Source organism: Curtobacterium sp. MCBD17_008 (assembly GCF_003234475.1).
In the GTDB taxonomy this organism is placed as follows: Bacteria; Actinomycetota; Actinomycetes; order Actinomycetales; family Microbacteriaceae; genus Curtobacterium.
On record NZ_QKTK01000013.1, the window covers coordinates 1 to 96,033 of the forward strand.

A 96,033-nucleotide genomic window follows, 5' to 3' on the forward strand; every position below is an offset into this window, starting at 1 on the left:
CCCCCGGCGGGCTGTCCCTCCTCCCCCCGCCCGTCACGCGGATCGTCGCAGCCCTCGTGCTGTTCGGCACGGTCGTCCTGAGCCTGCTCGGCGGAGCGTCGGCTGCGAGCGCGCACGGCTTCAGCTCCGTCGTCTACGCGGACGTCAGCGGTGACGGTGCCGACACGGTCCGCGCCGGACTCGGGCTCGAGTACGACCTCATGCTCGTGTCCGTCGGCACGAGCGAGGACGACGACGCGCTCTACCGCCAGGGTCAGGCGGCCTGGGACGACGGTGACGACGCCGGGATGGTGCGAGCCGCCGAGGCGCACCTCGACTCGATCGGCCGGTACGTGTTCGACCGCTTCGCGGTGACGTCCGGTGGGCACGAGTGCACCGGCACGCTCGACGACTCGGTCCGTGTCGAGATGCGCGACGAGGTCCCGTACGCGATGCTCACGGCGGACTTCGCGTGCCCGGAGCCCGGACACACCGCGTCCGGCCACGTGGTGCGCTCGGAGCTGTTCCCGGACAGCGAGACGTTCGTGCAGGACACCAAGACGATCGTCACGTACGACGTCGACGACCAGGAGGGCACCGCGACGCTCGACGCCGACGAGCCGTCGTTCTCCACGGAGCAGTCCGCGGGCGCACGGTTCTGGGAGTTCTTCACCCTCGGCGCCGAGCACCTGCTGACCGGGATCGACCACATCCTGTTCCTCATCGCGCTCATCGCCGGCTCCCGACGGCTGCGCGAGGTCGTCTACACGGCGTCGGCGTTCACCATCGCGCACTCGATCACGTTCATCCTCGCCGCGCTCGGCGTCGTGAGTCCGCCGTCGATCGTCGTCGAACCGCTCATCGCGCTGTCGATCGCGGCGGTCGCCGGGTGGCACCTCTGGCGGCTGTTCCAGCGCCGGTCGCGCGCCGACGAGCTGGTCGTGGCCGACCACGGCCGGTTCGCCCTGGACCGGTCGGGGTGGTCGCGTCTCGCCGTGGTCTTCGCGTTCGGGCTCATCCACGGGCTCGGGTTCGCCGGCGCCCTCGGCATCCAGGAGGCGTTCTCGTGGCAGCTGCTCGTGTCGCTCTTCGTCTTCAACGTCGGCATCGAGGCGGTCCAGCTCGCGATCATCGTCATCGTGTTCCCGCCGCTGTCCCTGCTGCGGCGGAAGGCGCACATCGCGTCGCTCTGGGTGACCGGTGCCGTGACGGCAGGCGTGTTCGTGATGGGGATGGTCTGGTTCGTCCAGCGGCTCGTCGAGGGCTGATCTCCTACCGCTTCAGAGCTGTGAGACGGATGGTCACACAGCGTTTACTCACCATCCACCAGGGCGATGCAGAGTCTCTCTGCTGCACCATCCCTTCCCTCGAGAACGGACCCACATGAGTCTCCTGTCCGGCGCCCCTTCCCGGCGCAGAACCACCACCATCCGCTTCGGCGGGGCCGTCATCGGCGCGGCGCTCATCGCCGGCGCCTGCCTCGTCGGCGCCAACCCGGCGACCGCGGCCACGAACACCCCGACGAGCAACGTCTCGTCCGGCGGCCCGCTCCACATCCTGCTCGGCGTCGGTGCCACCGAGAGCCAGCGCATCGCCTCGTGGTACTTCCCCGCGAACGTCGCCCAGTCGCTCGAGATCCAGAAGACCGACAGCATGACCGGCGGTGTCTTCACCGACGCGAAGAAGACGATCGACGCGTCGGAGGCCGCCAACACGGCAGCCGACACGAGCACGACCGACCGGTCGACCCGCTCGATCCCGGGCATCACCGCCGAGGCCGGCTACATCAACGCCCACGCGACGATCTCGGACCTCGAGCCGAACACCACGTACACCTACCACGTGGGTGCCGCGGACGGGTCGGCCTGGTCCGCCCCGTACACGTTCACGACGAAGAGCTTCAGCGGCGACTTCGACTTCCTGTTCTTCGGTGACCCGCAGATCGGTTCGTCGGGCTTCGTCGACGACGACGGTGCCGGCTGGGCCGACACACTCAAGTACGCGACCACCAAGGAGAAGGACGCCGAGCTCCTCGTCTCCGGTGGCGACCAGGTCGAGAACGCCAACAACGAGTACCAGTGGGGTGCGTTCGCCGACAGCAGCGACGTCCTCAAGCGCTACCCGTGGGCCTCGACCATCGGCAACCACGACGTCGGCGGCAAGGCGTACGAGCAGCACAACCAGCTGCCGAACTCCCTCCGCGTGCCGGACTTCTACCCGGGTGGCAACTCCACCGCGAACTCGGGTGGTGACTACTGGTACATGTACAAGGGCGTCCTGTTCATCGACATCAACTCGAACGCCTACGCCGCCGGTTCCGACGCGGCGCACGTGAACTACATCCGCGACGTCATCACGCGCCACGGCGACGACGCGAAGTGGACCGCGCTGGTCTACCACCACTCGATCTACTCGCCGGCGGACCACGCGAACGACCGTGACAACCAGCAGCGCCGCTTCGACTTCACCCGCGCCTTCTCGGACATGGGTGTCGATGTCGTCCTGCAGGGCCACGACCACTCCTACTCGCGCAGCTACGCGATCAAGAACGGCAAGAAGGCCAACCCGGACGAGCAGCCGGGTGCCGAGGACGTCTTCGCCGGTCCCGGTGGCGTCATCTACCTCACCGCCAACTCCGCATCGGGCTCGAAGTACTACGACCTGACCACCCCGGACGCGACCCAGGGTGGCTACGGCGCCGACCCGCTCGACCCGACCGGTCAGCGTCACTTCGCCAACTCGGTGGAGAACCAGGAGCACGTCCGCACGTACGTCAAGGTCTCGGTCACGGACGACAACCTCGCCGTCACGAATGTCCGGGCGGGCGACTGCACCACGCTCAACTCGGCCGTCCAGCACGGGAACGTGGACAGCTGCGGCGTGACCCTCAAGCCGACCGCGTCGGCTGACCCGGCGCCGATCGGCTCCACGGTCGACGACTTCACGCTCCACGCGGCCCTGCCGGCGACCACCACCACGCTCGAGGCTTCTGCTGCTACCCAGAAGTACGCGACCGCCACCCCGGTGACGATCACGGCGACGGTCGGCGGCGGCATCGGCGAGCAGTCCGGCACGGTCACGTTCTCGGACGGCGACACGGTGCTCGGCACCGACACGGTCGCGAAGGGCACGGCCAGCATCACGCTGCCGAGCAAGTTCGCGATGGGCAAGCACGAGATCACCGCGTCCTTCGCCAGCAGCTCGGACTGGGCCGGCGCGGACTCGTCGACCACGAGCAGCACCGTCGTCACCGTCACGAAGGCGACGTCCACCACGGGCATCTCCTACAGCGGCGGCAAGACGACCGTCACCGTCAAGGTCCCCGGCGTGACGGTCAACGGCACCGCGAAGGTCTACGAGGGCTCGAAGAAGCTCAAGACCGTCTCGATCGTCAACGGCAAGGCGACCACCACCTTCCCGCTGGCGAAGGGCACGCACAAGCTGCACGCCGTGTTCTCGCCCACCTCGATGATCAACACGAGCACCAGCCCGACCATCTCGGTCCGGGTGAAGTAAGACCAGCGACTCAGGACCGGCCCCGTGGCGTCTGCCACGGGGCCGGTCTCGTTCGTGCTGGGGGTCGGTGCTGGTGAGTCGTGCCGGCGGATCGGGGACTCAGGCGTTCTGCCAGACCCGGATCCAGTCGACGAGCATCTGCTGCGGGAACGGGGTCGTCGCGTCCGGCGCACCCGGCCATCCGCCGCCGACCGCGACGTTGAGGACCACGAAGAACGGCTTGTCGAACACCCACGGGTCCCCGTTCGTGTCCGCGGGCGTGATCGTCCGGTAGGTCGCACCGTCGACGGACCAGCTGATCGAGCCCGGTCGCCAGTCCACCGCGTAGACGTGGAAGGCGTCCGCGAAGGCACCGCTCGGCAGCGTCGCCGCCGTACCGATGCCCTCGGCCCCGGAGTACCCGGGTCCGTGCACGGTGCCGTGGATCGTCCCGGGCTCGCGTCCGATGTTCTCCATGACGTCGATCTCGCCGCACGCCGGCCACCCAACCTGCGGCAGGTCGGCTCCGAGCATCCAGAACGCGGGCCAGATGCCCTGCCCACGCGGGATCTTGATGCGGGCCTCGACCCGGCCGTACTGCACGGAGTACGTGCCCTGCGTCGTCAGGCGGGCGGACGTGTACGAGCCGTCGGCCTCGCGCCGCGCGGTGATCGCGAGGTTGCCGTTGCCGTCGAGCGCCGAGTTCCGCCGCGAGTCGGTGTAGACCTCGAGTTCCCCGTTGCCCCAGCCGCCGCCACCCAGGTCGTGGCGCCAGATGCCCGGGTTCGGGGCGCTGCCGGCCGGTCCGTCGAACTCGTCGGCGGCGAGGAGCATCGGCGCCGTGGCCGCTCGGGCGACCTCCGGCCGCAGTGTCGCGACGCCCGTCAGGCCGACCGCTGCGGCGGCGCCCAGGCCGAGCGTGAGCAGGCGGCGGCGGTCGATCGCGCCGTCGGCGCGGGACTGGTCGTCCTTCGTCATGGGTCCTCCGGCACGGTGTGCTGTCATCGGGCAGAGGAACAGTAGACGACACGTTCCGCCGGAACACCATGCCCCCGTCCGGGTCCCCCGCGCTGCGCGGCCAGACGGCGCGGTGACCGCAGGACGGACGGGAGGCCCGTGGCGGGTCGCGCCACGGGCCTCCCGGACGGCTCGGGGTGCGCCGATCAGGCGTGTCCGGCGGTGGCCTCGGCCGTCTCCTCGAGCACCGCGGCCGGTGCGGACGTGCCACCGGACCGGACGAAGACGGCGGCGAGGACCGCCACGACGACCGCGACCACACCGGCGACGACGAAGGCGGTGTGCATGCCCCCGAGGAACGCATCGCGGGCGGCCGCCGACGCTGCCGGACCGAGCCCGGTGGGCACGATGCCCTGGGCGAGCCCCTGCCGGTCAGCGCTCGCGAGTCCGAGCCCGGCGGTGCCCGAGAGCACCCCGGCGCTGACCACGGCGGAGAGCACCGAGGTGCCGAGCGCACCGCCGAGCTGCAGCGCGGTGGCCTGGAACCCGCCGGCGACCCCGGCGAGCTGCACCGGGGCGCTGCCGACGACGGCCTCGGCACCGGCCGTCATCGTGAAGCCAGCCCCGAGGGCGAAGACGACGAACGGGACCGCCATCCCGACGTACGCGGAGTCCTGCGTGGTGCCGGTCAGGGCGAACAGCGCGACCCCGACCATGAGCAGACCGATGGTGAGCGTCCGGCGGATGCCGAGCCGCCCCACGAGTGCCGCGCCGATCGGTGACGCGATGACCGAGACGCCGCTCAGCGGGAGCTGCATGAGCCCCGCCTGCAGACCGGTCACCCCGCGCAGGTTGAGCATGTACAGGGACAGGAAGAACGTCACGCCGAGCATCGCGAAGAAGTTCGCGCCGACGGCCAGGCCACCGATCGAGAGCGTCGACGACCGGAACAGTGACATCGGCAGCAGCGGGTCGGTCACGCGCAGCTCGACCAGCACGAAGACCACGAGCAGCGCGGCGCCACCGAGCAGCACCCCGAGCGTGAGCGGGCTCCCCCACCCCCACGACTCGGACTGGACGACGGCCAGCACGATGCCGAACAGACCGAGCGCGAGCAGCACCACGCCGGGCACGTCGAAGCGTCCGCGGTGGGGAGCGGTGGACTCCCGCAGGACGAACCCGCCGAACACCAGGCCGACCAGGGCGATCGGGGCGTTCACGAAGAAGACGGACTCCCAGCCGAGTGCGGCGACGAGCACGCCGGCGACGATCGGACCGGCCGCGATGGCCACCGAGGACGCACCGCCCCAGACACCGACGGCGACGCCGAACCGCTCCTTCGGGAAGGTCGCCCGCAGCAGCGCGAGGGTCTGCGGCATGAGCAGCGCGGCGCTGAGCCCCTGCACGGCACGGAAGACGATCACGCCCGTGGCGGTCCCCACGATGCCGATCGCGACCGAGGCCAGCGCGAACGCGACGACCCCGATCAGGTACATGCGGCGGCGGCCGAACCGGTCCCCGAGCTTGCCGCCGAGGATGAGGAACACGGCCAGGGCGAGCAGGTAGGCGTTCGTGATCCACTGCAGCTGGGTGAAGGTGGTGCCGAGGTCGGCGGCGATCGCGGGGTTCGCGATCGACACGACGGTGGCGTCGAGGCCGACCATGAACAGGCCGAAGCAGACGGCGACGAGGGTGGCGATCGGGTTGCCGCGCAGGGTGCGGCGGGATCCGGGCATGGCTGTGCCCATGAGGGCTCCTTCGGACGACACGGACCGTGCTCCGGCGGTGGGACCGCACGACGAGAGGCACGAGGGGTGCGAACCGAAGGACGCGGGGTGGCACCGACAGGGAGCGGTACACGAGCCGACCGTCGTTCTCGCGTGACGGGCAGCCCCCTTGGTTCTGGCACGACGACGGTAGCAGACGAGCACCGCGCCGCACGAACGGCCGCACGCCGCTGGACGCAGGGCGCTGTGCTCAGGGCGCTGTGCTCAGGGCTCTGTGCTCAGGGCTCAGGGCGCGAGTGCCGCTCCGACCGCGGAGGGCTCGGGCTCGCGCTGCGCACACACCTCGGCCCACACGGTGTCGAGGGACAGGCCGAGCACGCCGGCGAGCGCCGCCACGGTCGGGAAGGACGGCGTCGCGATCCGTCCGGTCTCGACCTTCCGCAGCGTCTCCGGCGAGACACCGGCCTCGAGCGCGACCTCGAGCATCGACCGGGTGCCACGTGCGGACCGGAGCACGGCACCGAGGCGCCGCCCGCGTTCGAGGTCGACCGGGGAGAGCGGGAGACGGACCATGCACCTACAGTAATACCGGTATGACAATCGGAACAGAAACGGCACCCGCATGATCGAGATCCTCACCCCGGCCGAGCTCCCCCGGGCCCGCGCCGCCGGCGCCCTGGTGGCCGACATCCTGCAGACGCTGCGGAGCCGCACCACGGTCGGCACGAACCTGCTCGACCTCGACCGGTGGGCGGCCGAGATGATCACCGCCGCCGGGGCCACGTCGTGCTACGTCGACTACGCCCCGTCGTTCGGGCGCGGCCCCTTCGGTCACCACATCTGCACCGCCGTGAACGACGCTGTCCTGCACGGTCTGCCGCACGACCGCGCCCTGGCCGACGGGGACCTGCTGACGCTCGACCTCGCCGTCGTGCACCAGGGCTACGCGGCCGACTCCGCGATCAGCTTCGTCGTCGGGACGAGCCGTCCGGAGGAAAGCGTCGCGCTCATCGAGACCACCGAGCGGGCCCTGGCCGCCGGGATCGCGGCCGCCCGCCCGGGGGCACGGCTCGGGGACCTGTCACACGCGATCGGATCCGTCCTCACCGAGGCCGGCTACCCGATCAACCTCGACTTCGGCGGGCACGGCATCGGCTCGACCATGCACCAGGACCCGCACGTGGCGAACGACGGCCGGCCGGGCCGCGGGTACACGCTGCGTCCGGGCCTCCTCCTCGCACTCGAGCCGTGGGTGATGGTCGACACCGACGAGCTCCTCACCGACGCCGACGGGTGGACGCTCCGCAGCGCGACCGGCTGCCGGACCGCCCACAGCGAGCACACCATCGCGATCACCGAGGACGGGGCCGAGGTCCTCACCCTGCCCTCCGGCCCGGTCGCCGGGTAGCCCGGTCGCCGGACAGCCCGGTCGCCGGATAACCTCGACGCGTCGGGCGGTCGAGGGGGCCGTCGACACGAGGGGGACACCGATGCGCACCACCACCATTCCCGTCGCCGCGGCCGCAGCCGTCCTGGCACTGACCCTGGCGGGCTGCTCCGGCGGCGGGGACGACACCACCGGCGGTGCGGGAGCCCGGACACCGGCGCCCGCCACGAGCGCCCCGGTGACGAGCGCGGCGCCCACGCCGTCGGCGTCGTCGACGGGCGGTCGCGCGTCCGCCCACACCGAGGCCGAGCTGACCGGCGTGTTCCAGCGCATCCAGTTCAGACCCGCCGAGTTCACCACGACGGACGCGATGCTCGACTCCGTCTACCCGGGCCTGACGGTCTCCGATGCCAGCTGCCTCGCCCCGTTCGGCGTCGGGTGGGACACCTCGGACGACGCCGGGGCCGTGGTGTTCGGCACGAGCAACGACCGGTCGATGACCGCCGTCGTCGCCAGCACCGGGGAGACCGCTGCCGCGACGGACCTGGTCGAGGACGCTCGCAGTGCTCTGACCCGGTGCGCGGACGGCTCGGCGTTGTTCTCGATGCAGGGCAAGCCGATCGAGACCACCGTCGAGACAATGGAGCCGTCCCTGACCGGTACCGACGAGGCGATCGGCTGGCGCGTGCGCGGCACCGTCGGCGGCAACGCGTTCACGCTCGTCGGCCACACCGCCAGGGTCGGCGGTGACGTCGTCGCGCTGGTCGGGTGGGACCCGACGTCGAACACGACGAACGTCCCGCTCGCGACGCAGATGTTCGTCGACGCGCTGTAGCCGGGTCGGCGCATCGCCGCCGGGGATCCCGACGGTGACACGGCCGGCGGCGGGCGCTACATTGTTGAACAATCCCGACAGGAGGTCCGCGTGCCCACGATCGACCTGAACAGCGACCTCGGCGAGGGCTTCGGCGCCTGGACCGCGGGCGACGACGACGCGATGCTCGACGTGGTGTCCAGCGCGAACATCGCCTGCGGGGCCCACGCCGGCGACCCGACGATCATGCTCGACACGTGCCGGGCCGCCGCCGAGCGCGGGGTGGCCGTCGGAGCACACGTGGCGTACCGGGACCTGCTCGGCTTCGGCCGCCGCCCCGTCTCGGTCACCCCGGACGAGCTGTACGCCGAGGTCGTGCACCAGCTCGGCGCGCTCATCATGGCCGCCCGGGTCGCCGGGACCGCCGTCACGTACGTCAAGCCGCACGGCGCGCTGTACAACACCGCCTGCGCCGACCCGGTGCAGGCCGAGACGGTCGTCCGCGCGGTCGCCGACGTCGACCCGTCCCTGTCGGTCCTCGCCCTCCCCGGCTCGGAGCTGGTGCTCGCCGCAGAACGCCACGGGCTCCGCGCGGTGCGCGAGGCCTTCGCCGACCGCGCCTACGAGCCGGACGGGTCGCTCGTGTCCCGCAGCCGCCCGGGGTCGGTGCTGCACGACCCGGACGAGGTCGCCGCCCGCGTGCTCCGCATGGTCACCGAGGGGGTCGCGACCGCGGTCGACGGCTCCGAGGTCCGCGTGGCGGCGGACTCCATCTGCGTGCACGGTGACTCCCCCGACGCCGTCGCGATGGCGCGGGCGATCCGGACGCTCCTGACGGAGCAGGGCGTCGGCATCACGGCGTTCTCGACCGCCGCCGCGGCATGACGCCCGACGTCCGGGTCGCCGGGGCGACGGCGCTGCTGGCGACGTTCGACACCCTCACCGACGTCGTGGCGTTCCGCGCCGGCCTCACCGCGGCCGCGCTGCCCGGGGTCACCGAAGTGGTCTCCGGTGCGCGGACCCTCCTCCTCCGTTTCGACCCGACCGCCACCGACGCGGGACGACTCCGCGCGCTCCTGTCGGACGTCGAGCCGGTGCGCTCCTCGGACGACCGCGCGGACCGCGACCCGGTCGTGGTCCCGGTCACCTACGACGGCGCCGACCTCGACGCCGTCGGCGCGCTCACCGGCATGACCCGCGGGGAACTCGTCGCCTGGCACACCGGGCAGGTCTGGACGAGTGCCTTCTGCGGCTTCGCCCCCGGCTTCAGCTACCTGACCGGCACCGCACCGTCGCTCGACCTGCCCCGCCGCGACACCTCGCGCACCGCCGTCCCGAGCGGCGCCGTCGCCCTGGCCGGCGAGTTCAGCGCCGTCTACCCGCGGACCTCCCCCGGCGGCTGGCAGCTCATCGGCCGGACCGAGGTGCCGATGTGGTCGCTCGACCGCACCCCGCCGGCGCTCGCACCGGCCGGCGTCCGGTTGCGGTTCGTCGACGCGGCGGCACGGTCGTGAGTGCCCTGACCGTCGTACAGGTCGGTTACGGCGTGACGACACAGGACCTCGGCCGTCCCGGACTGAGCGACATGGGGCTGGGTGCGGCCGGCCCCGCGGACCGGGGGTCGGCCGCACTGGCGAACCGGATGGTGGGCAACCGTCCGCACGCTGCCGTCCTGGAGGCCCTCCTCGGCTCCGTCGCGCTCCGCACCGACGCGCACGTGGTCGCCGCCGTCACCGGGGCACCGTGTCCGGTGTCGATCGAACGCGCGGACGGACGAGTGCGCGGTGCGGCCGCCTACGAGGTGCTCCTCCTCGAGCCCGGCGACACCCTGCGGGTCGGGCTGCCGGAGGACCGACTCCGCGCGTACGTCGCCGTCCGCGGAGGCATCGCGGTCGAGCCGGTGCTCGGCAGTCGGTCGTGGGACTCACTCGCGCAGCTCGGTCCCGCACCGCTGTCGGCCGGGGACGTCCTGCCGGTCGGGCCCGCCGTGCGCGGTGCCACGGCGACCACGGACGGTACGGCGACGGCCGGGGACGGGCTCGGCGTCGGCCCCTGGCCGGTGGTCGACGCGGTGCCGCCGCCGCTCCTGCCCCGGCCCGGCGACCCCGTGGTGCTCGACGTCGTGCCCGGTCCCCGTGACGACTGGTTCACGCCGGACTGGCGGGCCACCCTGACCGGTCAGGACTTCCACGTCACCCCGGACAGCGACCGGGTCGGGGTCCGCACCACCGCAGACGCCCCCCTCGTGCGTGCGGTCACCCGCGAGCTCCCCAGCGAGGGCGTTCAGACCGGCTCGCTGCAGGTCCCGCCGGCCGGCTTCCCCGTGCTGTTCCTCGCCGACCACCCGGTCACCGGCGGTTACCCGGTCGTGGCGGTCCTGACGCCGGAGTCCGTCGACCGTGCGGCGCAACTCCGCCCCGGTGACACGCTGCGCTTCCGCATCGCCCGCTGACGCAGCGCACCCGGAACAACTCCCCGCCGGTCGTGGTTGCCGTCACGGGGCGCCGTCAGCGGACGGGGTCCGACGACGAAAGGTGCACACCATGACGATGACCGTCTTCCTCGAGGTCCAGATCCGGAACGACGTCGCAGCGGACACGGTCGAGGCCGCGATCCGGGAGACCCTCGCGCAGACCGCAGCCCGGCAGGGCAGCGAGTCGCTCGAGGTCCTGGTCGACGACGAGGACCCGACGCGCATGGTCGTGCTGGAGCGCTGGGCCACCGCCGAGGACCACGACGCCTACGTCGCCTGGCGCGCCACCCCCGAGGGCGCGGCGGAGGCGCTCGGCGCGGTGCTCGCCGCCCCGCCGGTCACGAAGACCTTCGGTCAGACCATCCCGTTGCGCTGACACTCGTCGCGGTGCGGCAGGATCAGCGGGCTGCGTGCTCCCGGGCCTCCATGGCGTCCCACGCGAAGCTCGCCAACCAGTGCGTGGAGTAGTACTCCTCGCCGACGCTCGCGGCGAGCCCCGAGGCGAGCAGCCGATCGGCTGCCCCGTCCAGCAGGGCCGTGAGGTCGGCGTCCTCGGCGTCGGCGGAACGCAGGGCGTCGGCGATGCGCCGTGCCGATCCGGCCCGCGACAGGTCGAGGCCGAAGAGGTGCACCTGCTGTGGGTCGTTCTCGTCGCGGACGGTGGTCGGGGTCAGGATCCCGTCACCGGCGGAGACCTCGGAGAAGAACGCCTGAGCCCAAGTCTCGAACTCGGGCGCCGGCAACACCGAACGCATGAGGTCCGCCTCGGCCAACCCGGCGGACAGGAAGTCGTGCCCGCTGCGCTCCCACGCGAACGGCCATCCGGCGTCGGCCCCGAACCACTCGCGGGCGGTGCGCTCGACCGTGGCGACGAGCTCGGTCCGGCCGAGCGACCGGGCGCCCTCGAGCACGAGCAACAGCCCGAACGCGGAGTTCGAGTGGACGCCGTGCCGGACCGGGTGCGCAGCGCCCTCGACCCAGCGGGTGTCCAGGTCCTCGAGCACCTCGACCACGGGCGCGAAACCCGGCGCGAGTGCGCGGATCGCCGGCACCTCGGAGGCGGCGACCTCGGCGGCGAGCCGCATCAGCCACGCCCAGCCGTAGGGCCGTTCGTAGTGCGGCGTGGCGCGGAGGTACGCGACCTCGGTCGCGAGGTGGTCGGCGGAGAGGTGCGCCTGCAGGACGGACGTGATCCGGGACTCCAGGTCGGCGGGCACGCCGTACGCGACCAGGCGCGTCGCGAGCCAGTGCATGTGCACCGACGAGTGCCAGTCGTACGACGTGGCGAAGGCGGGGTGCAGCTCGACGGGGAGCGCGCGGTCCTCCGGACCCGACGTCGTGTGGTGCGCGGCGTACGGGTACTCACGCGTGGTGTTGTCGAGGGCGACGGCGGCGAAACCGGCGGCCCAGGCGGCGCGGGCCAGGTCCGGTGCCGACGAGGACGACGGCGTACCGTCGGCGGAGTCAGAATGCGACAAGGTACATCACTCCCATGTTGACGACGAGCAGGATCCCGGCGGTCGGGAGCTGCGCCTTGATCGGCCCGTACTTGTCCCGCATCTCGAGCAGGGCGGCGGGCACCAGGTTGAAGTTCGCGGCCATCGGGGTGACCAGGGTCCCGCAGAAGCCGGCGAGCATGCCGATCGCGAAGATCGCGGCGGGGTTGCCGTCGAAGCCCTGCACCAGGACCGGCCAGCCGATCGCGGCGGTCATGATCGGGAACGCCGCGAAGGCGTTGCCCATGATGACGGTGAACAGGGCCATCCCGAGGCAGTAGACGACGACCGCGGCGAACAGGGACCCGTCCGGCAGGACCGCCTTGATGATCGTGCCGACCGCCGTGCCGACGCCGGCCTGGGTGAACACGATGCCGAGTGTCGAGAGCATCTGCGGCAGGAGCGCCGCCCAGCCGATCGCTTGCAGCAGCCGTGCGCCCTCGCGGACCGGGGTGTCGAGCCGCGGCGGACGGAGCACGAACACCGCGACGACCACGGCGAGCACCGAGCCGATGCCGAGCCCGGTCAGGGTGGCGCTCCCCTCGGCCAGGAGCGGCTCCCCTCCGATCCGGACGAGCGGGCCGAGGGTGGCGACGAGGACCGCCACGACCGGGATCACCAGCGCCGGGATGAAGAGCTTGTTCCCGTACCGCTGCGCGAACGCGGCGCGCTCGTCCGGGCTCGTCGTCGCGAGGACGCTCGTGCTCGAGCTCGGGCGGGTGGTGACGGCGGTCGGCTCGGCCGGGCCGGTCGCGGAGCCCACCCCGGCGCCGGGGACACTCGCGACGCGGGTGCGGCTCGTCGTGCCGGTGAAGCCGAGGCCGGCGAGCGCCACCATCACGAGGACGGCGATCCCGAGCACCCAGGCGGGGATCACCCCGGACACGACGAAGGTGCCGGCGAAGAACGACAGCCCGAGGATGCCCCAGAAGGCGGCGTTGCCGAGGCGCTTGGCGTGGGAGCGGTCCGTGACGATGAACACGGAGACGGCGATGAAGAACGCGCCGATGAGCCAGTAGAGCCATTCGCTGGTGATCATGCCGCGACCCCCTCGGTCTGGCGGACGTCGGCCGCCATCTTGTCGAGCTTCCGGTCGAGCAGGAGCAGGCGGATGCCGTGCACGATCAGCGCCGCGATGCCGGTGGGGATCGCCCACAGCGCCAGGTCGATCGGTTCGAGCGCGAGACCGTACGTGGTGTCGACGAAGGTCGTGATGAGCAGGATCGACCCGACCGCGACGAACACGTCCTCGCCGAAGAACACCCCGACGGTGTCGGACGACGCCGAGAAGCCCTTGATCTTCTCGCGCATCCGCTCGTCGATGCGGCCGTACTTCTTGGTCGCCGCGCCCTCCGCCATCGGGTGCACGAGCGGGCGGACGGTCTGCGCCGGCCCGCCGATGCTCGTCAGGCCGACCGCGGCGGTGACCTGCCGGACCGCCAGGTACCCGGCGAGGATGCGGCCCGTCGTGAGCTTGTCGAGCTTCGCGATGAGCCGCTTCGCCTGGTCCTGGAGCCCGTAGCGCTCGATGAGACCGATGACGGGCAGCACGAGCGCGAACGTCGTGACGCTCCGGCTCGACGCGAACCCGTTGCCGAACGCGGTGAGGATGCCGACGGGGTCGATCCCGCCGATGGCTGCCGTGACGATGCCCGCCACGGTGACCACGAGCAGCGCGTTGATGCGCAACGCGAAGCCGATGATCACGACGGCGACGCCGATGAGGACGAACATGCGGGCCAGTCTGGCGTGCATTGTTGAACAATCTCAAGGCCCGGCTGGCATCTGTAACACGCCGGTCACACGGGCGCTCTGCGAGGATCGGGGCATGACACGGACGGTCAGCGGAGCAGAGTCCACCGCGGCACGGCTGCGGTCCTCGATCGCGGACGGCGCGTTCATGCCGGGCACGCAGCTGTCCGAGGAGCGCCTGAGCGACCAGTTCGGCGTCTCGCGGAACACCCTGCGCGAGGCGTTCCGGCTGCTCGCGCGCGACCGGCTCGTCGAGCACGTCTTCAACCGCGGGGTGTTCGTGCGCCGCCTGTCCGTGGCGGACGTCACGGACCTCTACGCGGCCCGGCGCGTCCTCGAGGAGGCGGGCATCCGCGCCTGCACCCCGGAGTCCCCCGCCCTGGCCGCGGCTGCGTCCGCTGTGTCCGACGCGCGGTCGGCGGCCGCCGCCGGTGACTGGCGCGCGGTCGGCACGGCGGACATCCGGTTCCACTCCGAGCTCGTGCGGGCCGTGCCGAGCGAGCGGCTGCACGTGCTCATGGACGCTCTGCTCGCCGAGATGCGCCTGGCGTTCCTCACCACCGACGACCCGGCGGCGTTCCACGCGGACTTCGTCGACCGGAACGAGGCGATCGTCGCGGCGCTGCGGGCCGGCGACCGGGACGGCGCGGCAGCGCTCCTGGCCGACTACCTCGACGACGCGGAGGCGACGCTGCGGTCCGCCGCCAGCGCGGGCTGACGGCCGGGAGGCACGCCCCCCTCGTGCGCGCGCCCGCGGTCGAGCAGGGCGCTGGCCACGGCCGGGTCCGGCACTTGACGCCGACGGCGTCACGGCCACCGCCCGCGTGCCCGCTCAGGGCTTCGCCGCCTCCGCCGGGGCTCCGGGTTCGTCGTCGCCCGTCGTCAGGTCCGACCGCGTGTCGGCGTGGATGACGGTGTCGTGGCCGAACGTGCGGGCAGCGGCGCGCAGTCGGGCCACGAACTCGTCGTTCTCGAGCTCGAGCTCGTCCTCCTCCGCGTCGGCGACGACGACCTCGCTGGACGGGCCGATGAGGATCTTCGTCGTCGTCATGGTGCCGTCCTCGGCGACCGACGGCACCGCCACGGTGTCGGCCCGGTCACCGCCGGAGAGCGCCGCGGCGTACTCGATCACGGCGTCGGCGACGTCGTCGCTCGTGAGGATCACGGTGTTGTCGTAGTGGATGGTCTTCATCGGGAGCCCCTTTCGCTAGACCATCAAAGCCCCCGCTCGCCGGGAACCCACCAGGCGGGCCGGGCGGGCGCGCGTCCTGCGGACACTCCGGCGTCGCCGCACCGCACCCGCCGACGGACGCAGCCGTGCGACGACCGGGACCGTTCACCGTAGGGCCTTGCGCAGCTCCAGTTCCTCGCCGTACGGCGGCAGGGGGTAGGGCACGAGTCGGCCGGTGGGGACGAACCCACGACGACGGTAGAAGGCGATGGCGCGCGGGTTGTCCTCGTGCACGTGCAGGAGGATCCGGTCGCCCCGGCCCCGCGCCCAGTCCTCCACCGCGTCCAGGAGCGCGTCCGTCACGCCGGACTCGCGCCCCCGGTGCCCGGGGTCGACGAAGACGCCGACCAGGAGCGGGTCGCCGCCGTCGAGTCGACCGCCCATGATGCCCGCCCACCCGCCGGTCGTCACGTCCTCCGCGACGAACCAGGGCGTGTCGGCCTCGGCACCGCTGCCGGCGCGCCGACGCCACTCGTCCTCGCCGAGCTGCCGTGCGTGCTCCAGGGTCTCGAGGAACGCGAGCGGGGTGTCCGCGAGCATCCGCAGGCGCAGGTCGCGGAACACGGGCCAGTCCTCGGGGCCGGTGCGGCGGATCACGATGTGGTCGGGCAGTGGCATCCGGTGGTCCTCCCGGTCCGGTGTCGTCAGGGTCCCGCTGCCGTCAGGCGCCGCCGCCCCGCAGCCAGGCGAGGACGGCGAGCACCCGCCGGTGCGCGTCGGGTGTCGGTTCGAGGTCGAGCTTGGTGAAGATCGAGCTGATGTGCTTCTCGACGGACGCGACCGCGATGCGCAGCCGGTGCGCGACCGCCTGGTTGGTCTGTCCCTCGGCGATGAGCCGGAGGACGTCGCGTTCCCTCGGGGTGAGGCGCTCGACCGGGTCGGTCCGGCGGGTGATGAGGCGCTGGACGATCTGCGGGTCGAGGACCAGACCGCCGCGGGCGACCCGGGCGACGTCGTCCCGGAGGTCGTCGATCGACGAGATCCGGTCCTTCAACAGGTACCCGACGTGGTGTTCGCCGGTCGCGAGGAGCTCTCGTGCGTAGTCGAGTTCCGCGTACTGACTGAGCAGCAGCACCGCCACCTCGGGGTGCTCGGTCCGGATCCGGATCGCCGCGCGGAGACCCTCGTCCCGGAACGTGGGCGGCATCCGCACGTCGAGCACGGCGACGTCCGGTCGCACGGTCGCGAGCTCAGCGAGCAGGCCGCCGGCGTCCCCGTACGACCCGCCGATCGTGAACCCGGCCTCCTCGAGCAGGCGGATCGTGCCCTCCCGGAGCAGGACCGAGTCCTCGGCGAGGACGATGCGCAACGCGGCGGGGACTGCACCTGCTCCGAGGGTCACCCCGTCAGGGTACGACCTCCGGTCGCCGGTGCCTCGACGGGGACCGGGATGCGGACCCGCACCACGGTCGGTCCCCCGGGCGGGCTGATGACCGTGAACACGCCCTGGAGACCCTCCACGCGGTCCCGGAGTCCGTCCAGCCCGTGTCCGGGGTCGAGTCGGGCGCCGCCGACCCCGTCGTCGCGGACCTCCAGTTCGAGGTCGCCGCCCGGGGCGGCCACCGCCCGGATCGTCGCGCTGCTCGCATGGGCGTGCTTCGTCACGTTCGTGAGCAGTTCCGACAGGATCGCGTAGGCACTCCGCTCGACGGCGGCGAGCCCGGCCCCGGCGGCGTCCAGCCGGACGTGCGCCGTCGTCGGCAGGACGCTGTCCTCGGCCAGGGCCTGGACGGCCGCCGCGAGACCGCGGTCCTGGAGGATCGGCGGTGCGAGTCCGCGGGAGAGGTTCCGGATCGTCTCGAGCACGACCTTCGACCGGTCCAACGACTCCTCGACGAGCCGCTCGGCGGCTGCGGTGTCGTCCGGGAACCGGCGGAGGGCGATGGCCAGGTCGTACTGCAGCCGGAGCAGCTGCTGCTGGGGGCCGTCGTGGATGTCCCGCTCGAGCCGGCGCAGCGAGGCGTCCTCGGCGAGGAGGGCGGCCCGACGCCCGGCCTCGGCGCGCTGCGCCCCGCGGAGCAGCTGCACGTCCTGCCGCTCCCCGAGGAGGAGCCCGGCGAGCACCAGGTGCGGCACGACCAGGACGCGTGTGACGAACGGGAACGTCGCGGCGAGGACGAGTCCGGCGAGGACGACGACCGCCGGCCGGAGCACCGTCCCGGTCCACTGCCCGGTCTCCCCGATGCCCGCGGCCACCCGCTCCAGCCAGATGTCTTCGGCCGGGGTGACGGCCCAGCTCCACGCCGGGTACGTGACGGCGCCCAGTGCGAGCGCGCCCCACGTCACCGTGGCCACCCACGTGGCGACCGACACCGGGAAGGTCGCGAGGGTGTGGGCGGTCGCGGCCCAGTTCCTGGTGTCCGCGAGTGGCGCCACCAACCGCACCCCGGGGACGCCGGTCGGCAGGGTCGGACGGACCGTCCAGTCCGGAGCATCCGGGACCTCGCCGACCCTGCCCGCCCGGCGACGGGCGAACACCCCGAGCAGGCGTCCGGTCCGCACGGTCACGGCCAGCACCGGGAGCCCCACCCACACGATCCCCAGCCCGATCCCCAGGCACAGCAGGGTCAGGACGACGACGAAGCCGACGAGGTCCACCGGGAGTGCCGTCAGGAGGTACCAGGTCCGCCCGGTCCAGCCGCGCCACTCGTCGACGTACCGTCGTCGTCTCTCCGTCACGGGCCTATCCTCGCGCTGCCAGGAGCGTCGCGGGGCCCTGACGCGTCGCGACCGCCGCCGCCACGAGCCCGGCCGCCCCCGTCAGGACGAGCCCGCCGCCGCTCGCCGCGACGACGAGGAGCCACGGCACGTGCAGCACCGCTGCTCCCGTGGCCTGGGCCGTCCCGGCGAGCACGGCCGCCGCGGTCATCGCGGTCGCGACGAGCGCCAGCCCGACCGCCGAGCCGGCGACCAGGACGGTCTCGAGTGTCGCCGCGGCCAGGACCTGTCCGCGCGTCATCCCGCTCGCGCGGGCCACCGCGAAGGCCCGGCGTCGGCCGGAGGTCGCGATCGCGACGGCGTTGAGGACACCGATCACCGCGTAGAGCGCACCGACCGCCATCACGACGAGCAGGACGCGGGTGTTCTGGTCGAGCCCGGCGGCCCCGGCGTCCTCGGCCCAGGCGTCGGTCTCCGCCACCGTCCCGATGCGGGCGAGGGCGGCGGTGACGGCGTCGCGGTCCGCACCCTGGTCGAGGACGACGAACGTGGTCGCGGGACTGTCGGCCAGGACGTCCGCCGGCACCAGGCCCCGGGGAACGACGATCCCGACCTGCCCGGCGCTCCCGGCCGGGACGGGGACACCGAACCGGACCGCCCCGAGGGCACGGTCACCGATGGCCACGGTCCCGGCTCGTCCGAGACCGAGTCCGGTCGCACCGGGGCCGGGGGCCGCGGACCGACCGCCGAGGTCCTGCATCGCGGTACGCGCACCGGGGTGTGCCGCCGCGAACCCCTCGGGATCGACCACGAGGGCCTCCGTCGTGACGGCGAGCGGCGTCCCCGCGAGTTCCTCGGACATCCCCGGGACGGCCGACCCGGACGGCTGGACCCGCACGGGGACGGCCCACTCGGTGGACGCGGCCGCGACCCCGGGCACCGAAGCCGGGTCCGCGGTGAACGCGCCGGTCGTCTGCAGCACGAGGTCCGCGTCCGTGCCCCGCGCGATCTGGGCGGTCGCGGCGTCGGTGAAGGACAGCATCGCGATCGGCTGGCTCAGCACCAGGGCCAGCAGGACGACGAGCGGGGCGGCGGTGGAGGCCGAGCGGGTCCGGGCGTCGCGGAGTTCCGCGACGGCCAGCGACCCGACCGCCGAACGCGGACGCGGGAGGACGGCTGCCACGAGCGGCACGAGCACCGGGGCGGTCATCGTGATCGCGAGTGCGCCGGTGATGCCCGCTGACATCGCCATCGCCTGCGCGCCGGCGAGCCCGCCCACGGGTGCGAGGACGACCAGGGCGACCGTCACCACGGCGAGCACCAGCCCGCCGACCCATCGCGACCGCGTCAACGGTCGTGCGGCAGCGCCGGTCTCCCGCACCGCGTCGAGCGGGTCGATGCGCGCTGCTCGGCGCGCGGCGACGGCGACGCCCGCCGACGCCAGGCCGATCCCGACGGCGAGGGACGCGGGCACGACCCAGACCTGCCAGGACGGGGAGAAGCCGGACGGCACGAAGCCGGCGCCCACGAGCATGCGCGTCTCCACCGCCATCAGTGCGATGCCGGCCGGGATTCCGAGCACGGCCCCGGCGAGGCCGAGGACGACGGCCTCGCCACGGAGCATCCGTCGTACCTGCCCGACCTCGGCTCCGACGATGCGCAGCAGGGCGAGGTCCCGTCGCCGCTCGGTGACCGAGAAGGCGAAGGTCGACGCGATGATGAACACCGCGAGGAAGGCCGCGAACCCGAGGGTGACGGACACGACGGTGACCGCGACGATCCTGCTGCCGTCCGCCCGGGCCTGGGTGAGCGCATCGGCGCCTGCCGCCGGCTGCATGCCGAGCACGGACAGCAGGAGCAGCAGCGACGCCTGCACGAGCCCGACGCCGAGGGCGACGGTGACGATCGCGCCGAAGTACGTCTGCCAGCGTTCCCGGAAGCCGCTCAGTGCGATGCGGTTCATCGTCCCGTCTCCAGGCTGACGAGGCGGTTCGCGATCGTGGCGGCGTCGGCGCCGGTGAGGGCGTCGACGAGCTGGCCGTCGCGGAGGAACACGGTGGAGTCGGCGGCGGCCGCGGCAGCCGGGTCGTGGGTGACCATGAGGATGGTCTGCCCGGCGTCGGTCATCTCGCGCATCATCGCCAGGACCACGCGGGCGGCGGTGGAGTCGAGCGCCCCGGTCGGCTCGTCGGCGAACAGGACCTCGGGTGCAGTGATCATCGCGCGGGCGATCGCGACGCGCTGTTGCTGCCCGCCGGAGAGCTCCCGTGGCCGCTGTCCCACCCGGTCGCCCAGGCCGACGCGGGCCAGGGCGTCGCGGATCATCTGCCGGGACGGGTGCCCGCCCGCGAGCTCGAGCGGCAGCGCGACGTTCTGCTCCGCGGTCAGCGACGCGATGAGGTTGAACGCCTGGAAGACGAACCCGATGCGGTTGCGGCGCAGCAGCGTGCGCTCGTGGTCCGTGGCGTCGGTGATGTCCGTCCCGCCGAGGACGACGCGGCCGGAGTCGACCTGGTCGAGGCCGGCGGCGATCTGCAGGAGGGTCGACTTCCCGGAGCCGGAAGGACCCATGATCGCGGTCCAGGAGCCGGTGGGGAGTTCGAGGGTGACGTCGCGGAGCGCGGTCACGCTCGCGTCACCGGTGCCGTGGGTCCGGGTGACGCCGAGGAGCGCCAACGCGGTGTCGTGGTGGACGAGGGGTTGGGTGGAAGCGGTCGTTGTCATGACTCGATCACAGCCGTCCCGACGCCTCCGGAACAGCGTGCGGACCCGGCCGTGACCCCCTGGCCAGCCAGGGGGTCACGCAGCCAGCCGCGCCTCCGACCGGTGCCTAGGCTGGCATCGTGACCCCGCCCCGCACGTTGCCCGTCCGCACCGCTCCGAGGACCCCGTGAGCGCGCGCGACCGACTCGCGACGGCCGTCGCCCCCGGCGCGGCGCCGCTCGTCACCGGGATGCCCACGGCACCGTCACCGCGACGTGCCGCCGTGCTCATGCTGTTCGGCGTGCTCGACGAGGTGCCGAGTGAGCGCCCGGCCCGGGCCGGTGACGTCGCGCGGGACCTGGACGTGCTCCTGCTCGCGCGCGCCGCGACCCTGCGGTCCCACGCGGGCGAGGTCGCCTTCCCGGGCGGCCGTGTCGACCCCGGTGACACCGACGCGGTGGCGGCAGCGCTCCGGGAGGCCCGAGAGGAGACCGGCCTGGACGTGACGGGCGTCGACGTGCTCGGGACCGCGGCTCCGGTGCCGCTGGCGTTCTCACGGCACCTGGTGACGCCGGTGCTCGGGTGGTGGCGAGCGCCGTCACCGGTGCGGGTGGTGGACGAGGCGGAGTCGGCCGCGGTGTTCCGCGCACCGGTCGCCGACCTCCTCGACCCCGCGAACCGCGGGGTCACAGCCTTCCACCGCGACGGCCGGGAGTGGCGCAGCCCGGCCTTCACGGTCCACACCGGATCCGGCTCGCACGTCGTCTGGGGCTTCACCGCGACACTGCTCGACGGTCTGTTCGACCGGGTCGGGTGGACCGAGCCGTGGGACCACGACCGGGTGGTGGCGCTGCCGGGACGGTGAGTGCGTCGGGCCGTCGACCGCACGACGGACGGGAGGCGCGGTGCCAGCTGGCACCGCGTCTCCCGTCCGTCATCGCGTGACCGCGGGTCAGTCCGCGTCGCGGAGGAACGCCGCGAGCCAGTGCCCGCTCTGCTTGACGGTCCGCTGCTGCGTCTCGTAGTCCACGTGCACGATGCCGAACCGCCGTGAGTAGCCCCAGGCCCACTCCCAGTTGTCCATCAACGACCACGCGAAGTACCCGCGCAACGGCAACCCGGCGTCGACGGCCGCTGCGCACGCTCCGAGGTGTGCGCGGAGGTACGCCGTCCGGTCGGGGTCGACGACCTCACCCTCCGTCCCGACGTGGTCCGGGTCGGGGTACGCCGACCCGTTCTCCGTGATGTACAGCGGCAGTTCCGGCGCCAGGTCGTGCGCCTGCCGCAGGACGTCGACCATGCCGTCCGGGTGGACCTCCCAGCCCATCCCGGTCACCGCTGCCCCGGTCCGGACGAACCGCACCCCCTCGCTGCCGGGGTAGGCGCTCGGCTCCGTGGTGCCAGCCCCGTCGTCGTCGGCCGGCGCCGCCACCGTGTGCCGGCTGTAGTAGTTGATGCCGAGGAAGTCGATCGGCGCGGCGATCCGCTGCAGGTCCTCCGCGGTGGCGTGCTCGGCGAACCACGACGTCTGCCCGAGGTCCTCGAGCACGTCGGCCGGGTAGCTCCCCCGCAACACCGGGTCGAGGAAGAAGCGGTTGCTCAGGCCGTCGATCCGGCGTGCGGCGTCGCGGTCCTCGGCGGAGTCCGACGCCGGACGCACCGAGTACAGGTTCAGCGTCGTGCCGACCCGGGCCTCGGGTCGCGTCGCCCGGACCGCCTCCAGCGCCAGTCCGTGCCCGAGCAGGAGGTGGTGTGCCGCCTGCGCGGACCGGGCTCCCTCGTGCCGCCCCGGTGCGTGCACCCCGCTGGCGTAGCCGAGGAAGGACGAACACCAGGGCTCGTTCAGGGTGATCCAGTCGGTGACCACGTCGCCGAGCTGCTCGGTCACGAGCGCTGCGTACTCGGCGAAGCGTGCGGCGGTGTCCCGTTCGAGCCACCCTCCGCGGTCCTCGAGCGCCTGCGGGAGGTCCCAGTGGTACAGCGTCGCCCAGGGAGTGACGCCCCGCTCGAGGAGCCCCTCGGCGAGCCGCCGGTAGAAGTCGATGCCGGCGGGGTTCACCGGGCCGGTGCCGTCGCCCTGGATGCGCGGCCAGGCGATCGAGAACCGGTACGCGTCGAAGCCGAGGTCGGCGATGAGCGACACGTCCTCCGGCATCCGGCGGTAGTGGTCGTCCGCCGGGTCACCGGTGGACCCGTCGGCGATCGCGCCGGGCACCCGGGCGAAGGTGTCCCAGATGCTCGCGCCGCGGCCGTCCGCCTGCGTCGCCCCCTCGATCTGGTACGAGGCGGTCGCGGCGCCGAGGACGAAGTCGGCGGGCAGGTCGCTCCGACGCATGGTCACTGCACCGCGGACGGGGCGAGCCAGTCGCCGTCGCCGTTCTCGTGGATGGCGATGAGCACGTTGTCGCGCTTGATGCCGAGGGCGGCGAGGCGGTCGACGACGAGGGCGGCGCCGCGCTGCTTCACCTCGGGCGAGTACCCGGTGTAGGCGAGGATCTCGACGAAGACGATGTCCGTCCGGTCCGCCTCGGGGAAGGTGCGGCTGTAGAACAGGTCGCCGGGTTCGTGCAGCTGGAAGACCTGGAACAGGTCGTCGGCGGGCATCCCCCAGCCGTCGGCGAGGGCGGAGTTGATCGCCTCGCTCATCTGCGGTCGGAGGTCGGCGAGGGGGGTGTGCATGTCGATGCGGACGAGTGGCATGTGGGCCTCGGTTTCGTTGGGTCGGTGGTGGCCTGGCGGCCGGTCTGGAGGCTCAGCGCGCGTCCGGCGCGTCGAGCCAGTTGTCGGGGGTGGGGACCAGGTCCTCGAGGGACTCCCAGAAGGCGTCCGGCAGGTCCAGGTCGGCGGCGTCGAGGGTCGGCCGGATGCGTTCCGGCCGGCTGATCCCGACGATCGTGCTGGCGAAGCGCGGATCACGGGTCGAGAAGCGCAGCGCCGCTGCGGCGAGCGTCGTCCCGGCGTCGTGGCAGAGGTCGCGCATCGCCGTGATCGCGCGCAGGGTCGCGGGCGGCGCCGGGCGGTACCCGTACGACGTCGTCCGCCCGGTCTCGTCGGCGAGGATCCCGCCGCCGAGCACGGCGGCGTTGACGACGCCGACGCCGAGTTCCGCGGCCCGGTCCAGGAGCGGTCCGGCGCTCCGGTCGACGACCGTCCAGCGGTTGTGGACGAGCAGGACCTCGAACACCCCGAGGTCGAGCCAGCGGCGCATCTCGTGCACGTTCCCACCGGCGAGACCGATGTGCTCGACCTCGCCCCGCTCCCGCGCGGCCACGAGCGCCTCGAGCGCTCCGCCGGGGCCGGACAGCGCGCCGAAGTCGTGGAACTCCGGGTCGTGCAGGTGCACCAGGGGCAGCGGGGCGATGCCGAGGCGCTCGATGCTCTCGGCGATCGACCGGCGGACGCGGTCCCCGCTGTAGTCGCCGTCCCGCGCGTCCACCTTGGTGATGACGGTGACGTCGTCGGGGACACCACCGGACTCGGCTATCGCGCGCCCGATGCGGGTCTCGCTCCGGCCGTCCGAGTACCCGTTGGCCGTGTCGATCGTCCGGATGCCGCTGCGGAGCACCGCGCCGACGAGCGCGACCGCGTCCGCCTCGGCGACCTCGTGGCCGAAGTTCTCGGGCATGCTGCCCAGCGGGGCCCCGCCCAGGGTGACCGGACTGACGAGCAGCCCCGTGCGGCCGAGGGGTCGGAGGAGACCGGCGCTCATGCCGAGGCGACGATGAACGGCAGACCGTCCGGGTCCGTGCGGACGTCCTGACCGAGCAGGGTGCCGACGGCGAGGGCGACGCTGCCGCCGCCCGCTCCTGCCGCGGGGGCCGACTCGGTCCCGGTCGCTCCGAAGGCCACGGCCGCGAACCCGAGGGCGTCGAGTTGCGGCGTCCGCTCCTGCTTGTCCGCACGGTCGTAGGTGAAGACCTCGAGCGAGCTGTCGCCGGCCCGGAGGAAGGTGATCTCGAAGCCCCGGTCGTCACTCGGCTGGTGGATGCCCGCCATGCGGACGTAGCCGAGCTCGGCGAAGAACTCGGTCGTCCGGTCGATGTCCGCGACGGTCTCGGCCACGTGGTCGAAACGCGGTCGGTCCGGTTCGCCGAGACCCCAGTCCCGGTCCACGGCCTGCTGGTCGTGGACCTCGTGGTACTGCAACGGTCCTTCGACGAGCTCGAGGAGCGTCCCGTCGGGGTCGAAGAAGAACGTGATGCGCACGCCGCCTTCGGCGTTGATCGGCTCGAGGTGGAACGGGACGCCGGCGTCGTGCAACGCGCTGACGCGGGCGTCGAGGTCGGCGACCTTGAAGCCCACGTGCCGGAAGCCGCGCTGCAGGTCGTCGCCGATCCACGTGGACTCCGCCGGCGCGTCGACGCGGGTGAGCACGAAGCGCGCGGTGACGAGGTCGAGTTCGGCCGCGTCGGGCGAGGACGAGATGACGGTCGCGCCGAGGTGACGCGTGTAGAACTCCGCGGACTGCGCGACGTCGCGCACGTTGAGGAGGACGGATTCGATGGCCACGGAAGGGTCCTTTCGTCGGTGAAGCGGGTGCCTTCGTGCCAGGCGGGGGCAACGCTAGTGCCGTCATGAACACTGTGCAACTAAGTCGCGCTTCGCGGCGGCGGAGAGCACGCACCGGCCACACTGTCGGCCTGGGCGAGTTCGTGACAAATAGGTTCGAACTCTTGCGCGGGCGGAGCGGCGTCCGTAGGCTCGCCGCCGAACGGGCACCTCGGTGCACCCCCAGCACAACGACGTGAAGGAAGAACAATGAAGCGAACGCGGATCCTGACCGCCGCGGCCCTCGCCGCGACCGCCGCTCTGCTCATCACCAGCTGCTCCGGGTCCCCGGGGAACGCCGGGGAGGACGTCAAGCCGGCGAAGAAGGGCTCGGTGACGTGGTGGGGGTGGACGCCGGACACACCCGTGGCCGAGCGGTACATCGAGGCCTTCAACGAGCAGTACCCCGACATCGAGGTCACGTACAAGAACTTCGAGAACGTCGACTACCGGAACACGATCACGCCGGCGCTCGACTCCGGCAAGGGCCCGGACGTCTTCGACCTCTCGCCGGCCGGCGGGTCGCCCGACCTGTGGGGGCCCTACGCGCTCGACCTCAGCTCGCTCGCGAAGAGCACGCTCGGTGCCGGGTGGAAGGACGACATCGGCGGTGACTACGTCGAGCAGCTGACCAGCTCGGACGGACGGTTCGTCTCACTGCCGCTGGGCGGGATGTCAGCCGGGTTCCTCTGGTACAACCAGGACGTCCTCGACGAGGCCGGCGTGGATGTCCCCACCGACTACCGGTCGTGGGTGGACACCTGCGAGAAGGTCACCGCGATCGGCAAGACCTGCTTCACGATGGGCGCCGGCGGCAGCGACACGTTCCCGACGGACATGTACCACGCGATCGCGAACTCGGTCGCCCCAGGCTGGTTCATCAAGGCGTCCACCGGCAAGGCGAAGTGGAACGACGCGAACGGCATCGAGGTCCTCCGGATCATCGAGAAGATGCAGGACGACGGGATCATCCCGAAGGACGCCCTCGACGGCCCGCAGTACCCCCTCGCGAACAACGAGTTCATGAAGGGCGACGCGGCCATGGTCCAGATGGGCTTCTGGTACACGCAGTACGCCGGAGCCGACTCGTGCAAGGCCGCGATGGAGGCCGCCGGCGTCAGCAGTCCGAAGTGCTTCGTGCAGCTGCCGGCGGCCTTCCCGGACGTCGCCGGGAAGGGCAACGGTTCCGCGTACTTCAGCGAGGCCGACTACGGGATCGCGATCAACTCGGCGTCCGAGCACATCGGTGCCGCGAAGACGTTCGTGTCCTGGATGACCCTCCACAAGCAGGGTCAGCAGAACGTGGCCAACGCGATCGACCTCCTGCCCGCGGTCAAGGGCGTCAGCCCCGACTGGGACTCCATCCAGCTCGTGGACGAGTCCGTCCAGCGTCCGGCGATCGAGAAGCTCATCGAGGACAGCAGCGAGGCGAGCGAGTCCCGCCAGTGGCAGGCCACCGAGAAGTCACTCGACGCGATCGTCGTCGCGACGCAGCAGGTGCTCGACCCCTCGGTGGACAAGTCGATCCAGGACATCGCCGACGACCAGCAAGCGGCGTCGGTGGCCAGCAAGGTCGGCACGAAGTGAGCCGGGCCGACCGCAGCGGGACGGCGCGATCGTGATCGACACCTCCTCGTCCGTCCGGCCCGGCGTCCGCGCCGGCCGGACGCCGGGGGCCGGACGCCCCCGGCGTCGACGCCCCCTCGTCCTGCCCGGCGGACTCCGCTGGATCCTGCCCGGCTTCGTCATCTCGGTCGGCCTGATCTACTACAGCATCGTCTACTCGGGCTACCTCTCCTTCTTCGACTGGCCCGGCGGTCGGGCACTGATGACGCCGGTCGGCTTCGGCAACTACGTCCAGGCGGTGCAGGACCCCGTGCTGTGGGGCGCGCTGCGGAACACGCTCGTGTACTTCATCGTCGTGTTCGCGGTACAGGTCGTCGGCGGGACGCTCTTCGCAGCCGCGATGCACTCGTCGATCCGCTTCGCCAACGTCTACAAGGTGCTCGTGGTCATCCCCGTGGTGGTCGCGCCGGCCACCCTCGCGCCGGCGCAGCTGCAGGTCTGGCAGAGCGACGGCACCGTCAACCACGTCCTCGGATGGCTCGGACTCTCCGGACTCGAGCAGTCGTGGGTCGGTCAGTCGACCACGTCCCTGGTCGTCGTCGTCCTCGTCGGCTGCTGGGGCGCGGTGGGGTACGGCTTCATCCTGCTCTACGCGGGGATGGCGCAGGTCGACCCGGAGCTCGTCGAGGCCGGTCGACTGGACGGTGCGGGGAACCTCCGCGTCCTCTTCTCGATCGTCATGCCGAGCCTCCGACCCGTGATCGTGTCCCTCGCCATCCTCAACTTCATCACCGCCCTGAAGTTGTTCGACAACCCCTGGCTCATCACGCAGGGCGGACCGGCGCACTCGTCGGAGTTCCTCGGCACGATGATCTACGCCGAGACCGCGAGCAGCGACCGGAACCTCGGGTTCGCCTCCGCCCTGTCGATCCTCGTCCTCGTGATCGCCGTCGCGGTGTCCGTCCTCATGCAGATGCGCGGACGCGAACGCGTCGCGCGACCCGTGCGCCGTCGCAAGGAGACCTCCGGTGTTTGAGACCCGTTCCCGACGATCCAGGATCGTCCTCCAACTCGTCCTGACGCTCGCCGTCGTGCCGTTCGTGGTGCCCCTCATCGCGATGCTGCAGACGAGCTTCGAAGGCGCCGGCTGGCGGAACTACCTCGCGGTCGTGCAGGTCCCCGGCTTCCCGAAGTTCTTCCTCAACACGATCGTCATCGCCGCCGCGTCGATGGTGATCGTCTACCTCGCCACCCTCATGGCGGCGTTCGGCTTCTCGAAGTTGCGGGTCCGTGGCAAGGAGGTCTACTTCTGGCTCATGATGGCGGCGCTCACGTTGCCCGAGGTCGTCCTGATCGCTCCGCTCTACACGACGGCGGTACGGCTCGGGCTGTTGGGCACGTACTGGTCGGTGATCCTGCCGATCGCCGCGCTGCAGATCCCGTTCACGGTGCTCATCGCCCGTGGGTACGTCGACGGGATCCCGGACGCACTGTTCGAGGCGGCGCGGATCGACGGCGCGAGCACCTGGCGCGTGTTCTGGTCCATCCTCGTCCCGCTGTCCCGACCGATGGCGGTGGCACTGATGATGCTGGTGCTCATCTACGCCTGGAACTCGTACCTGCTGCCGAAGGTCTTCCTCATCGACGACGGGCTGGGGGTGGTCACGCAGCTGCCCGAGTTCTTCCGACGGCAGTACAACGACGACACCCCGAAGATCCTCGCCGCGTCCGTGATCACCGCGATCCCGACGATCGTCGCCTACATCGCGCTCCAGCGGCAGTTCGAACGGGGGATGGCGGCCGGTGCACTCAAGTAGGCGCACCCGTGCGCGCCTCGAGCCGGTGCACGATCCGGCAGACTGCTGTCCTGCGGTGCCGTCCCCGGTGCCCACGCATCGGACCGGACGACGGGAGGGACCCGCATGAGCCACCAGGGAGCCTCCATCGGGCTCGTCATCCGGCAGGGGCACGACCGTGACCCGGTTGCCGGAGCGGTCGTCCGGGCCATCGCCGGCCCGCTCGTCGCCGCGGGGAAGCGCTTCGTGACCCGGTCCGTGGCGGACGAGGACGCGGAGCTCCGGGTCTACCGCCTCTGGGCGCGGACCGGAGGGGTCGCCGGCGTGATCCTGCTCGAGGTGTCGCGCGACGACCCGCGCCCGGCGCTCCTCCGGCAGATCGACATGCCCTTCGTGGCGCTCGCTCCGTCGACGCTCCCGGTCGACTTCCCGGCGGTGGTCGTCGACCGTGCAGCGTCGTCCGCGGCCCTCGCGGCGTACCTCGACGGCTACCCCGCCGAGCGCCGCGTCTCGGTGACGGGCACGGCACCCGCCGAACCGTTCGGGGACGAGCTCGGACCGGACGACACCGTCACCGAGGTCGTCCGGACGGACGACGTCGTCGGGACCTGCCTCCGGATCGGCGCAGGAGCCGACGGGAGCGGTCGGACGGTCCTCGTCGTCGACGGCGACCACGACGCGGTCGCGGTGCTCACCGGTCTCCGGGAGGCGGGCATCCGCGTCCCGGAGGACGTCGCGCTCATCTGCCGGAGCGACTCGCTCGTCTGTCAGAGTGCGAGCCTCCCGATCACCGCGATCGACCGCCGTGGTCGGGAGATCGGAGCCGTGCTCGGCGAGGCCGCCGTGCGGGCCGTCGACGACGCGGTCCTGCCAGCGGTCGCGATGCCCGCTCCGGTCGTCGTGCCCCGGGAGACGACGTGACCGGCCGGCGGCTGGGCCCGTCCTCGGCGGCCACCCGGAGCGCCGTGCTCGACATGGTGCGCTCGGGCCGGACCGTCACCCGCGCAGAACTCGCAGCACGGTCCGGCTTGACGCCGACGTCCATCACGCGCATCGTGAAGACCCTCCTGGACGAGGGACTCGTCGTGGAGGTCGGTTTCCTCGACTCCACCGGCGGCAAACGGAGCAGCCTGCTCGAGCTCAACACCACCGGACGGTTCGCCGTCGGGGTGTCCCTCGACGCCGGCCGACTCACCTACGTGGTCACGGACCTGGCCGGTGCGGTCGTCGGTCGTCTGGTGTCGCCGGGCATCGAGCAGGACGCGCCCGGTGAGGACGTCGTGCGCATCGCCCGCGAACTCGGGCAACTCCTCGTGCAGCTGGACATCCCCCTCGAGTCCGTCGTCGGCGTCGGGGTCGCCGGAGCCGGCCTCGACCTCGGCGCCGGAGCGGAACGGCACTCCCTCACGGCGACGGAGTGGGAGTCCTTCGCGTTGCCCGAGGCGCTCGAGCCCCGCATCGGCCTCCCCGTCGTGCGTGACAACGACGCTGCGTGCGCCGCCCTCGGCCAGTACTGGGCCGGGCGGGTGCCGTCCACGCAGGACTTCGCGACGCTCTACATGTCGAACGGCTTCGGTCTCGGCATCATGGTCGGCGGCAGCATCGCGCGGGGAGCGTCGTCGAACGTGGGTGAGATCGGTCACACGATCGTCGACATCGACGGGCCGGAGTGCTGGTGCGGCGCACGCGGGTGCCTCGAGATGCTCGCGGCACCGCGGGCCGTCGTGGCCGCAGCAGACGCGGACCTCGCCGCACGCCTCGGCCTGACGGGTGACGCCCAGCGCTTCCGTGTCGACTTCGACCGGATCGCCCAGGCAGCCGCGCAGGGCGACGTCGACTGCCACGCACTGATCCAGCGATCAGCGCGCTACCTCGCTGCGGCGGCGCTGTCGGTCGTGAACGTCCTCGACCTCGACCGCATCGTGCTCGCCGGCCCCGGCTTCGCGGAGGCCGGCGCGATCTACGTCCGGGAGATCCGACAGCAGGTCGAGCGGTTCGCCCGCACCCGGGGCATCCACGGGGTCCTCGTCGAACTCGCCGACCCCGGACTCGACGCCGCCGCTGGCGGCGCTGCGAGCCTGGCCCTGCAACACGCACTCACACCGCACGCGGTCCGGTCCGGCGGCTGGTAGCCGGGGCCACCGCACGACGGACGGGAGGCGCGGTGCCAGCCGGCACCGCGCCTCCCGTCCGTCACCGGACCGAGTCGGTCAGCGACGCCACTTGTCGAGGATGCCGGCCTTCGACCGCTGCTGCTCCCCCTGCTGCGCACCCATGACGAGGAGCACGCCGGTGAGGGCCGGGGTCGCCCACTGCAGGATCTTCTGCTGCCGCTGCGCCGCCTTGAGCGTGCCCGACGCGTCGGCGCTCGGCTCGGTGGTGCCCTCGGCGCCCTCGCGGGCGTGCTCGGCCATCTTCTTGCCGACCGAGGCCGACCAGAAGGTCGTGACGAGGGCCGCACCGGTCAGCACGAGCTTGATGCCCGTGTTCGTGCGGGCGCCCTGCTGCACGCCGAGGCGGTCGCGGTTGGCGACGATGAGGCCGATGCCGCCGATGCCGTGCACCGCGAGCGCGGCGAGCTGCACCGGTGCCCACTTGCCCCAGCCGACGCTCGACAGGGTGAGGCGCTCGACGGGGTCCTTCGCGCCGGCGGCGGCGCCGTTCAGCCCGGTGGCACCCATGAGGTTGCCGCCGAACCAGGCGGCGAGGCCGAGGTCGTGCATGCTGCGGATGAGGGTGTTGTTCTGGGACATGGGAGTCGCTTCCTGGTCGGTGGCGCTGGCGCGGCGAGGCGGTCGGCCGCGCGGGGGCGGGCAGCAGCGCGAGGCCGTGCCCGCGGCGGGGTCCGGGTGCAGATCGCGTTCCGGGTCGCTCCGTCGTGTGTCCGCGACGGTACGCGTCGGCGGTCCGGTGTCGGCTCAGGTCCGCGGCGTGCGTGGCCGGGTCACGACGGACGGGAGGCACGGTGCCCGCCCGCCACCGTGCCTCCCGTCCTGATGCGGCAGCCGGTCAGGCGCCGTGTGCCGCTTCGGCGACGGGCTGCCACTCGCGCCACGTCGCGAGGCGCGACTCGTAGTCACGCTCCGCGATGCCGAGCGGGGCCTTGCCGAAGAACACCCGGAGCGGGGGCTGCTCGGCGTCGACGACCTTCAGGATCGCGGCCCGCGTGGCCTCCGGCTTGCCCGGGTCGGCCGCCGAGGGGCGCTTCGCCGCGGCCTCGCGGACCTCGGCGTAGGCCGGGTTCTCCTCGCTGTGCTTCGAGGACGGGCCGGACCAGTCGGTGGAGAACCCGCCGGGCTCGATGAGGGTGACGGAGATGCCGAAGCCCGCGACCTCCTGGGCGAGCGACTGCGACAGGCCCTCGAGTGCCCACTTCGACGCGTGGTAGGCGCCGACCGTCGGGAACGCGCTGATGCCGCCGATGCTCGACACCTGGATGACGTGCCCGGAGCCCTGCTCGCGCATGATCGGCAGTGCCGCCTGGGTGACCCACACGGCGCCGAACAGGTTGGTCTCGAGCTGGGCGCGGAGCTCGTCCTCGCTGAGTTCCTCGACCATGCCGAAGTGGCCGAAGCCGGCGTTGTTGACGACGACGTCGAGCGACCCGAAGAGCTCCGCGGCACGGGCGACGGCATCGCGGTCGGCGTCCCGGTCGGTCACGTCGAGCCGGAGCGCGAGGAACGTGTCCGGGTACTGGTCGACGAGGTCCTGCACGTCGTCGAGGTTGCGCGCCGTGCCGGTGACGGAGTCGCCGCGTTCGAGTGCTGCTTCCGCCCACTCGCGGCCGAAGCCCTTGGATGCTCCCGTGATGAACCAGGTCTTGCTCATGTGTCCTCCAGTCGTGTGACCGGGCCAGTCAACGCCGCGGCCGGTCGGTGCGCGTCGATGTCCGGATCCGAATGCAGTGTGCGCGGCGTCAGACCGACGCCTCGGTGCCGTGTCGCTTCCCGACGACCACGTCGACGATCCCGGCGACCAGCGCCACCGCGACGAACCCGAGCGACACCGCGAGCCCGAGCGGCAGGCCCTGCGCGTAGTCGCCGCGCGAACTCGCGAGCGTGGAGTAGAACACGCTGCCGACCGCCGCGATGCCGATCGCGGAGCCGACGCGGGCGCCGACCTGGATCAGCCCGCCCGCCGATCCGCCCTGCTCGACCGGCACCTCGGAGAGCGTGAGGGTCTGGTTCGGGGAGATGGTGAGCCCGGACCCGATGCCGGCGACGAGCAGCGGCAGGACGAGCCACCACCCCAGGTCCGACTCGAAGTGGTTCGCGACCACCCAGACGACCGCACCGAGCCCGATGAGGACGAGGATCGTCCCGATGACGATGAGCTGCCGACCGAAGCGGTGCACGACGCGGCCGCCGACGGTCGAGGCGATGCCCGAGCCGATGGCGAACGGGATCGACGCCAGTCCGGCCATCAGCGCGGAGTAGTGCAGGCCGGACTGCAGCGCGAGCGTCAGGACGAAGAACAGCGGGGTGAAACCGGCGAAGTACACCGTCGCCAGACCGACGCCGAGCGAGAACGACCGGCGGCGGAACAGCCGCAGGTCGACCACGGGCTCCTTCGTCCGCCCGTAGTGCCGCTCCCACAGGACGAACAGCACGCCGAACACGACGGCGACGACGATGAGCCACCACTTCGCGTTCCCCTTCCACTCCTGCGACTGCACGAACGGCAGCAGCAGGGCGACCACGGCGGCACCGAGGAGCACGATGCCGACGGGGTCGAAGTCGTGCTTCTTCCCCCGCTCGTCCCCGTTCGGTGCGGGCAGGTACCGGAAGGCCAGGAGGATCGTGACGAGTCCGACGGGCAGGTTCACGAAGAAGACGAACCGCCAGCCGTTCTCGGTGCCGAACGCCGTGATGAGCAGACCGCCGATCAGGGGGCCGATCGCGGTCGCGATGCCGACGGTGGCGCCGAAGAGTCCGAACGCGGTGCCGCGCTCCTTGCCGCGGAACAGCTGCTGGATGAGCGCGGTGACCTGCGGCGTGAGCAGGCCGCCGGCCAGGCCCTGCAGCAGACGGGCGACGACCAGGACGATGCCGTTCGGTGCGAAGCCGCAGAGGGCGCTCGCCAGGGTGAACAGGCCGACCCCGATGACGAACATCCGACGTCGGCCGGTGGCGTCACCGAGTCGTCCACCGGGCACGAGCAGCAGGCCGAAGGACAGCGCGTACCCGGACAGGATCCACTGGACCGCCTCGGGCGTGGTGCCGGGCAGCCCCGTCGAGATGGACTGCAGCGCGACGTTCACGATCGAGACGTCGAGCAGGACGATGCCCCCGCCGAGCAGGCAGATGACGAGCGCCTTCCAGCGGTTCGGGTCCGGCTGGTCGCCGGAGCTGCGGTCGTCGGTCTGCGCGGGCTTCGACGCATCGGCGGGCGCAGCGTGGTGCGCCGTGTGGTGGGCGACGGACGGAGCCGCATCGGGCTCGGCGGGTCTGCGGTGTTCGGCTGTCATGACGCCCTCACGGTAGGCGCGTCACGGTGCGGGGTCCGCAGGGAGGACGTTTCCTGTCCACACCCCGGCGCTGTCACAGCCGTCCGTGAACGAGCGCTCAGCCCCACCGGTGTGACGACGGGCGGGACGCGCCCCCCAATGGCCGCTTCCCGCCCGTCGTCGGTCAGTCGCAGACGGTCTGCGGCAGCTGCGACTCGTCCCCGATCCGGATGCCGACCACGGTCTCCCCATCGATGCCCGTCTCGAAGGTGATCGTCCCGCTGGCGCTGGACGCCTGCCAGACGGACCACTGACCGGAGGCTGCCGGGTTCGCCGGGCGGAGGTCGTGGTACTCGGATCGGAGTTGTGTGAGCGTCGCACCGCGGCCGAAACCCCCCGTGGTCCTCGGGCCGGGCCGTGACGGGTCGGGGAGATCGGCCGTCGGGTCGGCGCCGATGACCCGGACCATGCGGACGACGTTCCCGAGATCGGAGAGGACCTCGATCTTCGTTCCGTCATCCCAGGTCCAGACGCCCTGACCCGGAGCAGGGCACGCGTCGTCCACCCGCGGCCGGACGGAACCGGAGCCGAGGTCGTCGACCTCATCGTCGAACTGCCCGCCGAGGGCGACCGGTCCGACCTCGTTCCCCGAGATGGTCCACGTCGACGGGTCGTCCAGCACGAATGCGCCCCTCGTCGGCGTCGGCGTCGGTGTCGGTGTCGGGACGGGAACCGGGACCTCCTGGACCGGTGCCGCTGCTGGGGTGCTCGGTACGGCCGGCGCTGTGGGGCTCGGCGTGGAGGTGGGTGCGGGCTCGGCGAAGGGCTGCGGGATCATCCCGAGGGCGACAGCCCCGCTCGTGGCGCCGAGGCCGAGCAGCGCGATCACGCCGATCGCGATGCCGGCACGTCGGCCGCGACGACGCGGTGCGGGGCGACGGTCCTCGGCGCGGTCGAGGACCGTGTGCTTCATCGAGACGAGCATCCGCTGCAAGTCGTCTCCGCTGGGGGGCTCAGTGTTCATCGTGCATCACCGCCTTCTTCAGTCGTGCGCGCGAGCGGGAGACCCGCTGGGTGACCGCCCCGACGCTGAGGCCGAGGATCTGCGCGGCCTCGGCGTAGGAGTGGCCCTCGAGCAGGCACAGCTCGCAAATGCGTCGGTCGATGGGTGCCAGTGCTGCGATCTCGTCGCGGACCCAGCGCAGGCGTTCGCGGGCCTCGTCGGCACCCGGATGCGCCGCGAGCTCCTCGGGGAGCTCGTCCCCGCGGTTCTTCGCCGAGCGTCGGGCCTGGTTGCGGGCGTGGTTGCGGCACACCACGAGCAGCCACGGCAGCAGCGCACTCGTGGCCAGGTCGAGCCCGGCAGCCTTCTGCCAGAGCGTGAGGAAGGTGTCCTGCACGAGTTCCTCGACGTCCTGTCGGCTGTCGGCCAGCGCCCACGCGTAGCGCGTCAGGGTCGGCGCGAACCGGTCGAACGCGTCGGCCAGCGCCGTCCGGTCCCCGTCCGCGAGCCGACGAGCCAGTGCTGCGTCGGCTTCGGTGTCGTCATCCACTGATGCCCCCTCTCACCTGGAAGTGTCCGGGACGGCGCGATCCTGACGAGCAGTTCCGAGCTCCGGCGTGTCGGTGCCGTCACGGTGGTGCTGCCGAGGTTGCTGTTCGGTCTCGTTCCGGCGGACCGCGGCCGATCCGCGGGCACTGCACCGCAGAGTGAGGTGCATGGACACCTGGGACATCGGCGACACCGTCGGACTCATCGGCCGGAGCTTCCTCTGGATGGCCGCGGTGACCGTCCCTGTCGGCACGGCGGCCGTCCCCGCGATCGTCGCCGTCACCAGTGGCACCGCTCCCGACGCTCTCTCATGGGTGTGGTGGAGCCTCCTGTTCGTCGTCGTCACCGACGCGCTGGCTCTCCTCGGCGCCGTCCTGTCCGCGCCGTTCACGCACCTGCTCGGCCGGGCACTGCAGCGGGTGCGCTCCCGCGCGGTCCACACGACAGCACACGCGGCACTGGCCGGCGCGCTCGGCGCGGTGACGTCGTCGCTCGCCATGGCGTGGTGGATGTCGGGCGCCGACCCGTCGCTCTCCCTCGGCATCGCGATCGCTGCCGGAGCCGCTGCAGCGATCGCGACGTGGCGTCGGATCGGGCCGCGTCGGGACCGGTCCGTCGACGACGACACCGACGCCCTCGCCGACGCGCACGCGGTGGTGGTCGACCGATGACGACACGTGTAGACGCGCATCGGAGGCAACCCGACGTCGGCGCGCTGATCGCGATCCTCCTGGTCGTCGCCTGGTGTGCCGTCCTCGTCACCACCGGCGCGCTCGGCCCGCAGCGCGACACCCCGCCGTCCCTGTTCGACCAGGCCGGCGGGCAGCTGTCGACAGCGGCGGCCGGCGCCAGCGCGACCCTGCAGGCCTTCGTGTTGATCGGCTCGCTGCCCGTCTCCGTCGTCGCACTGTGGATCTCGGTGCGGTCGCTGCGGAGGTGGAGGCAGCCGGTGACGGCCGTCGTCGCGACCACCGTCTCGAGCCTCGCGACCCTGGTCGGCATCGGTCTCGCGTGGATCGGGTTCGGGACGTTCGTCTTCTCCTCGTGACGCTGTCCGGCGCCGAGCCCGCCCCGGTCCCCCGCTAGCCTCGGCGCATGGCTCCGAGGAACACCGAACTGACGCTGACGACCGCCCGCCTGAGCATCGAGCCGCTCGCGGAACGTGACATCGACGCCTTCACGGAGTACCGACGTGACCCCGATGTGGCTCGGTTCCAGTCGTGGGACACCGACTACTCCCGGGCGGACGCCGAGCGCCTGGTCACCGATCAGCCCGACGGGCGGCTCCCGTCGTCCGGGTCCTGGCTGCAGCTCGCCGTCCGCGAGACCGGGTCCGACGTGCTCCTCGGCGACCTCGCGCTGCACCGCCTCGAGGACCAGCCGGACACCTTCGAGGTCGGCGTGACCCTGGCGCGGTCATCGCGGGGCCGCGGGATCGCAACCGAAGCGCTGGCGGCTCTGCTCGACCACCTCTTCGACGACGAGCACGCCCACCGGGTCGTCGCGTTCTGTGATCTGCGCAACGTCGCGGTCGCACGGCTGTTGACCCACTCGGGATTCCGACAGGAGTCGAGGCAGGTCGACGCCGACTGGTTCAAGGGCGCGTGGACCACGCTCGACGGCTACGCGCTGCTCGCCCGCGAGCGCAGCGGGGTGGCAGGGAGCGGCACCCGCCCCTGAGGGGCACTGGCCCCGCCTGCCGCACCCGCGCCTCCCGGCCGAGCACCCCGTCTCACGGTGGCCTGCTCCAGCGCGGCCTCCGCGCGCTCCTCACTGCCCGCCGCAAGCCCGCGGTTGATCCGGCCGCGCGACGCCAGCCAGATGCCCACGCCGGCCAGGACGACCAGGACGACCAGGGCCTCGGTGAGGGTCAGCGCCCAGATGATCCCCGCGAGTCCGAACCACAGGTCGCCGAGCAGGACGATCGAGATGAACAGGATCCCCTGCGCCATCGACATCACGATCGCCGGGGTGACGAGCAGAGCGGCCTGGAACAGCGAGGTGACGAGCCCGGTGAACCCGTTGACGACGGTCGCGACGAGCTGGGCGACCAGGACCGTCAGACCGATGGCCAGCACCGAGCCGCGAGGTCCCGTGGCTGCGAGGACCCACATACGCAACCCGTGGTCCCACGGATGTCCCCGGATCGTCCCGATGTGAGACTGCTCCTCCTGCCACCGAACACGATCGAGGGAACCCGATGCCCACCGAACCCCGCGCCACCGCCCTCGGCGGCCCTGTCCGGCACGGGCGGCAGCGCCGCCGTGGTCTCGTCCTGCCGACCATCGGCGGTGCCCTCACGATGGCACTGCTCCTGACCGGTGGCTACGCGGCGTGGTCGTACGAACAGCTCGACTCGAGCCTCACCAAGGTGCACGTCGCGCAGTCCGCTGCGGACGGCTCCACGGTCGAGGACGCGGCCGACGACGCCGACGGGAAGGCACAGAACATCCTGCTCATCGGGGACGACCACCGCCCGGCCGACGCCACGCCCCAGGAACTCGCCGAGCTCAGCACCCAGCTCGACGACGGCGCGACCAACACCGACACCATGATCGTGCTGCACATCCCCGCGGACGGCGGTAGCGCGACGATGATCTCGTTCCCCCGCGACTCCTGGGTCCCCATCCCCGGCCACGGCACCTTCAAGTTGAACAGCGCGTTCTCCGACGGAGCCGCGGACGGCGGCGGTGACGCCGGCGGGATGAAGCTCCTCATCCAGACCATCGAGAACACCAGCGGCCTCACCATCGACCACTTCGTGCGAGTGTCGCTCCTGGGCTTCTACCAGCTCGTCAAGGCGCTGGGGCCGATCGACGTCTGTCTGAACCAGGCGGCCCACGACACGAACTCCGGCGTCGACCTGCCCGCGGGACGATCGACCCTGAACGCGTCCCAGGCCCTGTCCTTCGTCCGGCAGCGTGACGGGCTGCCGCGCGGTGACCTGGACCGCGAGGTCCGACAGCAGTACTTCCTCTCCCAGGAGGCCCGGGAGGCGTTGTCGGCGCGCACGCTCCTGAACCCGGTGAAGGTCGCGGACCTGCTGCACGGCGTCGGCGACGCGGTGCAGGTCGACGACACACTGAGCATCCCCGACCTGGTCTCGACGTTCAGCCACATCGATCTGTCCGCCATCCGCTCGACCACGATCCCCACGGCCGGCACCCCGACGATCGACGGGTACGCGACGGTGGCCGTCGACTTCGCCGCCATGCCCGCCTTCATCCAAGACATCGTCGGGCCGCCTGCCGCGTACACCGCTGCGTCGGCAGCTGATCCCTCGACCGTGCACGTCTCGGTCCTGAACGGCGCCGGGACCCCGGGCGGTGCCACGACGGCGTCGAACGCGCTGACCGCGAAGGGATTCGTCGTCGGAGCGCCCGGCGACGCCCCGAGCACCAGCACGACCGTCATCGAGTACCCCGCGGGAGCGGAAGCGCAGGCGAAAGCGGTCGCAGCGGTCGTGCCCGGCGCCACGCCGGTCGTGTCGACGACGGTGAGCGGGATGACGCTCGTCCTCGGCACCGACGGGCACACCGTCTCGACACCTGCACCGGCACCGGCTGGCGGAGCGAGCAGCACGCCGGCAGCAGCACCCTCCGCTGCGAGCCACGCAGCCGAACCCGCACCCGCACCGTCGAGGCCGGTCGGCGACGCGTATGGGGCGAAGGGCACCTGCATCAACTGACCGGCACGGGTCGACGCGGAGGGACCACCGCCTCCCGTCCGGCCGTTCCTCGGTGCCGGCCGTTCCTCGGCGCCGGCCGTTCCTGGGTGCCAGCCGTTCCTGGGCTCCGGCCGGGGTCGGCGGGGCAGGATCGGCACCGGCGCGGCAGGAGCCGCGCCGCGTTCGCCACCCGACAGGAGCAGCACCATGGACGACGGATCCCCGGCCTCCGGGACACCAGCCGACGACAGCGACGCGGTCCTCGTCGTCGGGGCTGGCGGCGTCGTCGGGCGCAGCGTCGTGGAGCACTTCGCCCGCAGTGGTGTCCGCACGCGAGGTGCCAGTCGCCGCGCTCCGCAGGGCCCCGTGTCCGGCTGGGACCACCTGCCCGTCGACCTGTCCGACGCGGACGCAGCGGTCGACGGACTCCGGCTGGCCGCCGACACCACGCGCCTCGCGTTCGCCGCCTACGTGGAGCACGCCGATCTCGCCGAGCAGATCGCCCCGAACGTCGCGCTCCTCGAGAACACGCTCGACGCCCTGGATCGGCTCGATGCACCACTCCGCCACGTCACCCTCTACCAGGGCATGAAGTACTACGGCGCACACCTCGGCCGGTTCAGGACACCGGCGAAGGAGGACGACCCGCGACTCATGGTCCCGAACTTCTACTACGACCAGGAGGACCTGCTCCGCGAGCGCGCGGCGTCCCAAGGGTTCGCGCTGACCGTGCTCCGCCCCGAGGCCGTGATCGGGTACGCGCAGGGCACGCCCATGAACCTGCTCATGGCGATCGGGACGTACGTCAGCATGACGAAGGAGCTCGGGCTGCCGCTGCGGTTCCCCGGCGCCCGCACCACCTACGACGGCATCTTCTACCAGATGACGGACGCCGAGCTCCTCGCCCGCGCCACCGACTGGGCGGGCACGACCCCCGCTGCGGCCGGAGAGGCGTTCAACGTCACGAACGGTGACGTGGTGCGCTGGAGCCACCTGTTCGAGCGCCTGGCCGACCACCACGGCCTCGACCTCGCCGAGCCGCAGTCGATGGAACTCGCACAGGTCATGCCCTCCCGCGAGGACCTGTGGCAGCGGATGGTGGAGCGGCACGGGCTCGTCGCCACGCCCTACGCCGACCTCGTCGACTGGCGGTTCGCCGACATGATCCTGAACTCGACGTGGGACAACGTCTCCTCCCTCATCAAGATCCGGCAGGCCGGGTTCGGGGAGTGCCACGACTCGGCGGACCGGCTCGTGGAGCTCCTCGACGACCTGGGGCGGCGCCGGATCCTGCCCGTGCCGACCCAGTGAGCGCACCCCGCGATCATCGTCCGGAGGGATCCTGCGCTGAGGCGTTCACCCAGCAGGCGTCAGTGCCGAAGCGACGCGCTCCGCGATCGTGCTCTGCACGATGATCGCGCCGCGGGTCGTTTCCAGCCGAACTCCCGTGCCCGCGGACGTCGCGAGCACGCGGGCCCCTTGAGAACGTCGGATTCCCACACCACCGAGGCGTACAGGATCGATCGCCACCACGGTCGCTCGCCGTATCTCCGCGAGTTCGAACGCGACCTTGAGGAACGGGAAGAACGAGATGCGGACCGTTCCGCCGGTCACGAGGATGGTGATCCGCGCGACCACCCCCGACAAGCCCGCCAGGAAACCGACCAGCGTGGCGACGAAAGTCTCGGCGTCGAAGCCGGTGACTGCGTTGGTGATGATGATCCCGCCAGCGAGAGCGCCGACCGCGGTCCCGAGCACTCGGACTGCGAATGGTGCTGCGATGCGATCGCGTAACTCAATCTGCGTGCTGTCGAGCGACAAACCAGTCTCGCTTTCTCGGGAAGATGTCTCCGTAGGAGGCGTTCGTAGGGACCAGGTGCAGGAGGAGCGCAGCCGCCATCACCAGCGAGAACGAGGTGATGCCCATGACGAGCACGATGGCGCCGTGGAGGATCAGCCCGAGCACGAGGAGACAGCGCCGGACCCTGGGAGCGAAGAGCGGTCCCATGGCGAGGACGAACTCGAGTGCGATGACCAGGAAGGTCGCGGGACCAGCGATGAGCGGCGCAATGGTCGCCGCCTGGATCACCGGAGCGAGCAGCGGCCCCGGACCGAAGGTCGGACTGCGGAGCCAGTAGTAGAGCGCGGTCCCGTTCGCCCACTCCGGTACCGCGAGCTTTCCGACGGATGCCTCGAGGTAGACGACGAAGATCTGCGATCGAACGAGCGCCCATCCCACGAACGCCAGGCTGCCGCGTCCTGCAGCACATCGATCCGATGTTCTACTCGACCACGAGGTCCGGCGCCAGTCCGTGCAGCTGAGCGGAAGCAGCAGAAGGCCGAGGATCCCGTAGAGCTGGTCGCCCCCGTCGCCCAACGTCATCGTCACACTCGCGCTCACGATCAAGTAGGCCGCCGGTACGGCCGTGAGCCACGGGAGAACGCCACTGGCGAAGACCAGAAGGCACGAACCTGCAAGAACGCGAGCGACGTCGAGGTGTTGATCGAACAAGCAGAACAACGCCCAGCCGTTGTACGAGTCACAGACCGGCACTTCCGGCTGAGCAGTGCTGACCGTGAACAGGATCCATGCGGGGTTCATGAGCAGAGTCAGCGCCATCCCGGCGTAGAGCACACTTCTGGCAACTCCGAGCCCCGCTCCCCACGGGTAGGGGATCGTCCACCTTCTGCGATCAGGCATGTCGGCAACGCACCTCGAGCGCGATCGCCTCGCTGACGTATGTGCCTTCGTTGGAGATGTACCGCCACTCCCAGGGCGTCGGCTTCGTCGCTGCCAGAACGACGTTGCCGCAGAGCGTGGGATGGGGAAGCGGATTCAGGACGGACTGCCGTCGCTGACCGCTGACGCACTGCGGCAGATCCCTGCCATCGCACTCCCGCCATGCTTTCCTCGGGATCCCGGTGAGGACGGACGCCATCTCCACGCCCTGCCGACGCCCCTCCCGGCTCAATCCGCCGAGGAAGCGGAGCTGCGCGTTCGACAGACCCGCTATCTGGACCCATCGTCCGCCGTCATGGGTGTACGCGGTCGGGGTCGCTGAGCGAGCGGGCTTGGTGAAGAAGGCCCAACCTTGCGGAGCGATCCGGGAGAACAGAGCTCCGACGTCACCCTGCGCGGGCATCTGCACCGCGGCCGTTCCGCCGAGCCGACCTGCCAGCAGGTAGCTCGCGAACAGGACCGCGACGAGGAGCCCACAGGCCGTCACGGTCCGAGATGCTCTCCAGCGACGGACTCGATCATCGAGCACGGAAGATGTCGATCGCCTTGGCGGTCAGCAGGTCTTCGAGAGCCTGGCCGGTCGCACCTGTGGCTCGTCGGATCGCGTTCTCGCCGGCGACCTTGGTCGAGCCCACTGCCACAGTGGACGCGAGCGCCAGGACGCCGACCCCCACCGCCGCGACGGTGACCACGAGCACGGCGCCAGCGACCACCCAGACCAGCACGCCGCAATCCGTCCCGATCTCGCCGGGTACGTACGTCGACGAGGCGGCCGGAGCATGACCCGTCAGACCCTGCAAGGTGGGCATGCTCGGGAGTTCGGCTCCGAGCTCGGACATGGCCGTCTGAACTGCGATGGGATCGCTGGCTTGTAAAGCCTTCATCAGGGCTGCCGTCTGTTCAGGCACCCGTTGCTCCAACTCCGACACGACAGAACGAGCGATCGCGGCGGCTCTGGGCTCGGCCAGTGCCTTCTCGAGGGCAGAGGACTGCTCAGCCGAGAGCGGCCCGAGCGCCCCAGTGCGAAGCAGCTCTTCGCCGAAGCTGCCCTGCATGAAGAGCAGCCCCTCGAGGACCTCCGTCATCGACCAGGCTGTTGCACGAGACGGAGCGAGAGTGGAAGTGGCGTGAGCAGAGGGCGCCTCGGGCGCCGTCACGCCCGCGCTGAGCGCACCGATGACGACAGCAGCAGCGCCGACATGAGCAAGCCCGGAGTGCAGTTTCATGCCGCTAACATACTGGTATTCAGATACCTGTCAAGAACCGTCCATGCGGCCCGTTCCGTCCGAGGACACCGCGCCTCCTTCCCGACCCGCCGCGTCCTGGACAGCGCCGTCACCACCCGGGAGCATGAACGCCGTGGACCACCTCGTCGACCTCGATGCGCTCGCCCTGCTGCTACGCCCGCACCTGGACGACTGGGCGCGATCCGCCGCCGTCGGTCCTCTGACGTGGCGCGACGAGGACGCCGCGTGGCCACAGCCCATCGAGCGCCACCGCTCCCGTGTGTCGTCGCCGGAGTCGCTGGGTCTCCGGCTGTGGCGGGGCTCCGACGAACTCGAGCTCGTCGTGTGGACCGGTGGCTGGGCCGACGCGGACCGCTTCGTCGACGGCCGGCTGGAGGCGACCGCTCCCGACTTCACGGACGCGGACTCGGCGTACGCCGCGGTCGTCGACCTCGTGGCGGAGTTCCTCCACGCTGCCGGAGTCGATCCGGCCTGACGCCGGTGGCCCACCGGACGCGTTGCCCCTCAGGAGCCACAGGGCAGCCTGCCTGAACGCACGCGAACGGGGCCTCCCCTGGGCCGACGCCGCCGCGGTACGCTCCGGCACGTGGGGAGTCGGGGGATCTACGTCGAGACGGTCATCGACGCGCCACTCGAACGCATCTGGGACGCCACGCAGGACCCGGAGCAGCACGTCCGGTGGGACGTCCGCTTCTCGGAGATCATGCCCGAGCCCGCCGATGACGACGGCGTGACGCGGTTCACCTACGTCCGCCGGTCCCTCGTCCACGACGTCCACGGCACCGGCGTCAGCCTCGGCGAGCGCCGCCGTCCGGACGGCTCGCGTACGTCTGCCCTCCGCTTCGCGACCGCCAACCGCCTTTCCCCCATCCGCGCCGGCCGCGGATACTGGCGGTACGTCCCCACCGCGGACGGCCGGACCCGCTTCCTGACCGGGTACGACTACGACTCCGGGTGGGGCGTCCTGGACGTCCTCGTGCGGCCGCTCCTCGGCTGGGCGACCGCCTGGAGCTTCGACCGCCTCCGCATCTGGCTCGAGGGCGGACCCGAACCGGAGGCCTGGCCGCTCACGAGCACCCTGCAGGTCTGGCGGCCGGACCGGCCACGGGCCTCCAGGACGCTCCGCGCGCCCGTCGGCGGCAGCCGACGCGACGACCACCTGCAGGATGCGCCGGCCACCGTGGCGGCCCTGCCCGAGCCGGGAGGCCCGGCATGACGTCCGTCTTCGAGGAAGCGCTGGGTGCCGACTTCCGTCGGCTGCACCCGATGATGCAGCGCCGCTTCGGCGTCGGCCTCGACGCCGCGGAGGCCTGTGTTGGCCGGGGCAGGATGACCATCCGCCGCGGGCCGTGGTGGACCGTGCCGTTCCTGCAGATCGGGCGGCTGCGGAACATCCTCGTGCCGGACCTGGGCACCGACGTGCCGTTCATGATCGAGAACTATCCCTACCGGGACGCCCTCGGGCGGGAGACGGTGACGTTCGTCCGCACCTATGCCACGCGCCCCGGCCGACCGGCACGGTTCGACGCGACGATGGTCCTGTCGGAGGGCCGGGTCCTCGACTACCTCGGGACGCACCAGCACCTCGCGGTCGACCTCGACCTGCGGGTGGACGAGCGCGGCGGGCTCGTGCTGACCTCCGCCGCGCAACGCTTCCACGAGGGGCCGATCTCGTTCCGCTTCCCGATGCTGTTCAGCGGCCGCGCGGCCCTGCGCGAATGGTGGTCGGAGGACGACGGCGCCTTCCACGTCGACCTCGAGGTGCGCAACCGGGTGTTCGGCTTCCTGTTCGGCTACCGCGGCACGTTCACGTGCGAGTGGGTGCCGGCGACCGATGCCCCCGAGCGGTTGAAGCCGCGGCGCACGGAAGCGCGGACCTGACGCCTGGGCCGATCCGGCGGGTGATCAGGCGGGTCCGGCGGTCCGCCTACCCGAGCGGCTCGACGCCGTAACTGGTGACCACGGCCCGCAGCTCCTCCAGGTACGTCTGCGCCTGCACGGTGAGCGGGACCGAGGCGTGCGCGATCCACCCGATCTCGATGCGTTCGTCGACGTCGAGGGGGATGGCGACGATCTCGGGGTCGAGGTCGTCACTGATGAGTCCCGTCGAGATCGTGTACCCGCCGAGGCCGATCATGAGGTTGAAGATCGTCGCACGGTCCGAGACGCGGATCTCCCGCTTGCTCGACATCGTCGACAGGATCTCCTCCGCCAGGTAGAAGGAGTTGTTCGCGCCCTGGTCGAACGTGAGCCGAGGGAGCTCCGCGAGGTCGGCGAGGGTCGCCCGCTCCTGGGACGCCAACGGGTTCCGCCGGGCGACGAAGATGTGCGGCTGCGCGACGAACAGCGGCGTGAACACGACCCCGGCGTCCCGCATCAGCTTGCCGAGGACCTGCCGGTTGAAGTCGTTGCGGTAGAGGATGCCCACTTCACTCCGCAGCGTGCGGACGTCCTCGATGATGTCCCACGTGCGGGTCTCCCGGAGCGAGAACTCGTACTCCTCCGCGTCGGCTCCCTCGACCATCCGGACGAAGGCCTCGACCGCGAACGAGTAGTGCTGCGCCGACACCCCGAGCAGTCGGCGTGACGCCTGCCGCCCGACGTAGCGCTGCTCGAGGAGGGAGACCTGCTCGACGACCTGTCGCGCGTACCCGAGGAACTCGACGCCGTCGACGGTGAGCACGACACCGCGCGCGGATCGGGTGAACAGCGGTCGGCCGATCCGTGTCTCCAGGTCCTTCATCGCGGCCGACATCGTCGGCTGCGAGACGTAGAGCAGGTCGGCCGCCGCACTGATCGATCCCTCGGACGCGACCTCGATGAAGTACCGGAGTTGCTGCAGGGTGATGTCGTTCGAGACGCGCGCCATAGCCGCAGGCTATACCGGCGCATAGTGATTCCGGATTACCTGATGACCCGTGCGCCGCGTCATGATCGAGCAACACCTCCCACAGTGCCTCCAGGCGCTCGACGTACGGACTGCCGACCATGGCGAACGACCTCACCTTCAGCATCACCAGGACCCGCTTCGACGAGGACTACTCCCCCGCGGAGAGCTCCCGGCTGACCACGAACTTCGCCAACCTGGCACGCGGCGAGCGCCGCCAGCAGAACCTCCGCAACGCGCTCGCCATGATCAACGCGCGCTGCAACGACCTCGCGGGCGAAGCGGGCAACGCCGACGGCGGTCGGTACCGCCTCGAGCTCGACATCGTCTCGGTCACGCTGCACTTCGAGGACGGCGGTCGCGCCGAGCAGTTCCCGCTGATCGAGGTGCTCGACGTCGCGATCCTCGATCAGCACACCGGGGAACGGCACCAGGGGATCCTGGGCAACAACTTCTCCTCGTACCTCCGGGACTACGACTTCGCGGTCCTGCTGCCGTCCCTGGACAAGAGCGCCGGCGTCCCCGACGACTTCGGCCAGCTCCACGGGGCGCTGTTCCAGCGATTCCTGGAGTCGGACGCGTACCGCGACCACTTCGCCGCCGAGCCCGTCGTCTGCATCAGCGTCTCCACGAGCCAGACGTACCGGCAGACGGGGTACGGCCACCCCGTGCTCGGCGCCGAGTACGAGCACGAGCACTCCTCGCTCACGGACGACTACTTCGGCCGGATGGGCATGCAGGTGCGCTACTTCATGCCGCCGGGTGCGAAGGCACCGCTCGCGTTCTACACGCGCGGTGACCTCACCGGCGACTACTCGGACCTCCAGCTCATCGGCACGATCAGCACCATGGAGACGTTCCAGAAGATCTACCGACCGGAGATCTACAACGCGAACACGGTCGCCCCGAGCACGTACCGCCCGACCCTCGAACACACGGACTTCTCGACGCCTCCCGTCACGTACGACCGGGAGGAGCGCAGCCGCCTCGGAGTCACACAGGGGCGGTACACGGAGGAGCACCTCGTGCAGCCGCACCGAGCACTCCTCGAGCGCTGGGCCTTCAGCCACACCGCTCTGACGCACTGACCTTCCGGCCCGCTGGACCCTGCCCCGCCGCCCGCCTTCCCCACCGACCGACAGGAACCACCCGCGCATGACCACCCTCCTGCCCACCGCGATCGTCGGCAGCCTGCCGAAACCGTCCTGGCTCGCCGAGCCCGAGCGGCTGTGGTCCCCCTGGCAGTTGGAGGGCGCAGCGCTGACCGAGGGCAAGCAGGACGCACTCCGGTCCGCCGTCCACGAGCAGGAGCGCCGCGGCATCGACATCGTCAGCGACGGTGAGCAGACCCGGCAGCACTTCGTGACGACGTTCATCGAGCACCTCGACGGCATCGACCAGGAGCGCAAGGAGACCGTCCGCATCCGGGACCGGTACGACGCCGCGGTCCCCACGGTCGTCGGCGCCGTGAGCCGTCCCGCCCCGGTGTTCATCGACGACGCGAAGTTCCTCCGGGCCCAGACCGACCGCCCGATCAAGTGGGCGCTCCCCGGCCCGATGACCATGATCGACACGCTCTCCGACCAGCACTACAAGAGCCGCGAGAAGCTGGCGTGGGAGTTCGCCACGATCCTCAACCAGGAGGCTCGGGAGCTGCAGGACGCCGGCGTCGACGTCATCCAGTTCGACGAGCCCGCCTTCACCGTCTTCCACGACGAGGTGCAGGACTGGGGCGTCGCCGCACTCGAGCGCGCTGCCGAGGGCCTGCACGCCGAGACCGCCGTGCACATCTGTTACGGCTACGGCATCGAGGCGAACAACAAGTGGAAGGAGACGCTCGGGGCGGAATGGCGGCAGTACGAGCAGTCGTTCCCGCTCCTGCAGCAGTCGTCGATCGACATCGTCTCGCTCGAGTGCATCCACTCCCACGTGCCGCTCGAACTCGTCGAACTCATCCGCGGCAAGAAGGTCATGCTCGGGGCCATCGACGTCGCGACCGAGACCGTGGAGACCCCGGAGGAGGTCGCGGAGGTCCTCCGTCGGGCGCTCGAGTTCGTCGACGCTGACAAGCTCATCCCGAGCACCAACTGCGGGATGGCCCCGCTGGCACGCGGCGCAGCGCTGGACAAGCTCGGGGCGCTGTCCGCGGGTGCAGACATCGTGCGAGCCGAGCTCGCCAGCGTCGCCGTGCCGGTACGGCGCTAGCCGCGCGGCAGCACAGGACGGCTCGCCTCGGCAACGGGGCGGGCCGTCCTTCGTGTCGAGTCCGCCAGGAGCTCGGGTCTCGGTCCGACCTGGAGGCACGGCTCGACTCCGCCGGGCAGATCGCGTCGGCAGTGACTCACCCGTCGCGGGCCTGACCGTCGGTCAGCCCGAGTTCGTCATTCTCGGCTGTCGAGGCCCATCTTGTCGAAGTCACCCGCGACGCACTGCGAGCTGCTGTCGATCGTGTACCCGCGGGGATCCGATCGGAAGTCGGAGGAGCTCACCGGGCGACAGCGCTGCCGCCGCTCACATGTCGGCGACGAGACGGAGCGTGTAGCCGTCGGGGACCGTCTGGTGTTCGACGTAGTGCACGAACACCGGCGCTGCCTGGTCGGCCGTGAACAGTTCCGCCGGGTGCCGCGGCTCGTGAGCAGCCTGCACGTCGATGGTCTGCGTGAGCGGTTCGGCGAGGTCGTGGTCACGCCCGATCACGTAGAACCGGTACTCGTCGTCGTCCTCACGCCGGCGGAGTTCGACGCTCATCTTCTCCGCGGTGCCGCCGGCTTGGAGGTACGAACCTCCGTACTCGTCGATGACCGACTGTGGGCCGGCGCGCCAGGTCTGATCGTCGATCGGTGCGGAGAACACGAGCCACGCGAAGTGGTCGCCGTTGTCGAGCAGGCCAAGGCTGCGGCGGATCTGGTCAGGGATCGGGCGGAACGTGCCGTTCAGGACGCTGCTGACAGAACCGTTGGTCTTCATGATGATCAAAGCGGGCTACTCCACGTGCTCGTAGGCGACAGAGGTGATCTTGATGCGCTCCCCACGCAGCGTGGCATACGCACGCTTGTCAGAGGAAACGCCGTTGTCAAACGCGACTTCGACGCCACGCTGCTCCTCGTACTGCTTGAGGCCCTGTGCCTCCTTCTGCGCGGAGTCGGCACGCGCCTGGCCGGAGGAGGTCGCGGAGGTGCTCCGTCAGGCGCTCGAGTTCGTCGACGCGGACAAGCTCATCCCCAGCTCGAACTGCGGCATGGCACCGCTGGCACGCGGCGCGGCACTGTAGAAGCTCGGCGCGCTGTCCGCGGGTGCAGACATCGTGCGAGCCGAGCTCGCGAGCGTCGCGGCGCCGGCAGCACGGAAGCGGCGCGGCTCCAGACCGGTCTGGAGGCACGGCTCGGTCCCGGCGGACAGGTCCCGTCCGTCAGTCCTGGCTGTCGAGGCTCATCTTGTCGAAGTCGCCCGCGACGCACAGCGAGCCGCCGTCGATCGTGTACCCGCGGGGGTCCGCGCGGAAGTCGGATGAGCCCACCGGGCCGCCCCTGCCTCGAACGTCGAGGATGAGGTCCTCGCCGCCCAGCCGTCGCCGACCACATCGGTCGATCCCTCGACGAACGTGACGATCGACTGCTTCGCCTGCTCCGGGCTCTTCCCCATCCCGACGCTGCAGCCGGCGAGGACGACCACCGTGAGCAGCGCCACCGCAGTCGCTCGGATACCGGCGAGCGTCCCGCCCCGAGTCAGGTTCACACGCATCTCCCCCCAGGTAGACGTCCTGCATCGACCTTGCCACGAGCACGTCTCGCAGCGCTCGGGCCCGTCGCGCGACGACTGACACAAGCAGGTCAGGCTGGGAGCGTTGACTACGCCCATGATCACCAAGAGCACGATCCACGAGGTCGAGAACGCGCCCGTCAAGGACCGCGACAGCGCATCCGTCGGCAAGGTCGCGCAGGTGTTCCCCTCCACCGAGGACGGCAGTGCCGCCTTCGTCAGCGTCGCGATCGGACTCCTCGGGGGTCACGCCGTGCTCGTCCCGGTCGAGGACGCCACGTTCGACGGCACCGACCTGCACGTCGGCTACTCGAAGAGCGCGATCAAGGATGCCCCTTCCCCGGGAGCCGGGAACACCGTGACCGACACCCAGGCGAATGCCGTCCGCGAGCACTTCGGGCTGTCCCCGGCGGGCAAGGCGACCGGCGACATGGGCGACCCGCACGAGAACCTCGACCAGGCCGGTACCGGTCCGGCGGGCGCTGACGACACCGAGGGGGCGGGAGCGACGCCGCCGACGTGAGCCGCACCAGGCTGAACGACGACCGAGATGTCTTCGCACCGGAGGCGCAAGGCACCTTCTTCCGCGCGGTGGATTCCCGCTTCCGCGCATCCGCCATCGCAGGGTCACGGTCCGCAGGTCGGTACTGACGTCCTGACCAGCCCACGCTGTACCTCAGCTCGTCCGTCGAGGTGGACGTGGTGGCGTCCCGGCCTCTGGCACCTCGTGTTGTTCCGCTGGAACGCTGACGGTGCGCCGCAGGTCCGCTTTCGGGCAGGGCCCACTGAGAACGATGCCGGGTACGACGACACGCAGGTGACACTGATACTTCGCCGTTCTCCGCCGAGGGCGCTAGCGTCGTCGGCATGGACGGTGCGGTGGTGTTCCCGATGGCCCTCGAGATCGGGGCCGCTGCTCTGGTCACGTGGCTGACGTGGCGGGCCGCCAACGGCTCCCTGCCACGGAACAGCCTCGCCGGCGTCCGGACGTCGGTCACGATGTCCAGCGAGGCGACCTGGCGGATCGGCCATCGTGCAGCGCTGTGCCCGACGATCACCTCAGGCCTCCTCGTGACGGCGTGGTGCACGATCAGCATCGGAGTTCCAGCACTCCGCACACCTGCCGCCGTCCTCGTAGCCGCTGGTCTCCTCGTCGGCGGAGCACTCCTGTCCGTCCCGGCCGCCCACCGCGCCGTACGCCGAGCGTTGCCCGAGGCTGGGGGCGACGGCTCTCACTCCGATGGCTCCCCCGCGACCCCGCCGTCGTCGAGCATCACCGACGTCGACCCGCGAGCTGTCCGCCGGTACCGCGACGACCACCCGGGAACCACCACCATGCAGGCCGCGGAGGCCGTCGCCCGTCTCGAACGAGAGGGACACTGACGACGCCGGTACGGTCGAACGATGCTGTGCACGTGGGTGTCCCATCCCGAGGTGACCGTCGACCCGACCGTCCGAATCCAGGACTGGGGTCTGTCGCCGGTCGGACGGGCCCGCGCCGCACGCATCGCGACGCTGTTCCCCCAGCCCCTCCGCATCGTCAGCAGCAGCGAGCGGAAGGCCCTGGACACCGCCGAGATCATCGCCGGACAGTAAGGCTCGGAGTTCGAGATCGCTGAGGACCTCGGCGAGATGGACCGCAGCGCGACCGGCTACCTCGACCCGAGCGAGTTCGAACCGACCGTCGACGCGTTCTTCGCCGAACCGCACCGGTCCGTCCGTGGTTGGGAACCAGCCATCCACGCCCAGAGCCGTGTGCAGCGCGCGGTCCGACGCATCGCGGCCCAGACGCCCGAGCTAGGCATCGCGTTCATCGCCCACGGCGGGGTCGGCGCGCTCCTGCTGGCGAGCCTCCGACGCGAGCCCATCAGCCGCGCACTCGACCAGCCCGCGATGGGCAGCTCCTTCACCTTCGACCCGCAGGACTGGACGGCGCTGTCGTCGTGGGAGCACATCAACTGAAGCGGGAGGCGGGGGCAGGTCCGGCGGCGGCAGATCAGGCCGAGAGCAGTACGCTGCCCTCAGGGGAACGCGAGGGGGAACCGTGACCACTGATCTTCGAGAACGATCGACGGCCGGGCAGCTCGAGTGGCCCGCCGTGTCCTGGCCGAGGCTGCCGTAGATGGACGACCAGGACACGCGCGCAGGCCTCGCGTACGGCTCATGGCCGGAGTCGGAGTTCGACGACCAGCGCACCATCGCCCAGGTCAACAGCAGCCGGAAGGCATTCCGCATCACGGCCAGGACCGGCTTCATCATCGCGCCGGCGATGTTCCTCCTCCCGCTCATTTACCCGCTGCTCGGCCTCGGGTGGCACTTCCTGCCGATCATCTGCATGACGGCGGCGTGGGCCGTCCTCGTATCCGCGTGCTCGTTCGCTGCGATGACCGCCACGGAGCCAGCAGGTCGCCCCTGGGTGCACCAGGTGTGGGCGGTACCCGCGGCCGTCCTCGCGATGATCCCCGGCGGCATCGCCGCCTTCGCGCTGTACGGGTCGATCGTCGCAACGGTCTACCAGGCAACGAAGTGACGGGCGGGCGCCCCTGCACCCGCAGGACCCGCGCCTCCCGGCCCGGAACGGAGGCGCGCGAGCGCCGCTGAGCCGAACGGCGTGCGGTACCAGCCGTTGCTGGGGCGACGTGGACGCTGCTGGCGTTCGTCGGTCTGGTCCGACGACGGGGAAGGTGGCGACGATGCCGCTCAGTGCCCCTCGCGGACTGTTCCCCACGAAACCCGCGCCCGAGCTCGTCGGACCGCGGCCCGTCCCTCCCGGAGTCATGGCAACGCAGCACTGAGCTGACCGACACGGCCAGCCCTCCTCGCCGCGAGCGTTCTGCTCGCGTGCTCCTGCACGCCCGTGCCGCCGCTCGGCGGCGGTGCGACGACCTCACGGGAACACCTCCATGCGCTTCACCCCTGCCCGGTTCCGGGCTCCACTCGCGAGCCTGCACGAGCACCGCTTCGTCACGTCCGCGGTCCTGACCGACACCATCGGCGCCGGCCTCACGCTGCCGCTGACGATCGTCTACTTCACGATCACCACCGACGTGTCCCTGGCGGTGATCGGTGTCCTCTCCACCGTCGCATCGCTGGTGGCCCTCCCGATCGGACTCGTCGGCGGCGTCCTCACCGACCGGTTCGGTGCGAGGGCGTCGATGGTCCTCAACAACCTGCTCTCCGCAGCGGGCTTCACGCTCTACCTCTCCGCCCACGATCCGGTGGTGATCTTCGCGGCGTTCTTCCTCGCCAACGCATCCGAACGGCTCTACTGGACCTCGTGGATTACGTACGTCCACGACCTCGCGGCAGGCCGCCCGTTCGAGCGCTGGTTCGCATTCCTCGAAGCGACGAAGGCCGCCGCCCTCGGTGCAGGCGCGATCGTCGCCGCGGTCACCCTCGCGCACGGACACCAGGACGGGTTGCGGTGGCTGGTCCTCGCCAACGTCGTCACCAGCGTCGCAGCGGCCGTTGTGTTCGCCACGCAACGCACCGGCCATCGAACCCCGCAGGCAGCGGCACCGACGGGAGCGGGACCAGCCGGTGCCTCCGGGCTGCTCCGTGCGCTTCGTCGCCGACCGGTCGATGCGTCTCATCGCGCTCGGCCAGTTCCTGATCGGCCTCGCCATGCTGCTGCCGAACGTCGCGTTCAGTGTCCTGTTCATCGAGCGGTGGGGCATGTCCCCAGCGGTCGCACCCATCCAGTTCGCCATCGCCACAGGCCTGTGCGCACTCTTCCCGCGCCGTCACCCGGTGGGTCGCCAGGCGACGGCGCGGGACGCTCATCGCGCTCGGCGCCGTCCTGACCGCTGCGACGACGGCACCGTTGATCGTCCTTCCTCCGCTGCACGGACCGGGCGCGTGGTCCTACGTCGTCCCGGTCGCGGTCTTGCTGGCCGGGCGGACATGATCTCCCTGCCCGCGGCGAACGCGGTCATGGCTGCGGCTCCGCAAGGTTCTCGACATGGACTCGGCGAGCGCGAAGGTGCTGGGTTCCATCGCGCTCGCCTTCGGCCTCATCTTCGTCGCGACATCGGTCTGCGCCTCACACGTCCCGAAGGAGACGTGCTGCTGGGCTGCTCACCACAGCGCTGGGCGTCCTGTGGGTCGGAGCAGGGGTGTGGTCGTGGCGCTTCGCGCTCCGCAGGTCGGCTGGCGGCCGGTAGGCAAGCCTCCAGCTCGTGGCGACCTGCTGATCCGAGCTGCCCAGTCCGTCTCATCGAAGTGACCTTCGAGCACCCGGTGAACCCCCACCGGCAGGGCATCCTGCAGATCCGCGCCGCCACGACTCCCCGATCGTCGTCGCGGTCCCCGTCGGGACGGTCACCGGACAGGCTGTGGGAGAGGCTTCCGGTCAGTCCGACGACGAACGGACGAAGAGGTAGTCGGGATGTGGCACATCGAGTGATCCGCTGTAGAAACCGAGTGCTCCGTTGGTCGGGTAGCCCTGGCGCACGAAGTGGTCATCGAAGTAGAACCGGATGCCGGTCGAGTCACCGTCGGCCACCTTCCATCGTCCGGAGAAGCTCGCCGAGTCCTCGCCGTTCGCACAACCCGGAGGGCTCGTCGCAGCGTTGCCGGTTCGGCACGCGAGGTCGATCGGGATGTTGCGCGCTGTGTACGTCCGGTCCGCCGACACGGTGAACTCCGTCGCTCGGTCGCCGTCCGCACCCTCGAGCACCCAGGTGCCGGCGTAGTCCTCCGGCTCGGGCTGTGCCGTGACGGCGCAACCGGTCAACAACAGCGTCAGCACCGCGATCGACGTCGCGATGCCCGCCGGGTGTCTCGTCACCACTTCACCTTCTCCTTCCACGTGAACCGCTCTGTCACCCGTGAGAACGGCCCGTGGTCTCCAGCGGCTCGGTTCAACGCGTCGTAGTCGAGCCCGGGGATCCGCAGGGCCGAGCCGAGCGTGGTCTCGTTCGTCGCCGTGTACTCGACCACGGCGGTTCCGTCGTCGCCCTTCGACACGACCCTCGCATCCACGTCGTACGTCCCGAGGGCAAGGAGAGTTCGGTTCCGTTCGGACGCCACCGGCCAGGTGACGACTGTGCGGATGTCTCGCAGGAGGTTCTGGTTCGTCAACGACGCGGGTCCCGCCTGGTAGCCGTACCCGGTCGCGACGCCTGTCTCCTTCAAGTCGTCGAGGATGTCCCTGCGCTGGTCACCCGGCAGCTCGTTCTTCACGACCTGCGTCATCTTGCTGTCCGATCCGTAGAGCAATGTCCGGGGTGACGTGCCAGTCGCCCACCCGAAGAGCATCTCGCCCTGCCCACTCGTCAGGACGGTTCCGGCGTAGAAGTCCGCCGCCATGCCGACGGGGATGCCGACCATCGGGAGCGGACTGAGCGCGCCGAGGACGACGCCGGGACCTGGCCTGCGTGGGTCGAGGAGTGACATGCCGAGCAGCCACGACAATGCGTGTGAGGCGTGCAGGTCCCCATCCATGGAGAAGGCGCTGTTGTTCGACCAGTGGTACGAGATCCCGAGCAAGCCCTGCCGGCCAGCTCCGTACGCCGCGAGTTCAGCGTCCGTGATCGGTCGGAGTCCGGACGGGTCGGTCTGGTTGACCGGATCGTTACCAGCGAAGGCGTACGGGTTGTCGGCCCAGGCCGCACCTGCCACCGGGGGCAGGGGATCTGGGGACAGGAACGCCCGTGCCGACGGGTCGTACGCTCGTGCTCCGCTCAGTTCGAGCCCCGCGACCATGACGGTGCCGGTCGGGCTGACCCCGATGCCGTCTGGGAGGCTCGGTGACGTCGCGACGTCGGCCGAGGACCACGGGTCGTGCATCTGCGCAGAGCGCGCCTGGCGCCAGCCTGAAGTCGCCCAGATCCCGTCGACGCCGAGCATCCCCGGCGCGGAGACGATCGGAACCTCACCGATCGACAGCAGGGTGGGCACGGGCGCCGTCGGGTCCCAGCAGAGCGTCGTTCCGTCGACCTCGGCGAGTTCACCGAGAGCGTTCACCCACAGGTCGAAGCGCTTCACGCCTGCCCCGTCTTCACGCACGACGGCGCGGAGCTGACCGAGCTCGTCCCACTCGTACGTCGTGGTGCCTTCGTCGGTTGCGGCGAGGACACGCCTGCCCGAGCCGTCGTACTCGAATCGGACGACCGCGGTCCCATCGCCACGACGTTCGGCCTGCAGGAGCGCTCCGGCAGGATCGTGCAGGTACGAGGTGTCCCCGGACGCGCTTCGCTCCTCGATCATCCGGCCGGACCGGTCGTAGGTCCAGGTCGACGCAGTCATCCCGGTCGCGGCCACCAACTGCGACGCCTCGTCGTACTCGTACGTCACGGTCTTGCCGTCCGGATCCAGCACGGACGTGACACGCCCTCGGCTGTCGCGCTCGAGCGTGGTCGTCCCCCCGCCTGACGTGTGCCCGACGACGAAGCCATCGCGGTACTGCCACGACTGACCTACGGACCCGGCGACGACCTCGGTCAGTCGGCCATCACCGTCGTGTCGGAACGAGGCGTCGGGGAAGTCGGGTCGCCTGATGCCGGTCAGGATGCCCGCACGACCGCGGTCGTACTCGGTCCTGACTCCGTCTGGAGTGGTCATCGCGCGCTGATTGCCAGCGGCGTCGTACTCCCATCGGGTCGTCGTGCTCCGCCCGGCACGACTCGTCGTGCGCCGGACCAACTCCTGCCGGGCGCCGTACTCCAGCCGGTGCACGGTCTGCTCACCGTCGGGGTGGGTCATGTCGGTGATCGTGACCGATCGGCCGGACTCGTCCCGCGCGACTGCCGCAACGAGTCGGCCGTCCTGACGGACCTCGGACAGCCGCCCAGCTGGGTCGTGGCCCCAGGTGGTCGTGTGGCCATCGGGATCCCTACGGGCTGTCGGCCGGCCGGCTGCATCCCGCGTCCACGCCACGGCGCGGCTCATCGAGTCGGTCGAGGATGCCACGTCACCGCGCCCGGTCCAGGTGGTCAGCGTGCGCCCGCCGGAGGGGCTGACCACCTGCGTCACCCGCCCGAGGACGTCTCGGTGAAAGGTCGTGGAGTGCCCGAGCGCGTCGTCGACCGCGACCGCCTGACCGGCAACGTCCCGGGTGATCGTCCGTCGACCGTTGGATGGGTCGTCGACAGTGACCAGACGTCCGGCAGGATCGTGACCGTACCGCGTCGTCCCGATGCCGGGCACTCGTTCCGCAACCAGCCGTGAACAGGCGTCGTACTCGAACGTCGTGACGGCTCCTGAGGGCTCGATGCGTTCCACGATCCGCGAGTCCGCATCGTATCCGAGCATCGTCCGGCCACCATCTGAGTCGGTCCACGCCGAGAGCCGACCACAGACGTCGTACTCGATGGTCGCACGGTCACCGAGCGGCGAGGTCCCGGCGACGACGCGGCCCGCGAGGTCGAAGTCCAAGAACGGTACTGACGCAGGACGGTCTGGCTGCTCGACGACGGAACGGACACCGGTGGGATCGATCCGGGCCGTGGGGCGCGCAACGGCGTCGTACTCCCGGAGCCATCGCCCACCTTCCGGGTCCGTCACCTCGCGCAGTCGCGAGAGCCCATCGTGGAGCATCGTCCAGCGGGTACCGTCTGGCTGGAGGAGTTCGTGCAGGTTGCCCAGACGGTCGTACCTGATGTCGCTCGCCCGTCCCAGCGGATCCGTGGCGCGCGTGAGGCTTCCACTCGCTCCGTACTCGAAGGTCGTCTGCCCACCAACCGGATCGACGACCGAGGTGACACGACCACCAGCGTCGCGTTCGAGTTCCCATACGGAACCATCCGGGGCCTCACATGAGGTCACGCGGCCGGCGGGGTCACGCTCGAAGCGCGTTCGGTGTCCCATGGGTGTGGTGGTCGTGACGACGTGACCAGCGTCGTCCCGCGTGTACCGAGTCGTCGCGCCCAGCGCGTCCGTGACGGCGACGAGATCACCCGAACGGTCGTAGTCGTACGTCAGCACGACACCCGCGGGGTCCTCGACGCGGACGAGCAGATCGTCGACCCAGGTCAACGTGAAGCGCGCACCCCGTTCGTCGACGACGAGCGAAGGCGACGTCGCAGAAGAGTCGGCGTACTCGAACGAAACCGTCCGCCCGTGGCGCTCGACACTGTGCACGCGGTCGTGATCGTCGTGGGCCACGAGCGTGTCGGTCCCGTCCGCGGCAACCGTCCGAGTAAGGCGGCCACGGTCGTCGTACTTGTGAACCGCGACTGACCCGTCTCGCGCGGTCGAGGCCACCAGGTTCCCGTGCTCGTCGTGGCTCAACGATTGTCGTTGACCATCTGAGTCGGTGATCGAGACCACACGACCGTGCCGATCGGATGTCCACGTGTTCGACTGTGTGCCGTCCTCGTCGGCGACCGATGTGACCCGTCCGGGAAGGTACGCGAACCGGATCGTGCGGCGGTGCGGCGTCGTCTGCAGGACCACCCGACCGTGCTCGTCGTAGGTGTTCGCACACTCGACGACGCCGTCCGCAGCGGTCACCCGCTCGATCCGACCGTCGACGTCCCACGAATATGTCCGTGTTCCGCCGGGACCCGTCACCGTTCTGAGTGCACCGTCGTCGGCGTACTCGTACGTGACCGTGCGGCCGTCGGAAGAGCGCGCCGAACGGACCAGCCCGTCGAGGTGCAGGAGGTCGATGAACCGTCCGCGTCGGTGCTGGAGCCGCACGAGCCTCTCGTCGCCGTCCCGCACGGCCCTGGTGGTCGCCGCGCTCCCGGTACCGGCCGCGATCCACAGCCCACTGGGTGTGAACGACCACCAGGAGCCGGCATTGTCGCGGACGACGAGGACCACCCCACGGTCGGCCGTCGAACCCGCCGAAGGGTCGGGTTCTGGTGCCAGCCACAGGTTCTCTCCGACGGCACGGACCGCTGTGTCGCCCCGGGTCGGGAACGTGCTCCGTCGTCCGTCGTCGTGGACCAACTCGATGTGGTCGGCGAGGACTTCGAGGCGCTGGTCGAGGACGGAGGACCAGCCGCGACCGAAGGACCCACCGACGACGTCGAACGAGTTGTACATCCGCGTGAGCTCGAAGCCCTCAGCGCCTCCGGCGAAGGAGAGGTCACGCTCCAGCTCGACGAAGTTGCCGGTCGCCGTGTTCACGGGGTCGGCTGCGAAGCCACTGGTGGGGACCGCGCCGAGCAACGAGGGCTTGCCGAAATCGAGGTCGGTCCGCGTCCTGCCCACCCCTGCCGCCAGGAGCGCGGCCAGGAGCGAACTGTCGTTCAGCGAGACGACATCGCCGCTCGCCCCGGCTGCCTCGAAGGCGGCTGCGACCGTGTTCGCCCAGTCCACGTCGCCTTCGTTCGCGGCCAACCAGGCCCGGAAGCCCGCGAGGAGCGGCGACAGGTCGGCGCGGCCGAAGTCGCACCTCTGGGCGAAGCCCGCCAGGGCAGCCGCTATCCGCCCCGGCAGCGCCTGCACGCTGCCGTTGAGGGAGGTGGTTCCGGAGGCGAACGATCGGAGATGGTCCGGTCGCGCAGACGAGACACTGCCCCCGGTACCCGGACCGGCGCCCGGCGGCGGCGTGCTCCTCGTACGCGCCGTGTAGCTCGTACTCGGGAAGGCCGGAACGTCGACCTTGCCACTGCTCGGCGGAGGTTCCTCACCGAAGATCTGGTCCCAGGTGCTGTCAACGAGGTCAGACCGGCGGGCCATCACGCGGTCGCGCCAGGCCCGGGCCTCGCGCCGGCGGGTGTTCTCGGCGCGCGCGGCATCGCTCAGCGCACGGATGCCGCTCGCGACCTCGCCGAGCTTCGTGGTGAGCTCGCGCGCGTCCTCCTGGGCGATCTCCGCGTTCGACCGGAACGTCTCTGCGAAACCGCCTGCGAAGTCGGTGCCGGCCAGCGTGACGAGCGCCGCGCGCGACGGAGACTGGAGCTCCACCGTTGTCTTCGCCAGGTCGCACTGCCGTGCGAGGTCGTCGGCCGCGGCGAAGTCGTACGTCAGGTCCGGCAGCGCGTACGCGGTCAGGTCTGTCGGTCCAGTCACCGTTGTGTCCCCCCATGGAATGCGGTGTTGTCTCAGTCGAACCTAACGCAGGCTCGTCGCCCGCGTGCCGCCGATCCTCGAGGGAACCAGCCCGATTGAGCGGACCGCCTGAACGAGGTGTTCGCATGGCGAGGACCGGCTTCATCGGCGCACGGCGATGTTCCTCCTCCCGCTCGCCTACCCGTTGCTCGGTTGCGGTCGAGCTTCGTGGCGATCGTCAACACGACGGCAGCGTGGGCAGTCCTGGTGTCCGCGTCCTCGTTCGCGGCGATGGCGGCCACGAAGCCGGGTGGTCACCCGTTGGTGCACCCGGTGTGGGCGGACCCCGTCTCGATCATCATGATGGTCTCCGGCGCCGTCACCGCGCTCTTGGTCTCAGCGCTGGTCAGTGGAGCGGTGGAGCGGTGGAGAACGCGACCACGTGACAGCCGAACGCCGTCACGTCAGCGGGATGCGGGCCTCCATACCCGGACTGGAGGCGCGGTGGCGGTCCGTCCCGGCGCTCGCGTTGCCGCGCGTCACCCTGGTACAGGGAGACGCTCAGTCCCAGGGGCCGTCCGCGGTTCCGAGGTGCTCTGCACCTAGCGGCGTGATCGGCAGTGCCGCGAGGCTCGCGGTCCCCACCTGCAGGAGCGCCGCTCGTGAGGTCCCGACGCGTCCGATCGCCCCCATCCCCTCGATGACCGCGCAGAAGTAGGTGCCGAGCGCCTCGGCGTCGGCGTCGGCCTCGCCGGCTGCCTGCGCGTCCACGATGCAGGCCGTGTAGCCGGCGCGGATGGTGTCGAAGGTTTCAGAGACGGTGGGGCGACCTCAGGGTCACGGGCTGACAGCTCCACCGCAGCGCGGAGCAGCAGCGAGGGCACCCCCTGCGCCGCCCCGTGCTCGACCAACGAACACCAGCTGCGTCCGGATCCGGGCAATCGGGTACTCCGCACTCCGCAGGACGGTCTGCACGACCTCGACGGCCTCGGCGGTGTCACTGAGGAACGCGCGCATGAAGAGTTCCTTCTTGCCGCCGAACGGGCCCTCTCAAATCAGAAGTCCCAGTCCTCGTCCTCCGTCACGACCGCCTTGCCGATCACGTACGACGAGCCCGACCCCGAGAAGAAGTCGTGGTTCTCGTCCGCGTTCGGCGACAGCGCCGACAGGATCGCCGGGTTCACGTCCGTCGTCTCCTTGGGGAACATCGGCTCGTAGCCCAGGTTCATCAGCGCCTTGTTGGCGTTGTAGTGCAGGAACTTCTTGACGTCCTCGGTCAGCCCGACACCGTCGTAGAGGTCCTGCGTGTACTGCACCTCGTTCTCGTAGAGCTCGAAGAGCAGGTTGAACGTGTAGTCCTTGATCTCCTGCTTGCGCTCCTCGGAGGCGCCCTCGAGGCCCTTCTGGAACTTGTAGCCGATGTAGTACCCGTGCACGGCCTCGTCGCGGATGATCAGGCGGATCAGGTCGGCGGTGTTGGTGAGCTTCGCGCGCGAGGACCAGTACATCGGCAGGTAGAAGCCGGAGTAGAACAGGAACGACTCGAGCAGCGTCGAGGCGACCTTGCGCTTCAGGGGGTCGTCACCCGTGTAGTAGTCGAGGACGATCTGGGCCTTCTTCTGCAGGTTCGGGTTCTCCGTGGACCAGCGGAAGGCGTCGTCGATCTCGGGCGTCGAGGCGAGCGTCGAGAAGATCGACGAGTAGCTCTTCGCGTGCACCGACTCCATGAACGCGATGTTCGTGTAGACGGCCTCTTCGTGCGGGGTGATCGCGTCGGGGATCAGGCTGATCGCGCCGACGGTGCCCTGGATGGTGTCGAGCAGCGTCAGGCCGGTGAAGACCCGCATGGTGAGCTGCTGCTCCTCCGGCGTGAGGGTGTTCCACGACTGCACGTCGTTCGACAGCGGCACCTTCTCGGGCAGCCAGAAGTTGTTGACCAGCCGGTTCCAGACCTCGACGTCCTTGTCGTCCTGGATGCGGTTCCAGTTGATGGCACTGACCGCGCTGATCAGCGGGATGGACTTGCCCGTGGCGTGGACCGGGTCGGTGAGGGTCATGGCTTTCTTCCGGGTGGTGGTGAGCGGAACAGGTGTCGGACTGGAGGCGCGTGGCGGGGTCGCCCCGCGCCTCCAGTCCGAAGGGTGATCGCGTGAGCGATCAGAGCATGCAGCTGACGCAGCCCTCGACCTCGGTGCCCTCGAGCGCGAGCTGGCGGAGACGAATGTAGTAGATCGTCTTGATGCCCTTGCGCCATGCGTAGATCTGCGCCTTGTTGATGTCGCGCGTGGTTGCGGTGTCCTTGAAGAACAGCGTCAGCGACAGGCCCTGGTCGACGTGCTGGGTGGCAGCGGCGTACGTGTCGATGATCTTCTCGGGGCCGATCTCGTACGCGTCCTGGTAGTAGTCCAGGTTGTCGTTCGTCATGAACGGCGCCGGGTAGTAGACGCGGCCGAGCTTGCCTTCCTTGCGGATCTCGATCTTCGACGCGATCGGGTGGATCGACGACGTCGAGTGGTTGATGTACGAGATCGAACCGGTCGGCGGGACGGCCTGCAGGTTCTGGTTGTAGATGCCGTACTGCTGGATGGAGGCCTTCAGCGCCTTCCAGTCGTCCTGCGTCGGGATGGTGATGTTCGCGTTGTCGAACAGCGACGCGACGCGGGGCGTGGCCGGCGTCCAGACCTGGTCGGTGTACTTGTCGAAGAACTCACCCGACGCGTACTTCGAGTCGCGGAAGCCGTCGAAGGTCTCCCCGGTCTCGATGGCGATGTTGTTCGAGGCGCGCAGGGCGTGGAACAGCACCGTGTAGAAGTAGATGTTCGTGAAGTCGATGCCCTCTTCGGAGCCGTAGTACACGCGCTCACGAGCGAGGTAGCCGTGCAGGTTCATCTGGCCGAGGCCGATGGCGTGCGACTTGTCGTTGCCGTCCTCGACCGAGCGGACCGACGAGATGTGCGACATCTGCGAGACCGAGGTCAGGCCGCGGATGGCGGTCTCGATGGTCTTGCCGAAGTCCGGCGAGTCCATCGTCAGCGCGATGTTCAGCGAGCCGAGGTTGCAGGAGATGTCCTTGCCGATCTCCTTGTAGGACAGGTCCTCGTTGAAGGTGGTCGGGGTGTTGACCTGCAGGATCTCCGAGCACAGGTTGGACATGTTGATCCGACCCTTGATCGGGTTCGCCTTGTTCACCGTGTCCTCGAACACGATGTACGGGTAGCCCGACTCGAACTGGATCTCGGCGATGGTCGTGAAGAAGTCACGCGCCTTGATCTTCGTCTTCTTGATACGCGAGTCGTCGACCATCGCGCGGTAGTTCTCGGAGATCGGGACGTCACCGAACGGAACGCCGTAGACCTTCTCAACGTCGTACGGCGAGAACAGGTACATGTCCTCGTTGTTCTTCGCGAGCTCGAACGTGATGTCCGGCACGACGACGCCGAGCGAAAGGGTCTTGATGCGGATCTTCTCGTCAGCGTTCTCGCGCTTGGTGTCGAGGAACTTCATGATGTCCGGGTGGTGCGCCGACAAGTACACGGCACCGGCACCCTGACGCGCGCCGAGCTGGTTGGCGTACGAGAAGGAGTCTTCCAGCAGCTTCATCACGGGGATGATGCCCGAGGACTGGTTCTCGATCTGCTTGATCGGGGCGCCGGCCTCGCGGATGTTCGACAGGAGCAAGGCCACGCCGCCGCCGCGCTTCGAGAGCTGGAGCGAGGAGTTGATGCCGCGCGAGATCGACTCCATGTTGTCCTCGATGCGGAGGAGGAAGCAGGAGACGAGCTCGCCGCGCTGGGCCTTCGCGGTGTTGAGGAACGTCGGGGTGGCGGGCTGGAAGCGGCCGGCGATGATCTCCTCGACGAGGTCGATCGCGAGCTGCTCGTTGCCCTGAGCCAGGCCGAGCGCGGTCATCACGACACGGTCCTCGAAGCGCTCGAGGTAGCGCTTGCCGTCGAACGTCTTGAGCGTGTAGCTCGTGTAGTACTTGAACGCGCCGAGGAACGTCTGGAACCGGAACTTCTTCGAGTACGCCAGGTCGTTGAGCTGCTGGATGAACTCGAGCGAGTACTGGTCGATCGTGGCCTGCTCGTAGTACTCGTTTTCGACCAGGTAGTCCAGCCGCTCCTTCAGGTTGTGGAAGAAGACGGTGTTCTGGTTGACGTGCTGCAGGAAGAACTGCTTGGCCGCCTCACGATCCTTGTCGAACTGGATGTTCCCGTCCGCGTCGTAGAGGTTGAGCATCGCGTTGAGGGAGTGGTAGTCCATCCCCGTCTGCGGCGACGTCAGATCGACGTCTGCAACTGCTGCGTCCAAAATGCTTCCAATCCTGAGTTGACCGCCGACACGTCGTCAGGGGTCCCGAAGAGTTCGAATCTGTAGAGAACGGGCACGTGGCACTTCTGTGCGATCACGTCGCCCGCGAGACCGTAGGCCTCGCCGAAGTTCGTGTTGCCGGCGGCGATCACGCCCCGGATCAGTGCCCGGTTGTGTTCGTCGTTGAGGAACTTGATGACCTGCTTGGGGACCGCTCCGTGGCCGTTGCCGCCGCCGTAGGTGGGCAGGACGAGCACGTACGGGCCGTCCGCGTGGAGGAACGGCTCGCTCGGGAGGAGCGGGATCCGGTCGGCGTCCTGGCCGAGCTTCTCCACGAACCGGGCGGTGTTGCCCGAGACACTCGAGAAGTAGACGAGGCGGCTCATGGTGCGCTCCCTGGCGAGGTGCGGACTGCGGACCGGAGGGGTGTGGCGGGGGCGGGACGAGCCTCCAGGCTGTCTGCCCGCCACCGGGCGACGCGGGCCGGACGGCCCGCGTGGCGTCAGGCCAGTTCGGCGCTGAGGGTGGCGATCTTGTCGGGGCGGAAGCCCGACCAGTGGTCGTCGTCGGTCACGACGACGGGGGCCTGCATGTAACCGAGGCTCTTGACGTGCTCGAGTGCGGCTTCGTCCGTGGAGACGTCGTGCACCTCGTACTGGATGCCCTTGTTGTCGAGGGCGCGGTACGTCGCAGTGCACTGGACGCAGGACGGCTTGGTGTACACGGTGACGGCCATGATCTCCCCTGGTTCTGGGCCCGGTGGGGGCCCGACGTTCTGGTGCTGTGTTGTGGACGACGCTACTACATGTAGTGCCCGATGGCCGGTTGGACCACTAGAGGAAGTGTTACACCCCTGTAGTTCTCCACAACGCCCTCCACAGACTGTGGATTCCCGCGAGGCCCGGTTTTCCGCCACTCTCGCACCCGCCACCGACACTTCCCACACCCCGTTGAGGGGCCCTCTCCACGGGTGTGGAAACCGTCGGACGCACCTGCCGCTCGGCGTGTCTGAGAACGCTGCGCGGACAGCCACCGATCGTCCTTCCCCCGGACAGGGGACACGGTCCTCCACAGCCCCTGCGGGGCGGTCCGTCCGGTCCGTACACTCGTCACGTGAGCGCGTACGGGTCCCTGTTGAAGACGCCCGGTGTCGGCCGGGTCATCGCCGCGCAGCTGACCGCTCGCTTCCCGTTCGGCATGCTGTCGCTGGCCTACCTGCTGCACGTCGAGCACATCTTCCACTCCTACGGAGCCGCCGGACTCGTGCTCGCGACCACCAGCGTCGGACAGGCCCTCGCCGGGCCGCTGACGAGCCGGTGGATGGGCAGCTGGGGCATGCGCCCCGTCCTGGTCCTCACGAGCATCGTGGCGTTCGTCACCATGGGCGTCATCGCCTTCTTCGTGATGCCGCTCTGGGCCTACGTGGTCATCGGGTTCGTCGGCGGCCTGGCCGTCCCGCCCGTGCAGCCCGCGGTGCGCACCATCTACCCGAAGATGGTGACGTCGAAGCAGCTCACGCCGCTCTTCTCCCTCGACGCCAGCGCGCAGGAGCTCATCTGGGTCGCCGGCCCGGTCATCACGACGTTCGTCGCGACGCAGATCGGCACGGTCGAGGCGATCGTCGTCGCGATGGCGTTCCTGCTCGTCGGCGGCGCGTGGTTCATCGCCTCCCCCGAGCTCGGCCGCGTCCGGATCCCCCGCTCGAAGCGCGCCTTCGGTGTCGTCATGAAGCGTCCGTCGGTCGTCGTGGCGACCCTGACCGGTCTGCTCCTGATCGGGGCGTGCGCCGCGGTCGAGGCCAGCGTCACGAGCGTCTTCGGCGAGGGCAGCCCGAACGCCGGCATCGTCCTCGCGGTCTTCGCCATCGGGTCGCTCATCGGCGGCCTCGCGCTCGGCCACCGCCCGATCTCGAAGAACACGCTCTGGCTGCGGATGACGATCGTCTTCGTCGGCCTGGTCCTCGCCGTGGGCAACCCGACGTTCTGGTGGCTCTGCATCGCCCTCGTCATCGCCGGCGCCGGCATCGCGCCGGCCCTCGCGGTCATGTTCGGGTCGGTGTCGGCGACGGTCAAGTTCTCGGACACGGCCGAGGCGTACGGCTGGATGGGCACCGGTCAGCTCATCGGTGCCGCCGGTGGGTCCGCTGTCGCGGGCTTCCTCATCGACAGCAACGGCCCGAGCGGCGGGCTCATGGTCGGTGCGGTGATGGCCGCGGCCGGCGTCGTGCTGCCGCTGGCGATGCGGAGCTGGCTGCCCGACCTCCGCGGTCGCGACGTCAGCCCCATCCCGGACACCGAGCCGGTCACGATCCCCAGCTGACCTCGGTGGCGGCGCCTCTGCACAGCGCCGCTCGAGATGCCGGTCCGGGAGGCCCGGGGCGGCAGGATGGGGGCATGGTCACCACGATCCCCCTCCGCGACGGCCGGAGCATCCCCGCCGTCGGCTTCGGCGTCTACAAGGTCGACGACGCGGAGGCCGAGACGGCCGTCGGCCTGGCGCTCGACGCCGGGTACCGCCACGTCGACACCGCCGAGATGTACGGGAACGAGCGCGGCGTCGGGAAGGCGATCCGGGCCTCCCGGCTCGACCGCGACGAGGTGTTCGTGACCACCAAGGTGTGGAACGACCACCAGGGGCGTGACGCGACCCTGCGCGCCTTCGACGCCAGCCTCGACCGACTGGGACTCGACGCCGTCGACCTGTACCTCATCCACTGGCCCGCCGCGGCGAACGACCGCTACGTCGAGACGTGGCGCACGCTCGTCGAGCTGCGCGAGTCCGGCCGCGCGCGGAGCGTGGGGGTGTCGAACTTCCAGGTCCCCCACCTCGAGCGGATCATCGCCGAGACCGGCGAGGTGCCGGCACTCAACCAGGTCGAGCGGCACCCGTGGTTGCCACAGCGCGAGCTCATCGCCTTCCACGCGCAGTACGACATCGTCACCGGGGCGTGGTCGCCCCTCGGCCGCGGACGCCTCGTCGAGGACCCGGTCCTCACCGGGATCGCCGCCGCGCACGGGGTGAGCGTCGCCCAGGTGCTCGTGCGGTGGAACGTGCAGCAGGGCGTCGTCGTCCTGCCGAAGTCGGTCACGCCGGCGCGCATCCGGTCGAACCTCGACGTCGACGGGTTCGTGCTGGGCGACGACGAACTCGCCGCGATCGCCGGCCTCGAGTCCGGGCAGCGGACGGGCTCCCACCCGGACTCGGTGTCCTGAGGGACGGACCCGGGTCCTGACGGGCCGGCTCACATCCTGACGGACCGGCCGATGGTCAGCCCTGGCGGTCCTCCTCGGACTGCCACGGCAGGTTGAGGTCGCCCGGCTCCGGCTCGACGTCACCGGCGTCGTCGGCGCCACCGGTCCCCGGAGCAGCGACGACCCGCGAGGGGTCGATGCCGTCCTCGCGCAGGTCGTCGTCGTCACGCTGCTCGGTCTGGGACGCGTCCATCTCCCGCTCACTCGAGGGGCTGTACGAGGTGTCGGCGGCCCGCTGCTCGCTGCCGCTGACACCGTCGACGTCGTCGCTGTGCGCGGCCGAGGTCAGGGCGTCCGAGCGGTCCCGGTCGTCGGAGTGCTCGGGGCCTGCGATGTCGTTGCTCATGGTGGTTCCTCCCGTTTCCCCGAACGGTAGGCGGCGGAGGGTGGCCGACTCCCAGGGCGTCGGCCCGATCGGGGCACAACGGCACCGTGCCCGCGTCGGTACCGTCGAAGGGGTGATCGATCCTCGTGCCCTTGCTTCCGACGAGCTCCGCCCCGGCGAGCGCCTGCTGTGGGTGGGGCAGAGCGACGCTGCCCGCCTGTTCGGCGGGCGTGACGCCTTCCTCGTGCCGTTCAGCCTCCTGTGGGGCGGCTTCGCGATCTCCTGGGAGGTCGGCGTCCTCACCAGCGGAGCGCCGTGGTTCTTCGCCCTGTTCGGCAGCGTCTTCGCCCTCATCGGGCTGCATCTGATCGTGGGCCGGTTCTTCGTGAAGCGCCACCGGAAGCGCACGGAGGCCTTCGCCGTGACAGACAAGCGGGCCTTCATCACGAACGGCCGCAGCAGCCGCGAGACCGATGTCCGACGGATGGACCGGAGCATCACCTGGACGCGCGGTCGCACCCACTGCTCGGTCGAATGGGGCGGATCAGGCGGCGGCCTGTTCTCCGGCGGCGGCGTGCAGCACGTGTACGCGAACACCGGGATGGACGGGCTGTTCGGCCCCCGTCCGATGGCGTTCTTCGACGTCGCCGACGGCACGGCCATGGTCCAGGCGCTCGATGACGCAGCAGGACGCTGAGGGCGGGAGCGACGCCCTCGTCGCCGCCTCCGCCAGGTGAGCGGCCGCTGACCCGCGGTCCGGTCGCGCCCCGCGGCGGACGACGCGCCCCGTCGCGACAGGGTGCGATGAGCGCAGCTGGGCGCGACCCCGGCGCCGTCCCCCGCCGACGGCCGGGAGGCACACCCCGCCCGACAGGTCCGTTACGCTCGTCGGGCACTCGCCACCACCAGGAGGTCCCACCGTGACGATCGTCGCCGCCGCAGACGGCTCAGCCCTCGGCAACCCCGGCCCGGCCGGCTGGGCCTGGTACGTGGACGACGACCGGTGGGCAGCCGGCGGATGGCCCCGCGGGACGAACAACCAGGGCGAACTGACCGCGGTCCTGCAGCTGCTCCGTGCGACCAAGGACACCGGCGAACCCCTGCACATCCTCTGCGACAGCCAGTACGCCATCAAGGCCTGCACCGAGTGGCTCGCCGGGTGGAAGCGGAAGGGCTGGCGGAAGGCCGACGGCAAGCCCGTGCTGAACGTCGAGATCATCAAGGAGCTCGACGCCGAGCTCCAGGGTCGCAAGGTCACCTTCGAGTGGGTCCGCGGACACATGGGCCACGAGATGAACGAGGCCGCCGACGTCCGGGCCCGGGGCGCCGCGACCGCGTACCAGAACCGCACCGAGGTGCCGACGGGGCCGGGCTGGCCGGGCGTCGACGTCCCGGAGCCGGAAGCGCTGCCCGAGGCCGTCCCGCCCGCGACGCTCTTCTGAGCCGAGCACGCAGCCGCACACACCACCCGGACACACGACGAGGGCGGGACCGATCGGTCCCGCCCTCGTCGTTCGCGCTTGCGGTGTCAGTAGGTGCCGTCGCGGCGGTCCTGCCGCGTGATCTGCTCACCGGAGGTCGGGTCGACCCCGGAACGGGTCGTGGTGGTGGTCCGACGCCCGCCGAAGCCGACCGCCAGGCTGATGATGAGCAGGATGATCCCCGCTGCGATGAGGATGTAGCCGATGAGCTTCAGGTCGATGCCCGCGACCTGGAAGTCGACCGCGAACGCGACGATTGCGCCGATCACGATCAGGGCGATGCTGGAGCCGATACGCATGGGCGTTCCTTCCGTGGGAACCCCGACCGTACCGGACGGTGCCCGCTCGTGTTCCGCCCTCGGTCGATCCGCCCTCGGTCGATCCGCCCTCGGTCGATCCACCCTCGGTCGATCCGCCCTCAGTCGACGTCGACCTCGGCCCACCCGTCGAACCGGCCGATCTCGGTGACCCGGACGACGGCCTCCCCCGCCTCGTCGGACGCGTCGAGGTCGATCGTGGCGGAGAAGCCGAAGTCCTTGTCGCCCTCCGGGTCGGCGAAGATCTGCCGTGCGCGCCAGGTCCGGCCTTCCTCGGTGAGGACGAGGTACTGCATGGACCGGGCCTCGGCGTCGATGCCGACGGTGTCGTGCTCGTCGTAGTACTCCTCGAGCACGGTGTCCCACGCTGACCGGTCGAACCCCTGCTGCGCGTCGAGTTCACCGAGCCCGTCGATGTCGTCGCGAGCGGCGAGCAGCACCCGCTGGAACAGGGCGTTGCGCACGAGGACGCGGAAGGCGCGGACGTTGCCGGTGAGGCGGGCGGGCTGCGGCGGGGCGATCTCCTCGTGTTCGGCCTCGGCGAGCGCGATGTCCCCGTTCAGCAGGGCCTCCCACTCGTCGACGAGCGATGAGTCGACCTGGCGCACGAGTTCGCCGAGCCACTCGATGACGTCGTCGAGCTCCTGCGTCCGGTGCTCGTCGGCGATGGTCTGCCGCATGGTCCGGTACGCGTCCGACAGGTACCGGAGGACAAGCCCTTCGGACCGGGTGAGCTGGTAGTACCGCACGTAGTCACCGAAGGTCATCGCCCGCTCGTACATGTCGCGGACCACGGACTTCGGCGAGAGGGTGAAGTCGAGCACCCAGGGCTGCTCGTCCGCGTAGCTCTCGTACGCGGCGGTCAGGAGTTCGTCGAGCGGCTTCGGCCAGGTCACTTCTTCGAGCAGCTCCATGCGCTCCTCGTACTCGATGCCCTCCTGCTTCATCCGGGCGACCGCTTCCCCGCGCTCCTTGAACTGCTGCTGCGACAGGATCGCGCGCGGGTCGTCGAGGGTCGCCTCGACGATGGAGACCATGTCGAGCGCGAAGGTCGGGGAGTCGGGGTCGAGCAGCTCGAAGGCGGCGAGTGCGAAGGGCGACAGCGGCTGGTTCAGCGCGAAGTTCGCCTGCAGGTCGACGGTGAGGCGGTAGCGCCCGTCGACCTTCTCGATCACCCGCGCGTTGATCAGGGTCCGGGCGATGGTGAGCGCCCGCCTGGCCATCGCGAGCTGGCGCGCTCGGGGTTCGTGGTTGTCGAACACCAGGGAGCGGACGTCCTGGAACGCGTCTCCCCCGCGCGCGACGACGGAGAGCACCATGGCGTGTGTGATGCGCATGCGCGACACCATCGGCTCGGGCTCGGCGGCGATCAGGCGCTCGAAGGACGCCTGGCCCCAGGACACGAAGCCCTCGGGCGCCTTCTTCCGCTTGATCTTGTTCTTCTTCTTCGGGTCGTCCCCGGCCTTGGCGACGGCCCGCGCGTTCTCGATGTCGTGCTCGGGGGCCTCCGCCACGACGTCGCCCTCGGTGTCGTAGCCGGCGCGACCGGCACGGCCGGCGATCTGGTGGAACTCGCGTGCGGAGAGCTGCCGCATCTTCGTGCCGTCGAACTTCGTCAGCCCGGTGAAGAGCACCGCTCGGATGGGGACGTTGATGCCGACGCCCAGGGTGTCGGTCCCGCAGATCACGGGAAGGAGCCCGCGTTGCGCGAGCTGTTCGACGAGCCGCCGGTACTTCGGCAGCATGCCAGCGTGGTGCACCCCGATGCCGGCACGGATGAGCCGGGACAGCGTCTGCCCGAACCCGGCGCTGAAGCGGAAGCCGGCGATGGCCTCCGCGATCTCGTCGCGGCGCTCCCGGCTGGCGACCTTGGCGGACATGAGCGACTGCGCCCGTTCGAGCGCCGCCGCCTGGGCGAAGTGGACGATGTAGACCGGCGCCTTGCGCTCTTCGAGCAGGCGCTCCACCGTCTCCTGCACGGGCGTCATGACGTACTCGTACGCGAGCGGGACGGGCCGCGAGACGCCGGTCACCCGTGCGGTGGCGCGGCCGGTCCGTCGGGAGAGGTCGTCCGCGATCGTGGTGACGTCGCCGAGGGTCGCCGACATGAGCAGGAACTGCGCCCGCTCGAGCACGAGCAGCGGCACCTGCCACGCCCAGCCGCGGTCGGCGTCGCCGTAGAAGTGAAACTCGTCCATCACGACGACGTCCACGTCGGCGTCGGGGCCCTGGCGGAGCGCGAGGTTCGCGAGGATCTCTGCGGTGCAGCAGACGATCGGGGCGTCCGCGTTGACAGCTGAGTCGCCCGTGACCATGCCGACGTTCTGCGCGCCGAACAGGTCGACGAGCTGGAAGAACTTCTCCGAGACGAGCGCCTTGATCGGTGCCGTGTAGTAGCTCCGCTTGCCCTCGGCGAGCGCGGCGAAGTGCGCGCCGGCCGCGACGAGCGACTTGCCGGTGCCGGTCGGGGTGCTCAGGACGACGTTGGCGCCGGAGACGAGTTCGATGAGCGCTTCGTCCTGCGCCGGGTAGAGCGGGCGACCGCCGGAAGCGGCCCACTCCGCGAAGGCCAGGTAGACGGCGTCGGGATCGACGACACCGCCCTCTGCCGCCGGCAGTGCGGCGACGAGCGGAGGGACGGTGGTGACGTCGGTCATGTCCCCATCCTCCCAGCACCAAGCGTCACCGGTCCCGGGAGGCCCGGATACGTGGACAGGTCCCGCGCCTTCCACAGATCCATACGCCCGCATAGACTGCCTCCGTGCGCGAACTCGGCTTCCTCTCCTTCGTCCCGAACCACGGTGGCACCCCCGGCGCCGCGAGTGCGCTCGAGGACGGCCTCCGGCTGTTCGAGGCCGGCGAGGCGCTCGGCTACGGCACCGGATGGGTGCGCGGCCGCCACTTCGAGCCCTTCCTGACGAGCCCGATGACCTTCTTCGCCGCCGCCGCCCAGCGGACGAGCACGATCGGCTTCGGCACCGCCGTCCTCGGGATGCGGTACGAGGACCCGGTCCGGCTCGCCGAGGACGCCAGCACGGTCGACCTGCTCAGCGGCGGTCGGTGCAACTCGGCATCAGCACCGGGATCGCCGGCTACGGCCCGATCCTCGACCCCGTGTTCGGCACCTCCGAGCGCTCGTTCCGCGACGAGGCCGAGGCCCGTGCCGCCCGCCTGCTCGAGGTCCTGCGCGGTGACGCTCTCGGTTCCGCCGGATCGGGCTACGAGTCCATCCCCGCCGGCGCCGAAATCACCCTGCAGCCGCAGAGCCCCGACCTGCTCGACCGGGTCTGGTGGGGCGGCGGCAGCATGGGCACCGCGGTGAAGACGGCCGAGAAGGGCCTGCTGCTGCACTGCTCGACGCTGAACACCGAGGACACCGGCGCCCCGTTCGCCGAGGCCCAGGCCGACCAGATCGCCGCGTACCGCTCCCGGTTCGCCGAACTGCACCCCGAGCGCACGCCGAAGGTCGCCGTCGGGCGGATCATCGTCCCGCTCCTCGACGACTCCGACCGCGCCGTGCACGAGGAGTTCCTCACCGGGTACGCGTCCGGCATGGACGACGAGGGCCGGCCGCTCTCCGGCCCGCCGTTCCGATTCAGCCGGGTGCTCTCCGGCGAACCGGCCACCATCGTCGACGCGCTGCTCGCGGACCCGGCGGTGGCGGCGACCGACGAACTCGTCGTGACCCTCCCGGCCAACGGCGACCGCGCCTCCCACGAGCGGATCCTGCGGATCGTCGCCGAGGAGATCGCACCGGCGGTGCGCACGGTCTGAACCGGCGGAGCGGACAGACGTCCGGCGGGGCCCACGGTGTGGTGAGTACCGAGGACCCTCCCGCCGGACGACCATCCCGTCCCTGATCCACACGGGATGGTGGACTCATCGTTCCACCACCTGGGTGGTTTGTCACACAGGTCGCGAGACGAGGATGCGCCCCCGCACGGAGTGCGGGGGCGCATCGGGACGCATCAGGCCCGGCGGGGCGCCGACGACCGGATCAGGAGGCCGTGGCGCACGCTCGACGAACCGTCGGTGATGCGCGCGTCGCCGGTAACCAGCCGGCTGACGCATCACCGATCGTACTTGCCCGCTGGTGCCCCGTGCGGAAACCGGACGGGTGGAGCGGGCAACGGGTTCACGCCAGTTCGACCGACGCCCGTCCGGCCTCGTCGACCACGGACGCGCCGACGTGCAGGGTGAACTGCCCGTGCTCGTACGCCCACCGGCCGTCGCGCCCGCCGTCCCAGTACGCGAACGCACGGGCCGGGACCTCGATCGCGACCTCGGTCGACGCACCCGCGTCGAGTCGCACCGGGGCGAAGCCGACGAGCCAGCGCACCGGCCGGTCCACGGAGGACTCCGCACGCGACGCGTAGACCTGCACGACGTGCTTGCCCGCGCGGTCCCCGGTGTTCGCGACGGTCGCGGTCACGATGACGGCGTCGCCCTCGGTGACCGTCGGGGTCGCCGCGACGCCGTCGATCGACCACGTGGTGTAGCCGAGCCCGTGCCCGAACGGGTAGGCCGGCTCGGTGCCGGCACGGAGCCATGCGCGGTACCCGATGTGCACGCCCTCGTCGTAGGTGACCGCGCCGTCGACCGGGGTGACGTCGAGCACCGGGACGTCGGCCATCACGGCCGGCCACGTGGTCGGGAGCCGGCCGCCCGGCTCCCGCGCACCGGTGAGCACGTCGGCGAGTGCGTTCCCGTACTCCTGGCCGCCGAACCAGGTGAGCAGGACCGCGGCGACCTCGTCCCGCCACGGCATCTCGACGGGCGAGCCGGCGTTCACGACGACGACCGTGGCCGGGTTGGCCGCGGCGACCGCGCGGACCAGGTCGTCCTGGTGCCCGGGCAGTGCGAGGGAGGTCCGGTCGTGGCCCTCCGACTCGACCCGGCTGTTCGTCCCGACGACCACGACGGCGACGTCGGCCTGCGACGCGGCGGACACGGCCGCGGCGACCAGGTCGGCCGGGTCGTCGTCCGAGGGCTCGGTGCCGAACTGGTAGGCGAGGACCCCGCCGAGCGTCTCGTCCTGCACGACGTCGTGTTCGATGCGGATCGCGAGCCGCCGCCCGGCCGTCACCGGGACGGGGACCGAGCGCGCCGGCGGGTCGAGGAACGCGGCGCCGAGCTGGTCGCCCGCGAACGGCACGTCCTCGTCGAGCAGGAGGGCGCCGTCGACCCACATCCGAGAGCGTCCCGCGGCACCGATCCCGATCCGCACGGTGCCGTCCTGCTGCGCCGTGTAGGTGGTCGTGATGTCCAGCCGGTCGGCCTCGCGGGTGGGAGCGTCCCCGCCGAACCAGAACAGCGCGGTGGCGCGACGGTCCTCCGTGTACAGCTCCGACCCGTCACGCACGAAGGCGACCCGCGCACCGGGCTCCCCGGTGACCGGGTTCGTGATGGTGTCGAGGGGGAACTCGGCGATGCCCTCCTGGACGACGGCGCCGATCGCGTACTCGACCGAGGCGGCCGGGAACGCGGCACGGATGCCGTCGAGCGGGGAGACGACCGACTCCGGCACGACGGTGGCGGAACCGCCGCCCTGCGTCCGGGCCTGGTCGGCGTTGTGCCCGATGACCGCGATGCGGGACAGCGCGGCGGGGTCCAGGGGCAGGACCCCGGTGTTGCGGGCGAGGACCGTGCCCTCGGCCTCGGCCTCGCGCGCGAAGGCGACGCCGTCCTCGACCGAGGGAACCCGTGCCGGCGCGGCGCCAGCGGCAGCAGCACCGGCCGGCCCCGCGGCGTCCACCCCGGACAGCGCCCCCACCCGGGCGGCGAGCAGCAGGATCCGGCGCACCTTCCGGTCGATCGCCGCCATCGGCACCGCCCCGGACTCGACCGCGGCCAGCAGCGGCCCCTCGCTCCACCACGGGTTCGGCCCGGGCATCGCGAGGTCCTGCGACGCCGTCGCCGCCTCGACGGAGCGGACCCCGGTCCAGTCGGACACGACGACGCCGTCGAAGCCCCACTCGGCGTTGAGCGGCGTCTCGAGCAGGTCGTTCTCCGATGCGGTCACGCCGTTGACGGCGTTGTAGGACGACATCACGGCCCACGCGCGCGCCTCGGTCACGGCCTTCTCGAACGCCAGCAGGTACAGCTCGCGCAGGGCACGCTCGGACACCTCGGTGGACGCGGTGAAGCGGTCGGTCTCGTAGTCGTTCGCGATGTAGTGCTTCGGGGTCGCCGCGACGCCGTGCTCCTGCACGCCGGCCACGTAGGAGGCCGCCAGGTCGCCGGTGAGCACCGGGTCCTCGCTGAACGCCTCGAAGTGGCGACCGCCGAGCGGTGAGCGGTGCAGGTTGATCGTCGGACCGAGGACGACGTCGACGCCTTTGCGACGGGCCTCCACGGCGGCCGCGCCACCGTAGCGCTGCGCGATCGCACGGTCCCACGACGCGCTCAGCGCGGTCGCGGACGGCAGGTTGAGCGACGGCTCCCGCTCGTCCCAGACCTCGCCGCGCACGCCGGACGGCCCGTCCGACATGAGCACGCGACGGAGCCCGATCTCCTCGATCGGCCAGGTGGTCCAGAAGTCCCGGCCGGTGAGCAGCTGCACCTTCTGCTCGGTGGAGAGCCGGTCGAGGAGTGCGTCGATGCGCTCGCCGAGCCGATCGGTGTCTGCGGGGGTCGCGGTCACGGGGGTCGTTCCTTCCGTCGGAGACGTACCGCCGAGCGCCGTCGTCGGCAGTGTCCTCACGCTAGCACCAATCCCTACCTCTATTCGGTTTCTGCTCGGGCCAGCGGGCGGTACTCTCTCGCCATGGCACGACGGGGTTCGTACGCGAAGGGCATCGCCAAGCGCGAGGAGATCCTGTCCGTCGCGCTCGAGCTCGTCGCCACGCAGGGGTTCCGACGCACGAGCATCAAGGACATCGCCGACGCCGTGGGCCTCACGCAGGCCGGGCTCCTGCACTACTTCGACTCGAAGGACGAGCTCTGGGTCGCGATCCTCCGCCGCCGTGACGACCTGGACAACGCCGCACAGTGGGACGCCCCGGACTTCGCCGCACTCCTCGCCGCGGTCGTCCGGCACAACGCCGAGGTCCCGGGCCTCGTGCAGATGTTCGTCAACCTGTCGGCAGCGGCGGCGACCGACCCGGACCACCCCGCGCACGCCTACTTCCGCGAGCGCTACGAGACCACGCGTGCCCGCATGACGGACGACTTCCGCCGGATGCAGCAGGACGGCCGGCTCCGCACCGACCTCGACCCGGAGGAACTGGCCAGCGTCCTGCTCGCCACCTCGGACGGCATGCAGATCCAGTGGTTGTACGACCCGACCCGGGACATGGCCGAGCACGTCGAGCTCGTCACCCGCCTCGCGATGGCGCAGGTCACGACCGGCTCCTGACGTCCGGCCGGGAGGCCCGCCCCGCGCCCAGACACGGGTACCGCCCGTCCCTGGTCGCGTCCACCACCCGCGGTGCAGGATGGACGCGACCCGACCCGGGGTCTCGACGACGAGGTGGAGTGACGCGATGACGCGTGTAGTGGTGACCGGTGGCAGCGGCAAGCTCGGACGGGCGGTCGTCCGCGACCTCGACGAACACGGCTACGACGTCGTGCTGATCGACCGGGTGCCCTCGCCGGACAAGCCCGAGCGCGTGCAGTTCGTCCGCACCGACCTGACCGACTACGGCCAGGTCCTCAACACCCTGATCGGCGTCGACGACCGCTACGACTCGGTCGACGCCGTCGTGCACCTCGGTGCGGTGCCGGCGCCGGGCCAGGTGCCGGACGTCGCACTCATCACGAACAACGTGACCGCGTCCATCAACGTGTTCCACGCTGCCCGCGCAGCCCGCATCCGCAACGTCGTGTGGGCCTCCAGTGAGACGCTCCTGGGGATCCCGATGGGCGAGCACCACCCGCCCTACCTGCCGGTCGACGAGGAGTTCGCGGTGCGGCCGCAGTCCTCGTACTCGCTCGGCAAGGCCGTCGAGGAGGAGATGGCGCGTCACTTCACCCGCTGGGACCCGCAGCTGAAGATGATCGGGCTGCGCTTCTCGAACGTGATGGACGAGACGGACTACCCGGCGTTCCCGTGGGACGCGACGCCGGAGGCGAAGACGTTCAACCTGTGGTCGTACATCGACTCCCGTGACGGCGCCCAGGCGGTGCGCAAGGCCGTCGAGAGCGAGCTGACCGGCTTCGAGGCGTTCATCATCGCCAGCCCGGACACCGTCATGGACACCCCGACGCTCGAGCTCGTCGAGCAGTACCTGCCGGACATCGAGCGCCGGGCGGACATCGACGGGGTCAGCTCGCTGTTGTCCTCCGACAAGGCCCGCGAGCTCCTCGGCTACGCCCCGGAGCACACCTGGCGCCGCTGACCGCCATGGTCAGGCGGGGAGCAGCAGGCCGTCGAGCACCAGGTCCCGGAGGCGCGGCACGAGGTCGGCGCTGAGCGCCGCCTCGTCCACGCCGGTGAGCTGGGCGATCGCCCCGACGATCTGGCCGACGGCCAGCTCCCCGTCGGCCGCACCGACGAACGCGGCCAGGGCGGTGTCGGCGTCGACCCGGCGGCCGAACCCGCCGCCCTGCACGAGCGCCATCACCGTGGGGTCGTCGTTGCCCGGCCAGTAGTGGCGCTCCTCGGTGACGTCCCCGGCGACCCGGAGGTGTGCGTCCGCGAAGGCCCGGTCGTCGTGGGCGGCGAGCCAGCTCACGGCGTCGAGGGCCCGGGCCACGGTCGCACCGAGGCCCGCCGGGTTCGAGCCGAGCACCTGCGGAAGTCGTTCGAAGCGCCGGAGCGGGGCCGGGCTGCTCCCCCGGGGACCGGACGGCGAGCGGACCACGACGTAGCCGAAGCCGACCCCGGTGACGTGCCGGTCGCGGAAGTCGTCGAGCCAGGCGTCCACCAGGTCGTCGAACTCCGGCGAGCCGGGCTTCGTGCCGCCGTCGCGGATCCAGGTCTCGGCGTAGGCGGGCGGGTCCTCGCGCTCGCGCTCGACCACCCACACGTCCAGATCGGTGTCCGCGAACCAGGACGCGACGCGGTCGAGGCCGTCCGCGCCCCAGCGGTGCTCCCAGTTGGCGAGCAACTGCGCGGTCCCACCGGGCTCGAGGTGGTCTGCGAGACCCCGGAGCACGGTCTCGACCAGGGCGTCGCCGACCATCCCGCCGTCGCGGTACTCGTAGGCGGGGACGCCCTCGCGGCGGGGCGTGATGACGAACGGCGGGTTCGAGACGATCCGGTCGAACCGCTCCCCTGCGACCGGCTCGAACAGGGAGCCGAGGCGGAAGTCGATGCCGTCGACGCCGTTGAGGAGCGCGTTGAACCGGGCGATGGCGAGCGCCCGCGACGAGATGTCGGTGGCGACGACCTCGTCCGCGAAGCGGCGGGCGTGCATGGCCTGGACGCCGCACCCGGTACCGAGGTCGAGCACGCGGCGGACGGGCACGGGCAACTGCAGGCCGCTCAGCGTCGTGGTGGCGCCGCCGATGCCGAGGACGTGCTCCTCGCTGATCGCGTGCCCGAGGGCGAGTTCGCCGAGGTCGGACGCGATCCACCAGCTGCCGGCGCCGAGGTCGTCCACGAAGGCGTACGGCCGGAGGTCCAGGGCCGGCGCGACACGGTCCGCGTCGGTCCGGAGCACCCCGGCGCTCACGAGCGCGTCGACGCCGGTGGTCGCGAACCCGCGGTCGGCGTCGGCGCGCGACACCGGCAGTCCGAGCACGAACAGCGTCGCGATGGTCGACAGCGGCGTGGTCGGACGCGCCGCGAGTGCGCGGAGGGCCGCGACCCGGGTGCCGCGGTGCAGCGCTGCAGCGGCTTCGGTCCCCCAGAGCGCGTCGACGCCCTCCACCGTGTAGCCGGCCGCGGTCAGGTCCGCGGCGAGCGCCGACGTCACGCGGGGGTCGGCGACGACGGCGGGCAGCCGGTGCTCGGCGGTCCCCCCGCTCACGCGGCGGCCTCGGCGCGCACGAGCCCGGCCGGGACCTGCCAGTCGAGCACGAGGTCGAGCAGGCCGGGGAAGCGCTGCTGGACGTCCTCGGTACGGACGCGGCTGACGCGGGTCAGGCCCTCGAGGTGCTGCTCGAGGAGCCCGGCTTCGCGGAGGACCCGGAAGTGGTGCGTCAGGGTGGACTTCGGGCGGTCGATGCCGACCCATCCGCAGGAGCGCTCCCCGCCGGCCGCGTCGACGAGGTACCGGTGCAGGATCGACAGCCGGATCGGGTCGGACAGGGCGTCCATCACCACGGGCAGGTCCATCTCGGCCGGCGACGGCTGGGGCAGCCGTTCGGGGGCATCGTCGCGCTCGGGCATGGACGGGACGCTACCACCGTTCCCCTCCCTGTACGACTTGCGTCGTACAGCCACGATGCGGTACCAATGCGGTACCACCCGGTACGACTCCGTCCGTACTGGTCCATCACGACGGGAGGGACACCATGCAGTCCACACGCTCGGTCGCCGGGTTCTGGATCATCGCCGCCATGCTGCTCGTGGCGTTGGCGTCGTCGGCGGTCCCCTCCCCGATCTACCCCGTCTACGCGGCCGAGTGGCACCTGACGCCGCTCATGCTCACCGCCGTGTTCGCCGTCTACGTCGCCGGGCTGCTGGTGAGCCTGCTCGTCGCCGGCCGGCTGTCCGACCACGTCGGCCGGAAGCCCGTGCTCGTCGCCGGCGGGATCGGCCTCACCGTCTCGCTCGGGCTCTTCGTGGTCGCCGACGGCTTCGGTGCCCTCGTCCTCGACCGCGTCGTGCAGGGCGTGTCCGTCGGCCTGCTCATCGGTGCCCTCGGTGCCGCGCTCATCGACAACTCCCTCGAGCGGCACCCCGCCCTCGCCGGTGTGCTGAACGGGGCCGTCCCGCCGATCGCGCTCGCCACCGGCGCACTGTCGAGCGGCGCCCTGGTCGAGTGGGGTCCGGCACCCGAGCAGTTCGTCTACCTGCTCTTCGGCGCGCTCCTCGTGCTCATGCTCGTCGCGCTGGCCGTCGTGCCCGAGCGGGTCACCCGCCGGCCGGGAGCCCTGCGGTCCCTCCGCCCGACGATCGCCGTACCGCGGTCCTCGCGCCGACTGTTCCGGGGCGTCGCCGGTTCGCTCATCGCGAGCTGGGCCCTGGGCGGGCTCTTCCTGTCCCTCGTCCCCTCGGCGCTCGGCGCGGTCTTCGGCATCGACAACCACTTCGCCGCCGGAGCCCTCATCGCCGTCGTCACCGGGGTCGGCGCGGCCACCGGCATCGCCACGCAGCGGCTCGACGCCCGCGTCGGCGTGCTCATCGGTCTCGTCGCGCTCGTCCTCGGACCCGTCGTCACGATCGGGTTCGTGTTCGCCCAGTCCCTGCCAGGCCTCGTCGTCGGCAGCGCGATCGCCGGCGTCGGCTTCGGAGCCGGCTTCCAGGCGCCGCTGCGGATGCTACTCGCGACCGCCGCGCCGACCCACCGTGCGGGACTGCTCTCCACCATCTACGTCGTCAGCTACCTGGCGTTCGGCGTGCCCGCCGTCATCGGTGGGCTGCTCGAGCCGACGGTCGGCCTCGTGCCGGTGCTCGCCGGCTACGGCGCGTTCATCGTCGTCGCCGCGGGCATCGCCCTCGTGCTGCAGCTCACGTCGAAGGACACCGTCGCGGTCGAGGAGTCGGCCGCCGAGGCCGTCGAGCGGACGGCGACGGGCACGGTCCGCACGGTCTGACGCCGGCGGCGCGTCGCGACGGGCTCGCTAGAGACCGGGCCGCGCGGTCCGACCGCGGGGGCGCGGGACGCCGACGTTCCGGTGCGCCTCGGCGTGGGCCGCGTCGACGTCCGCCTTGCCCTTGTCCGCCGCGTCCCGCATCCGCTTCGACGGGGCGTGGTGCTTCGCCCAGTCCCAGAACCGGTGCAGCTTCGCCCGCAGCCAGGTGATGATCCGGTGGAAGAAGTGGAACTCGCTCGCCAGGACCGTCAGGCCGATGAAGACGACCAGCCACCCGGGACCGGGCAGCGGCACCAGGGCGAGCCCGACCACGACGATGAGCCCGCCGACGATCCCGACCAGGACCTTGTAGAAGAGGTGCACGTGCGGCCGGGCGTGGATCCAGGTCCGCAGGTCGCGGAACCACTGGAAGCGCTGACGACCGCCGTCGGCCTGCTCGGTACGGCCGGACGCAGCGCGGTCCGCGTCGGGTCCGCCCACGTCGGGGCCGGCACTCCGGGGAGGCTCAGTCGGGTCGCCGTGCATGTCCGCACGCTAGGGCGCGCGGCTGGGAAACCGCGGCGCATCGGGTCCGCACCAGGTGGGTGTCGGGAGCCGACGCGGCGGACGTCGTCCGGGCCTCCAGGCCGGCCGGGAGGCCCGTCACGCGTGCGCGACGCAGGTCGCCGCCCACGGGACCGCGGCCAGGCGAGCCTCCGGGATGGGCTCCCCGCCGACCGCGCAGCGCCCGTACGTCCCCGCGTCGAGACGGCCGAGGGCCGCGTCGACCTGCTCGATGCGGCGCCGGGCGTCGTCACGCACCGCGCCGAGGGACCCGCGCTCCCAGGCCAGGGTCGCCCCCTCCGGGTCGTGCTCGTCGTCGGTGTTCGCGCCGTCCCGGGCGTCGCTGACGTCCTGCATGCTGCGTTCGACGTCGGCGAGGAGTTTCGTCGCCCGGACGCGTTCCCCGTCCAGGGCAGCGCGCGGGTCGAGGTCCATGGGGACGACCGTAGTCCGGCGGAATGGGCCGCCGCACGGATGCGTTCGCATGGGCATGACGAAGATCGGGTTCCTGTCCTTCGGGCACTGGCGCGACGTCCCCGGGTCGAAGGTCCGCAGTGGCCGTGAGGCCCTCGTGCAGGCGATCGACCTCGCCGTGGCCGCCGAGGAGGCCGGCGTCGACGGCGCCTACTTCCGGGTGCACCACTTCGCACCGCAGCAGGCCGCGCCCTTCCCGCTGCTCTCCGCGATCGCCGCCCGGACCAGCCGGATCGAGATCGGCACCGGCGTGATCGACATGCGCTACGAGAACCCGCTGTACATGGCGGAGGAGGCCGCGGCGACGGACCTCATCTCCGGCGGCCGACTCCAGCTCGGCGTGAGCCGGGGGTCACCCGAGACCGCACTCGCCGGCTACCGCTCGTTCGGCTACGTGCCCGAGTCGGGCGACGAGAACGGCGCCGACCTGGCCCGCGACCACACCGCGGTGTTCCGGCGTGCGATCGCCGGCGAGCCGATGGCGAACGCGAACCCGCAGATGACCGGCTCCGTCGGGTCCCTCGCGGTCACGCCGCAGTCCGACACCCTGTCCGAGCGCATCTGGTGGGGTGCCGGCACCCGGGCCACTGCCGAGTGGACCGCCGAGCAGGGCATGAACCTCATGTCCTCGACCCTGCTCACCGAGGACACCGGCGTGCCGTTCGACGAACTGCAGGCCGAGCAGATCGCCCGCTTCCGGTCGACCTGGCGCGAGGTGGGATGGGAGCGCTCACCCCGCGTCAGCGTGAGCCGCAGCATCATCCCGATCATCGACGACGAGTCGCGCCACTACTTCGGCGTCCGTGCGCAGGTCGAGGGACAGGACCAGGTCGGGCACCTCGACGGGGGCCTCGCCCGGTTCGGTCGCTCGTACATCGGCGAGCCGGAACAGCTCGTCGCGGAGCTCGCGGCGGACCGTGCCGTCCGCGAGGCAGACACCGTCCTCGTCACCGTCCCGAACCAGCTCGGGGTGGACTTCAACGCGCGGTTGCTCACGGCCGTGAAGGACGTCTTCACGGAGGTCGACGCGGCGCCGGCAGCGGTCTGACGGGGCGGTCCCCACTTCTGCCGACACCCGGTCTGGGGCTGCGGTGCGGGATCGTGGCGGGTAGCGTCGAACCGCACTGATGACACCCCACAGACCCCAGGAGTTCCCGTGACGCTGCCGGCCGCCGGCTGGTTCCCGGACCCGCGCGACACCGCTCGACTGCGGTGGTGGGACGGTCACGCCTGGGGCGAGACCACCCGGGTGCTGCCCCGCGTCGTCCCGGAGCCGGCGCTGCAGGCGCTCGCGGTGTCGAGCGGTCCGGCGTTCTCGGTCGAGGCCGCCGGTCGTCCGACCGAGCTGCAGTCCTGGGCCTACGGCAGCACCGAGCGGCGGTTCTGCGTCTTCGCGGTCCTGGCCGTGCTGTCCGCCGTCGTGTCCCTCGTGCTGAACCCGTGGGGCGTGTGCAGCCTCCTCGCCGTGGTGACCGGCGTCGTCGCCCTCGTGCGCCCCGGCGCGACCGGAGCATGGCGGGTCGTCGGGCAGAGCGTCGGTACCTCGGCGCTCGTGCTCGCCGTCGCGACGGGCGTCGTCGTGCTGAACACCCACCTGCACCTGTTCTGACGGACCGCCGCGCCGCCTCGACGATCAGTCGTCGGACGGACGACGACGGTGCTGCTTCGTCACGGACCGCTGCTGCTTGGTCGCGAGACGCCGGCGCTGGGAGCCGCGCGTCGGCCGGGTCGCCCGCCGCGGTGGGCCGGGCGGGGCGAGTGCCTCCCGCAGGAGCTCGCGGAGTGCGTCGAGGGCGGCCTCGCGGTTGCGCAGCTGGGACCGTCGCTCGGACACGGTCACGGTGATCGTGCCCGCGACCGTCCGCCGGTCGAGCCGCTCGAGGACGCGTGTCCGCTGCTCCTCGGTGAGCGCCGCTGACGCCACGACGTCCCAGGTGAGCTGGACGCGGCTGTCGGAGGTGTTCACGTGCTGGCCCCCGGGGCCGGACGACCGCGAGAACCGCCAGCGCAGTTCGGCCTCGGGGACGGTGAGCCCCGGCCCCACCTCGAGGTCCATGCGCCAAGGATCGCACGATCTCCGCGCGGCCAGCTCGCTCCCGCTACCGCCGCGCCCGCGGGTGCGCCGTCTGGTAGACGTCCCGCAGCATGTCGGCCGTCACGAGCGTGTAGATCTGCGTCGTCGCGACGCTCGCGTGCCCGAGGAGCTCCTGCACGACACGGACGTCCGCCCCGCCCTCGAGCAGGTGCGTCGCGAAGGAGTGCCGGAAGGTGTGCGGGGAGACGTGGTCGGCGAGCCCGGCACGTTCGGCCGCGGCCTGGATGACGAGCCAGGCGCTCTGCCGGGACAACCGGGCCCCGCGTGCGCCGAGGAACAGCGCCGAGGTGCCGCTCCCGCGAGCGGCGAACACCGGCCGCGCCCGCACCAGGTAGGCGTCGACCGCCGCGCGTGCGTAGCTGCCGAGCGGCACGATCCGCTGCTTGTTCCCCTTGCCGGTGACCCGTACGACCGAGACATCGGTGTCCTCGTCCGGGACCCCGTCGACACCGGCGAGCGTCGTCACGTCGTCGACGGAGAGCCCGACCGCCTCGGAGACGCGCGCGCCGGTCGCGTACAGCAGTTCCAGGAGGGCGCGGTCGCGGAGCTGTGCCGGTTCGTCACCGACCACCGCGCCGAGCAACCGCTCCATGTCGTGCACGGAGATCGCCTTCGGGAGCCGCATGGGCGCCTTCGGCGGACGCACGGAGGCGCCGGGGTCGAGCGGCAGCCAGCCCTCCGCCGCCGCGAACGCACTGAACGACCGCACCGAGCTGAGCATCCGGGCGACCGACCGCGGTGCGAGCGGCCCGTCCGGCCTCGTGGCGAGGTGCTGCACGAACCCGGCGAGGTCCGCGCGCGCGAGCCGCCCGACGTCGTCGAGGACCGCCGCACCACCGGCCCGGTCGGCACCGGCGGAGTCGACGACAGGCTGCGTGCCGATCCAGTCCCCGAAGGTCGACAGGTCGCGCCGGTAGGCGGACAGGGTGTGCTGCGACAGGCCTCGCTCGATCGCGATGTGCCGCAGGTAGTCCTGCACGGCACGCTCGAACGGCATCACCCGACGAGGCTACCGGGGCACGGGCCCCGGCCTCGGCCCCGGCCCCGGCCCCGGAGGAGCTACTCGGCCGAGGGCGCACCGTCGCCGGACGCCGCCGGGGCCGGCGCCTCCGTCGGGGCCGCCGCGTCCGCCGCGTCCGCGGCGTCCGCCGCGAGGGCCTTCCGACGCTGCACGACCTGCACCGCGATCGCGACCGGCACCGCGGCCAGGGCGACGGCGCGGAGCCACGGCCGGTCGAGGGCGTGCCGGGTTGCGTGGTCGAGCGACACCGGGCCCGGGCCGCCGAGGGCGAACATCGCCGCCGAGAAGCCGAGGAACGCCGGCAGTTCCAGGCCGCCGTCCGCGTTGAAGAAGCCGTTCGGCGTGTGCACGCTGGAGGCCACCCCCATGGTCGTGGCGGCACCAGCGCCGGCGATCGGGGTGGCGAGGCCGAGCGCGAGGGCGGCACCGGAACCGGCCTCGCCGATGCCGGCCAGGACGGCGTTGCGGCGGCCGGGCCGGAAGCCCATCGCGTGCATGCCCTGCGCGGTGCCGTCGATGCCACCGCCGCCGAACGCGCCGAAGAGCTTCTGGGCACCGTGCGAGACGAGCACCGCTCCGAGTGCGATGCGGAGCAGGGTCGTCGCGGTGACGGCTGCGGTGGTGGTGCGCGAGCTCATGGGGGTCCTCCCGGTCGTCGGTGGTCCGGCCGCCCGTCCGACGCGGGTGAGCACGGTGCCGCCGACGGTACGCCGTGTCAGCCCTGCGAGTGGCGCTCGATGGCCTCGACCGCGAGCGTCGCGACGATGAGCGCCGAGTTGTGCAGCCGACCCGCGAGGATCCCCTCCAGGAGTTCGGCGCGCGGCACCCAGCGGATGACGATGTCGGCTTCCTCGGCCTCGCGCTCGAAGGCGGACTCGGTCGCACGCACGCCGGTCGCGCGGTACACCTCGATGAACTCGTTGCTGCCACCCGACGAGGTGTTGTAGCGCACGAGGTGCTGCCACTCGTCGGCCTCGACGTCGGCCTCCTCCGCGAGCTCGCGCTTCGCGGCGGTGAGGTGGTCCTCGCCCTCCTGGTCGAGCAGCCCGGCGGGCAGCTCCCAGTCGCGCAGTTGGACCGGGTGCCGGTACTGCTGGATGACGAGGACGCGGCCTTCGTCGTCCTCCGCGTACACGGCGACGGCGCCGGTGTGGTCCACGTACTCACGGACCATGTCGGAGCCGTTGTAGTCGATGTGGTCACGGGTGATGTCCCACACCGCGCCCTCGAACACCCGCTCGGAGGCGGTGACGTGGTGGGAGGCGGTCTCGTCGGCGATCGGTGCGTCAGTCACCTCGCCATCCTGCCCCACCCGGCCCGGGCGGGCCCACTGGCTGTGGACAGACGGACGGGAGGCTCCCCGCCAGCTGGTGGTGGGCCCACGCCGGCCGGTTCCGGACCGACGCGCCAGCGGCGGTCCGGCCGTGCCCGGTGGGGAGCCTCCCGTTCGTCGTCCGGTCGCGACCGCGACCCGACCCACTAGGCGACCGCTTCGGTCTCCGGGTCGAAGAGCCGCGTCGACTCGTTGCGCTCGATCGCCGCACCGACGAGGCCCGCGAAGAGCGGGTGCGCGCGGTTCGGACGCGACCGGAGCTCCGGGTGCGCCTGCGTACCGATGTAGAACGGGTGCTCCGCACGGTCCAGCTCGACGTACTCGACGAGCGTGCCGTCCGGCGAGGTACCCGAGAAGCGCAGGCCGGCGTCCGCGATCTGCTCGCGGTAGTGGTTGTTCACCTCGTAGCGGTGACGGTGACGCTCCGATGCCTCGGTCGCGCCGTACAGCTCAGCCGCCAGGCTGCCGTCGGTGAAGTGCGCCGGGTACATGCCGAGCCGCATCGTGCCGCCCAGGTCACCGCCCGCGATGATGTCAACCTGCTCCGCCATGGTCGCGATGACCGGCGTCGAGGTCTCCGGGTCGAACTCGGTGCTCGACGCGTCGAGCAGACCGGCCTCGTGGCGGGCGTACTCGATGACCATGCACTGCAGGCCGAGGCACAGCCCGAGCGTGGGGATGTTCTGCTCACGCGCGAACTTCAGCGCGCCGAGCTTGCCCTCGATGCCGCGGATGCCGAACCCACCGGGGATGCAGATGCCGTCGACGTCGCCGAGGTTCTTCGCGGCGCCCTCGGGGGTGATGCACTCGTCGGACGCGACCCACTTCAGCGTGACCTTGGCGGTGTGGGCGAAGCCGCCCGCGCGCAGGGCCTCGGTGACGGACAGGTACGCGTCCGGCAGGTCGATGTACTTGCCGACCAGGGCGATCGTGACGGCCTTCTTGGGCTCGTGCACCGCGGTCAGCACGCCGTTCCAACGCGACCAGTCGACGTCGTGCGCCTCGAGGCGGAGGGCCTCGATGATGACCTGGTCGAGGCCCTGGTCGTGCAGCATCGTCGGGATGTCGTAGATCGAGGGGACGTCCACGGCGTTCACCACGGCGTCCTCGTCGACGTCGCACATCAGGGCGATCTTGCGCTTGTTCGCGTCCGAGACGGGGCGGTCCGAGCGGAGCACGAGGGCGTCGGGCTGGATGCCGATCGAGCGGAGCTGCGCGACCGAGTGCTGCGTCGGCTTCGTCTTCTGCTCGCCGGAGGCGTTCATGAACGGCACGAGTGAGACGTGCACGAAGAAGACGTTGTTCCGGCCGAGCTCGTGGCGCACCTGGCGGGCCGCCTCGATGAACGGCTGCGACTCGATGTCGCCGACCGTGCCGCCGACCTCGGTGATGATGACGTCGGGCTGCGGGTCGTTCTCCGCCTGCTCGCGCATCCGCCGCTTGATCTCGTCGGTGATGTGCGGGATGACCTGCACGGTGTCACCGAGGTACTCGCCGCGACGCTCCTTGGCGATGACCGTCGAGTAGACCTGCCCGGTCGTGACGTTCGCCGACTGGGCGAGGTCGATGTCGAGGAAGCGCTCGTAGTGGCCGATGTCCAGATCGGTCTCGGCGCCGTCGTCGGTCACGAAGACCTCGCCGTGCTGGAACGGGTTCATGGTGCCCGGGTCCACGTTGAGGTACGGGTCGAGCTTCTGCATGACGACCTTGAGGCCGCGTGCCGTGAGGAGGTTGCCGAGGCTGGCCGCCGTCAGGCCCTTGCCGAGAGACGAGACGACCCCGCCGGTCACGAAGATCTGCTTCGTCACCTTCGGGGTCTTGCTGTCGATGCGCGCTGTGCTTGCCTGGGTACCGCTGCTGAGAGTGTCCGCCACGGGATTCCATCGTACGTCAGAAGTGCCGGGAGGCGCGACCCGCGTTCGCCGGGCGCGTTGCGTCCGGAGCGTGGTCGCCGACGCGGGGCGGGCCTCCCGGCCGTCAGGCGGACCGACCGGCGACCTCGAGGAGTTCGCGCGCGTGCTCCATGCCGCTGGCGCTGTCGCCGAGACCGGAGAGCAGCCGTGCCATCTCCTGCAGGCGGTCGTCGCCCTCGAGGCGCCGCACGCTCGACGAGGTGACCGCGCCGCTGGCGTCCTTGACGACGTTGAGGTGGTTGTTCGCGAACGCGGCGACCTGTGCGAGGTGCGTGACCACGATGACCTGCGTTCGCTCGGCGAGCGCCGCCAGGCGTCGGCCGATCTCGATCGCAGCAGCGCCGCCGACGCCCGCGTCGACCTCGTCGAACACGAACGTCGGGACCGTGGTGCTCCCGGCCATGACGACCTCGATCGCGAGCATCACGCGGGAGAGCTCACCGCCGGAGGCGCCCTTGCCGATCGGCCGGGGGTCGGTGCCCGAGTGCGGCTGCAGGAGGATCGCCACCTGGTCCCGCCCGTGGCGACGGAACTCGCCCGCGTCGGTGACCTCGACCACGAGGGTCGCGCCGGCCATCGCGAGGCTCTTCAATTCGGCCGTGACCCGCTTGGCGAGGTCCGTCGCCGCCTTGCTCCGCACCTTGGTGAGGGTGGCGGCGGCGGCCTCGAGGGCGACCAGGTCCGCCTCGACGGCCTGCTGGAGTCCGACGATCCGGTCGTCGTCGCCGTCGAGTTCGAGCAGCCGGTCGGAGGCACGCTGGCCGTAGGCGATGACGTCCTCGACGGTGTCCCCGTACTTCCGGGTCAGTCCGGCGAGCAGGGCGCGGCGCTCGTTGACGAGTTCGAGGTCGTGGCCCGCTTCCGGCTCGAGCGAGCCGATGTAGCTCGACAGCGACGCCGAGGCCTCGCTCGCCTGGATCCCGAGCTCGGTGAGCTGTTCCAGCACCGGCTGCAGGGCCTGGTCGACGTTCGCCACCCGTTCGATCGCACGCCGTGCGGACTCGACGAGGCCGATGACGTCGGGCCCGTCGAGCGACTCGCTCGAGACGGCCTCGTGCGCGAGCCCTGCGGACAGTCGGAGCTCCTCGAGGTTCCCCAGCCGCTCGGCGCGTTCGGCGAGCTCGGTGTCCTCGCCCGGCTGCGGGTCGGCTGCCTCGATCTCCTCGGACGCCTCGCGGAGCCGCGCGGCCTCGGCGAGCCGTTCGTCCCGGTCCCGCGTGAGCGTCTCGAGGTCCCCGGCGTGCTGCTGCCAGGCGTCGTACACGGCGACGTACTTCGCGAGGGCCTTCTCGACCGCGCCCGCGCCGAACCCGTCGAGCGCGGCCCGCTGCGCCGACGCCGAGGTCAGCCGGATCTGGTCGGACTGGCCGTGCACGGTGACGAGCTGGTCGGCCAGTTCGCCGAGCACGGCGACGGGCGCGCTGCGGCCCCCGACCGTGGCGCGGCTGCGACCCTCGGCGGAGACCGTCCTGGTGAGGATGAGCTCGCCGTCCTCGACCGTCCCGCCGGCGTCCTCGACCCGCTCGGCCACGGCCGCGTGGTCCGGCAGGTCCCAGCGTCCCTCGACGACCGCGCTGGACGCCCCGCGACGGACGGAGCCGGCGTCCGCCCGGGCGCCGAGGAGCAGACCGAGCGCGGTGACGATCATCGTCTTGCCGGCTCCGGTCTCACCGGTCACGACGGTGAAGCCCGGGCCGAGCTCGAGCGTGGCGTCGCCGATCACGCCGAGGTCGGAGATGCGGATTTCCTCGATCACTGGATGTGCTCCTGCTGCTGGTTCACGTCGTGGTGCCGGTGGTCGTGCTCGTCGTCCGGGCGGCCGGCTGGGTCGCTGACAGGTCAGGCCGGACCGGCGCGGTGGTCGCACGAGGGCGTCACTGGACGTCCTCGTCGTCACGCTGCGGGCCGCGCCAGCCCGCCACCGGCAGGCGGAACTTCGCCACCAGCCGGTCGGCGAACGGAGCGTCCTTGAGCCGCGCCACCCGCACCGGATCCGGCGACCGGCGCACCTCGACCCGCGCTCCGGGAGGCAGGTCGTGCGTCCGGCGTCCGTCACACCACAGCACGCCCACGCCGCTCGTGCGCCGCAGGACCTCGACCGCGAGGACGCGGTCCGGACCGACCACGATCGGCCGGGAGAACAGGGCGTGCGCGCTCAGCGGGACCATGAGGATGGCGTCGACGTCGGGCCACACGACGGGGCCGCCCCCGGAGAAGGAGTAGGCGGTGGACCCGGTCGGCGTGGAGAACACCACGCCGTCGCACCCGAAGGAGGACAGCGGTCGGCCGTCGACCTCGGTCACGACCTCGAGCATGCGCTCCCGCGAGGCCTTCTCGACCGTCGCCTCGTTGAGCGCCCAGCTCGAGTAGACGATCTCGTTGCCGACCACCACGTCGACCTGCAGGGCGACGCGCTCCTCGACCTTGTACTCGCCGGTCAGCGCGCGCTCCACCGTCTCGGCGAGTCCGTCGCGCTCGCTCTCGGCGAGGAAGCCCACGTGGCCGAGGTTGACCCCGACGATCGGTGCGGAGGTGCCCCGGGCCAGTTCGGCAGCGCGGAGGATCGTGCCGTCCCCGCCGAGGACGATCACGATCTCGATCTCGTCCGGGCGCACGTCGACGCCGAGGATGTCGACCTGTCCGACCGACGCTTCCGCTCGGCGGACGTCGGCGTACTCGTCGAAGGGCATCACCGGGGTGAGGCCGGCGGCGTGGAGGATGTCACAGACCTCGACAGCGGCGTCGATCGAGTCGCGCCGCCCGGTGTGCGAGACGAGCAGGATGTGTCGTTCGTCGCTCATGGAGCTCCCTCCGCCAGTTCCGTCGCCCGGACGATCCATTCTGTCGGGTTCTCCCCGCGACCCCGCTGGAGACGCGCGAGGTACTCCTGGTTGCCGTGGGTGCCGACGATCGGCGACGGCGCCAACCCGGCCGTCCCGAAGCCCAGGTCCCACGCTGCCCAGAGGACGTTCATGAGGGCGTCCTGCCGCAGCGACGCGTCGCGGACGATGCCCTCGCGGATCCCGGTGCGGCCCACCTCGAACTGCGGCTTCACGAGGAGGACGAAGTCGTCGGCGGGCACGGCCTCGACCAGTGCCGGCAGGACCATGCGGAGGCTGATGAACGACAGGTCACCGACCACCAGGCTGGTGTCCGCCGCGGCCGGGTCGAGGGCGAGGTAGTCGCTGCTCGTGAGGTTCCGGGCGTTGACCCCCTCCACCACCGCCACACGGTCGTCCGAGGCGATCTCGGGAGCGAGCTGGCCGTGACCGACGTCGAGGGCGACCACACGGGCCGCGCCTCGCGACAGCAACACCTGGGTGAACCCGCCCGTGGAGGCGCCGACGTCGAGCACGGTCCGCCCGCTCGGGTCGACGTCGAACGCGTCGAGTGCGGCGACGAGCTTGAGCGCAGCGCGGGAGACCCATTCGTCCTCGGCGTCCACCGTGACGTCGGACGCAGCGGTCACCGGCGTCGACGCCTTCACCACCGGCACACCGTCGACCGTGACACGTCCGGCCTGGATCAGGGCAGCGGCGGCCGTGCGGGAGCGAGCGAGGCCCCTGGCAGCGACGGCCGCGTCGAGGCGTTGCGTGGAGGCGCGGTCGCCCGTCGCTGGCCTGTCACCGGTCTGTGCTGCGTTGCCGGTCTGTGCTGCGTTGCCGGTCTGTGCTGCGTCGCTGGTCTGTGCCGCGTCGCTGGTCACTGCCGTGGCATGCTCTCCGGGGCGGGGCGTCGACGACGTGAGCGGCGCCCCCTGGTCACGGGCTGTGCCGCGGTCAGGCACGTGCGGCCCCACCCTGCTCGAGCCGGGTCCGGAGGTCGTCGTGCAGGGCTGAGAAGGCGTCCGCACGCTCCGCGAGTGGCATGGCTTCCACGGCCTCGGCACGCCGTCGGAGGGAGCCGCCGAGGTCGCCGCCGAGGTCGCCAGATCCGCCAGCTGCACGCACGACACCGTCCGCTGCAGGATCGTCGTCGCCGGTCGACGTGCTGCTCGCCGCGCCGTTCTGCGATCCCATCCCCAGCGGCTCGTTGAGCGCCTCCGCGCCCAGCGCGTCCGTGTCCAGCGCCTCCGTGTCCAGCGCCTCCGTGTCGTTCGTCGGGGCGACGGGTCGCGGCGGACCGGGCACTGCACGCGGAGCTACCGGAACGGCCCGCGGGGGTCCTGGGACGGCCCGTGCAGTCGGGAGGACCGGCTCGGCAACGTCGTCGGTCCGGGCCTGTTCCACGCCCGTCACGCTACTCGCCGCCGTACAGCTTCGGGTCCACGTCCAGCCCGTAGATCGCCAGTCCGGAGTCCCAGATCGCTGTCGCGCCGGCACGCAACAGGTCCATGTCGTCCGGTCCGACTCGTTCGGCGCGGACGACGTGACCTCGCATGCTCACCGTCGACTCGCCGACCGTGACCCGGCGCGTGCCGTCCCGGTCCTCGTGCCGGATGGTCACCGGGTACGGCTCGTGCAGACCCCTGAGGTCTCGGAGCACGTACGTCGGTCGCGACCGCTGGTCCGCTGCGAGCACCTGCTTGGGCTGATCGATGCCAGTGAGCACGAGCACGCTCGGGATGCCGGCGTCGTTCGCGCCCTTGATGTCGGTGTCCAGTCGGTCACCGATGAAGAGCGGGCTCGCACCACCGAACCGAGCGAGGGCGGCGTCGAAGATCGGCCGCTCGGGCTTGCCCGCGACCACCGGCATCCTGCCGACGGCCTGGTGCACGGCCGCCACGAGCGTGCCGTTGCCGGGCGCGATGCCGCGCTCGACGGGGATCGACCAGTCCATGTTGGTGGCCACCCACGGTACGGAGGCGTCCGCCAGCGCGAAGGACGCCTCGGCGAGCTGCTTCCAGCCGAGCTCCGGGGCGAAGCCCTGGATGACGGCAGCCGGGTGGTCCTCCGCGCTGTCGGTGACGACGAAGCCGGCCTGTTCGACGATCGTCGTCAGGCCGAGCCCACCGATCACGAGCACGGTGGAACCCGCCGGAACCAGCGTCGCGAGGAGCCGCGCACCGGCCTGGGAGGACGTCACCACGTCGTCGGCGGTGACCTGCAGACCGTACTGCTCGAGGTGTTCCGCGACGTCCACCGGGCGCCGCGACGCGTTGTTCGTGATGTAGCCGACACGCGCCGTCGAGGCGGCCCGGGTCAGGGCCTCCACGGCGCGCGGAACAGCGTTCCGTCCACGGTAGACGACGCCGTCGAGGTCGGTGAGGACCACGTCGACGCCGTCCACCGGCGGCCGAGGGGTCTCAGCCTGCTGCGGAGCCGTCGATGTCCCGCGGGTTGTCCTCGTCGCGCTCTCCGAGGTCGTCCCCGGCGACGCCGTCGGATTCGTCGTTCCCGAGGGTGCTGACGTACCCGTTGCCGGGCTCGGCGTCCCCGAGCTCTGCGTCGTCGAGCTCGCCGTCCTCGAGTCCGGAGTCGTCGGACTCGTCGCGTCCGGGCTCGATGTCGAACCCGTCGTCTTCGAGCGCTTCCTCGACCACATCCACTGTCTCCCAAGCATCGTCTTCAGCGGCCTCGGCGAGAGCCTCGGCCGCACGGTCGACACGGGCCCACCATTCGTCGGCCTCGTCCTGGCGGCCGAGCTCCTCGAGCGTGGCCGCGTAAGCACTGTAGAGCGCCGGTGACCAGCTGTAGGCCGTAGACGGGTCGAGCTGTGGAATCTCGAGTTCGCCCAGCGCGGCTGTGGGGTTCCCGAGGTCGAGCCGGGCTCCGGACATCGCGATCGCGAGTTCCACCTGCACCGGCGTCTCCAGGGCGGCGCGGTCGACCGAGCGACCCAGCTCGAGCGCACGCTCGGGTCGGCCGAGGCCGCGCTCACAGTCGACCATCATCGGCAACTGGTCGTTCCGGCCGGAGATGCGTCGGTACGTCCGGAGTTCCCGGAGCGCCGTGGCGAAGTCACCGAGCCGGTACGCCGTGATCGCAGCCGTCTCGCGGACGACGGCGACGCGGCCGGCACGACGAGCCGCGCTGAGGGCGTGCTGGTTCGCCAGCTCCGGGTCGGTGTCCACGAGCATCGCGGCGGTGACGAGGTGCCGGGCAACCCAGTCGGCGTTGTCCTTGCTCAGCGTCTTCAGCTCGGCACGCGCGGCGGGGTGCAGGTCACGCGCCTGGATCTCCTCGGGGATCTCCGGGTCGTCGTGTCGCGGCCGGATCGACCGGGTGCCGTACGGGTCGCGGTCTTCCCAGTCGTCGCGGGCGGCCTCGCCGAACCGCGCGCCGGCCGAGCGCGAGCCGTCTCCGAACCGCTTCCGGTCGGCGCCGTCGCGGCCCGGACGGTCGTCGTCACGGCGCGGACGCCCTCCGTCGCGGAACGGACGATCGCGGTCACGCCGGGGCCGGTCGTCACCGCCGCGGAAAGGACGGTCCGGACCACCGGAACGAACCGGCCGGTCGCCGTCACGGCGCGGACGGTCATCGCCGCCACGGATGGGGCGGTCACCGTCACGACGCGGGCGGTCATCGCCACCACGGAAGGGGCGGTCAGACCCGCCGGAGCGGTAGGGGCGGTCACCATCGCGACGCGGCCGGTCATCGCCACCACGGAACGGGCGGTCAGACCCGCCGGAGCGGTAGGGGCGGTCACCGTCACGACGCGGCCGGTCGTCGCCACTCCGGAACGGGCGGTCACCGTCACGACGCGGCCGGTCATCGCCACTCCGGAACGGGCGGTCACCGTCACGACGGGAACGGTCATCGCCACCACGGAACGGACGGTCGCCGTCATGGCGGGGGCGATCGTCACCACCGCGGAACGGACGGTCTCCGTCTCGACGCGGCCGGTCGTCGCCACCGCGGAACGGACGATCCAAGCCCCCGGAGCGAACCGGGCGGTCACCGTCACGACGGGGTCGGTCGTCTCGACCACGGAAGGGACGGTCACCATCACGACGCGGACGGTCGGACGAAGGGCGGTCCGATCGCCACGAGGGGCGGTCCGAGCGCGCTCCACCCTCACGGAAGTCACGACCAGCCGGCCGCCGATCCGACGACTCGTTGGAGGGACGACCGGCGCCGCGACGGTCATCGCCACGCTGCCCCTCGCGGCGTTCGAAGTCGCGAGGTCCGGACGACCACCCACCGCGGTCACCGCTCCGCTGCGGACCGCCGTCGCGTCGAGGCCGGTCCTGACGGTCGCCGTCGCGCCCGTCTCGTCGCTGTTCGTCGTCGTTCGCCACCGTAGCTCCTCGTTGCGTGCCGAGATCAGATGTCTCGACTGTCGTCCGCTGTGTCGTTGTGTGTGGGCTGTGCAGCTCGCCCTGCGTCAAGTCCATCACGAACCCAGCGCAGAGTCGACCTGTGGAGCACCCTGAGAATGAGAAATGGCCACCGACCCTCCCGAGAGCTCTCGCTCTCGATGGAGGGCCGATGGCCACATCTGTGAAAAGAAGTCCGGCGGCGTCCTACTCTCCCACAAGGTCCCCCTTGCAGTACCATCGGCGCTGAGAGGCTTAGCTTCCGGGTTCGGAATGTGACCGGGCGTTTCCCTCTCGCTA

General features: G+C 71.1%; 96 protein-coding genes, 1 rRNA gene and 2 pseudogenes. 43 read left to right on the forward strand and 56 right to left on the reverse strand.

Going from position 1 to position 96,033, the window contains the following annotated elements; genetic code table 11:
• The first annotated feature begins 56 nt into the window (after positions 1-56).
• Together DEI95_RS12290 and DEI95_RS12295 are read left to right on the forward strand one after the other, a co-directional pair.
• Entirely contained in the window at positions 57-1,247 is a 1,191-nt protein-coding gene (locus tag DEI95_RS12290) for a HupE/UreJ family protein (RefSeq protein ID WP_258367610.1), read from the forward strand.
• A 115-nt stretch (positions 1,248-1,362) separates the two neighbouring features.
• Complete coding sequence (locus DEI95_RS12295) at positions 1,363-3,495, forward strand: Ig-like domain repeat protein (RefSeq protein ID WP_111060413.1); 2,133 nt, start codon at positions 1,363-1,365, stop codon at positions 3,493-3,495.
• A 99-nt stretch (positions 3,496-3,594) separates the two neighbouring features.
• On the opposite strand, the gene DEI95_RS12300 is transcribed toward DEI95_RS12295, so the two are convergent.
• The 3 genes from DEI95_RS12300 to DEI95_RS12310 all read right to left on the reverse strand — a co-directional run bounded on the left by DEI95_RS12300 (position 3,595) and on the right by DEI95_RS12310 (position 6,731).
• Positions 3,595-4,452 carry a glycoside hydrolase family 16 protein gene (locus DEI95_RS12300; RefSeq protein WP_111060414.1) on the reverse strand — a complete coding sequence of 286 codons (858 nt, stop codon included), beginning with the start codon at positions 4,450-4,452 and terminating at the stop codon, positions 3,595-3,597.
• Between the two features lie 185 nt (positions 4,453-4,637).
• A complete protein-coding gene (locus DEI95_RS12305; RefSeq protein WP_111060415.1) occupies positions 4,638-6,179 on the reverse strand; it encodes an MFS transporter in 1,542 nt (513 codons plus the stop codon).
• A gap of 264 nt (positions 6,180-6,443) precedes the next feature.
• Positions 6,444-6,731, reverse strand: a complete 288-nt coding sequence (locus DEI95_RS12310; protein WP_111060416.1) for a helix-turn-helix domain-containing protein — start codon at positions 6,729-6,731, stop codon at positions 6,444-6,446.
• Positions 6,732-6,780: 49 nt separating this feature from the next.
• On the opposite strand from DEI95_RS12310, the gene map reads away from it, so the two are divergent.
• The 6 genes from map (at position 6,781) to DEI95_RS12340 (ending at position 11,208) form a co-directional block, all read left to right on the forward strand.
• The gene (map, locus tag DEI95_RS12315) at positions 6,781-7,566 is read left to right on the forward strand and encodes a type I methionyl aminopeptidase (RefSeq protein WP_111060417.1); all 786 of its coding nucleotides are present in this window, start codon (positions 6,781-6,783) and stop codon (positions 7,564-7,566) included.
• Between the two features lie 82 nt (positions 7,567-7,648).
• Positions 7,649-8,380 carry a hypothetical protein gene (locus DEI95_RS12320; protein WP_111060418.1) on the forward strand — a complete coding sequence of 244 codons (732 nt, stop codon included), beginning with the start codon at positions 7,649-7,651 and terminating at the stop codon, positions 8,378-8,380.
• A 90-nt stretch (positions 8,381-8,470) separates the two neighbouring features.
• Positions 8,471-9,244, forward strand: a complete 774-nt coding sequence (locus tag DEI95_RS12325; RefSeq protein ID WP_111060419.1) for a LamB/YcsF family protein — start codon at positions 8,471-8,473, stop codon at positions 9,242-9,244.
• Positions 9,241-9,873 carry an allophanate hydrolase subunit 1 gene (locus DEI95_RS12330; protein WP_111060420.1) on the forward strand — a complete coding sequence of 211 codons (633 nt, stop codon included), beginning with the start codon at positions 9,241-9,243 and terminating at the stop codon, positions 9,871-9,873. Before DEI95_RS12325 ends, DEI95_RS12330 begins: the two co-directional genes overlap by 4 nt.
• A 32-nt stretch (positions 9,874-9,905) precedes the next feature.
• On the forward strand, positions 9,906-10,811 hold the full coding sequence (locus DEI95_RS12335; protein WP_258367599.1) for a biotin-dependent carboxyltransferase family protein: 906 nt from the start codon (positions 9,906-9,908) through the stop codon (positions 10,809-10,811).
• Between the two features lie 91 nt (positions 10,812-10,902).
• Positions 10,903-11,208 (forward strand): putative quinol monooxygenase, encoded by a 306-nt coding sequence (locus tag DEI95_RS12340; RefSeq protein WP_111060421.1) that lies wholly within the window; start codon positions 10,903-10,905, stop codon positions 11,206-11,208.
• Positions 11,209-11,230: 22 nt separating this feature from the next.
• Here DEI95_RS12340 and DEI95_RS12345 read toward each other — a convergent pair whose 3' ends face one another.
• Genes DEI95_RS12345 through DEI95_RS12355 form a run of 3 tightly spaced genes read right to left on the reverse strand, consistent with a single transcriptional unit; the run spans position 11,231 to position 14,062 of the window.
• Complete coding sequence (locus DEI95_RS12345) at positions 11,231-12,310, reverse strand: DUF2891 domain-containing protein (RefSeq protein ID WP_258367600.1); 1,080 nt, start codon at positions 12,308-12,310, stop codon at positions 11,231-11,233.
• Positions 12,297-13,367 (reverse strand): DUF979 domain-containing protein, encoded by a 1,071-nt coding sequence (locus DEI95_RS12350; protein ID WP_110825883.1) that lies wholly within the window; start codon positions 13,365-13,367, stop codon positions 12,297-12,299. Before DEI95_RS12350 ends, DEI95_RS12345 begins: the two co-directional genes overlap by 14 nt.
• A complete protein-coding gene (locus tag DEI95_RS12355) occupies positions 13,364-14,062 on the reverse strand; it encodes a DUF969 domain-containing protein (protein WP_110825882.1) in 699 nt (232 codons plus the stop codon). Before DEI95_RS12355 ends, DEI95_RS12350 begins: the two co-directional genes overlap by 4 nt.
• A 94-nt stretch (positions 14,063-14,156) precedes the next feature.
• Between DEI95_RS12355 and DEI95_RS16470 the strand changes: the two genes are divergently transcribed.
• Positions 14,157-14,798 carry a GntR family transcriptional regulator gene (locus DEI95_RS16470; protein ID WP_110825881.1) on the forward strand — a complete coding sequence of 214 codons (642 nt, stop codon included), beginning with the start codon at positions 14,157-14,159 and terminating at the stop codon, positions 14,796-14,798.
• A gap of 114 nt (positions 14,799-14,912) precedes the next feature.
• On the opposite strand, the gene DEI95_RS12370 is transcribed toward DEI95_RS16470, so the two are convergent.
• The 6 genes from DEI95_RS12370 to DEI95_RS12395 all read right to left on the reverse strand — a co-directional run bounded on the left by DEI95_RS12370 (position 14,913) and on the right by DEI95_RS12395 (position 20,693).
• Complete coding sequence (locus tag DEI95_RS12370) at positions 14,913-15,272, reverse strand: hypothetical protein (protein WP_110825880.1); 360 nt, start codon at positions 15,270-15,272, stop codon at positions 14,913-14,915.
• A 144-nt stretch (positions 15,273-15,416) separates the two neighbouring features.
• The gene (locus DEI95_RS12375) at positions 15,417-15,929 is read right to left on the reverse strand and encodes a GNAT family N-acetyltransferase (RefSeq protein ID WP_111060423.1); all 513 of its coding nucleotides are present in this window, start codon (positions 15,927-15,929) and stop codon (positions 15,417-15,419) included.
• Between the two features lie 43 nt (positions 15,930-15,972).
• Positions 15,973-16,653, reverse strand: coding sequence for a response regulator transcription factor (locus DEI95_RS12380; RefSeq protein WP_258365997.1), 681 nt, complete (start codon positions 16,651-16,653; stop codon positions 15,973-15,975).
• The gene (locus DEI95_RS12385; RefSeq protein ID WP_111060424.1) at positions 16,650-17,990 is read right to left on the reverse strand and encodes a sensor histidine kinase; all 1,341 of its coding nucleotides are present in this window, start codon (positions 17,988-17,990) and stop codon (positions 16,650-16,652) included. The genes DEI95_RS12380 and DEI95_RS12385 overlap by 4 nt, the downstream gene beginning before the upstream one ends.
• A gap of 4 nt (positions 17,991-17,994) precedes the next feature.
• Positions 17,995-19,932, reverse strand: a complete 1,938-nt coding sequence (locus DEI95_RS12390) for an ABC transporter permease (RefSeq protein WP_111060425.1) — start codon at positions 19,930-19,932, stop codon at positions 17,995-17,997.
• Positions 19,929-20,693 (reverse strand): ABC transporter ATP-binding protein, encoded by a 765-nt coding sequence (locus tag DEI95_RS12395; RefSeq protein WP_111060426.1) that lies wholly within the window; start codon positions 20,691-20,693, stop codon positions 19,929-19,931. The genes DEI95_RS12390 and DEI95_RS12395 overlap by 4 nt, the downstream gene beginning before the upstream one ends.
• A 229-nt stretch (positions 20,694-20,922) precedes the next feature.
• Between DEI95_RS12395 and DEI95_RS12400 the strand changes: the two genes are divergently transcribed.
• Complete coding sequence (locus tag DEI95_RS12400) at positions 20,923-21,537, forward strand: CoA pyrophosphatase (RefSeq protein ID WP_111060471.1); 615 nt, start codon at positions 20,923-20,925, stop codon at positions 21,535-21,537.
• Between the two features lie 87 nt (positions 21,538-21,624).
• Here DEI95_RS12400 and DEI95_RS12405 read toward each other — a convergent pair whose 3' ends face one another.
• The 4 genes from DEI95_RS12405 to DEI95_RS12420 are packed head-to-tail and all read right to left on the reverse strand — an operon-like array spanning position 21,625 to position 25,181.
• The gene (locus DEI95_RS12405; RefSeq protein WP_181436324.1) at positions 21,625-23,007 is read right to left on the reverse strand and encodes a GH1 family beta-glucosidase; all 1,383 of its coding nucleotides are present in this window, start codon (positions 23,005-23,007) and stop codon (positions 21,625-21,627) included.
• Positions 23,008-23,009: 2 nt separating this feature from the next.
• On the reverse strand, positions 23,010-23,372 hold the full coding sequence (locus DEI95_RS12410) for a tautomerase family protein (RefSeq protein ID WP_110890893.1): 363 nt from the start codon (positions 23,370-23,372) through the stop codon (positions 23,010-23,012).
• Between the two features lie 52 nt (positions 23,373-23,424).
• Positions 23,425-24,381, reverse strand: coding sequence for an aldo/keto reductase (locus DEI95_RS12415; protein WP_110890892.1), 957 nt, complete (start codon positions 24,379-24,381; stop codon positions 23,425-23,427).
• Positions 24,378-25,181: a VOC family protein gene (locus DEI95_RS12420; protein WP_111060428.1), complete on the reverse strand. Its 804-nt coding sequence runs from the start codon at positions 25,179-25,181 to the stop codon at positions 24,378-24,380. Before DEI95_RS12420 ends, DEI95_RS12415 begins: the two co-directional genes overlap by 4 nt.
• Positions 25,182-25,430: 249 nt before the next feature.
• Between DEI95_RS12420 and DEI95_RS12425 the strand changes: the two genes are divergently transcribed.
• The 5 genes from DEI95_RS12425 to DEI95_RS12445 all read left to right on the forward strand — a co-directional run bounded on the left by DEI95_RS12425 (position 25,431) and on the right by DEI95_RS12445 (position 30,714).
• Positions 25,431-26,807 (forward strand): ABC transporter substrate-binding protein, encoded by a 1,377-nt coding sequence (locus tag DEI95_RS12425; protein ID WP_111060429.1) that lies wholly within the window; start codon positions 25,431-25,433, stop codon positions 26,805-26,807.
• A gap of 31 nt (positions 26,808-26,838) precedes the next feature.
• A complete protein-coding gene (locus DEI95_RS12430) occupies positions 26,839-27,822 on the forward strand; it encodes a carbohydrate ABC transporter permease (RefSeq protein ID WP_110890889.1) in 984 nt (327 codons plus the stop codon).
• Positions 27,815-28,603, forward strand: coding sequence for a carbohydrate ABC transporter permease (locus DEI95_RS12435; RefSeq protein WP_110911029.1), 789 nt, complete (start codon positions 27,815-27,817; stop codon positions 28,601-28,603). Before DEI95_RS12430 ends, DEI95_RS12435 begins: the two co-directional genes overlap by 8 nt.
• A gap of 105 nt (positions 28,604-28,708) precedes the next feature.
• Positions 28,709-29,503, forward strand: a complete 795-nt coding sequence (locus DEI95_RS12440) for a substrate-binding domain-containing protein (protein ID WP_110890887.1) — start codon at positions 28,709-28,711, stop codon at positions 29,501-29,503.
• Entirely contained in the window at positions 29,500-30,714 is a 1,215-nt protein-coding gene (locus tag DEI95_RS12445; protein WP_258367602.1) for an ROK family transcriptional regulator, read from the forward strand. The genes DEI95_RS12440 and DEI95_RS12445 overlap by 4 nt, the downstream gene beginning before the upstream one ends.
• Before the next feature lie 78 nt (positions 30,715-30,792).
• On the opposite strand, the gene DEI95_RS12450 is transcribed toward DEI95_RS12445, so the two are convergent.
• The 5 genes from DEI95_RS12450 to DEI95_RS12470 form a co-directional block, all read right to left on the reverse strand.
• Entirely contained in the window at positions 30,793-31,335 is a 543-nt protein-coding gene (locus DEI95_RS12450; RefSeq protein ID WP_110890886.1) for a hypothetical protein, read from the reverse strand.
• Positions 31,336-31,591: 256 nt separating this feature from the next.
• Positions 31,592-32,410: an SDR family oxidoreductase gene (locus DEI95_RS12455; protein ID WP_111060430.1), complete on the reverse strand. Its 819-nt coding sequence runs from the start codon at positions 32,408-32,410 to the stop codon at positions 31,592-31,594.
• 88 nt (positions 32,411-32,498) lie between these two features.
• On the reverse strand, positions 32,499-34,049 hold the full coding sequence (locus DEI95_RS12460) for an MFS transporter (RefSeq protein ID WP_111060431.1): 1,551 nt from the start codon (positions 34,047-34,049) through the stop codon (positions 32,499-32,501).
• A gap of 163 nt (positions 34,050-34,212) precedes the next feature.
• Positions 34,213-35,001, reverse strand: coding sequence for a hypothetical protein (locus tag DEI95_RS12465; protein WP_146243654.1), 789 nt, complete (start codon positions 34,999-35,001; stop codon positions 34,213-34,215).
• A 40-nt stretch (positions 35,002-35,041) separates the two neighbouring features.
• A complete protein-coding gene (locus DEI95_RS12470; protein WP_110890544.1) occupies positions 35,042-35,581 on the reverse strand; it encodes an RNA polymerase sigma factor in 540 nt (179 codons plus the stop codon).
• A gap of 166 nt (positions 35,582-35,747) precedes the next feature.
• Between DEI95_RS12470 and DEI95_RS12475 the strand changes: the two genes are divergently transcribed.
• From DEI95_RS12475 to DEI95_RS12485, 3 genes are read left to right on the forward strand one after another with little or no spacing between them, the layout of a single operon-like run.
• On the forward strand, positions 35,748-36,251 hold the full coding sequence (locus DEI95_RS12475; RefSeq protein ID WP_111060433.1) for a hypothetical protein: 504 nt from the start codon (positions 35,748-35,750) through the stop codon (positions 36,249-36,251).
• Entirely contained in the window at positions 36,248-36,628 is a 381-nt protein-coding gene (locus tag DEI95_RS12480; protein ID WP_111060434.1) for a hypothetical protein, read from the forward strand. The genes DEI95_RS12475 and DEI95_RS12480 overlap by 4 nt, the downstream gene beginning before the upstream one ends.
• 47 nt (positions 36,629-36,675) lie before the next feature.
• A complete protein-coding gene (locus DEI95_RS12485; RefSeq protein ID WP_111060435.1) occupies positions 36,676-37,260 on the forward strand; it encodes a GNAT family N-acetyltransferase in 585 nt (194 codons plus the stop codon).
• Here the strand turns inward: DEI95_RS12485 and DEI95_RS12490 are convergent.
• On the reverse strand, positions 37,203-37,700 hold the full coding sequence (locus tag DEI95_RS12490) for a hypothetical protein (protein WP_146243655.1): 498 nt from the start codon (positions 37,698-37,700) through the stop codon (positions 37,203-37,205). The two genes, DEI95_RS12485 and DEI95_RS12490, sit on opposite strands and share 58 nt — an antisense overlap.
• Positions 37,701-37,780: 80 nt before the next feature.
• On the opposite strand from DEI95_RS12490, the gene DEI95_RS12495 reads away from it, so the two are divergent.
• Complete coding sequence (locus DEI95_RS12495) at positions 37,781-39,268, forward strand: LCP family protein (protein ID WP_111060437.1); 1,488 nt, start codon at positions 37,781-37,783, stop codon at positions 39,266-39,268.
• Positions 39,269-39,454: 186 nt separating this feature from the next.
• Positions 39,455-40,558, forward strand: a complete 1,104-nt coding sequence (locus tag DEI95_RS12500) for an SDR family oxidoreductase (RefSeq protein WP_111060438.1) — start codon at positions 39,455-39,457, stop codon at positions 40,556-40,558.
• Positions 40,559-40,603: 45 nt separating this feature from the next.
• Here the strand turns inward: DEI95_RS12500 and DEI95_RS12505 are convergent, their stop codons facing one another.
• Genes DEI95_RS12505 through DEI95_RS12520 form a run of 4 tightly spaced genes read right to left on the reverse strand, consistent with a single transcriptional unit; the run spans position 40,604 to position 43,213 of the window.
• Entirely contained in the window at positions 40,604-41,068 is a 465-nt protein-coding gene (locus DEI95_RS12505; protein WP_146243656.1) for a hypothetical protein, read from the reverse strand.
• The gene (locus tag DEI95_RS12510; RefSeq protein ID WP_110825863.1) at positions 41,043-41,948 is read right to left on the reverse strand and encodes a sporulation-delaying protein SdpB family protein; all 906 of its coding nucleotides are present in this window, start codon (positions 41,946-41,948) and stop codon (positions 41,043-41,045) included. The genes DEI95_RS12505 and DEI95_RS12510 overlap by 26 nt, the downstream gene beginning before the upstream one ends.
• The gene (locus tag DEI95_RS12515) at positions 41,941-42,474 is read right to left on the reverse strand and encodes an SdpA family antimicrobial peptide system protein (protein WP_110825862.1); all 534 of its coding nucleotides are present in this window, start codon (positions 42,472-42,474) and stop codon (positions 41,941-41,943) included. Before DEI95_RS12515 ends, DEI95_RS12510 begins: the two co-directional genes overlap by 8 nt.
• A 31-nt stretch (positions 42,475-42,505) precedes the next feature.
• Positions 42,506-43,213, reverse strand: coding sequence for a hypothetical protein (locus DEI95_RS12520; RefSeq protein ID WP_146232893.1), 708 nt, complete (start codon positions 43,211-43,213; stop codon positions 42,506-42,508).
• 124 nt (positions 43,214-43,337) lie between these two features.
• Here DEI95_RS12520 and DEI95_RS12525 point away from each other — a divergent pair, with 124 nt between their 5' ends.
• From DEI95_RS12525 to DEI95_RS12535, 3 genes are all read left to right on the forward strand, one after another.
• Positions 43,338-43,709, forward strand: a complete 372-nt coding sequence (locus tag DEI95_RS12525; protein WP_110825860.1) for a hypothetical protein — start codon at positions 43,338-43,340, stop codon at positions 43,707-43,709.
• A gap of 111 nt (positions 43,710-43,820) precedes the next feature.
• Positions 43,821-44,450 carry an SRPBCC family protein gene (locus DEI95_RS12530; RefSeq protein ID WP_258367603.1) on the forward strand — a complete coding sequence of 210 codons (630 nt, stop codon included), beginning with the start codon at positions 43,821-43,823 and terminating at the stop codon, positions 44,448-44,450.
• A complete protein-coding gene (locus DEI95_RS12535) occupies positions 44,447-45,115 on the forward strand; it encodes a DUF4166 domain-containing protein (RefSeq protein WP_111060440.1) in 669 nt (222 codons plus the stop codon). Before DEI95_RS12530 ends, DEI95_RS12535 begins: the two co-directional genes overlap by 4 nt.
• 46 nt (positions 45,116-45,161) lie before the next feature.
• Here the strand turns inward: DEI95_RS12535 and DEI95_RS12540 are convergent, their stop codons facing one another.
• Positions 45,162-46,103 (reverse strand): LysR family transcriptional regulator, encoded by a 942-nt coding sequence (locus DEI95_RS12540; RefSeq protein ID WP_110901536.1) that lies wholly within the window; start codon positions 46,101-46,103, stop codon positions 45,162-45,164.
• A 119-nt stretch (positions 46,104-46,222) separates the two neighbouring features.
• Here DEI95_RS12540 and DEI95_RS12545 point away from each other — a divergent pair, with 119 nt between their 5' ends.
• Together DEI95_RS12545 and DEI95_RS12550 are read left to right on the forward strand one after the other, a co-directional pair.
• Complete coding sequence (locus DEI95_RS12545) at positions 46,223-47,209, forward strand: putative oxygenase MesX (RefSeq protein WP_110825857.1); 987 nt, start codon at positions 46,223-46,225, stop codon at positions 47,207-47,209.
• 67 nt (positions 47,210-47,276) lie between these two features.
• Positions 47,277-48,326 carry a methionine synthase gene (locus DEI95_RS12550; RefSeq protein ID WP_111060441.1) on the forward strand — a complete coding sequence of 350 codons (1,050 nt, stop codon included), beginning with the start codon at positions 47,277-47,279 and terminating at the stop codon, positions 48,324-48,326.
• A 306-nt stretch (positions 48,327-48,632) separates the two neighbouring features.
• Here DEI95_RS12550 and DEI95_RS12555 read toward each other — a convergent pair whose 3' ends face one another.
• Positions 48,633-49,088, reverse strand: coding sequence for a hypothetical protein (locus tag DEI95_RS12555; protein WP_146243657.1), 456 nt, complete (start codon positions 49,086-49,088; stop codon positions 48,633-48,635).
• 190 nt (positions 49,089-49,278) lie between these two features.
• Between DEI95_RS12555 and DEI95_RS12560 the strand changes: the two are divergent.
• From DEI95_RS12560 to DEI95_RS12585, 7 genes and pseudogenes are all read left to right on the forward strand, one after another.
• Positions 49,279-49,389 (forward strand): annotated as a pseudogene (locus DEI95_RS12560) (methionine synthase); the annotation flags it as partial.
• 588 nt (positions 49,390-49,977) lie between these two features.
• Positions 49,978-50,403 (forward strand): hypothetical protein, encoded by a 426-nt coding sequence (locus DEI95_RS12565; protein WP_111060443.1) that lies wholly within the window; start codon positions 49,978-49,980, stop codon positions 50,401-50,403.
• Between the two features lie 344 nt (positions 50,404-50,747).
• The gene (locus DEI95_RS12570) at positions 50,748-51,263 is read left to right on the forward strand and encodes an SdpI family protein (protein WP_111060444.1); all 516 of its coding nucleotides are present in this window, start codon (positions 50,748-50,750) and stop codon (positions 51,261-51,263) included.
• 21 nt (positions 51,264-51,284) lie between these two features.
• Positions 51,285-51,476 carry a hypothetical protein gene (locus tag DEI95_RS16475; RefSeq protein WP_146243658.1) on the forward strand — a complete coding sequence of 64 codons (192 nt, stop codon included), beginning with the start codon at positions 51,285-51,287 and terminating at the stop codon, positions 51,474-51,476.
• 15 nt (positions 51,477-51,491) lie between these two features.
• Positions 51,492-51,842 (forward strand): histidine phosphatase family protein, encoded by a 351-nt coding sequence (locus DEI95_RS12575; RefSeq protein WP_258367611.1) that lies wholly within the window; start codon positions 51,492-51,494, stop codon positions 51,840-51,842.
• Positions 51,843-52,002: 160 nt separating this feature from the next.
• Positions 52,003-52,410 (forward strand): hypothetical protein, encoded by a 408-nt coding sequence (locus DEI95_RS12580; protein WP_111060446.1) that lies wholly within the window; start codon positions 52,003-52,005, stop codon positions 52,408-52,410.
• A 373-nt stretch (positions 52,411-52,783) separates the two neighbouring features.
• A complete protein-coding gene (locus DEI95_RS12585) occupies positions 52,784-53,683 on the forward strand; it encodes an MFS transporter (protein ID WP_111060447.1) in 900 nt (299 codons plus the stop codon).
• A gap of 548 nt (positions 53,684-54,231) precedes the next feature.
• Here DEI95_RS12585 and DEI95_RS12590 read toward each other — a convergent pair.
• The 8 genes from DEI95_RS12590 to nrdH form a co-directional block, all read right to left on the reverse strand.
• Complete coding sequence (locus DEI95_RS12590) at positions 54,232-54,669, reverse strand: hypothetical protein (protein ID WP_146243659.1); 438 nt, start codon at positions 54,667-54,669, stop codon at positions 54,232-54,234.
• The gene (locus DEI95_RS12595; protein WP_111060449.1) at positions 54,666-59,846 is read right to left on the reverse strand and encodes a DUF6531 domain-containing protein; all 5,181 of its coding nucleotides are present in this window, start codon (positions 59,844-59,846) and stop codon (positions 54,666-54,668) included. The genes DEI95_RS12590 and DEI95_RS12595 overlap by 4 nt, the downstream gene beginning before the upstream one ends.
• Positions 59,847-60,386: 540 nt before the next feature.
• The gene (locus tag DEI95_RS12600; RefSeq protein ID WP_111060450.1) at positions 60,387-60,596 is read right to left on the reverse strand and encodes a hypothetical protein; all 210 of its coding nucleotides are present in this window, start codon (positions 60,594-60,596) and stop codon (positions 60,387-60,389) included.
• Between the two features lie 66 nt (positions 60,597-60,662).
• Positions 60,663-60,842: a hypothetical protein gene (locus DEI95_RS12605; RefSeq protein ID WP_111060451.1), complete on the reverse strand. Its 180-nt coding sequence runs from the start codon at positions 60,840-60,842 to the stop codon at positions 60,663-60,665.
• A 38-nt stretch (positions 60,843-60,880) separates the two neighbouring features.
• The gene (gene nrdF / locus DEI95_RS12610) at positions 60,881-61,882 is read right to left on the reverse strand and encodes a class 1b ribonucleoside-diphosphate reductase subunit beta (RefSeq protein ID WP_058725585.1); all 1,002 of its coding nucleotides are present in this window, start codon (positions 61,880-61,882) and stop codon (positions 60,881-60,883) included.
• A 100-nt stretch (positions 61,883-61,982) separates the two neighbouring features.
• A complete protein-coding gene (nrdE, locus tag DEI95_RS12615) occupies positions 61,983-64,088 on the reverse strand; it encodes a class 1b ribonucleoside-diphosphate reductase subunit alpha (RefSeq protein WP_111060452.1) in 2,106 nt (701 codons plus the stop codon).
• Between the two features lie 17 nt (positions 64,089-64,105).
• Positions 64,106-64,522: a class Ib ribonucleoside-diphosphate reductase assembly flavoprotein NrdI gene (nrdI, locus tag DEI95_RS12620; protein ID WP_110825847.1), complete on the reverse strand. Its 417-nt coding sequence runs from the start codon at positions 64,520-64,522 to the stop codon at positions 64,106-64,108.
• Positions 64,523-64,638: 116 nt separating this feature from the next.
• The gene (gene nrdH / locus DEI95_RS12625) at positions 64,639-64,872 is read right to left on the reverse strand and encodes a glutaredoxin-like protein NrdH (RefSeq protein WP_058769310.1); all 234 of its coding nucleotides are present in this window, start codon (positions 64,870-64,872) and stop codon (positions 64,639-64,641) included.
• A 377-nt stretch (positions 64,873-65,249) separates the two neighbouring features.
• On the opposite strand from nrdH, the gene DEI95_RS12630 reads away from it, so the two are divergent.
• Together DEI95_RS12630 and DEI95_RS12635 are read left to right on the forward strand one after the other, a co-directional pair.
• Positions 65,250-66,455, forward strand: a complete 1,206-nt coding sequence (locus tag DEI95_RS12630; RefSeq protein ID WP_110825846.1) for an MFS transporter — start codon at positions 65,250-65,252, stop codon at positions 66,453-66,455.
• 74 nt (positions 66,456-66,529) lie between these two features.
• Positions 66,530-67,348 carry an aldo/keto reductase gene (locus tag DEI95_RS12635; RefSeq protein ID WP_111060453.1) on the forward strand — a complete coding sequence of 273 codons (819 nt, stop codon included), beginning with the start codon at positions 66,530-66,532 and terminating at the stop codon, positions 67,346-67,348.
• A 55-nt stretch (positions 67,349-67,403) separates the two neighbouring features.
• On the opposite strand, the gene DEI95_RS12640 is transcribed toward DEI95_RS12635, so the two are convergent.
• A complete protein-coding gene (locus DEI95_RS12640; RefSeq protein WP_110825844.1) occupies positions 67,404-67,733 on the reverse strand; it encodes a hypothetical protein in 330 nt (109 codons plus the stop codon).
• Between the two features lie 112 nt (positions 67,734-67,845).
• Here DEI95_RS12640 and DEI95_RS12645 point away from each other — a divergent pair, with 112 nt between their 5' ends.
• Both DEI95_RS12645 and DEI95_RS12650 read left to right on the forward strand, forming a co-directional pair.
• Positions 67,846-68,409, forward strand: coding sequence for a hypothetical protein (locus DEI95_RS12645; protein WP_146243660.1), 564 nt, complete (start codon positions 67,846-67,848; stop codon positions 68,407-68,409).
• 223 nt (positions 68,410-68,632) lie between these two features.
• Positions 68,633-69,154, forward strand: coding sequence for a ribonuclease H (locus tag DEI95_RS12650; protein WP_110825842.1), 522 nt, complete (start codon positions 68,633-68,635; stop codon positions 69,152-69,154).
• A gap of 86 nt (positions 69,155-69,240) precedes the next feature.
• Here the strand turns inward: DEI95_RS12650 and DEI95_RS12655 are convergent, their stop codons facing one another.
• Both DEI95_RS12655 and DEI95_RS12660 read right to left on the reverse strand, forming a co-directional pair.
• Entirely contained in the window at positions 69,241-69,492 is a 252-nt protein-coding gene (locus tag DEI95_RS12655; RefSeq protein WP_110825841.1) for a DUF6458 family protein, read from the reverse strand.
• 119 nt (positions 69,493-69,611) lie between these two features.
• Complete coding sequence (locus DEI95_RS12660) at positions 69,612-72,167, reverse strand: RNA helicase (RefSeq protein ID WP_110911036.1); 2,556 nt, start codon at positions 72,165-72,167, stop codon at positions 69,612-69,614.
• A 104-nt stretch (positions 72,168-72,271) separates the two neighbouring features.
• On the opposite strand from DEI95_RS12660, the pseudogene DEI95_RS17110 reads away from it, so the two are divergent.
• Positions 72,272-72,517, forward strand: a pseudogene (locus DEI95_RS17110) (LLM class flavin-dependent oxidoreductase); the annotation flags it as partial.
• A 53-nt stretch (positions 72,518-72,570) separates the two neighbouring features.
• Positions 72,571-73,284 (forward strand): hypothetical protein, encoded by a 714-nt coding sequence (locus DEI95_RS17000; protein ID WP_258367605.1) that lies wholly within the window; start codon positions 72,571-72,573, stop codon positions 73,282-73,284.
• Between the two features lie 361 nt (positions 73,285-73,645).
• On the opposite strand, the gene DEI95_RS12675 is transcribed toward DEI95_RS17000, so the two are convergent.
• On the reverse strand, positions 73,646-76,153 hold the full coding sequence (locus tag DEI95_RS12675) for a glycoside hydrolase family 3 protein (RefSeq protein WP_111060457.1): 2,508 nt from the start codon (positions 76,151-76,153) through the stop codon (positions 73,646-73,648).
• Positions 76,154-76,276: 123 nt separating this feature from the next.
• Between DEI95_RS12675 and DEI95_RS12680 the strand changes: the two genes are divergently transcribed.
• Both DEI95_RS12680 and DEI95_RS12685 read left to right on the forward strand, forming a co-directional pair.
• On the forward strand, positions 76,277-76,867 hold the full coding sequence (locus DEI95_RS12680) for a TetR/AcrR family transcriptional regulator (protein ID WP_110825838.1): 591 nt from the start codon (positions 76,277-76,279) through the stop codon (positions 76,865-76,867).
• A 127-nt stretch (positions 76,868-76,994) separates the two neighbouring features.
• Entirely contained in the window at positions 76,995-77,849 is an 855-nt protein-coding gene (locus tag DEI95_RS12685; RefSeq protein ID WP_181419612.1) for an NAD(P)-dependent oxidoreductase, read from the forward strand.
• A gap of 9 nt (positions 77,850-77,858) precedes the next feature.
• Here the strand turns inward: DEI95_RS12685 and DEI95_RS12690 are convergent, their stop codons facing one another.
• Positions 77,859-79,424 (reverse strand): class I SAM-dependent methyltransferase, encoded by a 1,566-nt coding sequence (locus tag DEI95_RS12690; protein ID WP_258367606.1) that lies wholly within the window; start codon positions 79,422-79,424, stop codon positions 77,859-77,861.
• Positions 79,421-79,786: a helix-turn-helix transcriptional regulator gene (locus tag DEI95_RS12695; RefSeq protein WP_110825836.1), complete on the reverse strand. Its 366-nt coding sequence runs from the start codon at positions 79,784-79,786 to the stop codon at positions 79,421-79,423. The genes DEI95_RS12690 and DEI95_RS12695 overlap by 4 nt, the downstream gene beginning before the upstream one ends.
• A 125-nt stretch (positions 79,787-79,911) precedes the next feature.
• On the opposite strand from DEI95_RS12695, the gene DEI95_RS12700 reads away from it, so the two are divergent.
• On the forward strand, positions 79,912-81,156 hold the full coding sequence (locus tag DEI95_RS12700) for an MFS transporter (protein ID WP_110901523.1): 1,245 nt from the start codon (positions 79,912-79,914) through the stop codon (positions 81,154-81,156).
• 27 nt (positions 81,157-81,183) lie between these two features.
• Here DEI95_RS12700 and DEI95_RS12705 read toward each other — a convergent pair whose 3' ends face one another.
• A complete protein-coding gene (locus DEI95_RS12705) occupies positions 81,184-81,681 on the reverse strand; it encodes a TIGR02611 family protein (protein WP_110825834.1) in 498 nt (165 codons plus the stop codon).
• Between the two features lie 117 nt (positions 81,682-81,798).
• Positions 81,799-82,134 (reverse strand): TraR/DksA C4-type zinc finger protein, encoded by a 336-nt coding sequence (locus DEI95_RS12710; protein WP_111060458.1) that lies wholly within the window; start codon positions 82,132-82,134, stop codon positions 81,799-81,801.
• A gap of 49 nt (positions 82,135-82,183) precedes the next feature.
• Between DEI95_RS12710 and DEI95_RS12715 the strand changes: the two genes are divergently transcribed.
• Both DEI95_RS12715 and DEI95_RS12720 read left to right on the forward strand, forming a co-directional pair.
• Entirely contained in the window at positions 82,184-83,221 is a 1,038-nt protein-coding gene (locus DEI95_RS12715; protein WP_111060459.1) for an LLM class flavin-dependent oxidoreductase, read from the forward strand.
• A 108-nt stretch (positions 83,222-83,329) separates the two neighbouring features.
• Entirely contained in the window at positions 83,330-83,782 is a 453-nt protein-coding gene (locus DEI95_RS12720; protein WP_111060460.1) for a DUF2510 domain-containing protein, read from the forward strand.
• 24 nt (positions 83,783-83,806) lie between these two features.
• On the opposite strand, the gene arfB is transcribed toward DEI95_RS12720, so the two are convergent.
• The 12 genes from arfB to rrf form a co-directional block, all read right to left on the reverse strand.
• On the reverse strand, positions 83,807-84,229 hold the full coding sequence (gene arfB, locus DEI95_RS12725; protein WP_111060461.1) for an alternative ribosome rescue aminoacyl-tRNA hydrolase ArfB: 423 nt from the start codon (positions 84,227-84,229) through the stop codon (positions 83,807-83,809).
• A gap of 43 nt (positions 84,230-84,272) precedes the next feature.
• On the reverse strand, positions 84,273-85,265 hold the full coding sequence (locus DEI95_RS12730) for a site-specific tyrosine recombinase XerD (protein WP_111060474.1): 993 nt from the start codon (positions 85,263-85,265) through the stop codon (positions 84,273-84,275).
• A gap of 62 nt (positions 85,266-85,327) precedes the next feature.
• Positions 85,328-85,927, reverse strand: coding sequence for a DoxX family protein (locus DEI95_RS12735; protein ID WP_111060462.1), 600 nt, complete (start codon positions 85,925-85,927; stop codon positions 85,328-85,330).
• Positions 85,928-86,004: 77 nt separating this feature from the next.
• Positions 86,005-86,583, reverse strand: a complete 579-nt coding sequence (locus DEI95_RS12740) for an NUDIX domain-containing protein (RefSeq protein WP_111060463.1) — start codon at positions 86,581-86,583, stop codon at positions 86,005-86,007.
• 185 nt (positions 86,584-86,768) lie between these two features.
• Positions 86,769-88,496 carry a CTP synthase gene (locus DEI95_RS12745; protein ID WP_375232127.1) on the reverse strand — a complete coding sequence of 576 codons (1,728 nt, stop codon included), beginning with the start codon at positions 88,494-88,496 and terminating at the stop codon, positions 86,769-86,771.
• 103 nt (positions 88,497-88,599) lie between these two features.
• Positions 88,600-90,291 carry a DNA repair protein RecN gene (recN, locus tag DEI95_RS12750; protein ID WP_111060464.1) on the reverse strand — a complete coding sequence of 564 codons (1,692 nt, stop codon included), beginning with the start codon at positions 90,289-90,291 and terminating at the stop codon, positions 88,600-88,602.
• Positions 90,292-90,409: 118 nt separating this feature from the next.
• Entirely contained in the window at positions 90,410-91,336 is a 927-nt protein-coding gene (locus DEI95_RS12755; protein WP_110825825.1) for an NAD kinase, read from the reverse strand.
• The gene (locus DEI95_RS12760) at positions 91,333-92,241 is read right to left on the reverse strand and encodes a TlyA family RNA methyltransferase (RefSeq protein ID WP_111060465.1); all 909 of its coding nucleotides are present in this window, start codon (positions 92,239-92,241) and stop codon (positions 91,333-91,335) included. The genes DEI95_RS12755 and DEI95_RS12760 overlap by 4 nt, the downstream gene beginning before the upstream one ends.
• A 73-nt stretch (positions 92,242-92,314) precedes the next feature.
• Positions 92,315-92,554 carry a hypothetical protein gene (locus DEI95_RS12765; RefSeq protein ID WP_146243661.1) on the reverse strand — a complete coding sequence of 80 codons (240 nt, stop codon included), beginning with the start codon at positions 92,552-92,554 and terminating at the stop codon, positions 92,315-92,317.
• Between the two features lie 220 nt (positions 92,555-92,774).
• Entirely contained in the window at positions 92,775-93,749 is a 975-nt protein-coding gene (locus DEI95_RS12770; RefSeq protein WP_258367608.1) for an HAD-IIA family hydrolase, read from the reverse strand.
• Between the two features lie 31 nt (positions 93,750-93,780).
• Positions 93,781-95,349: a primosomal protein gene (locus DEI95_RS17005; protein WP_258367609.1), complete on the reverse strand. Its 1,569-nt coding sequence runs from the start codon at positions 95,347-95,349 to the stop codon at positions 93,781-93,783.
• Positions 95,350-95,927: 578 nt separating this feature from the next.
• A 5S ribosomal RNA gene (rrf, locus tag DEI95_RS12775) occupies positions 95,928-96,033 on the reverse strand; the annotation flags it as partial.

Bases quoted from the DNA above. Each gene is read 5' to 3' on its own strand.
- DEI95_RS12510 (WP_110825863.1), bottom strand. From the start codon at position 41,948: ATGCCTGATCGCAGAAGGTGGACGATCCCCTACCCGTGGGGAGCGGGG.
- nrdF (WP_058725585.1), bottom strand. From the start codon at position 61,882: ATGACCCTCACCGACCCGGTCCACGCCACGGGCAAGTCCATCCCGCTG.
- DEI95_RS12565 (WP_111060443.1), top strand. From the start codon at position 49,978: ATGATCACCAAGAGCACGATCCACGAGGTCGAGAACGCGCCCGTCAAG.
- DEI95_RS12440 (WP_110890887.1), top strand. From the start codon at position 28,709: ATGAGCCACCAGGGAGCCTCCATCGGGCTCGTCATCCGGCAGGGGCAC.
- DEI95_RS12370 (WP_110825880.1), bottom strand. From the start codon at position 15,272: ATGAAGACCATCCACTACGACAACACCGTGATCCTCACGAGCGACGAC.
- DEI95_RS12550 (WP_111060441.1), top strand. From the start codon at position 47,277: ATGACCACCCTCCTGCCCACCGCGATCGTCGGCAGCCTGCCGAAACCG.
- nrdI (WP_110825847.1), bottom strand. From the start codon at position 64,522: ATGAGCCGCCTCGTCTACTTCTCGAGTGTCTCGGGCAACACCGCCCGG.
- DEI95_RS12460 (WP_111060431.1), bottom strand. From the start codon at position 34,049: ATGACAGCCGAACACCGCAGACCCGCCGAGCCCGATGCGGCTCCGTCC.
- DEI95_RS12320 (WP_111060418.1), top strand. From the start codon at position 7,649: ATGCGCACCACCACCATTCCCGTCGCCGCGGCCGCAGCCGTCCTGGCA.
- DEI95_RS12495 (WP_111060437.1), top strand. From the start codon at position 37,781: ATGCCCACCGAACCCCGCGCCACCGCCCTCGGCGGCCCTGTCCGGCAC.
- DEI95_RS12570 (WP_111060444.1), top strand. From the start codon at position 50,748: ATGGACGGTGCGGTGGTGTTCCCGATGGCCCTCGAGATCGGGGCCGCT.
- DEI95_RS12410 (WP_110890893.1), bottom strand. From the start codon at position 23,372: ATGCCACTCGTCCGCATCGACATGCACACCCCCCTCGCCGACCTCCGA.
- DEI95_RS12355 (WP_110825882.1), bottom strand. From the start codon at position 14,062: ATGTTCGTCCTCATCGGCGTCGCCGTCGTGATCATCGGCTTCGCGTTG.
- DEI95_RS12375 (WP_111060423.1), bottom strand. From the start codon at position 15,929: ATGCCACTGCCCGACCACATCGTGATCCGCCGCACCGGCCCCGAGGAC.
- DEI95_RS12535 (WP_111060440.1), top strand. From the start codon at position 44,447: ATGACGTCCGTCTTCGAGGAAGCGCTGGGTGCCGACTTCCGTCGGCTG.
- DEI95_RS12310 (WP_111060416.1), bottom strand. From the start codon at position 6,731: ATGGTCCGTCTCCCGCTCTCCCCGGTCGACCTCGAACGCGGGCGGCGC.
- DEI95_RS12330 (WP_111060420.1), top strand. From the start codon at position 9,241: ATGACGCCCGACGTCCGGGTCGCCGGGGCGACGGCGCTGCTGGCGACG.
- DEI95_RS12500 (WP_111060438.1), top strand. From the start codon at position 39,455: ATGGACGACGGATCCCCGGCCTCCGGGACACCAGCCGACGACAGCGAC.
- DEI95_RS12765 (WP_146243661.1), bottom strand. From the start codon at position 92,554: ATGGGATCGCAGAACGGCGCGGCGAGCAGCACGTCGACCGGCGACGAC.
- DEI95_RS12680 (WP_110825838.1), top strand. From the start codon at position 76,277: ATGGCACGACGGGGTTCGTACGCGAAGGGCATCGCCAAGCGCGAGGAG.
- nrdH (WP_058769310.1), bottom strand. From the start codon at position 64,872: ATGGCCGTCACCGTGTACACCAAGCCGTCCTGCGTCCAGTGCACTGCG.
- DEI95_RS12340 (WP_111060421.1), top strand. From the start codon at position 10,903: ATGACGATGACCGTCTTCCTCGAGGTCCAGATCCGGAACGACGTCGCA.
- DEI95_RS12455 (WP_111060430.1), bottom strand. From the start codon at position 32,410: ATGAGCAAGACCTGGTTCATCACGGGAGCATCCAAGGGCTTCGGCCGC.
- DEI95_RS12660 (WP_110911036.1), bottom strand. From the start codon at position 72,167: ATGACCGACGTCACCACCGTCCCTCCGCTCGTCGCCGCACTGCCGGCG.
- DEI95_RS16475 (WP_146243658.1), top strand. From the start codon at position 51,285: ATGCTGTGCACGTGGGTGTCCCATCCCGAGGTGACCGTCGACCCGACC.
- DEI95_RS16470 (WP_110825881.1), top strand. From the start codon at position 14,157: ATGACACGGACGGTCAGCGGAGCAGAGTCCACCGCGGCACGGCTGCGG.
- DEI95_RS12520 (WP_146232893.1), bottom strand. From the start codon at position 43,213: ATGAAACTGCACTCCGGGCTTGCTCATGTCGGCGCTGCTGCTGTCGTC.
- DEI95_RS12525 (WP_110825860.1), top strand. From the start codon at position 43,338: ATGAACGCCGTGGACCACCTCGTCGACCTCGATGCGCTCGCCCTGCTG.
- DEI95_RS12395 (WP_111060426.1), bottom strand. From the start codon at position 20,693: ATGACAACGACCGCTTCCACCCAACCCCTCGTCCACCACGACACCGCG.
- DEI95_RS12540 (WP_110901536.1), bottom strand. From the start codon at position 46,103: ATGGCGCGCGTCTCGAACGACATCACCCTGCAGCAACTCCGGTACTTC.
- DEI95_RS12295 (WP_111060413.1), top strand. From the start codon at position 1,363: ATGAGTCTCCTGTCCGGCGCCCCTTCCCGGCGCAGAACCACCACCATC.
- nrdE (WP_111060452.1), bottom strand. From the start codon at position 64,088: ATGGACTACCACTCCCTCAACGCGATGCTCAACCTCTACGACGCGGAC.
- DEI95_RS12635 (WP_111060453.1), top strand. From the start codon at position 66,530: ATGGTCACCACGATCCCCCTCCGCGACGGCCGGAGCATCCCCGCCGTC.
- DEI95_RS12580 (WP_111060446.1), top strand. From the start codon at position 52,003: ATGGACGACCAGGACACGCGCGCAGGCCTCGCGTACGGCTCATGGCCG.
- DEI95_RS12480 (WP_111060434.1), top strand. From the start codon at position 36,248: ATGACGACACGTGTAGACGCGCATCGGAGGCAACCCGACGTCGGCGCG.
- DEI95_RS12400 (WP_111060471.1), top strand. From the start codon at position 20,923: ATGCCCACGGCACCGTCACCGCGACGTGCCGCCGTGCTCATGCTGTTC.
- DEI95_RS12485 (WP_111060435.1), top strand. From the start codon at position 36,676: ATGGCTCCGAGGAACACCGAACTGACGCTGACGACCGCCCGCCTGAGC.
- DEI95_RS12705 (WP_110825834.1), bottom strand. From the start codon at position 81,681: ATGCACGGCGACCCGACTGAGCCTCCCCGGAGTGCCGGCCCCGACGTG.
- DEI95_RS12390 (WP_111060425.1), bottom strand. From the start codon at position 19,932: ATGAACCGCATCGCACTGAGCGGCTTCCGGGAACGCTGGCAGACGTAC.
- arfB (WP_111060461.1), bottom strand. From the start codon at position 84,229: ATGGACCTCGAGGTGGGGCCGGGGCTCACCGTCCCCGAGGCCGAACTG.
- DEI95_RS12685 (WP_181419612.1), top strand. From the start codon at position 76,995: ATGACGCGTGTAGTGGTGACCGGTGGCAGCGGCAAGCTCGGACGGGCG.
- DEI95_RS12585 (WP_111060447.1), top strand. From the start codon at position 52,784: ATGCGCTTCACCCCTGCCCGGTTCCGGGCTCCACTCGCGAGCCTGCAC.
- DEI95_RS12350 (WP_110825883.1), bottom strand. From the start codon at position 13,367: ATGATCACCAGCGAATGGCTCTACTGGCTCATCGGCGCGTTCTTCATC.
- DEI95_RS12755 (WP_110825825.1), bottom strand. From the start codon at position 91,336: ATGAGCGACGAACGACACATCCTGCTCGTCTCGCACACCGGGCGGCGC.
- DEI95_RS12605 (WP_111060451.1), bottom strand. From the start codon at position 60,842: ATGCGCGCGTTCCTCAGTGACACCGCCGAGGCCGTCGAGGTCGTGCAG.
- DEI95_RS12700 (WP_110901523.1), top strand. From the start codon at position 79,912: ATGCAGTCCACACGCTCGGTCGCCGGGTTCTGGATCATCGCCGCCATG.
- DEI95_RS12450 (WP_110890886.1), bottom strand. From the start codon at position 31,335: ATGTCCCAGAACAACACCCTCATCCGCAGCATGCACGACCTCGGCCTC.
- map (WP_111060417.1), top strand. From the start codon at position 6,781: ATGATCGAGATCCTCACCCCGGCCGAGCTCCCCCGGGCCCGCGCCGCC.
- DEI95_RS12425 (WP_111060429.1), top strand. From the start codon at position 25,431: ATGAAGCGAACGCGGATCCTGACCGCCGCGGCCCTCGCCGCGACCGCC.
- DEI95_RS12715 (WP_111060459.1), top strand. From the start codon at position 82,184: ATGGGCATGACGAAGATCGGGTTCCTGTCCTTCGGGCACTGGCGCGAC.
- DEI95_RS12730 (WP_111060474.1), bottom strand. From the start codon at position 85,265: ATGCCGTTCGAGCGTGCCGTGCAGGACTACCTGCGGCACATCGCGATC.
- DEI95_RS12415 (WP_110890892.1), bottom strand. From the start codon at position 24,381: ATGAGCGCCGGTCTCCTCCGACCCCTCGGCCGCACGGGGCTGCTCGTC.
- DEI95_RS12735 (WP_111060462.1), bottom strand. From the start codon at position 85,927: ATGAGCTCGCGCACCACCACCGCAGCCGTCACCGCGACGACCCTGCTC.
- DEI95_RS12475 (WP_111060433.1), top strand. From the start codon at position 35,748: ATGGACACCTGGGACATCGGCGACACCGTCGGACTCATCGGCCGGAGC.
- DEI95_RS12300 (WP_111060414.1), bottom strand. From the start codon at position 4,452: ATGACGAAGGACGACCAGTCCCGCGCCGACGGCGCGATCGACCGCCGC.
- DEI95_RS12710 (WP_111060458.1), bottom strand. From the start codon at position 82,134: ATGGACCTCGACCCGCGCGCTGCCCTGGACGGGGAACGCGTCCGGGCG.
- DEI95_RS12545 (WP_110825857.1), top strand. From the start codon at position 46,223: ATGGCGAACGACCTCACCTTCAGCATCACCAGGACCCGCTTCGACGAG.
- DEI95_RS12405 (WP_181436324.1), bottom strand. From the start codon at position 23,007: ATGCGTCGGAGCGACCTGCCCGCCGACTTCGTCCTCGGCGCCGCGACC.
- DEI95_RS12640 (WP_110825844.1), bottom strand. From the start codon at position 67,733: ATGAGCAACGACATCGCAGGCCCCGAGCACTCCGACGACCGGGACCGC.
- DEI95_RS12465 (WP_146243654.1), bottom strand. From the start codon at position 35,001: ATGAAGCACACGGTCCTCGACCGCGCCGAGGACCGTCGCCCCGCACCG.
- DEI95_RS12555 (WP_146243657.1), bottom strand. From the start codon at position 49,088: ATGAAGACCAACGGTTCTGTCAGCAGCGTCCTGAACGGCACGTTCCGC.
- DEI95_RS12655 (WP_110825841.1), bottom strand. From the start codon at position 69,492: ATGCGTATCGGCTCCAGCATCGCCCTGATCGTGATCGGCGCAATCGTC.
- DEI95_RS12305 (WP_111060415.1), bottom strand. From the start codon at position 6,179: ATGGGCACAGCCATGCCCGGATCCCGCCGCACCCTGCGCGGCAACCCG.
- DEI95_RS12695 (WP_110825836.1), bottom strand. From the start codon at position 79,786: ATGCCCGAGCGCGACGATGCCCCCGAACGGCTGCCCCAGCCGTCGCCG.